Below are 115,343 nucleotides of genomic sequence, written 5' to 3'. Positions count from 1 at the left end.
GGCATCCGGGTGGACGGGCGGCAGCGACGGGCTCTCCGGTGTCTCGCCAGACGCAGTTTTCGGCACCTTCGAATTCGACCTCTATGGCCGCACCGCTTATGTCTTTGGCGTCTGTCTCTTGTTGGTGGTCTTCCTTGCCCTGAAGGTGGTGGTGAATTCGCCCTTCGGCATGCTTTGCCGCGGCATCAAGCAGGATAGCATTCGTATCAAGGCAATGGGTGGCTCGGTCAACGCAACTGTCCTCAAGATGTTTGTCATCTCGGGTATCGTTGCCGGCATCGGCGGTGCGCTCAACGCAATCTCCACTCAGGTGGTGGGACTGGACAGCCTGAGCTTCACGCTCTCGGCAGAGGCCCTGGTAATGCTCGTTCTTGGAGGTGCTGGATCGCTTTACGGGGCGCTGATCGGAACCGTTACCTTCATGTGGTTTGAGGATGTTGTCTCGGCCGCCAACCCGTTCCACTGGCTCACCATTGTCGGACTTTTGCTGATTGCTGTCGTCCTCTTCGCTCCACGGGGATTGTACGGAGCTGGTGAACAAATTCTCGGACGTCTGAAAGGAGGCCGCAAATGACGCCAATCTTCGAAGTCTCCGGACTGCAGAAAAACTTTGGCGGCCTTCTGGTCACCAACGATGTATCGCTCACACTGTCCCCCGGTGACCGCACGGTCCTGATCGGCCCGAACGGGGCCGGCAAGACAACGTTCGTCAACTTGGTGACCGGAAATATCCAACCATCAGCCGGAACCGTCCGCATTGCAGGTGAAGATGTGACGGGCCTCAGCGCTGCCCAGCGGGTAAAACGCGGCCTTGTGCGCTCATTCCAGGTTACTCGGCTTTTCCAGGACATGACGCCTGAAGAACATGTTGCACTGGCAATCCTGCAGCGTGAAGGAAAGACGGGCCGGATTTTTGGGCGCTACCGTGCCATGCCTTCTGTCATGCAGGAAGTCCGCGATATTCTAGGGACGCTCGGTCTTCTGCCACTGGCCGGAACACGTGTGCGCGAAATCGCCTACGGCCAGCAACGCCTGATCGAGATTGCACTCGCCATGGCCCTTAAGCCTAAGATCCTCCTTCTCGACGAACCGGCAGCGGGGGTCCCTTCAACAGAGACGTCCCGCATCGAGCAGGCGCTCGACCGACTGCCGTCCGACCTCGCAATATTGATGATCGAGCACGACATGGATCTCGTGTTCCGCTTTGCCAAGCGCGTTGTGGTTCTGGCCGCTGGTGCCGTCATTTTTGACGGCTCGCCTGAAGAAGTCACGTCCAACGCCGAAGTTCGCCAAGCCTATCTGGGAAGTTATGCCGATGCCCGCAGCGCCGCTTGAAATCTCCAATCTGTCCGCAGGCTACGGTCCGACCCGTGTGATCGAGGGCCTGTCTCTGTCCGTCCCGTCAGGTTCTCGCCTTGCCGTGCTTGGACGCAATGGCGTCGGCAAGACGAGCCTGTTTGCGACGCTCGCCGGCCAGACGAAAAGGTTCTCCGGCGACATCCGCCTTGGCTCACAGGATATAACCGGCCTGCCGAGTGCCGCGCGCGCCCATGCGGGCCTGGGTTATGTCCCGCAAACCCGTGATGTCTTCCCGACCCTGACGGTCGAGGAAAACCTCTTTGTTGGTCTCAAGGGTAGACCCAAATCCGCAATCGAAGAGGCCTACAGCCTTTTTCCGCGATTGAAAGAACGTCGGCGCAATCTCGGCTCGCAGTTGTCGGGCGGTGAGCAGCAGATGCTGTCAACGGCGCGCACCATTCTCGGCAAGCCGAAGGTCCTGCTTCTGGACGAGCCGCTGGAAGGTTTGGCGCCGGTCATCTGCGAAGAGCTTATGGCAGCGTTTTCGAAACTGGCACAATCGGGGGAAATGACCATCCTTCTGGTCGAACAGCGTATCCAGATGGCGATCGATTTTGCTGACCAAGCGATCATCATGGAACGTGGGCGTATCGCCTGGCAGGGCTCTTCGAGCGAGCTTTCTGATAATCCAGATATCATCGACACGTATCTCGGCGTTGGAGGCCTCCACTAGAAGCTCCAGACCAACCCTGAAGCTCAAGCCGACGATGCGAACGACGTCGCGGCGAAAAACGACGTAGAATAAAAATTCCATTCCGCTAAAGTGAATATTCATCACGAGGAATAGGAAGAAAAATGACCGTCAATGAGGCTCCGGGTTCGGTAAAGGCATTCGAGGAAAGGCTGCACGAGGTTGCCGACAGCCTGCCCAAGCGTTTGCGGCAATGCGCCGATTACGTTGCTTCCAACCAGGACCGAATTGCCGTCTCTACGGTTGCAGAAATGGCTGAGGGTGCAGGTGTGCAGCCTTCAGCTTTCATGCGCTTCTGTCAGATCATGGGCTTTTCCGGGTTTTCGGAAATGCAGCGTCTTTTTCGCGAATCCTATGTGGGCGGTTGGCCCGATTACGCCACGCGTCTCGATCATCTGCGAGAAAAAGGCGACGAGAGCGCATCCGGCCTACTTGCAGAGTTTGTCGAGGCTGGCAGAGCATCGCTGGAATCGCTCCTAAAGTCAGTGGATACCCGCCAACTCGATGAGGCTGTTTCCGCTCTGGCAAAAGCGAGAACCGTTCATATTGTTGGACTGCGGCGCTCGTTCCCTGTTGCGAGCTACCTTGCCTATGCCTTCGAAAAAATGAAGGTTCCAGCGGTTCTGCACAGTGCCGTCGGCGGCCTCGGCAACATCAGCGCAATTTCTCCTGACGACGCGCTGATCGCCATCACATTTTCTCCCTACTCGTCGGAAACGTTGGAGCTCGCCGATGCTGTGCGGGCAAAAGGCGTTCCCGTCGTTGCACTGTCTGATTCGGCGGTTAACCCGCTTCGCAAGGGGGGGGCCATGCTGCTGACGGTGACAGAGATCGACTTTGGTGCTTTCCGTTCACTTTCTGCCACGCTTTGCGTTGCGATAACGCTTGCGGTTGCCGTGGGAGCGCGCAAGACCGGCTGAATATTTTTATTGAAAACACAGAAAATAGAATTTATGCTCCAAATTAATGAAACGGCATTCTAAGCCTGCCGTTTTGTCAAAGCGCCAGATCCTGGCGGAAAAGACAGGTGAGCAGAGGAGGCTCATCTGAGAACGGCGGCCTGGTTCTCAGCCGCCAAGGAGGAGCCTTTTGAAAAAACTCGATCTCATTACGATTGGGCGTTCTTCTGTCGACCTTTACGGCGCACAGGTGGGCGGACGTCTGGAGGACATGGCCTCCTTCAACAAATATATCGGTGGTTCGCCGACCAATATTGCAGCCGGCGCCGCACGGCTTGGCCTCAACAGTGCCGTCATCACGCGTGTTGGCGATGAACACATGGGCCGATTTATCCGCGAGCAGCTCGTTCGCGAAGGTGTCGATGTTCGTGGCGTCAAAACAGACCCCGAAAGGCTGACCGCACTCGTTCTCCTGGGTATCCGCGACCAGAACCAGTTCCCTTTGATTTTCTATCGCGAAAACTGCGCTGACATGGCGCTTTGCGAAGACGACATCGACCCGGCGTTCATCGCAGACGCGGCCTGTGTATGCGCGACGGGCACCCATTTGTCGCATCCTAAAACCGAAGCAGCCGTCCTCAAGGCGCTCAGGCTTGCTCGCGAAAATGGAGCCAAGACCGCGCTGGATATCGATTACCGACCCAATCTCTGGGGTGTTGCTGGTCATGGCGATGGTGAGAGCCGTTTTGTCGAATCCGCGAAGGTAACCGCCAAACTGCAATCGACCCTGCAGCTCTTCGATTTGATCGTCGGAACAGAAGAAGAATTTCATATCGCCGGCGGCTCGACCGATACATTGGCGGCTCTAAGAGCTGTTCGCGCGGTCTCCAAGGCAACCCTGGTCTGCAAGCGCGGACCGATGGGAGCTGTGGTCTTTGCCGGTGCAATACCAGACAATCTCGATCACGGCGAATCCGGTGAAGGTTTTCCGATTGAAGTGTTCAACGTCCTTGGTGCAGGCGATGGCTTCATGGCCGGGCTTTTCCGGGGATGGCTCAGAGGCGAGGATTGGCCGACAACGCTGAAATTTGCCAATGCCTGCGGTGCATTTGCGGTCTCCCGTCACGGCTGCACCCCAGCCTATCCGAGTTGGGAAGAGCTGCAATATTTCTTCCGCACCGGCATTCGAAACAAGGCGCTTCGCAAGGATGAAGGCTTGGAGCAGGTGCACTGGTCGACCAATCGCAAGGGCGACTGGAACACGATGCGCGTCTTTGCTTTCGATCATCGCATGCAGTTGGAGGGGATGGCAGACGAACTCGGTGTGGACCATGGCCGCATCGGTGACTTCAAGAAACTCTGCCTGGCAGCAACCCGCCAAGTTGCAGGAAACGAAGAAGGATACGGCATCCTCTGTGACGGCCGGCTTGGACGGGACGCGCTCTATGAGGCAAGTGGATCTGGCCTATGGATTGGCAGACCTGTTGAATGGCCAGGATCGCGACCTTTGACACTAGAACCTGCACTGGGGGCGGACTACGGCGGCCTAGCGGAATGGCCAGTTGAAAATGTCGTGAAGGTGCTGTGCTTCTATCATCCCGACGACACGGACGAAATGCGCACTGAGCAGGAGCAAACCGTCACTCGCCTGTTCCAAGCCGCCCGTCGCAACCGGCTGGAGATGCTGCTGGAGATCATTCCATCGAAGGTCAATCCGACAGATGACACGACGGCGGCCCGCATCATCGATCGCTTCTACAAAATCGGGATCTACCCGGACTGGTGGAAACTGGAGCCGATGAAAACCGAGGCTGCCTGGAAGAATGCCTGCGATGCGGTCCAGCGTAACGACCCTTATGTCCGAGGTATTGTTGTTCTCGGTCTGGATGCCCCACAGAGCGAACTGGAGGAAAGTTTCCGCCTTGCGGCCGGCTTTGATCTGGTCAAGGGATTTGCGGTGGGACGTACAATCTTTGCGGAGGCTGCCCGTGCTTGGCTCGGCGGCAAAATGACAGACGCCGAGGCAATCAAGGACATGGCACAGCGCTACAGCAACCTGTGTCACATTTGGGATGAGGCGCGCGCCAAAAAGGGAGAGGCAGCGTGAAAACAGTAAGACTGACGGCTGCGCAGGCGATGGTTCGTTACCTTGCCGCGCAGATGAATGAACACGGAGAAACCTACATTGCCGGTGTCTGGGCCATATTCGGCCATGGCAATGTCGCTGGTATCGGCGAAGCGCTATATGGCATTAAAGATGAATTGCCGACCTATCGCGGCCAGAACGAACAGTCGATGGCCCATGCGGCAATTGCTTATTCCAAGCAACTGCGCCGCCGGCGCGCCATGGCGGTAACATCGTCGATTGGCCCCGGCGCAACCAACATGGTCACGGCAGCCGCACTGGCCCATGTGAACCGTCTGCCGGTTCTGTTGATCCCCGGTGACGTCTTTGCCAATCGCGGACCCGATCCGGTGCTGCAGCAGATCGAAGATTTTGGCGATGGCACGATGACGGTCAATGACTGCTTCCGCCCGGTGAGCCGATATTTTGACCGCATCATGCGCCCCGAACAATTGCTGACCGCCCTTCCCCGCGCCATGCGAACGATGACGGACCCGGCAGATTGCGGTCCGGTCACCCTTGCATTCTGCCAGGATGTCCAGGCGGAAGCCTACGATTATCCTGAAAGCTTCTTTGAAAAACGCGTCTGGCGCCAACGCCGGCCCGAGCCCGATGCGACAGAATTCGACAATGCGCTCGCCGCTTTGAAGGCTGCCAAGAACCCGATCATCGTTGCCGGAGGCGGCGTTCATTTTTCCGGCGCGACAGACACCCTGAAAGCGTTTGCGGAAAAACACTCCATCCCGGTCGTGGAAACACAAGCGGGCAAGTCCGCGCTCGCTTGGGATCATGACCTGAACTTCGGCCCTGTCGGTGTGACAGGTGCGGAATGTGCCAACATCGTCAGCGAAAAGGCCGATCTGGTGTTTGGCGTGGGCACCCGCTTCCAGGATTTTACGACGGGGTCTTGGGCACTCTTCAAAAACCCGAACCGAAAGATCCTGGCGCTCAACGTCCAGCCCTATGATAGCGCCAAACACGGTGCCATCGGCCTGACGGCTGATGCAAAGATTGGACTTGAAAAGCTGTCGGAAGCCCTTGGAAATCATCGTTTTGCCTCTCCCGACGCCAAGCTCAAGGCATCGTGGTTCCAGAAGGCCGACAGCGTGACGAACCCTCCAGGTGATGCAAACAGCCTGCCAACCGACATGCAGGTGATCGGCGCGGTGCAGCGAGCCTCTCGGGACAACACAGTCGTCATGTGCGCAGCCGGAACCATGCCGGGCGAACTCCACCAGCTCTGGAAATCAAAGCTGCCACTGTCCTATCACATGGAGTACGGCTTTTCGTGCATGGGATATGAGGTCGCCGGTGGCCTCGGCATCAAGATGGCGGAGCCGGATCGCGACGTCATCGTCATGGTTGGTGACGGCTCCTACATGATGATGAACTCTGAGCTTGCGACCGCTGTCGCGATGGGCATGAAGATCACGCTCGTTATCACCGACAACCGGGGCTACGGCTGCATCAACCGGCTGCAGATGGGCACCGGTGGTGCAGAGTTCAACAACCTTTACGCCCATACCAACGTCACCCCGATTGCCATCGATTTCGCCGCGCATGCCGGCGCCATGGGCGCGGATGCCAAGAAGGTTTCGACTATCGCAGAGCTGGAAACGGCATTGGAGACTGCCCGCGCTTCGGCGCGCACGACGGTCATCGTCATCGACACCGATCCTTACCCAACACCTCAAGCTGGGGGCTATTGGTGGGATGTGGCCGTTCCGGAAGTCTCCAAGCGCCAGGAAGTCAATGACGCACGCACTCGTTATGAATCCGCATTGAAGGAAAGACAGTAAGATGATCCGCTACGGAACGAACCCGATCGCCTGGTCCAATGATGACGACCGCACGCTCGGTGCGCACATCAGCCTTGATCAATGCCTGAACGAGACAGCGAAGATCGGCTTCGACGGTATCGAGAAAGGCCACAAGTTCCCCCAGGACCCAGAGGGACTGAACGCAGTGCTTTCTCCAAGGGGCCTGTCCTATGTCTCCGGCTGGCATTCACTCAATCTTCTGACGGATGATATCGAGACCGAGAAGAAGGCAATGCAGCCTGCGCTCGACTTGCTCAAAGCCATGGGTTCGAAAGTCATCATTGTTTGCGAGACCTCCAACGCCATTCACGGTAACGATGACACGCCGCTCGTTGACCGGCCACGGCTGAAGGAAAGCGACTGGGCCTCCTTCGGCGCGGGCGTAGAGGCGCTTGCTGCCCATGCATCTGAACAGGGCATCACACTCGTCTATCACCACCATATGGGAACCGTCGTCGAAAGCGAGGAAGAGATCGATCTCTTGATGAAACACACCGGCCCCAAGACGCGTTTGCTGCTCGACACCGGCCACTGCCTGTTTGGTGGCGGCGATCCGGTTCGTGTGGCGAAGAAATACATGAACCGCGTCGGCCACATCCATGCCAAGAACGTGCGGCCCGCTATCGCTGAACAGGTTCGCAACGAACGCCTCTCGTTCCTTGAAGGTGTGCGGCGTGGCGTGTTTACCGTCCCCGGTGACAGCGAAGGCGGCGTCAATTTCCCGCCCGTGCTTAAAGTCGCGGCAGAACATGGTTACAGCGGCTGGCTGGTCATCGAAGCGGAACAGGATCCGGATGTCCGCAATCCCTTCGAATATCAGAGCCTTGGCCTGAAATCCCTGAAGTCATTTGCTAAGGAAGCAGGGCTGGACAAAGCGGCAGCCGCCTGAAGCAGCAATGACAGCGGAAAGATTGTCCGAGCTCTTTCCGCTCTCCACATCCCCTCCGATAGACGAAGGCCGTTATATGCCTTTCGACATATGCTCAAAATACAGGGAGAAACACCATGACATCACTTCTGCGCAAGCCGGTGGCGAAGACCGGCAAGGTGCATGACATCACGCCCCAAAGCGCAGAATGGGGTTATGTCGGTTTCGGCCTCTACCAACTGAGCCCGGGTGAAACGGCAGCGGAAAAGACCGGAGATACGGAAGTCATTCTCGTTATCGTTGAAGGCAAGGCCAAAATCGCTGCGGGAGGCAAGGATTTCGGCGAACTCGGTGACCGGATGAACGTCTTCGAACGCAAGCCACCGCATTGCGTCTATGTCCCTGCCGGATCCGAATGGTCACTTGAAGCCACCACGAATTGCACGGTCGGCGTATGCACTGCTCCGGCTGATGCTGGTACCCGTGAAGCACAGCAGATCGGTCCGGCTGGGGTGGAATTGACCGAACGTGGCAAGGGCGCAAATACACGTTATATTTTCCCGATCGCCATGGAAGAGCGAGATGTCGCTGATAGCCTGCTTGTGACAGAAGTCTTCACGCCGTCTGGAAACTGGTCGTCTTACCCCCCTCATCGTCACGACGAGGATAACTTCCCCGATATGACCTATCTGGAAGAAACCTATTATCACCGGCTGAACCCATCGCAGGGTTTCGGTTTCCAACGCGTCTTCACTGAAGATGGATCGCTGGACGAGACGATGGCCGTTGCGGATGGCGATGTCGTACTCGTTCCCAAGGGGCATCACCCCTGCGGCGCTCCTTATGGTTACGAGATGTATTACCTGAATGTCATGGCAGGCCCGATGCGCAAATGGCGCTTCAAGAACCATCCTGATCACGACTGGATTTTCAAGCGCGACAACCCCTGATCGCGTCGGACAAGCATTCACGATTTCTGGAGGAGGAAACGATGGCCGCTTTGGGTGTGGGCCTCATCGGCACCGGCTATATGGGCAAATGCCACGCACTTGCCTGGAACAATGTTGCCAGCGTTTTTGGAGACGTCGAACGACCGAGGCTCGTTACCCTCGCCGAGATAAATCCGGAACTGGCTCGTCAAAAAGCACAGGAATTCGGTTTTTCTCGATCGACGGCAAACTGGCGCGATCTTTTGTCCGATCCCGATATCGATGCGATCTCGGTGACCACGCCGAATGCGTTTCACCCGGAAATGGCAATTGCCGCCCTTGAGGCTGGCAAACACGTCTGGTGCGAAAAGCCTATGGCACCGGCGTTTCAAGACGCGGTCAAGATGCGCGACGCAGCACGAAGCTCGGGCAAGACGGCAGCCATGGGCTACAACTACATCCAGAACCCGGTGATCCGGCACATGCGCCGCCTGATCGATGAAGGAGCGATCGGCACGGTCTACCATGTGCGGGCGGAAATGGATGAGGACTTCATGGCCGACGCCACCGCCCCGTTCTATTGGAAGAGCGAGGCGTCATCCGGTTACGGCGCATTGGACGATTTTGCAGTTCATCCGCTTTCACTGCTCTACGCCCTCTTCGGCCACGTTGAGAGCGCGATTACTGACATGGTAAAACCCTACGCGACGCGTCCACTCGCAAGCGGTGGCACGCGGGCTGTCGAGACCCACGATCTTGCCAGTGTGCTGCTGAAATTGGAGGGCGATATTTCCGCCGTCCTGATGGCTAACCGCTCTGCTTGGGGACGCAAGGGGCGCATCGCCATCCAGATTTTTGGGTCAACCGGCTCTATGCTTTACGATCAGGAGCGGATGAACGAGTTCCAACTTTATACCACCGACGGCCGACCGGAAGAGCAAGGTTTCAGAACCGTCCTGACGGCACCGCATCACAAGCCCTATGACCGGTTCATCCCGGCACCCGGCCATGGCCTCGGCTTCAACGACCTCAAGGTTATCGAATGCCGTGAACTGCTGGCGGCAATCGGGGGACAGAACGCACACATCATTGATTTCGAGAACGGCCTTCGCATCGAACGGAGTATTCACGCGATGGCACGTTCGTTCGCAGAGCAGCGTTGGGTGACCGCGAACGAGGTCCACGAATAGTATCGGCGAGGCGCCCCTGCGACTGGCATCGCGCCAGTCGCAGAGACCTTTAAACACTAGCGTGCTCCGTCAGATGCACCGGTGATATGTGATAGGGACGCCATCAGTGCTGCGCGCGGATCATCAAGCGAATGAACCGTTGCAGCAAAGGGCTCGAAGGAAAAGAAGCCTCTGTAGCCGTGGGAGACAAGGGTCTTGAGCTGCTCGATATTGCCAAGCCTGTCGTTTTCATCGACCAGCACGCGGTGCGCATCCAGCATGTCGGCGACCGGCACTTTTGCGTCTGTAACTCCAGAGATATGCACCAGGCCTGTTCTGTCGGCAAAGAACTCCGGTTCACCGGCGAGGTGATGATGGAACGTATCATGGACGAGGCGGAAAGTGCTGTCTGCGCCAATATCCGCAATCGCTTCGACAGCTTCACGCTTCGAACGCAGTGAGCAAATGGCAAAACCGAGCGGCTCGACCAGGCCGACAATTCCCGCATCAGCCAGAATCGGCAACAGTTCCTTGAGCGCACGGCGCAAGTTCGCCTGACGCGCACCGTCTCCACGACCGGACCCGTCATTGACCGGCACGAGGACAAGTCCCGCTGCACCGCAATTGCGTGCGTAAGAGACCAGCTCACGGGCTTCCTTTTCCCGTTCAGAAGACCACTCATTGAACCGTTGAAGCGCGTTGATCGACAGGATCGAAATTTCGGCCGAAGCTGCGATATCCCTTATTCTTTTCGCTGGCGTTCCATCAATGATGGCATTGCCTGCGAGATCGTTGCGGATTTCGACAGCTTTAATACCGAGCTGTCTGGCGAGATCGAAGAACGCTTCGGCAGATTTCTGTGGCGCGACCATGTGGTTCAGCGCAAAGCGGAGAGATGTCATGAGCTTTTCCAAAAAAATGGGCAGGATCACTCCTGCCCCAGGTCTGGGAGGAAAGACTAGCGTTTTGCGCGTTTCTTCTGACGGTAAACGTCGGCGACAACCGCTGCGACAATGATGAGGCCTTTGACGATCTCCTGATAATAGGCATCGACACGCAGGAACGTGAAACCCGAGGTCATGACACCAAGAATGATCGTGCCGATCACTGTCCCAGTGATACGGCCAGCACCTCCGGCAAGCGACGTGCCGCCGATTACGGCCGCCGCAATCGCATCGAGCTCGTACATAACCCCCATTCCAGCCTGCGCGGTTTGCGCGCGGGCCGCTGTCACGACACCGGCAAGCCCTGCCAGCATGCCAGCAATGGCGTAGACCTTTATGAGATGCGCTTCGATATTGATACCGGAAACACGCGCCGCCTGCTGGTTGGCACCGATTGCGTAGGTGAACTTGCCGTAGCGCGTATAGCGAAGAGCAATGTGGAAGATCACGGCAACGGTCAGGAATACGACAACTGGCCAGATACCGGAACCGATGAAGTTAAACCCATCAGTCAGGCCCGAAATTGGTTGTCCTTTCGTGTACCACTTCGAAATACCACGTGCCGTCACCATCATGCCGAGCGTTGCGATGAAGGGCGGAATTTTCGTTCTGGCAATGAGCTGTCCGTTGATGAACCCTGCCAGCATGCCGGCGAGAATGCCCACAGCGAGAGGAATGACAAATGGCAGGTCGGTCAGTCCAGGATAAAGCGCCCGCGGCCAGGTCGACGATTGACCGACGCTTGCTGACAGCATTGCTGTCATGCCCACGACCGAACCCGAGGAGAGATCAATGCCCCCCGTGATAATGACCTGCGTTACTCCGACAGCGATGATGCCGATAACGGAGACCTGCAGGATCATGATCGTCAGTCGCTGCTGGTTCATCAAAAAGCTCTGACCGATCAAAATCCAGCCAAGTATCTCATAAACGAGAGCTATGCCGATCAGAACGAAGAAAATATTGGCTTCCGGTGGCATGCGACGATGCGGCTTACGCCCCGATTTGACGTCCTGCTCGCTCTTTGCCGCGATGTTGGTATTCATCAGTTATCCTCCCAAAAATCTCGCCGCGCCTTAACGCGATGCGAGATCCATAACCTTGACCTGCGTGGCTTCGCTTCTTTCGAGAAACCCTGTAACCCGGCCTTCATGCATGACCATGATGCGGTCGCTCATGCCCAGAACTTCAGGCATTTCCGACGAGATCATGATCACCGCGACACCGCGACGGGCCATTTCGCACACCAGCTTGTGAATTTCCGCTTTGGCACCGACATCGATCCCGCGTGTTGGCTCATCGAGGATCAGGATGCGCGGATTGGTCAACATCCAGCGACCGATAAGCACCTTCTGCTGATTGCCGCCCGACAGATTTTCGATCCGTTCCTGCAGATTGGGGGTTTTGACACGCAATTTGCGGCACATATCCTCGCAGGCTTCGGAAAGCCCTTTTTCCTGCACAAAGCCGTTGCTGACGAATTTGTCCTGCAGAACAGCGATCTGCATGTTTTCGAGTATGTCGAGGATCAGGAGGCAGCCAGTGTCCTTGCGGTCCTCCGTCAAAAACGCCATTCGGTTGCGAATTGCCTCCGTCGGGTTTGTGATCGCCACGGGCTTTCCATCGATCTCCACCTTGCCGGATGAGGCAGGCGTAACACCAAAAACGGTCTCCGCCACGTTCGAGCGGCCAGAGCCGACCAGGCCTGCAACACCGAGAATTTCGCCGGCCCGGACGTCGAAGGAAACATCCTGGAACACGCCGTCCAGGCTGAGGTTCTTCACCGACAGCACGACCTCACCGATCGGCACGTCTTCCTTCGGGAACATTTGCGTTATCTCGCGCCCGACCATCATGCGGATAATGTCATCACGGGTAACGTCGGTCGACGCATGCGTCCCAATGTATTTGCCGTCGCGAAATACCGAAAATTCATCGGCAATCTCGAACAACTCGTTCATCTTATGGGTGATGTAGACGATGCCGATGCCACGTTCGCGCAGGTCACGGATAATCCGGAACAAATGTTCCACTTCGCGTTCCGTCAGCGCCGAGGTCGGTTCATCCATGATGAGAACATCGGAATCGTAGGAGACAGCCTTGGCGATTTCCACCATCTGACGGCTGGCGACAGAGAGCTCCTTCACCGGCGTTTCTGGATCGATATCGATCCCGAGCCGCTCCAGAAGGGCCTGCGTGCGACGATACATTTCACCGTGATCGATGAAACCGAGGCGGTTCTTCGGTTCGCGGCGAATCCAGATATTCTCCGCAACTGTCATATAGGCCATCAGGTTAAGTTCCTGGTGGATCATGGCGATTCCGTTCTCGAGCGCGTCGAGTGGGGAATTCAGCCGGATCGGAGCACCTTTCAGGCGGATTTCACCTTCATCGGGCTGATAAATACCGGCGAGAATTTTCATCAGCGTGGACTTGCCCGCGCCGTTTTCTCCCATCAGCGCGTGGACACTGCCTCGTTTGAGACGGAACGACACATCATCGAGCGCAACCACGCCCGGAAACTCTTTTCGGACACCTTCCGCCGCAAGAAGAAATTCTGCATTCGGTATGGCACCGCTGGCGCGCACAGCGGCCATCGTAGACGGACTGACGACCATCTCATCCTCCACAAGACAAGGAATTTATCAGAGGAAGGGGAAGCGATTAACGACCCCTTCCTCCCGGGAGGTTTTAGTTCTTAGCCACGTAGTCCTTGACGTTTTCAGGCGTCACGAGCTGGAAAGGAATGTAGACCTTCTTTTCCACCTTATCGCCCTTGGCAAGCTTGAGGGCGGCATCAAGAGCGCCCTTACCCTGTCCGGCTGCGTCCTGGAAAACCGAGACATCGAGGTCACCGGCCTGCATGGCGGCAAGAGCGTCCTGGGTCGCATCCACGCCGGCAACAACATAATCCTTCATGTCCTTGCCTGCAGCCTTGAGGGCCTGGATGGCGCCAATCGCCATTTCATCGTTATTTGCGATCACAGCGTTGAATTCGATGCCGCTGGAGAGCCAGTTCGTCACGAGGTCCGCACCCTGTGTGCGCTGCCAGTTTGCGGTCTGCTCCTCGACGATCTCGATCCCCTTGCATTCATCGGTCTTCACGACGTCATGCACGGCCTGCGTACGCATGCGCGCACCCTGGTTGGAAAGCTCGCCCATCATGACGACGGCTTTGCCCTTTCCACCAAGAAGACGGCAAACTTCCTTAGTTTCGAGCGTTCCGGCGACGACCTCTTCGGAGGCGACGAAAGCCTGTCCGTCAGGAAGGCTGTCAACATTCACAGGCTGGCGATTGACATAGACGAGCGGGATTTTGGCTTCAGCTGCAAGCTTCGACATCGCAGCGGTCGCGTCTGTGTCGACCGGATTGACGATGATTGCATCGACCTTCGATGCTATGAAGTTCTGGATCTGGCTTTGCTGCTTGGCCACGTCGTTCTGTGCATCCTCCACCTGCAACGTCACGCCGTTCATTCCCTTCGCATAGTCCTGCATGCCATTGCGCAGAACCGTCAGGAAGTTGTCGTCGAACAGAGCCATCGAAACACCAACGGTTTCGGCATGCGCCGCGGTACCGAGCAGCAACGACATAGCCGCGCTGATAATAAGCTTTCTCATTGTGGTTTTCTCCTCCTCAGTGTCCGGCGCCACCTCTCCCAGCCGGAAGCGAACTTGAGTTCGCCGCTCCTCCTCACATCAAAACGGAATAATGAAACCGATTTACCTGATGTACGGTATATTTATTCTATTTTTGGATCAAACGTCAATCTTTTCTTGGTGAGTATACGGTCACGTTTTGTTGGGGCTCCGCTCATGGCAACCACCTAATAGCAAGCGCGCCTTAGCACTGGTGTCGCCACACCGCACACACGCTCCTTTCGACCCACCGATCGAGAGAACGAATCGTGATAGACAATGAAAAATGCATCCCCACCCGAACACGACCGACGGCAAGATCTGAACATGCCCGCATCAATATACCAGTCCGCCACACAAGCGCTTTTCGACCGCAACGCGATAGAAAAACCCCTCGACGCACTCAGGCGTATCTGGGGCTACCAGGATTTTCGCGGCAAGCAGGAAGACGTCATCGCGCATATCATGAGTGGCAATGACGCAATGGTCCTTTTCCCGACCGGCAAGGGCAAATCCCTCTGCTTCCAGCTTCCCGCCGTATGCCTTCCCGGCGTCACGGTTGTGATCTCTCCCCTGATCGCCTTGATGAAAGACCAGGTGGAAGAATTGAAGGCTCTGGGCGTTGAGGCCGATTGTCTCTGGTCGCAGCAATCAGAAGAAGAAGCGCGCGAAGTCAGAGCCAAGCTTCGGGCCGGAAAACTGAAGCTCATCTATGTGACGCCTGAACGGGTGGTGCTACCGGGCTTCGCAGACCTGTTTGGCAACGTCGCAATTTCACTGATTGCCATAGATGAGTGTCACTGTGTCAGCAGTTGGGGACACAATTTCCGAAAGGACTACCTCGGGCTTGGTAGGCTGAAGGAGCTATATCCCGGTGTGCCCCGCATCGCCCTGACGGCGACAGCCGATCCCCATACCCGAGACGACATCATACGTCAGCTCGATCTCGATGACGCGACCATTTTCGTCGACAGCTTCGACCGCCCCAATATCAGCTATCACATCGCAGAGCGGGACAATGCCCGCACACAGCTTCTAAGGTTCCTTCAGCGCCATGAAGGGTCGAGCGGCATCGTCTACTGCCTGTCACGCCGCAAAGTCGAAGAGACAGCCTCATGGCTGAATGACCACGGCATCAAGGCGCGTGCCTATCACGCAGGAATGGACCCGCAGGTCAAAGCAGACAATCAAGATGCCTTCCGTATGGAAGAAGACCTTTGCCTGGTTGCCACTGTTGCATTCGGGATGGGTATCAACAAACCCAACGTCCGTTATGTCGCGCATCTTGACCTGCCTTCATCTGTCGAAGGCTATTATCAGGAGACAGGGCGCGCCGGCCGTGACGGGCTGCCATCGGAAGCCTTCATGATCTACGGCATGCACGACATCGTCCAGCGTCAGAGGATGATCGATGAAGGCGAAGCTACAGACGACATAAAACGTATCGAGAGGGCAAAGCTCAGCGCACTTCTCGGTATCTGTGAAACGGCAGGTTGCCGGAGAAAGGCCATCCTCTCCCTTTTTGGGGAGGCGGCTCCTTCCGGCTGCGGAAATTGCGACACCTGCAATAGCCCGGTCGAGACCTGGGATGCCAGCGAAGCGTCCATCAAGGCACTCGCGGCTGTCTATCGGACCGGAGAACGGTTCGGTACAGGCCACGTCATCGACGTGCTTCTTGGCAAGGTCACTGAACGAACCACAAAATTCGGCCATGACAACCTGGCTGTCTTTGGGGTTGGCAAGGAGTTGACCGTCCACGCTTGGCAGTCGGTATTCCGGCAACTTCTTGCTCTCGGCTATATTCGTGTAGCCCATGATGAGTTCGGAGCCTTGAAACTCGAACCATCGGCCCATGGAGTATTCAAGAAAGAAGTCGCCGTTATCCTGCGCAGAGACACGATTGACGCCGTCCGAAAGCGTGAGCGCGGCAAACCGGCGGCCTCTGCAGCAAGGACAGGAATAAGTGAAAACGACGAATCGCTCTTCCAGGCATTGAGAGCCGAACGGATGGCGATCTCAAAATCACTCGGTGTTGCCCCTTACGTGGTCTTTCCAGACACGACCTTGATCGCTTTTGCGACCACTCGCCCAAGATCAGAGCGAGAAATGCTCGCAATTTCAGGGGTTGGAGCCACCAAATACGAAAGATATGGCGAGCAATTCATGGCGGTTATTGACGAGCACGAAGCAGATCGATAAAGAGAGGCACAATTCATCCGAAAAGAGTCCATTTGGCGCGAAGGCGCTCTTGGATTTTGCGTCAAAATGAGTATGGTGGCGCACCATTTAGATTCGACCTCAAGAGGGGCATATGCAGGTTTTAGTTCGCGATAACAATGTTGACCAGGCGCTGCGCGTTCTCAAGAAGAAGCTTCAGCGTGAAGGCATTTTCCGCGAGATGCGTCTTCGTGAAGCTTTTGAAAAGCCTTCCATCAAGAAGGCTCGCGAAAAGGCAGAGGCTGTCAGCCGTCAGAGAAAGTTGGCACGCAAGCAGTTGCAGCGTGAAGGCCTTCTTCCTTCGAAGCCTAAGAAGGCTCGTTAATATCGGCGCTCCTATGGGAGCGTAAGCAAAATAATAACGGCGCTGGAATGATCATTCCAGCGCCGTTTTTCTGTTGGCGTGGTTCCCGCCTCTTATTGATGTGCACCCGGCATGACATCGTCTGGAATCGGGCAAACATAGGCTTTGCCGCCGGTCTTCTCACGCCACTCCATCTTTGCTTTCTCAAGCAGCTTTGGTGACGTCATCAAAGACAATCCGGTTGCCGCCAAGGTTTTGGCTGCATGGGCCATCGCCTTGTGGGCTGCAGCGCTCTTGCCCTGCGCAACCACTTGCCAGGTGTGCGGATTGGTCCCTATCGCCCATGCCGGTGTCCAGCACTGAGCAGTCGGCGTTACCCAGCTCACATCGCCGACATCCGTCGATCCGGCGCGAAAATGAGAGTGGCCTTCAAACTCCCGCAATCCCCTGTGTAGGGGTGTCGATCCATCCACCTTGTCGTTCAGGAACACATCGCCGCTGATCTGATAGAGCTTCACACTACTCGTGATCGCTTCTTCCGAAAACGTCGACTGGATCGACTTCGCAAACGCGATGTCTGCTTCATCGAATGCAATCGGTCCCAAGGCGACCATGTTGGCGTGCATCGCGCTCTCAAGCGTTAAGTTGGGTAGAAGATTTGTCGAGGCCGTGTCGAAGACGATTTCAACGTCCGTTTCCGTCATCATAGCCGCACCGCGCGCGACCTTGTCGACCCGTTGCGCAAGAGCCAGCGCCTGCGACATCTCGGGCGCCCGAACGAGATAAAGGACCTCAGCCTTTGCCTGAACGACGTTGGCCGCCTTGCCGCCCGTGTCGGTGATCGCATAATGCACCCGGCAATCCTGTGGCATGTGCTCGCGTAGGAAGTTGACGCCGACATTCATCAGCTCCACGGCATCCAGCGCCGAGCGCCCGAGATGTGCAGCATTCGATGCGTGGGCGGCGACACCCTTGAAGCGGTAGAAGTACTCCAGAACCGCGAGGTTGTTGGTGGAGCGGACACCGTTGAAGGGCGCCGGATGCCACGTAAGCGCGGCATCGACATCATCGAATAGCCCTGCCCTGACCATAAAGGTTTTACCCGAGCCGCCCTCTTCTCCTGGGCAGCCGTAATACCGGATAGTGCCGGGCAAACCATTCTCCTTCAGGTGCCTTGCAAGCGCAATCGCCGCCATCAGCGATCCGACCCCAAGAAGATTGTGGCCGCAGCCATGCCCGGTATCGCCAGAGCGTTCGGATAAAGGTTCAGCCACATTCGCCTTCTGGTTCATCCCCGCCAGCGCATCGAACTCGCCAAGAAGCGCAATCACCGGCTTTCCAGAACCAAACTCGCCGATGAATGCCGTATCCATACCGGCAACACCTCGACGGACGGCAAAACCGTTTTGCTCGAGCGTGTTTGACAGAATGGCAGAAGAGCGTGTCTCTTCGAATTTCAGTTCCGCGTAATCCCAGATGCTGTCGCTGATACGCGCAAAATCCGGCTTCATTTTTTCGATCGCCGCCGCAATCGACATAACGGCATCTTGGTCCATGGCATGTCCTCGCATTTCACTTGCCCGAAATCGGGCGCAAAAAATCCCCCGGCGGGAAGACCGCCGGAATCCTGTTCGTAAAAGATGAAAAGTCCGCGTCAGGTGTCTGACGCGGACAGAAGGATTAGTTCTCGACCGATACTTCCCAGAGGCGGGCATTGGATTGCCATACAGGCTGACCCTTCAACTTTTTGGTGGCTCCCCAGACATCGACCATGTCGTAGAGGAAGATGCCGGGCATTTCCTTCAGCATCAGTTCGTGGAACTCGTCGAAAATCTTGCCGCGTTTGGCCGGATCGGCCTCCAGATAGGCAGCATTCATCAGTTCGACCGCTTTTGGATCATCCCACATCAAGGAAGCGTTCTTGTCCTTGTTGCCGACGTAGAAGGAATACATGAGCGCAGGATCAAGGCGCGGAGCGACAGACTGCGAGATCACCTGATAGTTGCCCGAACGGCGGCGATCGACCTGTGTTGCGTAATCGAGAACTTCGATCTGAACGTTGAGCCCGACCTGTTGCATCATGGCCTGCGCCATGACGGCAGCCGGGAAGCTTGGAACGTTGCCGCGCTTGTTGGCGATGATGGAGATCGGCTCGCCCTTGTAACCGGCAGCTTCAAGTTCCTTTTTGGCGACTTCAGGATCGTAAGGCAGCCGCTTCTTCTGGGTATCGTCAAAGTAGACGGAATCCTGCGACACCATCGAGCCGTTGGCTTCACCTGTTCCGTTGGAAGCCGCCGCTGCCAGTTCATCGAGATCGAGTGCCATGGCCATCGCCCGACGCACGCCCGGGTTGCTCAGGACCTTGTCGCGGGTCTGGATATAAAAGAGGTTCTTGCCGTTGTTGCGCGAAACGATGAGCTGGGTCTTGTCGTTCGACTGAAACTCGGGGATCAAGTCAGGTGAAATTTCGGCTGTGTCGAGAACACCCGATTCCAGACCGGCCTTGACCGTTGAGGCATCCGGAATGACCATGAACTTGATGCCATCCGCCAGCGGACGCTTGGAACCGACCATGCCGTCGGGTTTTCCATCGTTTTCAGGCGACACATACTCGGCGAATTTCGCCAGGCGAATATATTCGCCCTTCTTCCATTCGTCCCACTGGAACGGCCCGGTCCCGATGGGTTTGATGAAGCTGCCGTCTGCACCAACCGATTCAGGCGAAATGATGCCGGTATAACCGCACTCAGGGCGCGACATCAGACCAAGGAAAACCGCGGAGGGTTTTTCCAGCGTGATTTCGACGGTTTCCGCGTCAACCGCCTTGACGCCAGTCACATGGGCTGCGCCTCCCTCGGCAAAATCGTTACGGCAAGTCCACTTTGTCTCAGGCTTCAGGTAGCGCGTCCAGTTCCAGACGACGTCATCCGCAGTCAGGGCCTTCCCGTTGTGGAATTTCACGTCGGTCCTGAGCTTGAAGGTGTAGGTCAGGCCATCAGCCGACGTTTCAAAGCTCTTGGCGAGAAGCGGCTTGACCTCTCCACTGTTGGTATAGCCCACCAGGCCCTCGACGATATGGAGGATGACGCCATCGGTGTTGCCGTCGCGATTAACGCCGGGATTGTTGCTACGCAGGTCAGAACTCTGCGCAATTGTGATGTCACGCGCCGCAGCAATATTGGTGGTCACAAGCAGGGCGACGCCTGCCAAAAGAAGCTTTTTCAATGTTCTACCCTCTTTTTCTGTTGTTGGTTTTCAAGATTGAAATCCGGACCAGCAAACCTGCGAGAGCTTGCCGATGGTTTCGAGTGCCATGGTGTAACCCGGCGTTCCATCCGCCATCGTCTGGGCGACGTCGTCGGTGTAGGTTGTGATGATGAAGAACGGAGCGGCGTTTTTATAAACGATGCCGGCGTCCATCCTTCCCCGCTTGCCGCGACCGCTCTTGCTGGCAACGACTGCCTCAAACGGCAGGCGGGATCGAATCCCGTACCGCAGCACCTGATTTTTCAGTGTCTGTAGAGCCCATGCACAAGCCTCGGCGCTGCAGCCTAGTTTCTCCTGTGCCAGCTTTGAAGATTGGGCATCGAGAATGGTCTGCAGCAGAAGGACCTGGTCTGCGGCCGATGTCGTTGTGACGGTTTTCAGAGGATGATCAGCGGCAAGTGCCAACGGCGGGATCAGGAAACGATGGTGTGTGTTGGCCATGCCAAGCGACTTGCAGTAGCCGTCTACTTCCTCGAGCGTCACCCGTTCGAGGACCATCTTCGTGCAGACGTTATCGCTCAGAACCATCATGCCTGTGACGGCATCGCGCAACGAGATCACGATACCGGGTGTCATGTAGCGGAACATGCCGCTTGCAACTTCTTCCGCCAATCTCTTTTCGTAGGTGACGGGCTGGTCGAGATCGATCCGTCCTTCGGTAGCGGCTTTCAGAACCGCCATCATGATCGAAGTCTTGCGGGTGCTTCCGGACGGTGTTTCCACGTTTTCCCCTCGTCCAATCTCCTCACCCGTGAGGAGGTTGCGGACCATAAAACGTGTTACGAATGGCTGTTCATCACAGATCGCATTCAATTGAGCGGCCACGGTCATTGTCATTTCCCTGTCAAGCTTCATCTTCAAGACGCCATTTGAGTGTCACGCCGCCCTTTTCGTTTTGGTCGAGGGCGGGAATGGCCGAGAGGAGCCGGCGCGTATAGGGCTCCTTCGGGCTGTCGAAAATCGTATCGCGGTCTCCTTCCTCAATGATGCGACCGTCCTGCATGACGACGACCCGATCAGCGACCTGCTCGACGACACCAAGGTCGTGGCTAATGAACAGGCAGGAAAATCCGTAGCGCTTCTGGAGATCGGAGAAGAGGTCGAGCACCTGGGCGCGAACGGTCACATCAAGGGCAGAGACCGGTTCATCGGCGATCAGGAAGCGGGGGCGGCGCGCCACTGCGCGGGCAATCGCCACACGTTGACGCTGACCGCCGGAAAGTTCATGCGGATAACGGTTGGCATAGTCGGCCCCTAGCCCCACTTCCTCCAGCGTTTCCAGCGCCCTTTTGCGTTTTGCTGCGCTGTCGAGCCCTGGAACCTGGCGTAAAGCCTGCTCCACGAGCGCCAGAATGGTCATACGTGGATCGAGCGACGAGTAAGGATCCTGGAAGACCATCTGGCAATTGAGCCGGTAGTCCGACCAGTTTTCATTGCGCGCCTTGCCCTGGAACCGGATCTGGCCTTCGCTTTCACTGACCAGACCGGCAATTGTACGCCCGAGCGTTGTCTTACCTGAACCGGAGCCGCCAACGAGGGCAACGACCTCGCCGGCATGAATATCGATGCTGACACCATGCAGAGCACGCTTAGCCTTTGCTTTCTTCAACAGCGATTTCCGGCCAGCATAATCAACGACAATATCTCGAGCGGACACCATCGGCGTCTGCGACCTGTCGACAGAGCGCAATTCGCCTCGGAAGGGTAGCGAAGATAGAAGCTTTTTCGTGTACGGGTGCTGTGGCGCTTCCAGGAGGTCCTCGGTTCGCCCTTCCTCGACGATAGCGCCCTTTTCCATGACGACGATGCGACTGGTGTAGCGTGCGACCATTGGCAGATCGTGGCTGATGAGCAAAACGGCCGTACCTTCCGCGCGCGTCAGTTCGACCATAAGTTCCATGACGTCTCGCTGGATCACAGCGTCTAATGCCGTCGTCGGCTCATCGGCAATAAGAAGCGCCGGCTTCAGCAGCATGACGGATGCCAACATGATGCGCTGGCGCATGCCGCCAGAAAACTCGTGCGGATAGGACGTCAGCGCGGCTTCCGGATCGCGAATGCCAACCCGTCGCAGCATATCGAGGATAAGGACCTTGCGCTCCTCCGCCGATGCCTTGGTGTGCAGAATGAGGCCTTCCTCAAGCTGCTTGCCAATCAACATCGACGGATTGAGCGAGGTCATCGGCTCCTGGAAGACAACGCCAATCTCGGCGCCGCGCAACCTGCGAAGGTCACCATCCGACAGGGACATGACGTCCTTACCCTTGTAGGAAATCGATCCACCGGTCGTCCGGACGGCTGGGGGTAAAAGCGAAATCAACGCTCTTGTGGCCAGCGTCTTGCCTGAGCCGCTTTCGCCGACGATGCCGAAGATTTCTCCAGGGGCGATATCGAAGGAAATTCCCTTGACGACCTGGTGACCCGTTCTTGCCACTTCGAGCGAAAGATCGCGAACGGTGAGAAGAGTGTTCGTGTTCATTTCAGACCTCTCATGCGCGGGTCAAGTTTGTCGCGAAGGGCGTCGCCGAGGAGATTGATGCCAAGCAGCGTGAGTGCAATGCACAGACCGGGGAAGAGACCAAGCCAGACAGCCTGCTGGATGAACGGACGACCGGCAGCCAGCATGTTGCCCCACGTCGGCGCCGGAGGCGGAACGCCAAGGCCAAGGAAGGAGAGCGCACTCTCTGAGAGGATTGCCCAGCCGAACATCGAGGTCGCGAGTACGGTGATCGGTGCCACGCAGTTCGGCAGGATATGGCGAAACATCGTGTAGAGTTCGCTGTTGCCCATCACCAGCGACGCCTCGATGAACTCACGTTCCCGTAACGATAAAACGGCGCCACGGACCACGCGGGCCATGGATGGCGTATAGGCGATGCCGAGCGCAAAGATGATGCCGTATTGGTTGGCACCAAAAACTGCGAGCAATCCGAGCGCGAGCAGGATGCCGGGAAAGGCCAGCAGCGCATTGTTGGCGGCCATGATCACACCATCGACCCAACCACGGGCATAACCGCTGACGAGACCTATAAGCGTGCCAAAGATGGTGGCAAATGCGACCGTCAGGAAACCGATCCAGACGCTGGCGCGAGCGCCAACCATGAGGCGGCTGAGGACATCACGGCCAAATTCGTCCGTTCCGAGCAGATGGGCACCCCCGGGGCCGGCCAGCCGTGCGGTGAAGCTGAGCTTCATCGGATCGTAAGGGGTCCAGAAGAGGCCGGTCATGGCGGTGAGAAGAAGTAGGGCGATCAGGAAGCCACCGATGAGCCCGTTGAAGGTAAACTTTTTCATTCGGCAACAACACGCGGATCAAAGAGGGGATAAAGGAGGTCGACAACAAGGTTGACCAGCACATAGGACAGCGACACGAAGAGCAGGCATCCCTGGATGACGGGATAGTCGCGAGCAAAGATGCTATCGACCATCAATCTGCCGAGGCCGGGAATGGTGAAGACTGTCTCGATGACTGCGATACCTCCGAGCAGGTTGCCAAGGATGAGACCGATCATCGTCCACGTCGGACCGAACGCGTTCTTGAAGGCGTGACGCCAAAGTACGGCGCTTTCGGAGAGGCCCTTGGCACGTGCGTGGGTGATGTAGTCGAGCCGCAAGACTTCAAGCGTCGATGCGCGTGCCATGCGGATCAAAACGCCCATTTCATGAATGACAAGCGTCATTACCGGCAAAACCAGATAGAGCATTCCACCAACGATATTGTCGCCGATGGAGACATAACCCAGTACCGGTAGCCAGCCGAGCTTGAGCCCGAACAGCAGCATCAGAAGAAGCCCAAGCCAGAATGTCGGGATGGACAGAAGAACTGTCGCCGTTCCGACAAGCGCGAGGTCAGTAAGGCTATTTTGCCGCCATGCAGCGATAACACCCGCGGGAACCGCGAGCAGACTTGCCAGGAAGACGGCAACAACGACGATTTCCGCGCTGACCATAAACCGGGAAACGACAAGCGGCAGAACCGCCTCGTCATTCACAATCGAACGACCGAAATCGCCTTGCAGTACATTTCCAGCCCAGATGACGAACTGCTGCGGCATCGACTTGTCGAGCCCCAGTTCGGTGCGCATCTGCGCTATCTGTTCCGGTTGCGCCATATCGCCCAGCATGAGGGCGGCGGGATCGCCAGGAATAAAACGGATCAGGGCGAAGACCGTGATCGAAACGAGTACGATCGTCGGCAACGCCATCAGAAGGCGGCTGAGTATGAATCTAATCATTGGTTCCCCACGATTCGAAGCGGAGACAAAATCTGCCGCCTCTATCGGTTTCATTGTCAAAAACTATGACGGATTGAGATACGCTTCGCAATATTATGCGAAAACGTCATACCTCTATGCGGATTAGACAGGGTAACAGGGCGCCAATAATGACTGAAGAACCGGCGGCAGACTTCTGTTTTCAATCGTCTTTTTGCGAGAACTGAATTTGCCGCTTTAATGCGTCACTCAGCGCCTGCGCAGCGATCGACAGCGGTGCACCGGCCGCACGCGCCAGGCCAAACTCCTGTGTGGCCTGCGGTAGGAATGGTCGCGCGACGACAGGCAGATGCTTGTAGAGGTTTGCATAGAAGCTGCTGATGATCGTGACACCAAGCCCATGAGCTACGTAAGCGCAGGCCGAACTGTTCGTATGTGTTTCGATCTTTACCAGCGCTTTGACGCCTGCTTTCTTGAAGACCTGATCGAGCGCCATTCTGTTCGGTCTCTGACGACCAATCAGGATGAGTGGTACATTGCGGAGATCTTTTGCGGTAATCGCCTCGAACTCGGCAAGAGGGTGATCACGCCTGACGACGCACACGCTTTTGCCCGTCGCAACCTGTTCCACGTCTATCCCCGGTGCAGTCTCTCCTTCCATTCGCAAAAAACCAATGTCGATAACGCGTTCGTCGACAAGTTTTTGAATTGCGGTCGTCGTCTCAAAAAACGTCTCGATCTTGATACCGGGAAAATCCCTGGCGTAGTCGATCAGCATGGCGGGGGCAAAATTCTCCCACATGCTGCTTGGCAACCCGATGCGCACGGTTTCCGGGCCTGCGGCTCCATTGCGCAGGTCTTCTGCGTGGCCCGACATCCGGTCTATGGCAAGCAGAACATTTTCCGCGTCATTTGCAAGAATTGCCGCTTCCGGGGTCGGGATCAACCGGCCTTTGTCACGGGCAAAAAGGGTGAGCGCGAGGTCTTCTTCAAGCTGTGCAAGTAGGCGGCTCACACCCGATTGGCTAAGCCCCATCGCCTTGGCCGTGGCGATGGTCGACCCGGTTGATAGAAGGGTTCGCAAGACTTCGAGTTGCTTGAAATTCATGATCCCCGCCCCTTTTGCATGCCAACCGCGCGGCTTCAGCCCTACGGTTATGGCACGTCTGTTCAGCGGCAGACACAATACCGCTGAAAAAACGCTATAGGATACGCCCGTTCCAGTCTCAAGCACCCTCGCCGCGGAGCATACGCACTCAAACCCAATGCGGCTTTGGTTTTCAGAGTGTTATCTCGAAAACCTTGTCATGCGTCGCAACGAAGGCTTTGCCATCCGGCGCGACCCAGCCACGGAACATGCCGGCCGTATTGTAGGGGGCAGCAACCAGACCGTCCTTGTCGATCGCAACAAGGCCAGCGCCGATCTTGTGCGGTGCAAGGTCTCCATGCACCAATCCGCCAGCCGCAGTTTCGAGATCCTGGCCGAGATAGGCGACACGGGACGCGATTTCGTGACCGACGACATAACGAATAAAAAATTCGCCCTTTCCGGTACCCGAAACAGCGCAAACACCGTCGCGTGCATAGGTTCCAGCACCGATCACGGGACTGTCGCCGACACGGCCATCAGGCTTATTCGTGTAACCGCCAGTCGATGTCGCAGCCGCAAGATGTCCTGCCGCATCAAGTGCAACAGCACCCACCGTCCCATGTTTTTCGTTTTCAGTTGCCTCGGTCCCAGCCACTGCGTGAGCTTTCATAGCCTCAAGAGCCTCAAGACGTTTTTTTGTCGTAAAATAGCTTTGCGGCTCGACCGGGAGACCCTTCTCCTCGGCAAAACGATCTGCCGCAGCACCTGTCAGGTAAACGGCTCTTTCGTCCTCCATAAGGACACGGGCTGCTTTGACGGGATTGCGGATGGAGCGGGCTGCGCTTATGGCACCTGCGGCAAGCGTTGCACCGTCCATGATCGAGGCATCCAACTCGTGAATACCCTTCTCATTCAGCGCCGCACCATGGCCTGCGTTGAAATGGGGACTGTCTTCCATCACCATAACAGCAGCCTCGACCGCCGCCAGAGCCGTTCCGCCAGTTTTAAGGACTGCGTAACCGGCCCTCAGCGCCTCGGCAAGATCGTCGCGTGCCTCGGACCACTCCTGTGCCGTCATACTGTCTTCCGGCATCACGCCGCAGCCACCGTGGATCGCCAATGCGATTTTCGTCATTGTTTCACTCCGTTACGGTCAGACCGTCATCCATCATGCGAAAGCGATATCGCCGATGACACGTACGCGCACGCGCCGCGCTCCGCCAGGCAAATAGGCAATCGGGATATCCTCTACCTCAAGTGTCTTGAGGCTGGAACGGTCAGCACCTGACGAAACTGCCGCATCCTGTGCCTCGGTTTCCGCCCTTGCCAGGGCCTCATCCCGGCTCATACCCGAGAAAACCTGATCGACTTCTCCGGAAACCTGCGCCATGGCAGCACCAAGCGCGTTGGCGACGCCCGCGTTTTCGACACGCAACACTTCAGAGGCGCCTGGAACATCTTCCGGGATAAGAAACGCACCGCCGCCAACAGCAACGAGCGGGACATCCTCGGCAGAGGTCTTCATCTGGTCGAAACTGTCTGCGACCATGTCGCGGATACGCGAGAGCGTCGACTGAACGAAAGCAGGATCGAGGTCCTTGACCCGGTCCCTATCGCCCATCTCGATCAGACCGGCAGCAACGGCAATGTCTGAAGTCGTCAGCGTGTTACCACCGAAGACGCGCGCTTCGGTCAGAATTCGATAACCGACTGAGCGGGGGCCGATCTTGCCCGTTTCGGGGTCTATGATCGTGCCGCCGCCAAGCGCGATCGGCAAAAGGTCCGGCATCCGGAACAGGGTTCTGACACCGCCGATATGCACGATGTTGTTTGCCTCTCTCGGGAAACCACCGACAAGGCAGCCGATATCGGATGTTGTTCCACCGACGTCGACCACCATCGCATCCGCCAAACCAGTCAAAAAGGCTGCGCCACGCATCGAGTTCGTCGGGCCGGATGCGAAGCTGTGAACAGGGTTTGCAGCAGCAATATCGGCAAGTGCAACAGTGCCGTCATTCTGTGTGAGGTAAAATGGCGCTGTAACGCCTGCTTCGGACAGGGCATCGGAAAATGCCTGAACGGTCGTCTTGCCGAGCGTCTGCAGGGCCGCATTGAGAAGCGCCACGTTCTCGCGCTCGAGTAGGCCGATACGGCCCAAAGTGTGAGAAAGGGTTATGCGTGCATCCGGGATGACTGACCGGACGATTTCTGCGGCACGGATCTCGCATTCCGTCGTCAATGGCGAGAAGGTCGCGGAAATCGCGATCGAGGTAATGCCGGCATCGCGGATTTTCATCGCCGCATCTCGGATTTCGCCAGGGACCATCGGCACCAGCGGGCTACCGTCATATTCATGACCGCCATGCACCATGAAGATCATCGGATCGACGGCGTCGTAGAGATCTTTCGGCCAGTCACACATCGGCGGCAGCGACGCCCCCGTTGGCAGCGCGATGCGAATAGCTGCAACGCGTTCAAGTCGCGCACGTTCAACGACCGCATTGGTGAAGTGTGTGGTGCCGATCATCACGGCATCGATTGGACGGTCAGCCGGGCCAACATAACCCGCAACGTGACCAAGCGCTGCCTTCACACCCGAGAGAACATCCTGCGTCGTCGGAACCTTGATCGACGCGACGATCTTTTCTCCATCAATTAGGACGGCATCCGTATTGGTGCCGCCAACGTCAATACCGATGCGTTTCATGGGAATACCGATCTGAAATCAATGTCATAACCGAAGGCGCGCGGACCGACGGCGGCGATGCCCGCAGGCGTCGTCAAAAGCTCAGGTGCCGGCAGAGCGACAACCGTCACACGCTGGCCGTAACGAACGGATTCCGTTCCGATGGCACTGCCAGAGATAGTATCGAGCAGGCACAGCAAATCCGGTGTCATGCCAACCGGTTCGCCATCGCGAAATGCCACAGCCCATTCATTCTGAAACGCAAGTTCCATGCGCGAGCCCTTGTCGGCATCGATACCTTCAATGATCGTATTGCCGCGCAGGAAGCCGCCGGTCGTTTCGCGGGCAACGTCGATCACCTTGCCACGGAACAATTGCTTACCACCTTCGTGGTCGAGAACCGCTTTTACCGGATCGTCATGGCGGGCACGAGCCTCCATCACGGCCCTGCCTAGCGCCGTTGCCTTGGTGACCGTGTAGTGGATGCCCCACTCCTTTACTTCTTTTCCGGTGCGCGGCGCCTTGCAGGTTGCCGCCGTCGATCCAACCTCGGTGCAGACCTTGCGCGATATCCGCTCCATCCATTTCCAGGAAGCAGCGCGGGTTACGATGACCTCGTTATCACGTACGTCAACAAGCGATAGCGGGAACATAGGCAGGTTACCGATGGCAAAAGACGTCATCTGTGCTTCAGGATAGGCACGACCCATTGCATCGGCATTCACGACCGGCCGATCAAGCATCGCAGCAGCGAGGAAAGACGAAAGCGCGTTCGATCCACCGATTTCGACGCTCATGATCGCCCGGAACGGCCGTCCCAGATAATCCTCCATGACCTCGACTGCGCGAGCGAGGTGGGTAGGATCACCCAAACGCTCCTGGCCGACGAGTGGCGCACCCATCTTGGAGACGACCGCGACCATATCATCATCCTCAAGCGCCATGGGGTCCATGACCTGAACCCGGCGTCCTTCGGCATAGAGGCGACGAAGATTGAGCGTCGAGATGTACGGGTTGCCGCCACCTCCCGTACCCAATATCCACGCACCAGTGGCTAGAGGTTCGATATCGTCTTCGGAAAATTCCTGGAACATGCGTCACCCTGAAGCGTCGCGCATCCAAGGGATGCGACAGCGACGCCCTATCCTTTTTCAGATTGCGCACCGCATTCAGGCGCGTGCGCAGGAACGTTTGGGGGTTGGCCCCGCCCGATCGGCGAGACCAAGTGTCGTCAAAGGGAAAGCGATCAGTTCGCCTTGCAGTCCCAGTGGAAGTTGGAGAAATTGAGATCCCAGCTCTGCATCGGAATGAACTCGTAGCCCTGAAGGCACTTGTTGGCACCGTAACGACGGTTCGGGGAAACCGCCCATACATCCGGCTGAAGATCGGCAATCTTGGTCTGCAATTCCTTGTAGGTCGCATTCTGCTCGGAAACGTCGGTTGTCGAGCGTACCTTATCGATCAAACCGTCGACCTCTGCGTTCTGCAGCCATTCCATGGACATCCACGTACCCGATGCCTTTGAATGATACTGGTTGTAGAACATCGCATCCGGCGACGGATAGGTCGGCGAAATGTTCACCTGTGTCGAGGCAGGCGTGGTTTCCGGCTTAGATGAGAGTTCCACGATGCGGTTCCACGGCTCCGGCTTGATGTCGAGCGTAATACCGATCTGCTCCAGGCTGGATTGCAGCAACAGGGCCACTTCCGCCTCAAAGGCAAGCGACGCGACGTAGCTGTTGACGAGCGTGATCTTCTGCCCGGCATATTTCGACTTCGCGAGTTCTTCCTTGGCTTTTTCAAGGTCGTAAACGCCCGGCTGAATGTCGCTGTTATGCGCATCCTTGAAGGCTGTGGAAAGCGGACCCTGCATGTCGAAGCCCGGATAGATTACCTCCTGGATCGTCTTGTAGTCGGTCGCATAGGCAATTGCGCGGCGAACGTGGACGTCGTCAGTTGGGTAAACCTTGGTATTGAGCTTGATGACAAAGCCGCCTGATGTGCGGGTCTGGATCAGCTTGTAACCATCCATCTTGCCAATGGACTCGTAGGTGTCGTTGCCAAGGCCGTGGGAGGTAAGGCCGAGTTCACCCTTTTCAGCCAGCGCCTTCACTGTTGCATCGTCGCTTGTCTGCACAAACCGAACTTCATCGATCGGCTTGCCCTTGTTCCAGCCAAGAAAATAATCCGGATTACGGTCGATCACCATATCGGCAGAGCGATTGTAGCTGACCAGTTTATAAGGGCCGGAGCCGGCAGAGTGTTCACCGACATACGCCTCGCCCCACTTGTCGTCAGGCTTTGCGTTGGCTTCGATCAACGTTTTGTTCAGTGCCATCATCAGTGGAGTCGCTGCCATGAACGGCGAGAACTGGCGCTCGATCTTCATCACAACGGTCTTTTCGTCCGGAGCAGTTACGTTTTCGGGTTTCAGCACGCCGACGATAAGGTTCGACGGTCCCTTGTTAATGCCAACCAGACGCTGAACGGACCAGACGATATCCGATGCCTTGACCGCAGTACCGTCCTGGAATTTCGCATCGTCGCGCAGGTGGAACGTATAGGTCAGGCCGTCTTCAGAGATGTCCCAGGACTTGGCCAGATGTGGAACGATCTCACCCTTGGGATTAACTGTCGTCAGGCCGTCATACATGTTCACGATGGCCATGTAACCGGTGTAGTCTGTTACCTTGGCCGGGTCGAGAGAGCTGAAGATCTGCATGGTGTTGACCGCAATCGACACCTTGTCTTCCGCCGCCTTGGCAGAGAAAGCCATAGGCAAAGCAAGCGCCGTACCGAGCGCAAGCACGGCAAGACGGGAATGAAGGGCAGGCACTTTCATTTTAGTTCTCCTCTTTATGCGGGATCATCCCGCTTATGATCAGGCAGCCTTCCGCGTCAGCGCGGGCAATGGCGAAAAAACGATTTCCGGATAGCCAAAAGCAGCAGGCCCCACGACGTCGAGTGCACGTGCAGTCCGCAAGAGGTCGTGGCAGGGAATGGCAACGACAGCCACGCGCTGGCCGTAGCGCAGAACTTCCGTCGTGATCGGATAGCCGGTATCAACATCGAGCAGCACGATGAGATCGGGCACCGTTACTTCAACCTTGCCATCGCGGCTGAACAGCAGGAATTCATTCTGGATGGCGACGCCTGCGGTCTGGCCGGCGCAGTCATCGAAACCTGAGAGTTCGATATCGCCAACCGCAAAGCCGCCGCGCAGATGACGTTTCAGATCAGTGATCTTGCCGTTGAAGATGCGGCGGCCACCTTCCAGCGCGCAGATGGCTGCAATCGGGTCCTGCTGTTCTTTCCGGGCACGGATCACCGCCTCACCGAGTGCAATCGCCTTGGTGTAGGTTTTCGGGATACCGTACTGGTGCACGTAATGTGCCTGCATTGGCGCAGTCGCCAGCATTGCGCCACCGCCCTGCGCCACGACGCAAGCACGCGCCATACGCTCGTGCCACACTTCGGAAACAGCGTGGCTGAAGATAACGGCGTTGCCGTGCAGATCACACATGACAGACGGCGTGGAACTGTGACCGTAGATCGAGAAGGTGGTCATCTGCATTTCAGGGAAAGCGCGCCCCATGCCGTCGCAATCGAGAATTGGCAACCCGCCGAGTGCCGCCGTTACCAGCGGGTTCATCGAGTTGGAACCACCAATTTCCTCACACACGATCGCATCGATCGGCGTGCGGATCAGCTCTTCCATGGCGCGCAGGCAACGCAGCCCTTCACGGCCTTCGCGAATGCGCTCGACGCCAACCACCGGCGCTCCAATGCCACCGATAGACATGCAGAGTGCGTCCGGCTCGATGGCATCTGTTGCGAGAATTTTCATCTCGTAACCGGCTTTCATTGCCTCAAGCGCCAGCAGCTTGCCCTGGTAGGGATTGCCGCCACCGCCAGTACCGAGAATACCAGCACCGATTTCCAGCGCATCCAGATCCTCGACCGTCAGCGTACGCAATGCCGCCTCGTCATATTTGAGCTTGTGCGTCTCAGCCATGATAGGCCCCCATTTCTCCAACGACTTTCACATGAATACGGGTGGCATTGCCCGGTAGGTAAGCGAGCGGCATATCCTCGCGCTCGATCACCTCAAGCGTTTCTGCAGAAGCCCCTGCAGCAATAGCCTTTTCGCGGGCTTCCGCTTCCGCCTCGGCGAGTGCGCTCTCTCGTGTGCGACCATCGATCAGTGAGAAGACGCGATCTGTTTCACCGCTGATCTGGGCAATGGCTGCACCGACAGCGTTGGCAACGGCAAAGTTTTCCGGACGGATAACCTCGAGGTCACCGATGCGATCAGGCATCAGGATCGAGCCGCCACCAACAGCAATAACCGGCACCGGTGAGGAGGAAATGCGGCTACGCTCGACGCAGGATTCCAGCATGGCATTCATCTTGGAAACAGCGGCTTCGACCAGAGACGTATCGAGACCCGAAACGAGCGCCTTGTCACCCACGTCAGCCTTGCCGGAGGCGACCGCAATGTCCGTGGCCGTCAGTGTCGAGCCACCAAAGCAGAGAGCGTCTTTGCGAACGCGGTAACCGACCGATTTCGGACCAACGGTCAGTCCGTGATCGCCATTGACGACAAGCGAACCGCCGCCGAGGCCGATCGAAAATACATCCGGCATACGGAAGTTTGTGCGAACACCGCCGATATCGACCGTAGTCGAGGCCTGCCGCGGGAAGCCGTGAGCGAGAGACCCGACGTCTGATGTCGTACCGCCGACATCCACCACAACCGCGTCTTTGAGGCCCGTCAGGAAGGCTGCACCGCGCATGGAGTTTGTTGGGCCGGACGCAAAGGTCAGGACCGGGAATGCCCGGACAACGTCTGCCGCCATCAGCGTGCCGTCGTTCTGGGTAATGTAAAACGGGCATGTGATTCCAGCTGCTTTCAGCGCCTTGCCGAAGGCTTCGACCGTGCGATCGGCAAGCGACAGCAGGCTGGCGTTCATGATCGCCGCACTTTCGCGTGCCAGGAGACCGTGGCGACCGATATCCTTGGACATCACCACAGGCAGGCCCGGGCAACGCTCTTGCAGAATTTCCTTGGTGCGCAGTTCCATCGCGTCATTGATGCCGCTGAACACGCAGGTTACGGCGGCAGCCTTGAGGCCCTTGGCGCGAATGTCGGATGCAATGCGGATAATGGCGTCTTCATCGAGGGGCGCAATTTCGCGCCCGTCGAACTCATAACCGCCCTTCACCTGATAGCCGTGATTACCGACGATTTCTTTGAGATCATCAGGCCAATCCACCATCGGAGGCAAACCCGCTCCAGACGGCAAACCGAGGCGGACAGCCGCCACCTGGTCCATGTGGCGGCGCTCGATCACCGCGTTGGTGAAATGGGTCGTGCCGATCATCACGGCACCAATCGCAGCCCGGTCTATACCGGAAGCTTCGATAACCTTTTCCAGGGCCTCGATGACACCTGTGGTTACATCTTCCGTCGTGGATGCTTTCACCCCCGCCAGAACGGTTTTTTCCTGTAGCACGACAGCATCAGTATTCGTGCCGCCGACGTCAATTCCAACGCGATACACGTCAGGCTCCTCTTTCATCAATCGGTCGATTTCACAAGGAAGCGCATGCGCTCTTCCTCTGTCACAGTGGGCTTCAGACGCTCCTCCTCATCCGTCACGACGGGGATCGCGGCAATCAGCGCACGGGTATAGGGGTGCTCAGGGCTGGCGAAGACCTCGGGGGTTGCGCCCTCTTCCACAATTTCGCCACGCAGCATGATGGCAATGCGCGAGCAGAAATTCCGCATCAGCGAAAGATCATGGGAGATCATCATGTATGTGAGCCCGAGTTCCTCGCGAAGCTGCAAAAGCAGGTCGATGACCGTCTTCTGCACGGACACATCGAGTGCCGCAGTCGGTTCGTCGAGGATCAGAATTTTCGGTTCGGCAGCCAGAGCACGGGCAATTGCAACACGCTGCTTCTGCCCGCCTGAAAGCTCGTGCGGATATTTTCCGAGATAGGATTTCGGCAGGCGCACGAGTTCCATCAGTTGCGCCATGCGGGCGTCGCGTGCGGTCGCATCCATACCGATGGATTTCAGCGGCAGCGTCAGTGTCTGCTTAACGGTGCGCTTCGGATTGAGTGAGGTGCCGGGGTTCTGGTAGACGATCTGCGTCAGGCGTTTGCCGCGGCCAGGATCTGGCGCATCGATCACGAGAGTTCCTGAGGATGGCCGAGACAAGCCCATGACCATGCGTGCCACAGATGTCTTGCCTGAACCGGACTCTCCCGCCAGGCCGAAAATCTCGCCTTCACGCAGCGTCAAGGTGACGTCGCGCACGGCATGGTAACCGTTGCGACGGCCATAGATCTTGTTGAGCTTGTCAATGGTCACGATGGGAGCGCGCGTGCTTTGCGGCACCTCGGCAACACGCGGGCCATAAAGTGGCGGCACGGCATCAAGCAGCGAACGTGTGTAGTCACGGCTCGGTTCGCGTAGGATGTCCGCGCATGGTCCGGTTTCCACGATATCGCCGTGATGCATGACGACCACGCGGTCGGCAACCTTGCGGACCACACCAAGATTGTGGGTGATCATCAGCAGCGCCATGTTTTCTTCGGCAACAAGCTGATTGATGAGATTGAGGATCTCATCCTGCGTGGTGACGTCGAGCGCGGTACCAGGTTCGTCGGCAATCAGCAGCTTCGGCTGATGCAGCAAAGCCAGGCCGATCAGAACACGTTGCCGCATGCCGCCGGAGAGTTCGGACGGATAGGCATTCATCACGCGCTCGGTATCGCCGAGCTGCACACGCCGTAGGACGGCTGCGATACGTTTGCGGCGTTCGGCCTTGTTTGAGGAGATCCCATCACGTCGATCGGAAAACCGCATGACATCATCGAGATGCGTGCCGATCTTGAAGACCGGATTGAACGAGGAAAGAGGGTCCTGCATGATGAGCGAGAAGGCTGTACCCTTCAGCGCTTCACGCTCAGAGCGGGCCATGGCCAGGACTTCGCGTCCTTCGATGACAATCGACCCGGAGGTGATGGCAGCATTTTTCGGCAAGGTGCCGATGATTGCCTTCGCCGTGACAGACTTGCCCGATCCGGTTTCCCCGATCAGCGCCACGCGCTCGCCGGCGGCAACCGTGAAGCCGACATTGCGCAGCACCTGCCGGGTACGGCCATAATTCGTGAAGGTAACGTTGAGGTCTTCGACCTTGAGAAGCGGTTCAGTCATTGCTCAGCTTTCCACGTCGAACATATCGCGCAGGCCATCGCCCAGGAGGTTGAAACCGAGCGTCACGTAAAGAACGGCAGCACCCGGGCAGAGAACTTCCCACCAGAAGTCCGGCATGAACTGGCGCCCGTCGGCGACCATCGAGCCCAGATCCGGGATCGGTGGCTTGACGCCAAAGCCGAGGAAGCTCAGCGTTGCACCGAACAGAATGACGAAGGCTGCATCCAGCGTCGTTTTAACGGAGATGACCGATACGCAATTGGGGAGGATTTCACGAAAGAGGATGTGCATCGGTCCGGCACCGGCAAGGCGGGCGGCTTCGATATAGTCTTCGGAGGCGATGGATTTCGAGACGGAGTAGATCAGGCGTGCGTGCCAGGTCCACCAAAGAAGCGTGATGGCAATCATCGCATTCATCAGCGTTGGCTCGAGCAGGTTCGATACGGCAAGCGCCATGACGAGCGGCGGCATAGCCAGCATCACATTGGTCAGGCCGCTGATGAGTTTTTCGACCCAGCCACCGAAATAACCGGCAACGAGACCCAGAACCGTGCCGACCGGTACCGAAATACCAAGTACACCGATAACCAGCAAAAGCGAGATACGCAGCCCGAAAATAGTACGCGAGAAGATGTCGCGTCCGGCTTTATCTGTGCCAAACCAGTGGTCGAAATCCGGCGGCATGTGACGCGCACGGAAATCCACGACGGCACCGATATGTTTCGGGTAGGGTGTCAGCCACGGTGCGAACACCGCCAGAATGAGAACTGACAGAAGGATCAGCGAGCCGATCACCGCAGCCGGATTACGGCTGAAACGATACCACATCATGTAACCGGTGCTGAGATCGCGGTCCGATTTGTCGAGAATATTCATATCGGCCATCAACGGGCCTCCTTGCGACGCAGGCGCGGGTCGATGATCGAAATCAAGACATCCACGATCAGGTTGGCAACGATGAAGAACAGCCCGGCCACCAGAACGACGGCGGTTACGGCATTGAGGTCTTTCTGAAGTATCGCGTTCAGGCCGTAGGATGCAAAACCACCCCATGCAAAGACCATCTCGATCACGAATGCATTGCCAATCAGCGATGCGAATTCGAGCCCCATGATGGTCAGCGGCGCGATGGAGGAGAGCTTCAGCAGATAGCGGAAAATGATGACACGCTCAGGTACGCCGAAGCTCTGCAAGGTCAAGACATGGTCCTTGCGCTGATTTTCGATCATCGAAGAGCGAGTGATGCGCGTGATCTGACCGATCCCTGCCATAGAGAGGGCGAAAGCTGGCAACGCAAGATGCTGGAAGGCGTTGAGCATAACGTCGAAACGGCCAGCCAGCAGGCTATCGAGCAGAATGAAGCCCGTCGGGCCACCTTGCCAGCCAAGCGAGTGGTCGATGCGACCGATGATCGGCCATCCCGAAAGGAAACGGGCTGCAAGCAATTGCAGCGTGATCGCGAACAGGAAGCTTGGAATGGTCACACCGGTTAGCGAAAGGATGCGGCCGATGTGGTCCAAGGACCGATCACGATAATGGGCAGTGATAACGCCGAGCGGGATCGCGACCGCGAACATGAAGATAACGGACACAAGCACCAGTTCCACGGTCGCCGGGACGGTTTGTGCAAGATCGGTCGTTACGGGACGCTGGGATACGAGCGAGAAGCCGAGGTCGCCATGGAGGGCGTTTTTGACGTAGTCGACGTACTGCACGGCGAGTGGCTTATCGAGACCCATCTGGCCTCTCAGTGCGTCAACTTGCTCCTGCGTTGCCGCGGGCCCAAGCGCCATGCGGGCCGGGTCGCCAGGCACCACGCGGGCCAGCACGAAAATCATGATGGACAGGGCGACCATGACCAGCACGAACGTGCCAAGCCGGTTCAAAATCGCGACCAACGGATGTTGCTGCATCGGCGGGAAGTTCCTTGTGCATCAGTTGTCTGACCGCAACTTTTCACCGCTTCCAATTTCGAACAATCTCAAATTGGTATAGTTTTTTGAAGAAATGGTATAGGTTTTGGTTGCAGTGCAACAGGACCAGTCATGAAGCAGCTATTTCCCCGCCCCCACCTCTGCGACCGCATCATTGGCGAGAGGTCGGGCATCATTTTCTTGCGCGCGCCGGCGGGTGCGGGAAAAAGCGTTTTGCTGGATTTGCTGGCAATGCGCTTGGGGAAAGCCGTGTGCCGGACGCAACAGCCGCGCATGGTTGACGCCACTGATGGATGGTTGCTGTGGGATGTGCCAACCCATGTCCGTGCAGCGCGGCTTTCCGCCAACATCCTGGATGCGGCGCAACATGTGGTCATCGCCTGTCGCCCGGATCAACGCATCAGCGGGCTTGCACGGCAGATCCTGCATCGAGGTTCGGCCAACATCACCGCTCAGGATCTGGCATTCACCCAGGCGGAACTCCTGGCCCTTCCAGTCGATGAGGCACAAACAGCGTTTGAGGCCTACGCCGGCTGGCCGGCATTTTTGCCCCTTTCGTCGACGCCTGACGAACAATTATGCGCTGACTATCTGCGCGAGAATTACCTCCCACATCTGTCGCCATCTCAGACGGTCGCACTTTCTCTCTGGCTTGATAGCCCCCAGACCGAGCCGGACAAGGAGTGGGCCGAACTGCTACCACCGTTCCTGACCCGCAATCCGAGGGATCACCAACCGCTGATGCGGCTTTTGACCATGGCAGTTCAGGAGCGCCTTGCAGCACTTGAAGCAGGAAGTGCTGTGATGGAGATTGGAGCCGCGCTCGAAAAGGAGGGGCACTCGCTTTCTGCAATGGCGATGTTGCTCGGGCACGGCTACGAAACGCAAGCCGCGCAGATTCTGGAACGTGCTCACGGGCGCGAACTTATCTACCGGAGCAGTGTCACCACCTTCCGCGACATCATCATGCAGTTTTCACAAGAGATGATCGCCGCCAACGAGACGGTGCTGTTTGCCGTAACACGGGCTTTGCTCAAACAGGGTGAGCTGCAGCGTGTGCGGCATCTGCTCGGCAAGAACCTGGGGTCCGATTTTCTTGACCCGCTCAAGGTGTTGACGCGCGGTTCGCGTTTTTCATTTGCCGCGCGAACCTTCCGCCTCAACCTGATGATTGCAGAAGACTTTACACCCAACGACGCGATCATCCAGCGTCTCGGTGAGTTCATGGCCGACTATCCCATGGACGATCACGGCAAATGGGCGGCCTATTACAATGCGCTGCTTGAGTTTGAAATTCGTCGTCGCAATTTCCGGGAGGCTGAAGCGGCGGCTGCACGTGCCCTGATCTACCTCAACAAAATGGGCGGACAGCCTCTTCTGGAGTTCTTCATCCATCTTCACCAGATCGTTCTCAGGCTGATGAGTGGTGATGTCCTTCTGGCTCGAAGGGCAGCGCAGGATGCCCGACAAAAGCTGGAGCAGGTTCCACATGATGCTGTGCAGGAATTCAGAATGCTGAGTCTTGCTGAAGCATGCCTTGCCTATGAGACAGGGCGACCGCGCGATCTTCTGGCATTCGTGCAACAGGAATTCGAGCACTTCGCGGCTGCGGAAATCTGGCCGAGTCTGATGCAGTTTGCGCTCCAGTACGCGTCACAGGTTCTGATCGACCACTTCCCCATGACGGTCCGTCCCGGCTTCCTCGACGGATTGTGGATCCATCTTTCCGAGGGGCTACAATTCCACGCTATGATGGAGATCCGTACGGCAATCGCATATCAGAATGCCAATCGCTGGTCAGAAGCCGCTGCCACCCTGTCAGCAATTCGCATGCCGATGGGACGCAACTGGGTGGAAAGCGCCACAGACGATCTGTCGCGTCTGACGCGACGCGACGAAATCTCATACGTCATGGCCTGGTTACGTGATGCCGTACGACTATGGACGCCACGCCCTTATCTTTCGCGCCAGATAGAAGCCCTGCTGGCCAATCCGTATGTGACGAACCGCGAAAGGGTCGCATTGCAAATCTGGCAAGGTTACGCGGCGCACCAGCGGCGGGACAATGCCGCCGCCCGTGGTCACCTGTTGTCTGCTCTCGAAGCTTCGACCAGGCTTGGCTGCAATGGCGTGCTCTCAGAAGAGAGGCTTTTTCTGTCACCGCTTTTGAACAACCGGCGTATCCGCAGTTTCATCGAAACATCCTCAGATGTCAGAACTGCACTTGCGATCTTCGCCTCAGCAGTCAATTCGCCGCAGGCGCGCGCCCTGCACGGTGGGCTTTCTCAGCGGGAAGCGCAGATGCTGCAATTGCTGGCGAGTGGCATGCCGAACAAGAAGATCGCCCAGACGCTTAATATTTCTGAGGTGACGGTCAAATTTCACCTCGGAAACCTTTTTCGCAAACTTGGCTGCAGCAAACGCGCCGAAGCCATTCGCGGCGCCAAGGCGCTCGGCTGGCTCTAGAGCCGAAGCGCTTATTCGTAGATCGCACCATCCACGATAACCATCGGCCGGCCCTGCGAACAGGGTTCGATGCGGGCGTCGATGCGATAGATATCGCGCAGCATCTCCGATGTTATGACGTCTTCTGTCGTACCGCTGACCACCATTTCACCTCTTGAGATGACCATGGTGTTTTCGCAATAGCGGAGTGCGTGGTTGAGGTCGTGCAGCGCAATGAGGACGATCATACCAGTCTTGCGGGCAAGTTCCTGCACGAAGCTAAGAACTTCAATCTGCCGGTGAAGATCGAGTGCGGATGTCGGCTCATCCATCAGCAGGACCTCGGGCTTGCGCGCCAAAGCCTGCGCCAGCGAAACGAGCTGGCGCTGACCACCGGAAAGTTCACCAAGACCACGGAACGCCAAATTTTCGATTTTCAGCGCCTTGAGAATGGCGTCAATCTCAAACAATTCTTCATCGTTGACCCGCCAGCCACCCCCCTGCTTCGCCGAAAGAAGAATGGATTCATAGACCGTCAGGACAGCATTCGCGCCGGTATCCTGAGGCATATAGCAAATACCGCGGCTGCCTCTGGCCGTATCTGACAGTTCAACGAGACCTGGACCGGAAATAAGGCTCGCAATCCGTTTGAAAAGCGTCGACTTGCCCGCCGCATTCGGACCGATCACAGCAGTAACGCTTCCGCTCTGCAATGTATCGATACCAACTTTCGAAAGAACGACGACACGGCCGTAAGCGGCGCCGACGTCCTTGAGTGCCAAGGCTACCATGCGCGCCTCCTGTTGGAGAAGATGAGAATGAAGAAGAACGGAACACCGACAAGCGCCGTAATCACACCGATCGGCAAAATAGCGCCGGGGATCAACATCTTGCTCACGACAGACGTGACAGACAGCAAGAGCGCGCCGCAGATCACCGAACCTGGCAGGAAGAAGCGCTGGTCTTCACCAACCACCATGCGGGCAATGTGGGGACCGACGAGGCCAACGAAACCGATCGTACCGACGAACGAAACGGGGATTGCGGCAAGCAGGCTGACCGTCAGCATGGTTTGCAGACGCAGACGCCGGACATTCACGCCCATGCTAGCTGCCTTGTCATCACCAAGACGCAGCGCAGTCAGCGCCCAGGCGTTTTTCATGAACATCGGCACCGTGACGAGCAGAATGGCGCCGGTCACAAACACCTTGCTCCACGTGGCCTTCGTCAGGCTCCCCATCGTCCAGAACACAACGGCTGCCAACGCCTGTTCGGAGGCTAGATATTCGAGCAAAGAGAGTGCGGCATTGAAGGTAAAGACCAATGCGATACCCAGGAGAACGATGGTCTCAACGGTGACGCCGCGCATTGTCGAGGCAAAATGAATGAACATTGCTGCCAGCATCGCCATCAGGAACGCATTGATTGGAACCATGTACTCGACGGCACCGGGAAAAATCGCGATCCCGCCCACCAGTGCCAGGGCTGCACCGAAACTCGCAGCAGCCGAAATGCCGAGCGTAAAAGGGCTTGCAAGCGGGTTTGAAAGGATCGTCTGCATCTGCGCACCGGCGACCGAGAGCGATGCGCCGACAGTCACCGCCATCAGGGCAATCGGCATACGGATGTCCCAGATCACGACGCGAAGCTGGTTGGTGACAGCTGCCGGATCGAAGATCGCGCCAACCACTTCAGAAAGTGTGTAACGCGCCGGTCCCAGCGCCATATCGGTTGCCAAACTGAGGCAGAGTGCGACCACAAGACCGATGAGGATCAAAATTCTGCGTGCGGCAAGAGCGCGATACTGATCGCGCCCCGTCGTCTTCACGTGGGTTTCACCAAGGGAAGCCATTTAGTTCGAACCTTTTTCGAGTGAAACGAAATAACCCGACTTGTAGGTCACGGGTAGAAACGTCTTGTGGAATTCCTCGAAATTCTTCTCCGGGTCAAGGTCAGCAAACAGCTCGGGGTGAAACCACTTCGCAAATTGCTGGATCGGGAAAAACTCGTATGGCGCACCATAGAACTGGTGCCATGCAGCGTGGACATTGCCTTCCCTGACCGCCTTCAGGGTCGGGAACGGTGTGCGTGTCATCAGATTTTCGAGACGTTCACGAGCAAGAGTCATATCGGCACCGCGTCCAACCGGGACGAACTGGTTGATATCGGATTCCGCCGCCCAGTTAGAGCCTGTAACAATAACATGGTCCGGATCGGCCACGACGAGTTGCTCCGGATTGAGATCACCAAAGGTCGTCTTGATAACGTCGGCGCCAATATTGTGGCCGCCTGCCTGGTCCACCATCGCCCCAAAATTGACCGGCCCAAAGGTTCGGCAGCAGTTGTTTTCGCCGGAAATACCTGGCGAACGCTCGATAAACACGTTTGGACGCTTGAGGTCCTTCACCGCGGCAAGCCTGTCAGTCACCAGTGCGATCTGGGCGCGGCGATAGGCAATGAAATCTTCCGCACGCTGCTCCGCCCCGAAGATCTGGCCGAGAATACGGATCGAGTTTTCACTGTTCTTGTCGGGATTGATACGGAAATCGAGATAGACGACCTTGATGCCTGCAGCACCAGCCTTGTCCTCGAAGCCACTTTCCTTGGCGCTTTTTTCCGCTTCCAGATTGAGCGTGATGATGTCGGGAGAAAGCGCGATAGCCGTCTCCAGGCTAAAATCACCCTGCGGCACGTAACCGAAACGCGGCAGCTTTTCGATCTGCGGGAAGCGCTCCACATACGCTTTGTAACTGTCCGGGTCCTTGGTCAGCAGGTCATCGCGCCAGCCGACGATCGTGTCGAATGTCTTTTCGCCGCGCAAAGCTGCGATCACGTGGATTTGCCGCGCCTCGCCGACAATGACCCGCTTGGCGGGCAGATCAAGTTCAACCGTGCGGCCTGCCGCATCGGTGATCTGCGCTGAAAGAGCCGGTGTCGCAATCATCGCCAGAAATGCGAGAGCGATATGTTTGACCAGGTTGAACCGCATGGGCGGGGTCCTTTCGTTCTTCAAACAAAGATGGCGAAGCCGTGTTTTACGGCTTCGCCTGTTCCGCCAGCGCCCCCCATGCGCCGCCAGTCCTGTTCTGTTACTTTTCGTCCTTCAGAGAGACGAAGTAACCAGGCTTGTAGTCGAGTGGCAGGAAACGCGCGTGCAGTTCCTTGAATGTTGCTTCAGGGTCGAGATCCGCAAAGAGTTCCGGATGCAGCCACTTCGCCATCTCCTGAATGGCGACGAACTGATACGGATTGTTGTAGAACTGGTGCCAGATAGCGTGGACATTGCCGTCCTGAACCGCCTTGACGCCTGTGAACGCAGGGCGCTTCGTAAGGTCTTCGAGCTTGCGGCGCGCTTCCTTCAGATCTGCACCATAACCGACGCCAACCCACTTGCCGCCAGGAACATAGGCGTCCCACTTGCCACCGGTGACGATGATCTGGTCCGGGTTGGAGGCGATAACCTGCTCCGGGTTGACCGTGCCGAACGTGCCGGGAATGATGTCCTTGGCCATGTTGATGCCACCGGCGATCTCGACCATCTTGCCAAAGTTCTCATTGCCAAACGACATGCAGCAATCGTCGGAATAACCGCCTGCACGTTCGACGAAGACCACCGGCTTCTTCGGATTTTCCTTGTCAAGAACGTCGGTGACACGCTTGATGCTGTCAGAACGGAACTTGATGAAGTCTTCAGCCAGCGCCTCCTTGCCCATCAGCTTGCCCATGACGCGCATGCTCGGCTCGGTGTTTTCCATCGGCTTCTCACGGAAGTCGACATAGACCAGCGGAATACCGACCTTGCCGAGCTTTTCGATATAACCGGCTTCTTCCGTTGCGGTCTTCGCATCGATGTTCATCAGGATGACGTCGGGCTTCAACGCAACGGCCTGTTCGATGTCGAACGTGCCGTCCTTCATGCCGCCAAACGTCGGCAGCTTGGCAATATCGGGGTATTTCGCCAGATAGGCGTCATAGGTTTCCGGATCGGCCTTCGGCAGGTCGTCACGCCAGCCGACCACGTGCTTGAAAGGGTTTTCCTTGTCGAGTGCGGCCAGGAAGTAAATCTGGCGCCCCTCCCCGAGGATGACGTTGGAAACGGGGACATTGACCTCCACGTCACGACCCGTCACATCCTTGAGGGTGATCTTTTCGGCGAATGCCGGCCAGACAGCGGAAACAAGAAGGCCAAAAGTAAGCGCAGCAAATTTACCTGGGACGCGCATCGGATTATCTCTCCAGTGATGACTGTGCGGGCCTCTATTCTTTTATGACTGCCGTAGTCAACATTTATGTTTTAGAGCGGTTCTCAACTACCGACACGAAAGCCAGAAAAATGCACGAACTAGCCGAGCACGGACGAAACGACAGTCTTCGAGACGAAATAAAGGCCTATTGGTCGGGACGGGCTGCGACCTTTGACCTGTCCCCCGGCCACGAGATATTTTCCGACATCGAACGGGAGGCCTGGCACGCCCTGGTTCTGAAGCATCTTGGGCCGGGAGACGGCCGTGCAGCGCTTGATCTGGCGAGCGGTACGGGCGTCATTTCACATCTGATGGATGATCTCGGCTACCGCGTTACAGGCATGGACTGGTCTGAGGACATGCTGCAACTCGCACGGGCCAAGGCGAAGACACGTGGCCGAAATATCCGTTTCTTCGTCGGCGACGCCGAGAGAACCATGGAACCGGATGAAAGTGCTGACGTGATTATCACCCGGCATCTGGTCTGGACGCTTGTCGATCCGAAGGCAAGTTTTGAGGAGTGGTTCCGTGTTCTCAAACCTGGTGGACGCCTGCTCATCATCGACGGGGATTTCGTCAACACAGGTTTGCGAGAGCGCCTCGTCAAGAAGCTGGCCGCAATCCTTGAACGGACAGGCTTCATCAAAGCCGATCAGCCACACAGGCCGGCAGACAGCGCCAATACCTTCAACAGCATTCTTTCTCGTGTCTACTTTGCGAAGGGCGCTCGGGCCCCTGATGTCGCCGCCCTGCTTCGTGGCACCGGTTTCATGCCTGTCACCATCGACCAGGACCTGGGTGCGATCCACCGCGCACAGGCCAAGAACTTCACCTTCTTCAAAAGCGTTTTACGCGGCCTGCAACATCGCTACGCAGTTGTGGCCGTTAAACCCGATACCAGCCTGAAAGCCTGATGCTTTCGTCCCCGAGCCATCAGCCGTTCGCAGTCGTGCCGCAGCCCTTTACGCTTTGCGGCACGACAGAATGAAGCGACGGTAGACATAGGTTCGCAATCTATTGCGCAGATCTGCCGTCTTTCGTTGGGCCGCGGCGATCGGAGCATGTGACGCCGTCTGGACGTCGACGAAGCCCGCGCCCTCAATGAAGGGTTGCAGTTTTTCAACAGTAAGACCGTCTCCGAACGGCAGTCGGGTCATGATATTCTGGTGGCGATCACTCAGCGCGCCGTCATAGTGGTGATCCTTACCAAGCACCCGATCAATCAAGCCAACAGCAAATAGTGCAAGACGCCCAAACGACGCGGGTTTTGCCCAATCACCGTCAAAAATCAGAAGTTTACCGCCCGATCTCAAAACGCGATACCAGTCAGAAAATGCACGTTTCGGATCCGTCAGCGTCCAGACCAGATGCCGGCAGACAACTGCATCATAGTCGCCGTCCGGCTCCATCGTATTTTCCGCATCGGCGAGAATGAAGCGCGCTTTGGGATTGCCGGCATGTTTGCGCCTTGCAACTGCAAGCATATGCTCTGAAAAATCGAGCGCCGTGACCTCGTGTCCAAGTGACAGCAAGACATTCGTCACTTCCCCGGTTCCGCAGGCAAGTTCAAGCACCCGCAGCGGTTTCGTGCCAAGATGCTGCCTGGCAGCCTCTGCCCACGCATCCAGCTCGGGTCCCGGGGGTATGCGATGTCCAAAAGCCAGATCGAAGGTCTTTGAACGCTCTGACCAGTAGTCGCGGATGTCTTCCTTCAGGCCGTGGTTGATGCCGAATGCCTCGCTCAATTTCCCACCTCACCCGCACGTTGGAAGAGTGCATCCATCCGAGGCTTGGCCCGCCCCGGCACATCGATCGTCTTGTAGCTTTCCGGCAAGGATGCCTCGCCGACCTTGATGAGCATGACCATTCCCATTCCGTAATGCGGTGAGCATTTGATCCCGTAGAAACCCTGGGTCTCGAACGTCGTTACGAATTCGTCGTTGATCTTGCTCTTGAAACCTTCAACGCCATCCGGAACCATGCCGTCAATCGTCGCCGCATTGTGGCTTTTATGCGTGGGAACAAAGCGTACAACGTCGCCGGGTGAAATTTCCAGGAAATCGGGCTCGAAGACCATGGAGCCGTTTTCGCCGCGATTGAGCATCCTGACCTCAAAGGTTTCCGCCATCGCCTGCATTGAGAGACCGACTGTAAAGCAAAGCCCGAGCGTGATTGCCCTGATCATATGATTGATACCCTTTTCGGTGAATTTTTCTGCCTGTGCGCAGGCAAAAAGCGAATGTGACAAAAGCCGCTCTCGTCTGTCGTAACCACAGCCTCGACACCAAAGACTGCGCCGATGCGCGCGGGGGTGAGAACCTCGTGCGGCGATCCAATGGCGACAATCTGGCCCTTATCCATGACTGCAATCCGGTCGCAGAACATCGCCGCATGATTGAGGTCGTGAAGAGCTGCGACCACCGTCAACCCCTGCTTGCGCACGAGATCGAGGAGGCCGATCTGATGACCGATATCGAGATGGTTGGTCGGCTCGTCCAGGAGCAGTATCCGGGACTCCTGCGCCAATGCGCGCGCAATGTGCAATCGCTGGCGCTCGCCGCCTGACAGATGGTGCCAGCTCCGTTCGGCCTTATCGGACATATCGACGTCCGAGAGCGCCGTATCGACGATGGCATCATCCTTTTGCGACCAGCCGGAAAGCGGCCCGAGATAGGGTGTTCGTCCGAGTTCAACGGCCTGTCGCGCGGAAATTCGTTCCGTAGTTTCAGCTTGCTGCTCGACAAGTGCCAGTTTTCGGGCAAGTTCGCGGCGACCGAAAGATAAAAGCGGACGGCCTTCCACCATTACGTTGCCACGACGCGGACGGCGTATTCCCGCCAACATCGACAGGAGCGTGCTCTTGCCGGACCCGTTCGGTCCGATGATCCCAAAAAACTCGCCGGAACGCACATCAAATGATGCTCCGCGTACGATCTCGAGACTTCCGGCGCTCCAGTGCAAATCGTTCGCTGAAATGTTCATCGCCCGACCCTCTTCTGTCCAAGAAGGAACGCGAAGGCAGGCGCGCCAAACAGCGCCGTGATAACCCCGATCGGCAAAACCTGTCCGGGAATAACGATACGGGACAGAATGTCGGCGACGATCATGAAGACCGCACCCGTCAACGCCGTCACAGGCAGGAGAATGGCGTGGCGAACTCCGACCAACATGCGCGCGGCGTGCGGAATGACCAACCCGATAAAGCCGATTGAACCGACCAGCGACACCATCACTGCCGTCATCGTGGCCGAAACGCAGATCAATACTGCATAGACACCGCGGACAGGAACACCGAGAGATGCGGCTGCATTCGCGCCGAAGGAAAATGCATCGAGTGCTCGCGCATGCCACAAGCAGACGGCAAGCCCGACCAGGCAGACCGGGAGCGCCAACCAGACATCAGGCCAGCGAACACCGGAGAGGTTTCCAAGCAGCCAGAACATGATGCCGCGCGCCTGTTCGGCGTTTGCGGATTTCGTCACGACGAATGACGTAAGGGCATTAAAGAGCTGCGAGCCCGCGACACCAGCCAGGATGATGGCGCTATTTCCATGTCCCGCCCGAATTGCGAGCAGGCTGACGAGCGTGAAAGCAATGAGAGCGCCGATCAATGCACCGACAGGCATCGTCAGCATCCCAGCCCCGAAACCGAGCAGGGCGACGGCGACAGCCCCGGTGGATGCACCCGCGGAAATGCCGAGGATGTAAGGATCGGCAAGGGGATTACGCAGGAGTGATTGCAACACGGCCCCTGCTAGAGCAAGCGAGGCACCGCAACAGGCAGCCACCACGGCCCGGCTTAATCTGTAACTCCAGACGATCCCCTCATCGAGCGGTTCGAGTGGATAACCCGCATGGAAAACCCGGTTGGCGATGGTTTTGACAACGACATCGAAGGGGATCGACGTCTCACCGATGGCCGCACCTGCAACAAGCGCGGCAATCAGGAGAACAAGTGCGGCAACGGCCGCACTCACTCTGGTTGGATTGAGAAAACCCGGCCTCACTTGGCGAGGCCGGATGCGGCAATCGCCTCAGCCAGCGTCTCGATTCCTTCGATCGTCCGGATCGTCGGGTTCATGGCCTGCGCATCCATGTCGAAGATGTGGCCTTCCTTGACTGCGGGCATGATGCTTGCAACGGGATCGCTGGCAAGGAATTCGCGTTTCACAACGACATCATCTGCGGGGAAGCGACGGCGGTCCATCTTTCCGGCCACGATGATGGTCGGATTAGCCTTGGCCACGGTTTCCCAACCGACGGTCGGCCATTCCTCATCGCTTTCGATGACGTTTTTAATGCCAAGCGCAGACATGATGTAACCCGGGGCACCCTTGCGACCGGCGACATAAGGATCGATATCGAGTTCGGCGCTGGAGAACCAGAAAACGGCAGAAAGCTTTCCTTCAGCCGACGCGAGCTTGGCGCGCGCCGCTTCCTCACGCGTTTTGAGGTCATTGACGATTTCTTCGCCGCGATCCTGAACGTTGAAGATCTTCGCGAGATCGCGAACCTCCTGATAGATCAGATCCATCGTGAAAACTTCGTTTCGCACGCCGTCACCACCACCCGAATTGTCCTTGCCCATGCAGTCGGCAGGAGAGGTGTAGACCGGAATGCCCAGTTCCTCGAATTGCTCGGGGGTTGCAACGACACCTTCTGGGCCGATCTGCCACTGAAATTGTGTCGTCACCAGATCCGGCTTTTTGCCGATCACTGCTTCAAAGCTTGGATCGTTATCTGCCAATCGCTCAATCTTGGCATTGGCGTCCTCGTAGCCTTTCAGGACCGGGCCGATCCACAGAGCCGTACCGGCGACCTTGTCGGAAAGTCCGAGCAGGTAAAGAACTTCCGTTGTACTCTGACCTACGGATACGGTGCGTGTCGGAGCCTGCTTGAAATTGATCTCGCGACCGCAATTGTTGATTGTCAGCGGATAGGTGGTTTCGGCGGCATGTACCGGCTGCGCGAGGGGAAAAACAGCAATGGCAGATGCAAACAAGGTCGCGCCAAAGGACAAAGGTTTAAATTCGAACATGCGTTCTCCAGTCAGTGTGTTTGCGTCGTGTGATGAGAAAAATTGCAAAGCGTCAAAGCGCATTGCGACAAACGTCCGACATTCCTGGAAATGGAGAACAAGACACGGAACACATGTCCGCGCGTGAAGGTATCATAACCTGCTCCTCTTCCGGGCATCCCCGCCCGTAATGATGGTCGTTGTTCTGACGGCAGGTCTCCTGGCTCACGAATATCTATCGTCCACCTACCTTCCCGCATCTCTTCCAGATGCAGTGGCATGACGCCTCAAGCGCCACGAGGATGGACGGTAATCCGCTTACAGTTGCGGGGGCAGCCATGGCATTGAACCGTCAAGCAGGTCCGCACCATGTTCCCTATTAATCCCCTCACCCTTTGGGTTCGAGGAACCGTCGTCCGTTGACATACGCAGCAACGCCCGGTGCGTCAATGCCTTGCCGGCATCCAGATGCTCCGATGAATTGCGTTTCTCTTCTTGGGGGAGAATGGAAAGAAATGTCTTGGCGTCGCGGAGCCTCGAAAATCCGAGCCGACGCCTGCACTTTCAGCGCGAAAAGCCCGACAAACAGGCTTGCAGAGGAATTCGCTAAAAACTACTTAGTAAGTTGAAAACAATCGATCCGGCATTTCAGAGTAAGCCGGTTGCACCCGGGCGGAACAATGCTGACGAAAAAAGGCAAATACGGACTGAAGGCTCTCGTTGATCTGGCACGCCTTCCGCCTGGTGAGACGGCCTTCGTGACCGAGATTGCAACGCGCAACAATATTCCAAAGAAATTCCTCGATACGATCCTTCTGGAATTGCGAAATACCGGCATTCTGCGTTCAAAAAAGGGTCCGAACGGCGGTTATTCGCTGTCGAAAATGCCAAACGAGATCATGATCGGACAGGTCATCCGGACGCTTGATGGCCCCTTGGCACCCATCCGTTGCGCCAGCCGCACCGCTTTCGAAGCATGCGATGACTGTGACGATCCGGATAACTGTCAGGTAAGGTTGTCGATGACAGACGTTCGAGACGCCATCGCAACCATCCTCGACAATATGACACTCGCCCAATTCGTGGAAAAGGACGCCGCAAGCGCTCAATCCATCCCAGCCGGCAAATAACGGCGTAACAGCCTACCGACTGAGCAGGTCACTACCGAGAACAGCGACCGGATGACTTGTGCTGTCTGTCGCGGCGCTTCTCATTCTGGTCATCAATATCTCGAGAGCGGCGGCGCTATGCCGGACGGATTGAACAGTAACATGCTCAGCGCCGACCTGTGCCGCATCGATGATTGCTGCGACACGCGCGATTTGCGCCTTCAACAACTCGGTCCCAAGATAGGCCTCGCCGACTTCAAGCTCTGTGACACCCTCATTTGTCGGGCTGCGTTCAATCAGATCGGATAGGATGCACTGCGTCTGCCCAAGCAGAATTGCCGCGCGCAGCAGGGTTGCGACCGAAATCGGAAGGTTTTCTGCGCCTAAGGTGAGCGGCAAAACGTCATCGACGCGCAGGTCCGTCTCCACGGCAGCGGATCGCCGGTTTTTCACCACGACGAGTACGGGCTGGCGAAGATAATTGAGCGCGGGCATGACGATCCAGTCGACATCGGAACGAACAGACGTCAGCCGCGCATCGGAAACCCAAAATGACAAGTCGTCCCCGAGCAGTACCGGGTGCTCCGGATCAGGAGAATCTCCAACCAGAAAAAATGTCTCTCCAAAACCTGCCCGGGCAAAGAGCGCTCTACGTTGATCTTCACTCCCGGCGTTGCGAACAAACTCCAGAGCTTTGAAGTGATCAGCAAGGCGCCGCGCAACATCAGCATCCGCTTCTGCGATAATCGTTACAACCTGCGCCAAAATATCGTTTGTCACGTCCGCACCACCGAGATCGCTCGGAACAGATAGCGAAAGCAGTCCCGAATGCGACATCGCCTCGTGGACCCGGTCAGCCGTCTCCAGGCCGCATATACGGGCAATTGCGCGCGCTGCGGTCAGGATATCGTCGTCAGCGAAAAGTTGTGGCGGAACGGAGCGTATCTTCTCATTGAACTGCGTAACAGAACCCATGCTCAACTCCCTCAAAAGCTTCAAACACAGATAGCGGGATACTCATCTCGCGCGCAGCGTCACCAGGGCTTAGCCCAGCGCGTGATAGCGACCATTCTGGTAGACAAGCGAGGCACCATTGCCGATCCGGATTGCTTCCACCTTGCCGATGACGATGACATGGCTGTGCCGTTCGATGGCCTCTTCCACCGTGCAATCGATGGCCGCGACGGCGTCTTCTAATATCGGTGCCCCGCTGGCAAGCCTGGTCCACTCCGCGCCGCGATAACGCTCAACGCCCTTCAGGCCACCGATGCCGGCAAACTGGTTTGCAACGAACTGGTGGTGCTCGCCGATGATATTGATGGCAAGGTGGCCAAAGCGTTGAACAATCGGCCACGTCGAGGAAGACCGGTTCAAGGCGACAAGCATTCTTGGAGGATCGACAGACAAGGCAGTGGCCGAGGTCACCGTTGCTCCAGTGCGCAACTCACCCTCACCTGCCGTCACGAGACTGACACCGCCGCCAAGCGCTCTCAGCGCAACCTTCAGACTATCGGCATCGGCGACACGGTCCGAAACGCTCCCCTTTGCAGCCCTGAACTGTTCATCATTTGCGGCAAATTGCACTGTCATGGAAAGCTCCCGAAATCATTTGCATTGTCTAAACAGTTAGCGGGCCGGGCGATTTCTACACAGGCATTCTTTTTCATATTTGATATATTATATGGAATTAATGTTTTAATTGCTGACGACGCGCAGCGTCGCCATGCGCCTGCGCTGCGACGCGAAGCAATCTCCGCGCCGCCAATCGATCATGATCCAGATGCAAGCTTGATGTTGCCGCCATGACCTCCGCCACCGAAGGCCTGTCTAGCGCCAAAGGATGAGCGGATTTGATTTCGCGGCGCGCCGAGACCAATTTCGGGGAACAGCAGTTCCGAAACGCGGTACGCTTCCTCTAGATGAGGGTACCCGGAGGCAATCACAGTGTCGATGCCGAGATCCTGATATTCCCGCAAGCGGGCAGCGACGGTTTTGGGTGAACCGACCAAAGCCGTTCCGGCGCCCGAGCGAACAAGTCCGATACCTGCCCATAAATTTGGAGAGACTTCTAGGCTGTCGCGTCGACCGTTGTGCAAAGCCTGCATGCGCGCCTGGCCAACGGAATCGGATGCCTTGGAAAAGACCTCCTGCGCGGCGGCAATTGTTTCATCGGAAAGTTTTGAAATCAGCCTGCCCGCATCCGCCCACGCTTCTTCGTCGGTCTCTCGCACAATGAAGTGCAGCCGAATTCCGAACGTCACTTCGCGGCCCTGTTTTGCAGCGGCGGCGCGCACCTTGGCGATCTTTTCGCCAACCTGTGCCGGCGGTTCGCCCCAGGTGAGATATTTATCGGTGATGCCTGCAGAAAACTCGATCCCCGCGTCCGACGACCCACCGAAATAAATTGGCGGACGCTCCTGAACGGGCGGCAAGCCCAGTCTTGCATCATGTGCCTTGATGTATTTTCCGTCGAGATTGGCTTTGCCGGTTTCAATCAGTGAATTGAAAACCTCGAAAAATTCTCCAGCATGATCGTAACGCTCGTCATGCGGCAAGAAGATACCGTCACCCGCCAGTTCCTGCGAACTTCCGCCCACAACAATGTTGAGCAACAAACGCCCGCGAGAGACGCGATCGAGCGTGGATGCCATACGTGCATAATAGGCTGGTGAAGCGACACCCGGCCTTATGGCAACGAGAAACTTCAGTTTTTCCGTATGGGCAGCGAGATTGGCTGCGAGAATGAACGATTCTTCGCAGGCAACGCCCGTTGGAATGAGTCCGCCGGAATAACCGAGGCGATCGGCAGCCTGGGCAATTTCCTTGAAATAGTCGGGATCCGCAGGGCGTGAGAGGTCGTCCGAGCCAAGATAACTCCCGTCACCCGAGGAAGGTATGAACCAAAGAAAATCGAGCGGCTTATCTGTCTTGCTCATTGAGAAACCTCTGCAGTTTGCCCGGCTGGGCTTCCTAGACCGAGGTAAAAGGGTAGCCATTTCTCCGAGGCATTTAAGAAATTTTGTTCCAATTTGCGATCAGGAGAGAGAGTTTCTCTCTACACAAGGATGTAATCACGTCGAGCGCGGCACGACGGGTGCGAAGCCGATCCCGCCTGTCCCACCCTGTTTGACTAGAGCACCGGGTGGAAGCCGAACGTCGCAAATGCGATTTCGGAGATCTCTTTCCTCTCCAGCTCCAGATCGGTTTTCTCCGGCTCCTTTTCCAAGTCTCCGGTGACTGGCACGTCAAAATCCGGCGATGGCCTCGAAGGAGCGTTACGGGTCGAGCCAATGAAATCGAACGCAAATGATTGCAGTGCTTGCAGCATGGTCAGCCTCCAGCAACGAGATCGTCATATCGTTAAGTGAAAGGCCCGGACCGTCAAGATTTTCCACTAAATCACTATTCTATTTTCGCGTTCGCACACGATGGTTTCAACCCGGAAAATTCGCAGCCGTGGAAGACGGTTTCAAACGGGTGAAAGCAACCAAATTCACGTCCTATGGCAACGCAAAACGACGTTTGAGGATAAGGCCACAAAAGGCGCCAAGACCGCAAAAGAGTAAGAACACCCAGCCGGACAAGGCGCCCGCGTGAATGCCTGATAGCAATACGCCAATGGTGCACCCCAACGCGGTCATCCCACCCCAGCCCATCAGCACACCGCCGACAAATCGGGTCGCCAACCCACCTAGAGATGGCCATGATGGCTTGAACTTCTCCGAAACCAATGCGGAGGCGAGACTTGCAACAATAAGCCCAATGACGAATACGCCGTTTGGAGAAAGCAGCGTGGTTTTGACCGCGCTTATGCAACCCCGCACCGTATCGAGCCCAGCCAGCGTTTCGGACATCCAGCCTTGCTGGGTGGAAACGGTTCTAACAATGCTTCCCAACTCAGCCGTGACGCCAATGGGTGCAAGCCGAAAATACGAGAATGCGCTGATCGTGGCGACGAGGATGCCGGTGACGACAGGGGGCCAGCGGGCGATGAACACCCGTGTCAGTGCCTGATGCAACTTTGCGTCTGCCGCCTTTTCGGGCGGGATCTCGTTGTTGTTATCCGCGTAAAGAACAAGGGCAATCAGGATCGCGAGTACGCAAAACGACACAATAAACGCTGGACCGTAGCCCAGGTAGTGCGGCAGCCACACAGGAATGTCGTCGTACACAGCCAGGCTGTAGAGAAAATTCCAACTGAGGAACGCCACGAAAAAACCGACGGCCGCACCGGCAAGCGCGAAAATCGATCCAAAGGCACCCTCCCCGAGACGATAAAAATGACCGGAGAGGCATGAGCCCGACAAAGCGGCGCCCAGACCGAAAATCGATGCGGAAACCGCGAGCACCCAGCCGACGGGACCAACATGAGCGTTGGGCGGCAAACGGCCCGGCTGCGGAACAGGGACCCAGGCCATCATGACAATCTGGTAGAACGCGACCCCTGCAATCAAGGCTACAAAAATCGCGACAAGTCCATCAGATCGCCTGTTTTCGACGAAATCGCGAAAATTGCAAAGAAAACAAAAGCGACCGCGCTGCAGGACAATGCCGAAGGCTGCCCCGGCAAGCAGCGCAAACCCCAATTGACGCCCGTCTACCAGCATGGAAACGCCGTAGAAGGTAAGAGCCAGTAAAGCTATCAGGGCAATGCCTGCCCAGCGATGGAAGCGTAAATTCATGAGATGCCAGGCAAATCTTTCAATTAACATCGCCAGCACGCCTAACGCGGCGTGCTGGTCGTGGATGGGATATGATCAGTGGTTATTTGCCGGTCCAGACGGTTCCAGTCGGGTTGCTGATCGGGACGCCGACGGCATTGCCGTATTCCGTCCATGAGCCGTCGTAGTTGCGGACATCGTATCCAAGTATTTTCTTCAGGGCGAACCAGGTGTGGCTCGATCGCTCACCAATACGGCAATATGTGATGACCGGAGCTGTACCGTCGATGCCCTTTTCGGCATAAATCGCCTTGATTTCTTCAGCCGATTTGAACGTTCCGTCCTTGTTGACGATGGTGCCCCATGGGACATTCACCGCGCCTGGAATATGGCCCGCCCGCACTGACAGCTCCTTGACGCCATCGGGCGCAAAGATTTTGCCGGAATACTCATCTGCCGAGCGGATATCGACGAGCTTGATATTGTGCTTGCCCTCAGCCACAGCGACGACATCGATAAAGCGGGCGCGAACCGACGGGTCGCTGTCCTTCAACGTCAGTGTTGTTGCCGTCGTTTTTGGCGCGGAGGTATCCAGAGGCAGACCCTCAGCCTCCCAAAGCTTACGACCACCGTCCAGAAGCTTCACCCGATCGCCCAGACCATAGGTTTCGAAGATCCATGCTCCCCAGGCTGCGAACCAGTTGTTGTTATCGCCGTACAAGACAATCGTTGTATCATCGCCGATACCGGCCTGCTGCAACAGGCTCTGGAAATGCTCCCGAGAGGCTATATCGCGACGTTCCTTGTCGACGAGATCGGTGTGCCAGTTCAGATTGGTCGCGCCGGGAATATGGCCACGCTCGTAAACGCCGGTGTCGACACTGACTTCGAAAACCTTGACCTTCGGATTTTCCAGATTTTGCTTTAGCCAGTCCGCGGTAACCAGCGCGTCCGACGCATTGGCCGATGCCAGACCGACCGTTGAAAGCAACAATCCCCCGAATACGGACGCCAGCAACTTGATATTGGACATTTCCCTACCCCTTCCTGATTTGATGACAATGGCAAGGTAAGAAGAAAGCGGAGGCACGCGAAGAAACCATTTTCCATATTATCGATAGGAAAAGAATAACTAGATCAAAAACAATCAAAAGGTGAATATGAATGCCCTATGGCAATTTATTCCCACAAAAACCTCCATAGGTTGCATATCACACCAGCATCAAACATCCTCCAGCGGTTTAAACCGTTGGCTCAGTATTTTTATCGTGGCAGAGCCTCGATATAGGCGCGATATGCGGGCGGTAGTGCATGGCGGTCGCGCCCAAGAACTGGAATGTTTTCGACAGGCAGGCTCTTCAATCTGTCGAGCAATCCATAGCCCTGCGACCAGCGTCCGAAGCCGCTGGCAATGTTGATATGCCCGACATCGCCAAGATTAAGGAGATCGCTGCCCCAGGCGGCGCTTGTTGATGCCAGCTCTTCCGGCTCCATGTAGGGGTCAGACATGCTACCGACGACGAGGCTCGGAAACGGGAGCGGGTCGGTCGGAAACTCGCCAAACCGCACGATGCATGGATGGAGCGCCTCAACCTTTTGAAGGTGGGCGGGTGCGACTAACAACGCAGCCTTTATTTTGGCAGCAAGGGGACGCGCAGCCATATTGGCAACCAACAGGCAACCAAGACTATGGGCAACGATGTAGGCGCCGTCACTTGCCGCGATCGCATCCTCCAGCCTCACCAGCCAGTCCTCTAGGACCGGACACTGCCAATTGTCCTGATCGACCAAGCTCGCGTCCGAATGATCCAGCAGCCAGTGCCGCTGCCAATGTCCTTCATCCGAACCATTGAGGCCAGGCACGATCAAGGTGGTACACATGTTTGCTCCGTGGATTGCTTGCGTCCCACAGCCAAGATGATGAATTCCACTATTTTAGTCGACTATTACATTTTCATGCGCCCGAGAGATCGGGAAAAAAGCATCCATTCATTTTCAAAAGCATGAAAAAAGCATCGCTTCAGATTTCTGCGATGAGCGAAACCGGCAAACTAAGTGTGATATCTCCCAGTCGGCGAGACGCTTGCAAGGCGCCTGAAGGCGCCTGCAAGCTCCAATCATGTTAGCGAACTGTATGACGCACTTCAGCGGGGTTTTCGGCCGCGCTTTTCCTGATCAGTTCGCGACCAATGATCGTACGGATCATATGGCTCTGCGGCGCATGTGCTCTTGCAGTGATCGCATCCCGGTGATGGCGCTCCAGATGATAATCCCGGCGCAGACCGCGATTGCCGCCAAGCTCCAGTGCAAGATCGGTGATCGTTACCGCATTCTCGATGACCACATGGCGTACGGCCAGTGCATCGGTTCCAACATTTTTCTTGTCATCAATGTCGCGGCCGACGGAGACCAGGAGGCGTCTGTTCGCGGCAATCAACACCTCGATTTGCCCGAGCGCTTCCTGAATTCTCGGGATTGATGAAAGTGGTGCGCCGAGGCTCGCCGGCACATGGCCGGTCAGATGCTTTATCAGATCATTGCGGGCTGAGACGGCGACGCCATGGTAGACAGCCGCCAGCAGGACAAAAAAGTTATACCCGTCGACCTCATCCCGACGAAGAGGCTCACTCGCCGGATGCTCGGCAACGACGTTTTCCAGAGGCACGCGGACGTCATTTAAAAGCAAGTCATCACTCGCGGTCGCAAACATGCCCGTCGCGTCCCAGGCCTTCTCACGGCCGATACCATCGAGGTCCAGAGGAACCAGCAACTGGATCAGTCGCGGTGTCTCCTCAACCGTCGTCGCCAGAACGATCGCCCATTTCAGACCAGGTAGCCCGGTTACGAAACTCTTGCGACCGTTGACGACCCAGGCGTCTCCGTCGATGCGCGCGACCGTCTCTGGCAATCCACCGTGGGCTGGAGAACCAATGCCTGGCTCGGCCTGTGCATTATTGAGCAAAGCCGGTCCGGAAAGATTTGCCGTCAAGACTTTGGCAGCAAGAACATCAGGCCACTTGCCGCGGCGGATGCTGCCGTGAACACTATAATGCATCGCAAGAACAAGGGCGGTAGAGGGGTCACCTTCAGCAATCGCAGCGATGACAGCCTGGGCTGTCTCGATCCCTTCGCCCCACCCCCCGGTTTCTTTAGACTGGATCAGGCTGAGAAGGCCTGACCTGAAAAGCTCGACAAAATTCTCTGCAGGAAATTCCCCCGTCCTGTCGTGAGCGGCCGCGGTCGTACCGAAGCCCTCAGCAAGCGATCTGGCAAGATCGATCGGGTCTAAAGTGGGCCTTTGTGACGGCGCCACAGCGGAAATCAGGGCCGTCATGCAACTGCCCTTTCATTCGCCGGAACAAAACGGTCATCGATCCAGGTGTGAATGTCGAAATTGTCATCAAGAAAACCCCATTCGTGCAGGAAATCCTTGTAGTGGCTGATGGCCGTTACGAGCTCCTTGTCGAGGCCAAGGCCAAGATGGCGATGAACATCGGAGCCGTTGGCAGCCAGAACCTGTTCTTCAGTCGCACCGGCTTCGCGCGCGATGAAGCGTCTTGTCTCTTCCGGGTGCTCTTCTGCCCAGATAGACGCCTTACGGATTGCGTCAACCAGCAGCTCGACAAGATCCGGACGTTCATCGGCCAGGCGAGCATCAACGGTCAGAACCCTCGGCGAACCCGAATTGATACGGATTTTCGGGTCGGGATGAAACCCGAACTCAATCACCTCGACGGCGCCAATCAGATTTGCTGCAGAGACACCGGCCGTCCCTTTGACAAAGATCGCATCGACCTCCCCGCGCAAGAGTGCAGCGATCTCCTCTCCAAACGATTGTCGGCGCTTCAGACCGAACAGCGAAGGTCCCTCCTGCGTTTCCAACACGGAATGGTCCTGGACGATATCGATGAGCTCAACATCGCCGATCCGCAAACCTCCAAGAGACAAGGCCGAGACGATGCCCTTCAGCGCCGTTGCCCGCATGAAATCGACAATGCCCTCCGGCCTGCGGGGTACGCCAACGCGGCGTCCCGCTAGATCAGCAATCGTTCGAATACCTGTTTGCGGCAGCGCAATGATTGCCTGAAACTCGTCCGTCCATGTAATGCCGACAAGACGGGTATCGCGTCCTTCCGATCGGGCGCGGATAGGCGGAACGTTGCCACCGTGCCTGAATGACCATTCCAGCGTGTGGTTGAAATGGCTTTGCCTGATGGAACGATCCGGCGAATCGATGATCGATTTCAGGGCAATACCGACATCGCCAAAGGTTTTTTCGAGATAACCGAGCTGGACGGCCAGACCGACCGGGGTCGGAACCGGGCAGCGCGTATACCAGATTTCAGATAGTGGAGTGCTCATCGCTTGACCCTTCATGACAGGCGGAACATCGACAGTGTCTGATGTCCGCGAATAGACCATTTACTGAAGGCCCGCCGTTACCGGGCGGGCGATATTGCTGTTGAGCTCAGGACGCAACGATGTGCGCAAAGGCAAGGCTTCCTGAGACCCCTTCGGCCCCGACCGTGTGGCCCGATATCCGTTTGTTGAAGATGGTAATCTCAGGGGCCGCGACGATATCGATAGCAGGGACATCCTCGATCAGGATCTGCTGGATCTCTTTCCACTGGGCAACGCGTTTGTCCGGATCAATTTCGACCGCCGCCGCTTCCAGCAGGGCATCAACCTTCGGGTTGCTGTAGGCTGCACCATTGGAAAATGGCACGCCCTTCTTGAAGTTCTTTGACCAATAAAGACGCTGAACACCAACCGTCGGATCAAACAGGTTGCTCATGCCCTCATAGGCAAAATCGAAATCGCGATCGGTGTAGATGCGTTTCGTATAGGTCGCGAAGTCCTGGGTACGCACCGTGACATCAATGCCGACCTTCGCCAAAGCCTGACGGATATAATCCGCTCCGCGCGGATAAGCCTCGGTACTCGGAACGTAATCCAGATTGAGCTTGAAGCGAATGCCGTTCGCGTCTCGTTTGTAGCCTGCGTCATCCAGCAGAGCTTCCGCAGTCTTGAGATCGATCGGATATGTTTTCAGATCGTCGACAAACCATCGCGTCAGCTTTGGGTTGATGGGCCCGGTGATCGGCGATCCGTATCCGTAATTGACAGTATTGAAGATGACGTTGCGATCAATCACATGGGCAAACGCGCGACGGACGCGCACGTCCTTGAACACCTCTTTCTCGAGATTGAATTCAACGCGGCTGATGGAATTTGAGTACTGATAACCATTGGTCTCAAAGGCCAGGTCCGGCAATTCCTTCAGGCGATCAAGGTCGCTGTAGGCCACCGGTGTGCTTGGCGCGAGATCGATCTCGCCAGTTTCGATCGCAATGGCTCGGGCGGCCGCATCGGGAATGAAACGAACGATAAGCTGATCCAGATAGGGGCGTGGCGCATCCCAATAGTCTGGATTGCGCTCATAAACGACATGGCTGCCACGCACCCACGCCTTGAATTTAAACGCTCCCGTGCCGATTGGTGCCAGATTGACCGGGTTTTCGGTCACCTTCGTTCCTTCATAGAGATGCTTGGGCACGATCGGCGTTTCCGCAGCGGCGAGCGCGGTGATCAGGTAGGGTGCGGGCTTCGATAGAACCAAGACTGCCGTCAGCTCGTCCGGAGTTTCCACATCCGTCAAATTCAGGAACGTGTTGCGTCCGCGCGGATGGACCTCCTTGAGGGTGCGGATTGAGAACGCGACATCGGCAGCGGTAAACGGCTTGCCATCATGCCACTTTACACCAGACCTAAGATTGAAGGTGTATCGCAGGCCATCGTCACTGATCGCCCAGGACTTCGCAAGAAGTGGTTGGGGGTTGAGGTCGAAGTCGTAGGTCAAAAGCCCCTCGGTGACCTTCGGCGATACATAGACGGAGTTGTAGGCGGTGTGGGCGATCGTTGTCAGAACAGGTGGCTCGGATGATATCAGCAACGTCGCCGTGCCGCCGCGTGCCGGCTCAGCGGCCCCCACCTTCCAACCCGACAGTGATGCCGCGCCGAGCGCGACCGATGCCAGAAGGAAACTCCGTCTCGTCGTGCGATTGAAATCAGTCATGCGATATCCTCTCCTTTTGAGCGGTAAAAACCGGCAAACCAAACGCTGGCGCATTGAGAGAAGTTTCTTTCGTCATTGAGAGCCGGTGCGCCAAAAAACGCTACAATTCCCATTTTATAGAAATTATCTTTTCTAATGCGGGTTATTTTCTGTAATTTACGGAAAATAATTCCATTACTCTTTGACAAATTCCATAAAATTAGTCAACTAATGACGCACTCCAGATGGAGCATGAGCGACTTGGACGGTTACGGATGGGAGCCGATGTCAAATTCGAAACGGATTTTCTCTCAGGCACGTCGTGTCGCCATTCAGGCGGTTCCGACAGTCCTTGGAATTGTCATTCTGAACTTCTTTCTGCTGCAACTCGCACCGGGCGACGCAGCCGATGTCCTCGCTGCCGAAGCTGGTTCGGCGACGGTGGAGACCATGGCCGAAATCCGCTCGCGCTTCGGACTGGATCTGCCTGTTCTTCATCAGCTGATGAACTATCTGGGCAATCTGGCGCAGTTCAGCCTCGGTTATTCTCCGCGCTACGGCATGCCTGTTGCAGATCTTATCGGCCAGAGACTACCCGGGACCCTTGCGCTGATGGGCGCAGCACTCGGAATCGCCATTGTCGCAGGCGTATTCCTTGGTGCGATCATGGCGCTTTTCTCCGGCAAGCTGCCAGACCGGATTATCTCGATCGGATCGCTGATCTTCTATTCCGTACCGGGGTTCTGGATCGGGTTGATGCTGATCCTGACATTTTCGGTAAAGCTCGGCTGGCTTCCGTCGGGCGGGGACAGCACGATTGGTAGCAGTCTCACAGGCTTTGATGCGGTCGTCGACAGAGCCCGCTATATCGTCCTACCGGCTTTGTCGCTCGCCTTATATTTTCTGGCGATCTATGCGCGGCTGACCCGTGCCGCGATGCTGGAGGTCAAATCACAGGATTACGTCCGCACGGCACGCGCGAAGGGTGTTTCGCCCTGGCGGCTGACAATTCGCCATATCCTGCGCAATGCACTCATTCCAATCACCACGATGGCCGGCATGCATATTGGCGGCCTGCTTGGCGGTGCCGTCGTCGTCGAGACAGTGTTCAGTTGGCCAGGCCTCGGTCGGTTGGCGTTCGAAGCCGTCATGGCCCGAGACTTCAGTGTCCTGCTTGGCATCCTGCTCCTGTCCTCTCTGGTCGTCATCATCGTTAATGCAGCCGTGGACCTTCTGCAGGCATGGCTAGACCCCCGCATTGGAGAAAGCCGATGAGTTCCACGAACACCACCGCGCTCCTGCACGCTCCCGAGATCACCGCTCAGGTAAAGGCCGGCACGCTCGACACCCAAAACGCCTTGCCCCCCAAGGACGACAAAACCTGGCCTTACCTTCATGCCCCTGACGCCCTGTCGGCCAGGACCGCATCGGTACCGCGCAGAGGATTGCGTCGTGAAATCAAGGTGTTCCTGAAAAACCCGAATGCGATTGTCGGGTTGCTCTTCCTTGCGACCGTAATCGTCACCGCACTTCTCGCCCCGCTTCTCTATCCCGGCGATCCCCTGGAGATGGTATCGCGTCCGTTCCTTTGGCCCGGTCAGAACGGAGCCTATCCGCTTGGCACGGATTCCATGGGCCGCGATGTGCTGGCCGGGATTGTACATGGTGCACGCATCTCTTTGACCGTCGGCGTCGTTGCCACGCTGATCGGGCTCACGATCGGCATTTCGGTCGGCGCCTTTGCCGGATATTTCGGCGGCGTCATCGATGACGTCCTCGTCAAGCTGATCGAAATCTTCCAGACATTGCCAAATTTTGTACTGCTCGTTGTACTTGTCGCCATTGCCCAGCCATCAGTGACGACGGTGACTTCCGCAATAGGCATCATTACCTGGCCCTTGGTCGCCCGGCTGACGCGCGCCGAATTCCGCGCAATCCGCGAAAAAGATTACGTCCTAGCGGCCCGCAGTCTGGGATACGGACACGTGCGGATTGTCTTTACCGAAATCCTGCCCAATGCCCTGCCTCCCATCATCGTGACGTCGTCGGTCATGGTCGCCGGTGCTATCCTGATGGAAGCAGCACTGTCCTTTATGGGCCTCGGCGATCCCAACCGTGTCTCCTGGGGTTCGATGATCGGATCCGGACGCGACGTGATCAGAACCGCCTGGTACCTCACCGCACTGCCGGGCCTTGCGATCGTCTTCACCGTCATATCGCTGAACCTCATCAGTGACGGGCTTAACGACGCCCTCAACCCACGCTTTTCGGAGGAACGCAGTTGACCCCTTTGGTGGAAGTCCAGGATCTGTCCGTTGGCTTTGGTACGGCACAGCCCGTAAAAGGTGTGAGCTTCAAGGTGCACTCCGGTGAGATGCTGGCAATCGTTGGCGAAAGCGGCTCAGGCAAGTCCCTGACGGCCCTCTCTCTGATTGGACTGTTGCCATCGAACGCAAAGACCGGTGGCCGCATTTTACTGGAAGGTAAGGATCTTTTACCCCTTTCCGAGCGCCGCTGGCGGTCTATTCGCGGCCGAGACATCGGCATGATCTTTCAGGAGCCGATGACCTCGCTCAACCCTGTGCTGACAGTTGGCGAACAGATCATTGAGGTCCTGCGCATCCACGAGCGCATCAATAAGCACGAGGCACGCAAACGGGCAATCGAACTCCTGGAACTCGTCAACATTCCTGAAGCGCGACGCCGTGTCGACGACTACCCGCATCAGCTTTCAGGGGGCATGCGCCAGCGTGTGATGATCGCCATCGGCGTCGCCTGCAACCCTAAACTGCTGATCGCCGATGAAGCGACAACAGCGCTCGATGTCACGATACAGGCACAAATCCTCCAGCTCCTCGACAATCTTCGACGCGACCTCAACATGGCCGTCGTGCTTATCACACACGACCTCGGCATCGTCGCACAATGGGCTGATCGGGTTATGGTGATGTATGCGGGACGAAAGGTGGAAGAGGGCTTGCCGGAGCCCGTGTTTTCCCATCCCTATCATCCCTATACGCGGGGATTGCTTGCCGCCTCGCCAAGAGCAGAGGACGGACAACACTACCGGGATGGTCCACTGATCGAAATCCCCGGGTCCATCGTCTCCGCAACGGGTGAACGAGGCTGCGCCTTCCGTCCGCGCTGTCCGGACGCCCGCGGTTTCTGCGGGCAGTTTGTTCCCCCGCTCCGCTCCATTTCCGAAGGGCGTTATGCCGCCTGCCCGTTTGTATCCGAAATTTCAGGGGAGGTCTCCGATGGCGCTTTTGTCAGTGCATAAACTGTCCACCGAATATGCTGGAGGGCGCGGAACGGTTCGCGCCGTCGATGACGTCTCCCTGGAGATAGAGGCCGGTGAAACCGTTGCGCTGGTGGGAGAATCCGGCTGCGGCAAGTCTTCGCTCGGCAAATCTTTGATGCGCCTTGTTGAACCGTCCTCGGGACAGGTCGTGTTCAATGGCGCCGACGTAACGGCGATGTCATCGACTGAACTGCGTGGCATCCGCCGGCGCATACAAATGATCTTTCAGGACCCATTCGCCTCTCTCAATCCTCGCCAGACAGTCCGCACGATCCTTACTGGCCCACTGAAAGTGCACGGCATCGGCGACAGGCAGCAACAACAGGAAATTGTCGAGGCAATCGTCGCGCAGGTCGGTTTGCCCGAGGATTCCCTCGATCGTTATCCGCACGAATTTTCCGGCGGTCAGCGTCAGCGCATTGGGATCGCCCGTGCCCTGATCCTAGAACCTGAACTGGTCGTCTGTGACGAACCGGTTTCCGCGCTCGATCTATCGATCCAGGCACAAATTCTCAACCTTCTGGTAGAGATGAAGAACCGGCTGTCGCTGTCCTACCTCTTCGTCTCGCACGACCTGTCCGTGGTCCGTTATTTTTCCGATCGTGTGCTCGTCATGTATCTTGGAAAAATTGTTGAGAGCGCACCGACTGCGGAATTGTGGGCTGCACCTCGCCACCCCTACACCCGTGCCTTGCTGGCTGCCGTCCCAGACCCTTCACGTCGCAAACAGGCCGCACCGATTTCTGGTGATCTTCCAAGTCCTCACAACCCGCCATCAGGCTGTCGCTTCCACACCCGGTGTCCATTGGCGAGCGACCTCTGTCGCGACAAGGCACCCGAATACCAGTTCTTCGGCAAGAACCACGCTGTGGCTTGCCATCACGCACAATAACCTCAAGGAGTACTTACCAATGGTCGACTATCGTTATCTCGGGCGCAGCGCGCTGAAAGTTTCACCGCTGAGCTTAGGCACCATGATGTTTGGCGGCCCGACACCGGACGAGACTGCATTCCGGATCATCGACAAAGCCCGTGAACAAGGCATCAACTTCATCGACACGGCGGATGTCTATCACGACGGAAAGTCCGAGGAAGTTGTGGGCCGTGGCATCAAGGCACATCGCGATCATTGGGTGCTGGCGACGAAATTCGTCAACTCGCACACCAAGGGCCCGAACCTTGGCGGCCATTCGCGTAAATGGGTCATCGAAACAGTTGAGAACTCCCTGCGGCGTCTCAATACCGATTACATCGATATCCTCTATTTCCACCGCGCCGTATTCGATGCTCCGCTGGAAGAGCCGGTTCGTGCCATCGCCGACCTGATCCGCGCCGGCAAGTTGCGCTACTTCGGTGTTTCGAATTTCCGTGGCTGGCGTATCGCGGAAATATCGCACCTCGCAGATCAGCTTGGCATCGATCGCCCTGTCGCCAGCCAGCCGCTTTACAACATCGTCAACCGCACGGCGGAAGCCGAGCAACTGCCGGCCGCCCATCATTATGGTCTCGGCGTCGTTTCCTACTCGCCACTGGCGCGTGGCGTTCTGACCGGCAAATACCAGCCTGGTCAGGAGCCTGGCGCCGACACACGTGTTGGCCGTGGCGACAAGCGCGTCCTGGAAACGGAATGGCGTCCAGAATCTGTTGAAATCGCCCAGAAGGTTGCAGCGCATGCCGCCGCCAAGGGCGTCTCCGCGGCGGACTTCGCGCTTGCATGGGTGCTGAACAACAAGTTCGTCACCGCCGCCATCACGGGCCCCCGCACCGAGGAACATTGGGACAATTACGTTCGCGCCCTCGACGTCACGATCGATGCCGACGATGAGGCACTGGTCGACAGCCTGGTCACGACTGGTCACCCCTCGACACCCGGCTTTAACGATCCAAGTCACCCGGTTGAAGGTCGCGCTCCGCGCAATCTGGCACCCGTGACACGCCCGGCTGTAAAGCCCCGCGCCGTCGCGTGACAACAGGCCTGCGGCAGGAAACGTGCCGCAGGCTTTCCCATTTTTCAAGGAATAGCGCGATGTCCAAGACCAATATAGTGACGACCGGCCCTGCTTCCCCCTCCGAGGTGCCGAGCCGCGACGAAATCCTGGAGAGGGCGAAGGAAATCGCTGATTACGCGGCCAAGAATGCTGCATTGCGTGAACGGGAGCGGGTTCTGCCGTTCGATGTTTTCAAGCTGATCAAGGACGCAAAACTCGGAACTCTACGTATCCCGGAAGCCAAAGGCGGACCCGGCGGATCTATCTCCGACTACATTGAGGTACTGATGATCCTTGGGGAGGCGGACAGCAATATTCCTCATGCGCTTCGCAGCCATTTCAACTTCACTGAACATCTCGCCCTCACTCCCGTCGAACTCGAAGATCGCCGGCACCTCGAAAACGTTCTGGCAGGCAAGCTTTTCGCGGGGGCAAGCACGGAACAGGGCACCAAACGACCGGGGGAAATCACCACACAACTGAGTACCGATGGCGATCGCTACAGGCTGAATGGCAGGAAGTGGTACGCGACCGGCACAGCGTTTGCAGACTTCGGCACCTTCAGTGCTGTCGATGAACAGGGCGACCCGATTGGTGTCTTGATACCCCTAGACCGCGAGGGCATCACAATCCTGGACGACTGGGACAGCATGGGCCAGAGGATGACTGCAAGTGGTGGCGTTCGCCTCGATAATGTGGAGGTACTACCGCACGAACTTACGACACGGCGGCTTTCCAGCCAGGTCGGGCGTCACTCATCTGCCCTGCGTCAGCTTCATCTGGCCGCATCGGCAACCGGTGCTGTTCAAGGCGCGGTCAATGATGGCATTGATTACGTTCTCAAGCAGGCTCGCACTACCCTTCACAGCTCAGCCGAGATTGCCAGCCAGGACCCGTTCGTTCAAAAAACTGTCGGTGAACTGAGTGCTGGCGCTTTTGCCGTCAAAACACTCATTCGGGAAGCTGCACGAACACTCGACAAGACAGCTGCCGCGTTTGCCGCAGGCGACGAAGAGGCAATCGAAGCCGCATTGCTGGAAGGCTCACTTGCAACGGCGCGCACGCAGATTATTGCCTCCCAGATTTCCCTGAACGTGGCGACAAGCCTATTTGAACTTGGCGGCGGCTCGGCAACCTCGGCGGAACGGAACTTCGACCGGCACTGGCGAAATATCCGCACCGTCTACAATCACAATCCGCTGCTGCACAAGGCGCGCGTGGTTGGAGATTACTTTCTGAACGGCACCACAACGCATCTTAGGGAAGGCCGGGTTTTCTGACGCCGGCGAAGAGTAAAGCCCATGCCAACAGAACTCGCCTCCTCCTCCAACACAGTCGCAGCTCTGCGGCTGCCAACCCTTTCCCGATTGCCGCCGCTGACAGCTTTGCGAGCCTTTGTCGTCGCCGCCAGACATGCGAGCTTCGCGCGCGCCGCCGATGAGCTGCATGTATCGACGACCGCAATTGGGCAACAGGTCCGCATCCTCGAAGGCCACCTCGGCCAGTCCCTGTTCAACCGCCAGCGTGGAGAACTCAGGCTGACAGATGCAGGGGCTGCTCTTTATCCTGGCCTGGCAAACGCTTTCGACACAATGATCGACAGCATTTCCGATCTGTTGCGTTCGGGCTCCAGACCAAGGCTTCGTATGCTCGTCTGTCCGTCCTTGGCGGCACGCTGGCTTGCACCTCGGCTTGGCAACATCAGCGAAGCTCTGGGCGATGTTGAGCTCTCGGTTGAAACAACCGTGAACGGGCCGCTTGGCCTGCAGCAACTTGATGATGTCGACTGTGCCATCGTCGCAAGCGATGAACGTATCCCGGGCTTCACCTATGAGCCGCTTTTCGATGATGCGGTCATTGCGATCTGTGCTGCGGATTTCGCATTGCGCCACCAGCTAGCCGGTGAGCCCGAAAGACTAAAGCGCAATTCTATTCCGATACTGCACGGCGCCGACCCCGATCCTGTATTTGAATGGCCACATTGGTTGCGCGCTAACGGCATCCATTCCCGCATACCCACGACGGGTCCGCGCTTTACCCACCCGCAGGTTCTCATTGAAGCAGCCGCTGCTGGCCATGGCATTGCGCTTGTACGATATTCTCTTGTGGCCGGAGACCTGAAGACGGGCCGCCTAGTTTCTCCATTCGGCACGCCACAGCCTACGGTCAATCGTTATCATCTCATCGCAAGCCATGAGAGGCGGCGGCAGCCAGAAATAACCTCACTCATCGCTATGCTGCGCGAGGATGTCCCCTCTTTTGCCACCGCCGCCTGACGCGCCCGTCCCACTTCAGGCGCGAATTCTGCTTGTTTCATTGATGGTGTGGATGTTCTGCGGCCGTGGCAGGCCATAGTGGTCGCGAAGCGTGTCACCGGAATAGTCGGCGCGAAACAGTCCACGCTTTCTCAGAAGTGGCACAACCTCATCAATGAAGATATCAAATCCGCCCGTGAGCCACGGCGGCATGATATTGAAGCCATCGGCAGCTCCTTCCCGGAACCAGGTCTCGATCCAGTCGGCGACCTGTTCTGGGGTTCCTGCAATGACCTTGTGGCCGCGACCGCCAGCAAGCCGGTGGAGCAGTTGCCGAATGGTCGGGTTTTCACGATCGATCACATCAAGCACCAGTTGATGCCGGCTGCTGTCTGCACGGGCTCTCGTCGCTTCTACAGCCTCGCTTGGTAGTGGCTTGTCGAGATCGGCATCACCAAGATCGATACCTGTGATCCTGGTCAGTTGTGTCAGCGAAAAAGCGGGCTGGATGAGATCGTTGAACTCGGCTTCGAGCTTTTTCGCATCTGTTTCCGTACCGGCAATAAAAGGACTGATCCCCGGCAGGACCTTCACATGGGCCGGATTGCGACCAGCACTCGCAACCCTCTTCTTGATATCCGAATAGAATGCCTTTGCGCTTTCAATTGTCTGATGCGCGGTGAAGATCGCTTCGGCATATTGGGCGGCAAACCCGCGCCCGTCATCGGAGGAGCCAGCCTGTACATAGACTGGCCGACCCTGCGGCGAACGCGACACATTCAGCGCACCCTGGACACGATAGAACTCGCCTTCGTGATTGGCGGGGTGAATACGATCGGTATCGGCGAAAAGCCCGCTTTCTTTGTCGGCAACAATAGCGTCGTCTTCCCAACTGTCCCATAGCTTGGTTACGACATCAACGAACTCGCTCGCCTGTCGATATCGATCCGCATGCGACGGGTGTTTTTCAAGGTTAAAGTTTGCGGCGGCCGCATCCACTGACGTGGTCACGATGTTCCAGCCGACACGACCGCCACTGATGTGATCGACGGATGCAAACAGGCGCGCAAGGTTATAGGGCTCATAATAGGTCGTGGACGCGGTTGCGATAAACCCGATCTTCTCCGTGACAGCCGAAAGGGCGGCCAGCATAGTGATTGGCTCCAGCCGGTGTTTCGCGGAGTATCTGATATTCCCGTCGAGAACTGGCGCATCGGCAAAGAATATCGCATCGAGCTTTGCCGCTTCAGCACGCCTTGCGATATCCTGATAAAGCCGGATATCGGTGACGCGATGCGGTTCGGACTGCGGATGCCGCCACGCAGCCTCATGATGGCCGCCGGGATAAACAAATGCGTTGAGTACGAGTTTTTCGGACGATCTTGCCATGAGATCCTCATCCTTTTGCCGTTTGCGGAAAAATGTGGCGCGTCCGGACAATCCGACGCGCCGCAGTCATCAGGCTTCTTTTGCGAGCCAGGCTTTGGCGAGATTGCCGCTTAAGCCCTCTGCACCAACGGCGTAGTCCTTGACCTTGACGTTTCCGACCACCGGCTGAACAGGAGATACGAGGTTGATGACCGGCAGATCCTTTGCAACGATGGCTTGGAATTCCTTGAAAAAGGTCGCGCGCTTCTCGATATCGGGCTCCACAGATGCAGCCTCCAACAACCGGTCTACCTCCGGGTTCTCGTAGTGGCTGGCATTGGAGAACGGCAGTCCGATCTTGAAGTTCTTGCTCCAGTAAACACGCTGCACGCCGGCAGTCGGATCGAAGGTGTTCGAAAGCGACTCGACCGACAAGTCCCACGCCCGATCAGTATAGACCACCTTCACATAGGTTCCGAAATCGAACTTCTGGATTTCGGCTTCGATGCCGATCTTGGCGAGAGCCTGGGCTATGAAATCCGAATAGGTCTGAGGGTTGAATGGGTTCGTCGTCACACGCAACTTGAAACGCTTGCCGTTTTCCTTGCGTGGAAAACCCGCCTCATCCAGGAGTTTCTCGGAAAGCGCGGTGTCGAACTTCGCAAAGCCGATATCGGGATTGTGAAATTTCGGCAAACCGGGACTGATCGGCGTTGGAGACGGAACAGCATATCCGTAAAGCACCACATCGATGAGCGCGGGAACATCGATCGCATGTGCGATTGCCTGCCGCACCTTGAGGTTTTTCAATATCTCGTTTTCGAGATTGATGACGAGCTGGTTCTGTTGGCCCGCATAGGCATAGATGCGGTCATCGACCTTAAGGTTTGGAACTGATTTCAGTCGCTCGAGGTCAGCAAGCGCGACTGGGTTTGGGCCAACATCGCCCTCTCCTGTCTCAAGCGCTGCGGCACGCGAACCTGCATCGTTGATCAGACGGATGATAACTCGTTCCAGATAGGGACGCGGCGCATCCCAATAGTCCGCATTCCGTTCTAGCAGGATATGGCTGCCTGGCACCCATTCCTTCAAAACGAACGGTCCACTGCCTATGATTTGATCCGGCTTCGGATTATCTGTCGGCTTGAACGTTTCGAAGATGTGCTTCGGCACAATTGGCGATTCCGATGCTGCGAGCGCTGTGATGAGCCCCGGTGCAGGCTTCGCAAGCTTGATACGCGCAACCAGCGGGTCTGATGAATCGACACTCTCTACCTGTGAAAAGGTTGCGCGGCCGCGGGGATGTGCCTCCTTTAGGCGCAGGATAGAGAACGCGACGTCTGCAGAAGTTAGCGGCTTTCCGTCATGGAATTTTGCCCCAGGCTGCAAATGAAAGACGTATTCCAGTCCGTCTGCAGAAACCGACCACTCCTTTGCCAGACTTGGCTTTGGAGAAAGGTCGTAGTCGTAGGTGAGAAGCCCATCGTAAATCTTCGAGCCAATAAATTGTGGCCCCCCCGCACTGGTGTTGATCGCGACAAGCTGCGTCGGCTCGGGGAAATAAACAATCTTCAGCGTCCCACCGAAAACTGGCTCTTCCGCTGCTGCAAAAGCACCGCCGGGAAGTGAGACGATAGCGCCGGCAGCAAGCGCAATCTTGTGAAACTGACGTCTGGAAAGGTTCATCTTTGTCTCCGAAAAAATGGGGCCGTCCTTCAGTGGAGGCGCGGAAATCCGTGGCGATCAGCCAGCAAATCGAGAATGCGTTTGGTGTCCCGCACAAAGCGTCTGTCTCCATACGCGGCGGCATCATCCGGGGGATTTTCGCCCAAGATCAGGAGTGGCAACGACTGATTGTCCTCCCCGACCTCGGCAATGACAGCAGCCCGTGGCCTTTGGAAATCGACCCGCTGGATATCCAGCGAAGCAGCAATTTCAGGGAACGAAGCGATCAATCCTTCAACCTGATTGCAATGCGGGCAGACAAACCGGACACCTAGTTGTTTGGGATCTTCGAAACCGGGAGAAATCAGAAAAAGTGTATCTTTGGCCATGCCATCCATCATTGCTAACTGCGATGGAGCGAGAGTGCCGGGAGGTTGGGAGAGCGTCCAGAAACGTATTCTTGCCTCGAAAAGAAGAATAAATTTGCGAACCAACCACCCAGAAACGGCTTTCTTCAGAAGAATTTTCCGATGCGAATTTATTTCGGTACCGCTCTCGATCAAGCAATGCGATTGCCGGAAATTTCAAAGGGACGCGAATGCCGAAATCCGTCGTCAATTGGGCTGAGGCATAAAAAAAACCGGCGAAAACGCCGGGTTCTTGGGAAAGAGGCCTAAGACCTCAGCTTTGGGGCTGTTTCCAGGCGTTGGCGAGGTCGCCGTAGGCGATATCGATGGTGCTCACAAGCGATTGCAGGCTGGCATTTCGCAAGATGACCGTCGGTAGTGCGACAATGGAGAAGTTCGGCAAATCATCACCGGTGATCGTTTGGATCTCCTTAAATTGCGCCGCGCGCTTTGTCTCGTCCACCTCAACGGCCGCCGCACGGAAAAGGTCATCGACCCTAGGGTTGTTGTAATGCGCTGCGTTGACGTAAGGAGCCGGGTTCTTGATCCCGTCCGACCAGTAGAGGCGCTGGACCCCGGCCGTCGGGTCAAACAGGCGGCTGATCCCGTTTACGTTTATGTCGAAGCCGCGCTCAGTATAGACCCGCTTAATGAATGTCGCGAGATCGCCTTCAAGGATCTCCACCTTCACTCCTATCTTGCCGAAAGACGAACGCAGGTAATCGGCAGTTTTGCGGAAGGCATCCGATGGCAGGAATGCAAGCCTCAATGTAAATCGCGTACCATCAGCACCCTTCGGGAATCCAGCCTGATCGAGCAGCGCATTCGATTTTGCAAGGTCGAAGGGATAGTTGAAAGGCGCCTCATCATTATAGGCAGTGAACACTTTGGGGATGTTCGAGCCTGCCGGTTTTGCCGTTCCAAAAAAGATTGCGTCATTGATAAAATCACGATCGATCGCGTGCGCCAGCGCGTGGCGCACCTCTTTCTTGGCCAGAACCGGATTTTCGAGATTGAATTCGAAGACTTCGGCATTGTTCAGATAGGCATCGGTATAAACTTCGACGGCGAGTTTGGGGTTTTGCCGCAACCGCTCCAGATCGCCGTAAGACACGTCCGCCGCGTAATCCGCTTCACCGGTTTCGACGGCAATCGTCGCAGATGCCGCATCGGCAAAAAAGCGCGCGACAAACCCGTCGAGATACGGCAGTCCTGCCTGCCAATAGTTGGGGTTACGCTTCAATTTGACGTAGCTACCGCGTTTCCATTCCTCGAAGACGAAGGGACCGGTACCGATCGGGGCGTTGCCATTCGGGCTTTCGTTGAAGTTTTCCGACGGATATGCGTGTGCTGGCAGGATCGGCGTCTCACCGCCCGTCAGTGCCCTCAAAAGATAAGGCGCGGGCTTTGACAATACGACCACCGCAATATGGGGTTCAGGTGTTTCCACATCGGCAATATTGGCGAATGTGATGCGCCCGCGAGGGCCAACCTTCTTGAAGGCAAGCAAGGAGAACTTCACATCCGTCGCGGTGAAATCATTGCCGTCATGCCATTTCACGCCTTTACGCAAACGGAATGTATGACGCAGACCGTCGGCAGAGATTTCCCAGCTTTCTGCCAGGACCGGATGCGGTTTGAACTCGCTGTCAAAGCGCACCAGACCTTCCAGGATCTTTGTTGAAATCGCTCTGGTCCGCGTATTGCTGTCGGAGAGCGGTACGAGCGTCGTTGGTTCACCAAGACCGGCAAAGGTCACAATGCCGCCCGTTGTCGGCTCCTCAGAGGCTGCAAACGACACGGATGGGAGCAATGCGGCCCCACCAAATGCGGCTGTCAAAAGCAATGTCTTACGTCTTGTCAAATCCATGATTGTTTCCTCTTCGTGTTTTATGCCGGAACCGCCGTGAGGCGCTGCTCGATCAGACGCGCAAACAATGTGGCCCCCACCGGCAAGATCGCGTCGTCGACAATGAAACCTGGGTTATGCGCAGGAACGTTGCCCGCATGACCAAGCGTGAAAAAGGCACCAGGAGCGTGCTTCAGGAAGTCTGCGAAGTCCTCGCTGCCCATGAAGCGACCGGGCTCGGTCGAAACCCGCGCGTCGCCCAGGACATCGCGTGCGACCTCCGCAACGATATCGACAGACGCGTCGTCGTTGGTGAGAACCGAGAAAATGTCTCTGATATCGACATCCGCTGTCAGGCCGTGGGCAGCAGCAACATGCTCCGAAATCGTTGCGATCCGCTCGCGGATCGTCGCGCGAACTTGATCGGAAAACGCCCTCACCGTTCCGGCAATCGACGCCGTTTCGGGTATGACGTTGTAGGCCGAACCGGCCTCGATTCGTGTGATCGACAGGACCGCTGGATCAATCGGCGAAACGTTTCGGCTCACGATCGTTTGCAATGACTGGATGAGTTCGCCGATTGCCGGTACCGGGTCATGGGAAACATCCGGATGTGCGGCATGTGCACCTTTGCCCTTCAGCCTGATATCGAAGAAGTCAGCACCAGCGAGAATTGTGCCGGGAGAGACTTTGAGGTGGTTGGGCGCGGCATGTGAGGAGTTATGCAGTCCATAAATCTCATCGACGGGAAAGTCTTTGAACAACCCATCGGCGATCATGGCACGCGCACCGCCAAGACCTTCTTCCGCAGGCTGGAAGATGAAAACGACGGTGCCGGCGAAATCGCGAGTTTCGGCCAGATAACGCGCAGCCCCCAAAAGGATCGTCGTGTGCGCATCGTGACCGCAGCCATGAAATTTGCCGGGGTAGATCGAGGCATAGGGCAAACCCGTCTCCTCCGGCATCGGCAGGGCATCCATGTCGGCGCGCAGACCAATCGAGCGATTACCCGCATGTTTTCCACGCAAGATACCGACCACGCCTGTCTTGCCATATCCGCGATGCACCTCGATACCCCAGGACGCAAGTTTCTCGGCGACGATCCCGGAGGTTCGAACCTCTTCAAAGCCGATTTCCGGGTGCTGATGCAGATCGTGACGGATCGACACCAGTTCGGGAATGTAGGTAACAATCCTGTCGATGACTTTCGGTGCTGGGGTGTTTGTGGGGTCTACGGCGATGTTCACGGCATATCCTTTGGCAATAGAATTCCCTGCCGCTACCGGAGGGTGGCGAGCGATCAGGGACGTTTGATGGTGAAACAGAGGTGGCGAAGGCGTCAGAGCCTTAAGCCGGCCTCTTTCATCAGTGGCAGGATCCGGTCGGCAAAATATTCGAGGTCTTCCCGGAAATCGTAGAAATTGAGCTGAACGCCGTCGATCCCCGCTTTCTTGAGGCCAATCAACTGTTCAACGACCTGTTCAGGCGAACCGATAATCTCGATATTGCCGCCGAGATTGCGTCCCTGCTTGTGGCGCGCATCGCCACGTCCCCGCCAGGCATGCGCATCGCTCTCATAATTGTTGGTAGCAAAAGCACGTGTGCCCGGCTGTGGCTTTCCTGCCTCGATGGCGTCAGCATACGCAAAGGCTTCAGCTTCAGTATCACGGCTGACGATTATCGGATTGATGAGTGTCTTGACCTGACGGCCATGTGCGATTGCGCGGTTTTTAACATTGGCGACATGGGCCGGGAGTGTTTCCAATGCACTCTCGATGTGTGCGCCACCAGGCGATGTCACGAAAACCAGGTCGGAATGGCGTGCGGCAAAGTCAATCCCGGCAGGCGAACCCGTCGCAGTTACCAGAGGTGGACGACCAAAGGACGGCTTTGGTGTGATCCAGCCGTTGTTGACCGCCCAGGGATTGAGCTTTCCTTCGTAGGAGTAGTTTTCGGTTTCACCCCACAATCGGTGCAGCACATCAAACAGTTCACCCGCCATGTCGTAACGTTTGTCGTGTTCGATCCTTTGCCAGCCAAACATCTCATGCTCGATGGCCCGGTGCCCGGTGACGATATTAATGCCCCAGCGACCATTGGCGATGTGATCCAGTGTCGCTCCGTATTTGGCGAGATGGAGGGGATGCAAGGGGCCATAAAGGACGTGGATGGTCGAAATTAGCAGGATGCTTTTCGTAACCGCCGCCATAGCAGCAAGCGCGATAAAACTGTCGAGCGAGGAGTCACCGTCATAGCCGCCCTTCGGCAGCCATTGTGTGCGACTGAAGGCGATTTCAAAACCCAGCTCCTCAGCGCGTTTGACCAGCTCGACATTGTAATCGAATGTCCAGCTATTGCTCGTTGGCAGGCTGGAAAAGTTGATATCCTGCAAATTGAGAAAGAGCCCGAGCATCAACGGCTGTTGTGCAGCACGGCTTAACGGGCTTTCCTCAAAATCGAACGGTGCCTTCAATTCGAGTGTATCGCTGACCGGCGCTGTCAGTGCCATGATTTTTCTCCCTTCGGATTATGTGTAGGAATGTCGGCGCCTGCCAGGCGCGCGCTGAGGTAAGCGTCCACGGTGCGTGGTTCGCGGCCGGTGATCCGACGAACGTCATCACTCAACGAGGACGCCAAACCTTCCGCGATCAGCACGCCGAACTCACCAACCGCCTTTTGCTCAAAGGCGCCAGGATGTAATGGCAGCGGGGTGCGAACGGTCTGAGACACGCCGATCGGGCGATGCAGAATACGCGCGGCGATCCGCCCGATTTCGAGTGCTGTCAGCGCTTTGCCACCCGTCAGGACAAAGGCACCGTTCAACGGTGTCTCTTTCGTCAATGCCGCAACGGAAACATCCGCGATATCATCCACGTCGATGTAAGAGACGGCGGCACCGGAGTAACGGTCAGGCAAATCCTCCCGGCTGAGAATTGCCGCGATTGTGGGCTCAAGTGCGACCTGCATCCACGCATTGGGTCTCAGGATCGTGTGCGCGACCCCGCTCTCAGTCAGATAGGCTTCCACCAAGGCGTGAGCCGATCCAGAAACCGAGCGGTCTGCATTTCGTATCGTCCAGTCCGAACCGGAGATCTTGACGATACGCCCGATCCCGGCGAAAGCTGCCGCATCAACTGCCGCGTTTTGATGTGATGCCAGCGCTTCGCTTATCGGCGACAGCAGAAAGAGTGCATCGATATCAACCAATGCCTCTTTCAAGCTGAATGGATCCGCAAAGTCACCTTGAGCGACCTCCACAGCATCGCCCCACAAGCGACGCGCCTCCTCTGGTCTGCGCGTCAGAATGCGCACCTCGGAATTCCTTTTTAGAAGGCGCTCAACGACACGTTTTCCGAGTTTGCCTGTCGCTCCAGTGACGAGAATTCTCCGAGCCATGTCCGACCTCACAAGTCGCGGGGCTGATGTGCCGCCAAGGGGCGCGCATCAACCCAATCAAGAACATCAAAATCCGCAGGTATGAAGTGCCACTCCAACAGGAAGTCCTTGAAGTGCGCGATCGCTTCTACCTCTGCCGGATCGAGAGTGAGGCCAAGGTTTTGACTGACATTCGGACCATTGGCGGCGAGCACCGCATCCTCGCTTACGCCAATTTCACGCGCGATAAACCTGACGGCATCGCCTGGGTTTTCTTTCGACCAGCCGGAGACCCGCTGCACCGTCGCAACCAGTTCCCTTACGAGGTCCGGTCTTTCATTTGCAAAAGTCGCGTCGACCGTGAGTGGTCGCGGAGTGCCGTTGTTAATGCGAATTTTCGGGTCAGGGTGAAATCCCGTCGACACGACAACAAGAGCACCGATAAGGTTGGCGACAGTGATACCCTCCGCACCCTTGACGAAAAACGCATCGATGTCACCGCGATTCAGAGCTGCAATTTCCTCCCCGTAGGGAAAACGCCTTTTCAGCCCAAGAAACCGCTCGTCATCTGGACCGAGCAAGACCGGTTCGTTTGCGACGAGGTCGACAAGCTCGACGTCGCTTGTTTTCAGCCCGGAAATCGTCAGTGCTGAGACAATGCCCTTTAACGATGTCGCGCGCTGAAAATCGATCGTCTCGTGCGGCCTTCTGGGAAGTCCAACACGCCGCCCCTTCAAATCCGCGCCATTGTGGATACCGCTCGCGGGCAATGCAATAACTGCCTGGAACTCGTCTGTTCTTGTCAGACCGATCAGGCGTGTCTGACGACCACCCGATCGCGCCCATATTGGTGGAATGCTACCCCCCTGCCGAAACGACCACTCCAGACTGTGATCGAAATGGCTTTGGCGGATGGAAGGGTCTGCCGCATCGCGTATTGAGGAGACATGGATGGCGTGGTGAGCGAAGTTTTCCGCGACCCAACCAAGTTGAACTGCGATCGACAACGGCGTCGGCGCAGGACAGCGTGTATACCAGATTGTCTCCGGTTGGAGAGTTTTGCGTAATGCCGCCTCGACCATGGCATATCCTCACTGATGACCATGCGCGATAGGCTACAGGCTTAAAAATATTTTCTATAGATAAAGTGTACTATTTAAATTGCCCACTGGAGAATTCGGTTCCGCATAGATGGCGCTTAGCATTGTAATCCCGATTCAGCTTCTCGTGTGGAGCATGTGACTGCGTGCAACTGGGACTGAAAGAACGGTTGTATATTGTTTCCGCGATCATTTTCAGTATACCATTGGTATGTTTTATGCGCAGAACAGTCAAATTGCTGCAGACACAAGTCCCGTCCGTTCCAGAAGGAGACCACCGTGCCATTGATTTCTACCGAGACGAAGGGTGTCTTCGTCATCGCTGTAACGCCCTTTCACGAAGCCGGCGCTGTCGATCACGAAAGCATCGATCGTATGGTCGACTTTTATTACGAGAAAGGTGCCGATGGCCTGACAATCCTGGGCATGATGGGTGAAGCACCCAAGCTGACACAGGCCGAGTCAATCGAAATAACCCGGCGCACCCTGAAACGTTCAACAACCAAAGCGGTCGTTGTCGGCGTATCAGCTCCGGGTTTGGCTGCTATCGGTGAACTGACCAAGGCTGTTATGGATATGGGGGCAGCGGGCGTCATGGTAGCGCCGCCATCAAACCTGCGAACCGACGAACAGATCATTACCTATTACCGTAATGTCGTTGAAACCGTCGGGACTGAAGTCCCTATTGTCCTGCAGGACTTTCCGCTATCGACAGGCGTTCAGATATCCTCGAAAACACTCGGCGTTATTTTTGAAAACCACCCCAGCATCGTCATGCTGAAACACGAAGACTGGCCGGGTCTGCAAAAAATAACAGATCTGCGTGAGGCCGAAGCCAGAGGGCGCCGCCGTATCTCGATACTCTGCGGCAACGCCGGAGTCTTCTTGCCGGAAGAAATGCAACGCGGCGCTGACGGTGCGATGACAGGTTTCGCCTACCCGGAGATGATGGTCGATGTCGTGCGGCTCAGCAACGAGGGCAATCATGACGCCGCACAGGATATGTTCGATGCCTATCTACCGTTGATGCGCTACGAACAACAACCGGGCATGGGACTGGCGATCCGCAAATATGTGCTCGCACAACGTGGTGCGATTGCTACCGCTGCGCAACGTCGTCCTGGAGCGGCCCTCAGCCCACGTGCGGCTAACGAAGTTGACCGGCTGATTGACCGCCAGACCCGTAGACTTGCCAAGCTTGCCTGAGTGGCACGAAAGAGGGATGCGGAGATAGGCGATGTCTCAACACCACCTATCTCCGCCATCTTCATGTCATTGAGCAAATACGCCGTCAAAGTCCTTGAAACCCTTGACCTCGATCGGATTGCCACTCGGATCAAAAAAGAACATCGTGCGCTGTTCGCCGGGTTCTCCTTCGAACCGCACGACAGGCGGTATGTCAAAGGCAATACCGGCATCTTCGAGGCGTTTTGCCAAAGCAAACCAGTCATCAAGGCGCAAAATGACGCCAAGATGCGGCATCATCACCATATGGTCCCCAACCTTGCCGGTCCGGGTCACTTCGAATGGCTTTCCGAGATGAAGCGAAATTTGATGACCAAAGAAATCGAAATCAACCCAGGTGTCGGTGGAGCGGCCTTCCTCACAACCCAGCACATCACCATAGAAGCGGCGAGAAGCATCAAGATCGGTGACGTGATAGGCAAGATGAAACAATGAACGCATGGCTGTCTTCCTTTGGAGGGTAAAATCAATCCGGGATTACCGGATTATCGGATGCTCATATCGCGCGGCAGGCTGGAAAGAGGCTCTATGCCAGTGTCTGTCACGATGACCGTTTCGGATGCGCCAACGGTCCAGACGCCGTAACTGCGCAATGTGGCTGGGAGGTGAAAGACCATTCCGGGTTCGATCAAACGCTCAACGCCAGAAAAAAGACTAAGCAGAGCGCCCTCGCCCCAATCAGGTGCAAACGCAATGCCCATGGAGTACCCGATGCGCTTGCGAAACGCCGCTTTGTAGCCGGCCTCATCGATGATCTTTTGCGCCGCCTCGTGTGGTGCGGAGCACGCGACGCCTGGACGCATGACAGACAATGCAGCATCCAGCGCCCTCAGGGCGCAATCCATCATCCGCCTCGCCTCGTCAGGCGGGTTACCGATCCACGCACAGCGCATCAACGCGGCATGATAACGTGCATGGCTCCCAGCGAGTTCGAGGAAAATGGGATCGCCATCTTCGAGCTTTCGCCGCCTCCATGTCATGTGTGGAAGTCCGCTGCGATAGCCGGAGGAAACCAGGGGCTCCATCGCCATCGTTTCGGAACCTGCGAGCGTTGCTGCTTCCAGCATCGCTGCCGCAACGGCATTTTCATCCGATCCGAGGCTGCAACACGACAATCCGGCCATCAACCCCTTTTCCGCATATTTCGCGGCTGTCCGGATAGCCTGCAATTCGGCAGATGACTTGATGATGCGCAAGGGTGGCAAGACAGCCGACCCATCCTCGATTGCGGCAAATCCCGCTTTCTTTGCAATGTCTGCAGCGAACCGCGGCGAGACGAACCAACCGTCCAGCTCCATCGCCAGACGACTTGCACCAATGCCACGAAGCACGCGCGAAAGAACCTCTGCCGGATCCTCACCGTCCTGATAGCTAACGATATCGTCGAGCCAGGTGTTGGCGACGGCACCGGGCATTTCAAGTTGCCGGACGAGCAGCACCGGCGGCCCGCTTGTCGGCATGATGAAGGCTTGAAACGCAAAATATCCGGCAGTCTGACGACCCGTCAGCCAATAGATATTCTCAGGGCTCGTGACAACAAGGGCGTCAAATCCGGCCTTGTCGATCGCAGCACGCGCCCGTTTCTGCCGCTCAGCAAACTCCGCCGCAGGAAATGCGGCCTCGCAGCCCTGAAAACCTTTATATTCATGCACTGTCGTCATCGATCCAGGATTGTCCTGCGCCATCTGCCTCATGGTCGGGAAAGCCAACCGAGAAAACGGTTCTTGGCACTGTCGAAATGCGCCTCCATGGCAGCGGCGGCCCGGGGGGCGTCACGCTCCTCAATTGCGTCGATCACGGCAATATGCTCGCGGGCCTGATCGGCAAAACGATCATGGGTTCGGGTAATGGTACAGCGCCGTGCAATGCTGCGCAGTTCGTTCAACATCCCGGGAAGAAGTGCGAGGCCCGCGGCATCTGCCACAGCCTCATGAAACCGGTCGTCATCCATCCAGAAATTGTCGAATGCAGTGTCCTTGCCGTCGGCATAATCCTGCATGACCACACGCGAGGTCTTCAAAGCGTCCGTGAACGGACGTTCTGCCGCACGCGCAGCGGCGGCAGCTTCCAGAAGCCTCCGGATCTGGATGATCTCGAGAAGCTGCTCCAGCGTGACAGGCCGAACCATCAAGGCGCCATTGGCCAATCTGGAGACAACCCCCTCTTTTTCAAGTCGGGAAATGGCTGCCCTAAGCGGCGTGCGGGAAATGCCGGAATCACCTGCAAGCGTTCGCTCTGTCAAAAGGTCGCCCGCCTTGAACGTTCCTTGCAATATGCGCTGTTTGAGATCTTTGTAGGCCTGCTGAGCCAAGGTTTCCTTTTCACTCATGTCGCCCCCTTCAAAGACCCGACCATGCACGGTGAAGAACCTGTACGGCCAATGCTAGATCGGCCGGGTTCATCGCCTCATCCGGATTGTGGCTGCCATTCCAATTGCGCAGGAACACCATGACGGAATCCCAGCCAGCCTGTGCGAAGGCCGCCGCATCGTGGCCACCACCGGACAACATTGTCCGTGGTGAGAGGTTCATTTTTGCTGCCGCACGGGAAATTTCCGCAGCAAGACCGCTGGACAGTTTCGTTGGCTGGCTGCGAGATTGCGGCCCCAAAATGAACCGCACACCCCGGGCCTTTTCGATGCGCGCGATCTCGTTGAGCAGGACAGTATCTACCCGGTCCAGGACCCTATCGTCGTCGCTTCGGATATCGACACAGAAATCCAGGCGACCCGGGACCTTGGCGAAGGCATGTTCATTGCTGGCCGCATCGACCCGGCCGAAGGTCACGGCGAGATCTTGACCATCCTGCAAGACACGCTCCCAAGCCGCGTCCATACCCACGACGAGATCGGCAAACGCAAACACCGCATCTGACCTCGCTTCGCGCGGTGCACCGCCCGAATGCGCCCAGGCGCCCTCAATCGTTGCCTTGCGATAACGCAAACCGCCACGCACGCCGTGGACGATGCCGAAGGCTTCGCTAGCATTATCGAGGACTGGACCCTGCTCGATATGCAGCTCAACAAACCGCGCCGGCGCCAAGCCAGGCCCCCGCAGGACAGCCTCCGGATCTCCTCCAAGTTCTGCCATGTGATCGGCGAGTGTGCGTCCGGTATCAGCCCGCAGCGCTTGCATTTCTGGTGCGGTCAGCCTGCCGAGCGCGGCACGCGAACCGACGTACGAGACCGGAAACCAGACACTTTCTTCCGCCCGCGTCACCGTCACCACTATATCGCTTGACGGAACTTCACCGCTTTTGACGAATGCCGCGGCCAGTGCCACGGCGCCTGCCACCCCCGCCTGTCCGTCAAAAGCACCGCCCATGGGCACGGTGTCGAGGTGAGAGCCAATATGGAGCGGCGGGGCGGTACGATCCTTGCCCGGCAGACGCGCAAACAAGTTCAGCGCCGGATCACGTGTCACCTCGAGACCGAGCGCCTCGCATTCCTCTGCAACAGTCTGATGAGCCGCGCTTTCCAGTGCGCTGTAGGATGGACGGGTAAAGCCTGGTCCCGGTTCGGATATCGCGTTGATGCGATCTAGGAGCCGGTTGATCGTGTCCTTGATGAAAACCTCTGTCATGCCAGCAAACGCTCCGGTTCATTGAGTGTCGTCGCCGGCCGTTCGCCAGAAAGCGCAGTCAAAACATGCCTTGCCGAGCCGATGGCCACGCGCTTCAAGGCTTCCAGCGTGGTTCCCCCGAGATGCGGTGTGAAGATCACCCGTCCGCTGGCAGCAAGAGGACCAATCGGTGCATCGTGGGAATAAACATCCAGCCCCGCAGCTGAGATACGGCCGTCGGCGACGGCATCAGCCAACGCGTTCTCGTCGACCAGACCGGCACGCGCTGTGTTGATCAAAATGGCCCCTTTCTTGATCATGGAAAGGGCGTGTTGGCCAATCAATTCGCGGGTCTCCTGCCTGAGGGGGGTGTGAAGCGACACCAGATCGCATTGGCGCAACCCATCCTCGAGTGTTGGCGCCCGCTCGAAACCGTCGATGTCGGCAACGCGTGGCGAATACACGAGAACGCGCATGTCCAGTGCCGCTTTCAGCATCTTGCCGAGGCCTGCACCTGTGGCGCCCCAACCAACGATAAGTGCCGTTTTTCCAGACAGTTCCGAAAAGGTCTCACGCTCGCGAAAGCCGAAAAGACCGGCACGCTCATCACGATCAGCTGCGGCTATACGGCGGGCGGCCGCAAGCGCCAGCCCGAGTGCCAGTTCGGAAACGGAGCGAGCATTAGCGCCGGGTGTGTTGCAGACCAGAATTCCTCGTGCCGTCGCTGCCTCCTTGTCAACCGCATCGTGCCCGGCACCATGCACCACGACAACCCGCAGCCGATCGGCCGCCTGTATCGCTTCCGCCGACAAACCTCTGTCCCGCGTGATAACGGCATCGCACCCCTGAATATACTGCGACACCACGGCCATGTCAGGGCTCGGGCATATCACCGGTTCAACGCCCGCGGCTTTCAAAATCTCCAGACCGTCGGAGTGGACCGGTTGGACAATAAGACACTTCATCCCTCGTCTGTCCTTTCGGGAAATTGCTCCAGTTTTGCGAGAACGGCGTCACGCGCGTGTACTATGTGGTCTGCCATCATCCGGCCGGCCTCATCTCCACGGTCGTCACGCAGTGCCGCAATCATGGCTAGATGCTCATCGCAGCTTTTCAGAAACCGGTCTGGAACCTGCGTGTGGTCAAACATGCAGGTGCGACGGCGCAAGTCCTCGATCATAGCCGCCATTGTCTCGCTGCCTGTGGAGAGGGCGATCGTTCGATGAAACTCGTCATCCACCTGACGCTGCTCATCATCCTCACCCGGGCCGCTCTGCTGCAGGTGCCTGATACGCGTCTCCAGACCATCAAGGATGGTTGGAGCGACCGCGGATGCGTGCCGCGCACAATAGGATTCCAGCACCTGTCGTAAAAAGAAGATTTCCTCGACCTCCTCAGAACTTAATAGGCGGACCCTCAGAAACCGGCCATCCTGTGAGACCAGACCTTCCGCCTCGATACGCTTGATTGCCTCGCGTACGGGTGTGCGAGACATTTCAAGTGCTTCGCCCAGCTTGGCCTCCTGCAAAGCGTCGCCCGGCGTCAAAGCGCCTGACAGGATCATCTGGATGATTTTGCCATAGGCTTGTTTTGCAAGCGGTTGCGTCGTCATGGCATATCTCCTCGAACATTTTGCCGGTTCGGCTTTGTTACCAGATTCCCCAATACGTTGCGCAACGCAGCCCGCTCGGAAATCAGCAACGCCTCCGCCTCATCTTGCGACACGTAGTTGAACCGCACGCTGCGGCCGCTTGGAACCTGCGCAAGCCTCGGGAGATCGACGGAGGCAACCGTGCCTATCTTCGGATAACCACCTGTGGTTTGCCGCTCCGCCATCAGCACGATCGGCCGGCCGGATGACGGAACCTGAATGGAACCGGCAGACGTCCCGTCGGAAACGATGTCATGGCCACGCTCGGCATGAATTTTCTGTCCATCCAACATTTGTGCCATCCGGTCTCGCGCAGCAGAAACAATGAAGTCCGCCTGCGTGAAGGTCTTGCGTGTCTCTGCTGAGAAATAGTCGTCCTGTGGACCCGGAACGACTCTGATCGGGCGCACTGATCGTCTCCACATACCACTCAACGCCATTTCGTTTTTGGAATGGGCTTCGTGAAGAGACAGGCGATCTCCTGCCTGCAGCCGGCGGCCGTCCAAGCCACCAACACCGCTGCGCAAGTGTGTGGAAAGCGAGCCAAGCACGGATGGCAGGTCTATGCCACCCGCGAACGCCAGATAGCCCCACACGCAGTCGCGCAAAGCACCGATATGCAATTGCTGCCCCGGCTCCATCCTGTGGCTTTCCCAGGGGTGCAGGGCCGTCCCATCGAGACGAATGCTGACATCGCCACCCGTTACCGAGAACAGTGCAGGTTGCGAGACGGAAAACCTGCCGCCGACACCGGCAAACTCCAGAGCAGCCGCATTGCCATGATTGCCGACGAGTGCATTGGCAATCCGGAAAGAGGGAGTATCCATTGGGCCGCAGCCGGAAACGCCAGCATGATGCAGCCCTTTCCGCCCTAGATCCTGAACGGTCGCCATCGGCCCGACCTGATGAATATCGAGCACATTCATGGCTGCAACCCCATGATGTTTTCACCTGCGGCGATAGCGCGATCGAGGTCGGCCCCCTCGCTCTCGCTGACAGGACGAAATCGAACACGGTCACCCGCTTTCAACAGGAAGGGTTGAAGCCGTTGCGGGTCAAAAAGCTTGAGCGGGGTACGGCCGATGAAACGCCAGCCACTTGGCCCGGCAACCGAGTTGACGCTCGCCTGCTTGCCGCCGATACCAACGGCACCCGCCTCGATGCGTTGACGCGGCGTCGCAAGGCGCGGTGTGTGCAGGGCCTCCGGCAAGCCGCCGAGATAAGCAAATCCTGGAGCAAAACCAATCATATAGACGCGGTACTCGGCAGAGCTGTGCATCTGGATAAGGGCGTCGGGCGACAAGCCCTTCATTCCCGCCAACTCTTCGAGATCAAGACCGACGGTTCCGCCATAGACGACGGGAATTTCGAATTGACGGGACGGACGCGCATCCGCAATCAGCGAGGACAGACGCTGCAGCAATGCTCCAGAAAGCATCCGGCCCCGAACGATTTCAGGATCATACATTACCATCAGTGATCGGTAGGTCGGAACAAGCTCGTCAATTCCGTCGATGGGATTTTCGGCAAGATCATCAGCAAGAGCAATAACGCGCGCGCTTACGCTTTCATCGATCTCGTCGGACAATTCAACAGATATGGCGCTATCACCGCAAGCAAGAATGCGCGGAAACTTGTCAGCCTCTCGAATCCGTATTTCTTTACCGGTCATGCACGCTCGATTCACGATCCTAGTTTCATCAATGTATTTCAGTATACCACCAGTATGTCAACGACAGCATTGTCGTGAAGCGCTCGGTAGCTGGATCTGAAACGACAAGACTAGCCCGCTTGAATTTTGAGTATACCACCTGTATGTCCGAATTGACGCGTCTGCGGCGCGCACCGCGAAACGCCTGACAATAAGGGGAGCCGACCGATGGCAACAATCGATCTGAACTGCGACATGGGCGAAAGCTTCGGCGCCTGGACGATGGGCGAGGATGCGATCATGATGGACCTGATCACCAGCGCCAACATTGCCTGCGGCTTCCATGCCGGAGATCCGGTCGTGATGCGCGACAGCATTCTGGCAGCCAAGGCACGCGGCGTCTCGATTGGTGCCCACCCGTCATTCATGGATCTTTACGGTTTCGGTCGACGCCGCATCTACGGCGAACGCCCCGCCGATGTGGAGGCGCAACTGATTTATCAGATCGCTGCAATGCAGGGCATGGCGACATCGCTTTCCTGGCCCATGACGCACGTCAAGACTCATGGTGCGCTGGGCAACATCGCCGCCATTGAACCCGAACTTGCCAATGTCTGCGTGAGCGCCATCAAGGCTGTCGATCCGTCGCTGACCTTTATCACCCTACCTTACTCCGAAACCATGAAAGCAGCCGAAAAAGCCGGTCTGCGTGTCGCCTGCGAAGTCTACGCCGATCGCACCTATGACGATAATGGCATGCTGACATCGCGACAGACCGAAGGCGCCGTCATTCACGATCCGGCGCAAAGCGTCGAGCAGGTCTTGTCGATGGTCTGCGACGGGATTATTCCAACGACGGGCGGCAAGAAACTGCCGGTGGAGGCTGCAACGATCTGCGTTCATGGCGACACCCGCGGCGCGGCGGAAACTGCGCGCGCACTCCGCACGACATTAACACGGCACGGGCTGGAATTTGCCCCCTTCGCCAAACCAAACATCTGAACCGGAGATCCGCATTGACACGTACAGTTTACCTGAATGGAGAATGGCTTCCCGAGGCCGAGGCAAAGGTTTCAATTTTTGACCGCGGCTTCCTGTTCGCCGACGCCATTTATGAGGTCACTGCCGTCATCGGCGGCAAGCTCATCGACTATGCCGGCCACTCCGCACGCCTGCAACGATCCCTTTCCGAACTTGGCCTGACCAACCCGCTTTCGGCGGATGATTTGCTCGCGGTTCACAGGGAGATCGTGCGCCTCAACAATATCGATGAAGGTCTGATCTATCTTCAGATTTCGCGCGGCGTTGCTGATCGCGACTTCGCGTTCCCGGTCGACGCCAAACCAACAATTACACTGTTTACCCAGGCAAAGCCTGTTCTGAACAATCCGCGCAGTGCGACAGGAATAAGCATCGCCACAGTGCCCGACAGACGATGGGAACGACGCGACATCAAGACCGTTCAGTTGCTTTACCCGTCAATGGCGAAGATGGAAGCGCTTTCTCGCGGCGCCGACGACGCCTGGCTTGTCGACGACGGCTACGTGACTGAAGGCAGTGCTGCAAATGCGCATATCATCAAGAAGGACGGCACACTTGTCACCCGGGAGCTCTCCACCGCCCTTCTGCATGGTATCACCCGCGCCAGTATTCTAGACCTCGCAGTAGAGGCAGGAATTCCGGTTGAAGAGCGTGCCTTTACGGTGGAAGAAGCGAAGGAAGCGGCGGAAGCCTTTGTGACATCGGCAACCAATTTTGCCACATCCGTCATCAAAATCGACGAGACAACGATTGCGGACGGTAAACCCGGCCCGATCGCTGCCAAATTGCGCGATCTCTACATTGAAAGCAGACTTGCCTCTGCAATCTGAGCGTTCGCCAGACAATCATCTTGAGGGCCGGCGCGACAGCGCCGCCCTCGCTATCGCCTGTACGTGACCCCCTCCATAAACGCGGGCGCCTCACCTTTACTGAAAGCGGAGAAAATTATCTTGATTAAATACCAACCAGTCTGTATTTAATTTCTTCAGAGGAGATTGAGGATGGCACGCAGGCAAAATCCATCGACGAGACCAAGTCTGCTGGAGGCAGCCTTTTCGGTTATCCGAACCAAGGGCTACACCGCGACAACGGTTGATGACGTCTGCGCAAAAGCCGACTTGTCAAAGGGCGCGTTCTTCCATCATTTCTCCAGCAAGGAAGAAATGGCGGTTGCCGCAGCAGATCACTGGTCGCACATCACGGGAGCAGTGTTTGAAGCAGCACCCTATCACAGTGCCGCCGACCCGCTTGATCGCCTGCTGGCCTATATCGAGTTCCGAAAGCATCTGATCGCGGGAGAACTCCCTGATTTCACCTGCTTTGTCGGCACGATGGCGCAAGAGGTCTACGAAACGAGTACGCCGATCCGGCAAGCCTGCTGGAACAGCATCGCGGGCCATGCAGACACACTCGTTACCGACATCAAGGCTGCCATGGCTGAACATCGGGCGATTGGTTCATTTACGGCAGAAAGCCTCGCCTTGCACATCCAGGCTGCCATCCAGGGCTCTTTCATTCTCGCCAAGGCAAGTGGCGACCCGAAGCAAGCCGTCGAAAGCCTCGGCCATCTCTACCGGTATATCGAGCTATTGTTCGGCCGACCGGCAGTTGGTCATAAAAATTGACTAACCTTGAAACCAATGGGAGGAAATCATGCCAAGCACCATCCGTCTACATCGCGTCTTTTCGACCAAACCCGGAAAGCTCTATCGTGCATTTATTGAACCGGACGCCATCGCCAGTTGGCTCCCACCGTTCGGCTTTACGTGCACGGTTCACGAACTGGATGCAAAGGTGGGGGGCAAGCACCGGATGTCATTCAGGAACTTCACCACGGGCGAAAGTCACGCATTCGGCGGCACCTATCTCGAACTCGTGCCTGGTGAGCGCCTTGTCTACACCGACAGTTTTGAAGATCCCAACCTGCCAGGCGAGATGAAAGTGACGATCAGCCTGAAGGCCGTTCCGTCCGGGACTGAGGTCAACATCGAGCAACAAGGCGTGCCTGACATCATACCTGCTGATGCATGCTACCTCGGTTGGCAGGAATCGTTGCGAAAACTCGCCAAACTCGTCGAACCAGACATTACGCAATAATCCAACCATGACTATTTACTGGCCGCCTCTTGAAAAATTACAGGCGGCCAGCGCTTTATTTACGCCTGCTTGGGCGTGTCTGCAAAGACAGGAGCTGCCAATAGCGCCCATGCTCCCCTATCTGAGAAAAACCTCTTAAGCCCGTATTTTCCCGTATTCTTCTTCATTTTCGACGCGGCACCTGCGCAAGCGGCTGACGCGTGCCGCCGCGTCTCCATGCGGCCTCAATCTTTCTCGCAGAACAAATATTCATCACCTTATTGCGCCGCACAAAAAACGACCATATAGTCCAGACGCTCGGAACACGGCTGGTGTACCGAAATAAATCGACGCCAGATCGATCCTGCTACATGCGAGCCAGAAACAATAATGAAGGGGTTCATGACGATGAAAAATGCAATTCTTGCCGGGTTGGCTCTGATGCTTGCCAGCTTTGCAACCTCTGCTTTTGCCGAGACAGCCTGGGATATGTCAGTCGTATGGCCGGAGGGTAATTTTCACACCAAGAATGCGATGAAATTTGCCGACACGGTCAAGACCGTAACTGGTGGAGAGGTTGTCATCACCGTTCACTCCGGCGGTGCGCTCGGCATCAAGGGGCCTGAAGGCATGACCGCCGTACGCGACGGCATTGTGCCGATAGCAGACATCCTCATGAGCCAGCAGGTGGGCGAGGCACCCGTGCTCGGCGTCGAGACGCTGCCTTACCTGGCGCCGACAATGCCCGACCTTGCCCTGTTGCACAAATTCTTCCGCCCCAAGATCGAGGAAGTCGCCACCTCGATGAACCAGAAGCTTCTCTACATGGTTCCGTGGCCAGGACAGGCCGTTTACTCACCCAAACCCATCGAAAAGATTGAAGACGTCAACGGGCTGAAAATCCGCGTCGTCGATTCCAACGGCCACAACTTCTTTCATGCGCTGGGAGCCCTCCCCGTCCAGATGCCATGGGGCGAAGTCGTGCCGTCGCTTGCCGCGGGCACCATCAATGGTGTCACTACCTCGTCATCTTCGGGTGTCGATGGCGCCTTCTGGGAGTTCATGAAGGACATGAGCACCTTCAACTGGCAGGCATCATCCAACATCGTCACCGTCAATCTCGACGCCTGGAATGCATTGTCTCCAGAACATCAGGCAGCCATTGAACTCGCCTCCAAGCAGCTTGAGGGAGAATTCTGGCTTGTGAGCCGTGCCGAAGACGAAACCAAGCTCGCTACACTCAAAGAAAAGGGCATCACGGTCACGTCGCCATCGCCGGAGCTCAAGGCAGCGCTGATCGAACGGGCCAAACCGCTATGGGACGACTTCCTCAAGCGCGTGCCGGATGCCGCACCTTACGTTGAAGCCTACCTGAAGGCACGGAACTAAGTTTCTCCTCCTCGGACATGAAGGGGTAGCCGGTCCGCCGGCTGCTCGCCCCATTCTGCGCATTCTGGAGAAGCATCATGCACAGACCACCCAATCCTGCATTCAATGCCATCATTGACCCGATCGACCGCCTGACCGAGGTTGGCAACACAATCGCAGCCATTTCGCTGCTTGGTATCTTCACTCTCATCGCCTGCGAGATATTTCTCAGGAACGGTGTTGGCTATTCGCTGCCCTTCGCCTGGGATGTCGCAGCCTATCTGATGGCGGCAAGTTTCCTTCTTGCTGGTGCAAGCGCTCTGAAATCCGGCTCCCACGTCCGCGTAACAGCAATCGGCGAGATGCTCTCTTCGTCCGGTGCGCGTTGGCTGGACGTCGTTGCCTGCCTCGTCGGTCTCGCTATCTGCATCGCCCTGTCCATCGCGCTCACCGACATGGCCCTCCTGTCCTTTCAGCGCGGCTCGACCTCCTCGTCCGTCATTCGTATTCCGCTTGTTTATCCGCAGGTCGCCCTGGCAGCCGGCGCGATCATCCTGAATTTGCAAATGCTAGCCCAATTGTTGCGGCTTCTGCGCGGTGAGACCCTTTCAACCGGCCCAGGACTGGAATGAACCATGGGAAAAATTACCTTCAGCCTGCTCGGCCTGATGACACTCATTCTGGGAACCGGCGTCTGGATCGGACTTGGCCTTGTCGGTACGGGGGCTGCCCTTGCAGCACTTTTTCGTCCGACCTTGCCTTTGTTCAAGCTTCTCGCCCAACAGGCGTGGAACACACTTGTTTCGCCGGAAATGTTGGCACTACCACTGTTCATCTTCATGGCGGAAATTCTGTTCCGGACGAAGATCTCCGAAGCGCTCTTCTCCGGCCTTGCCCCTTGGCTACGCCATGTACCCGGACGCCTCGCACACATCACGGTGCTTGGCTGCACACTTTTTGCATCTGTCTGCGGTTCTTCTGCTGCCACGACGGCAACGGTCGGGCGCATCACGGCCAAGGAGTTGATCTCACGCGGCTATAACCGCGACCTTATCACCGGCAGCCTAGCGGGAGCCGGAACTCTCGGCTTTCTCATTCCGCCATCAACGATCATGATCATCTATGGGGTCATGGCTGAGGAATCGATCCTCAAGCTTTTCATGGCCGGTATTCTTCCAGGTCTCCTGATGGCCGCTTCCTACATGGGCTATATCGGCATCAGGGCGTTGATGAACCCTGCGCTTGTCGGAGAAGCGCTTCCACCCACGACATTCCTGCAAAAGCTTATCGCATTGAAGGACCTAGGACCGCTGTTGCTGCTTATCATCGGCGTGGTCGGCTCCATGTATGGCGGTATAGCCTCGCCAACCGAAGCTGCAGCTGTCGGTGTGGGCGGAGCAATCATCATCGGTGCTCTGCAGAAGACGTTGACGTTCAAAAATCTGATGCAAGCTGCAAAGCAGGCTGCTGACTCCTGCGCCATGATCGGCCTCATCATGGTGGGAGCAATGTTCCTTTCGACCGTCATCGGTTACCTCGGCATGCCACGTTATATTGCCGGTACGATTGAAAGCTGGGGGCTGTCGCCTTTCATGCTCATCCTCGTCCTGCTGATCTTCTACATCATCCTCGGAACGGTCATGGAAGGTCTCGGCTGCATTGTCATGACGCTACCGATTACCCTGCCTCTGGTTATGGCCGCAGGCTACAGCAAAGTCTGGTTCGGTATCTTCATCGTCATCGTCGTGGAAATGGCACAGGTTTCTCCGCCTGTCGGGTTCAATCTGACCGTCATACAACGCCTCACCGGAGACAGCATGGCACGCATCACCCGCGCCACCATGCCGTTCTTTTTCATCATGTGCGCCTTCGTGCTGCTGATCGCGCTTTTCCCGGAGATCGTCTCAATCGTTCCGGACATGATGGCGAAGAACTGAGGCAAAGCAAAACACCGGCCAGTGGAAGAAACTGGCCGGCGATAAGACCCTCACGCCGCAGCCATGACAGAGTTGCTCGAAAACCGGCTGCGATATTCTCCAGGCGAAAGACCGAGAATGCGATGAAACACGCGCCGAAACGCGGCCGCGTCCTCATAGCCGACGGACCACGCGATCTGATCGACCGATCGCTTGGTGAATTCCAGCAGTTCGCGGGCCTTGCCGACGCGCAGATGTTGAACATATTCGATCGGCTTCATCCCAGTTGCAGACTTGAAACGCCGCAGGAAGGTCCGCTCCTCGAGCCCGGCCTGATCTGCCATATCGGACACGCTGGTTGCACGCCCGGCACGCGCCTGAAGCCAATGTTGCACTTTCAGGATCGACTCATCGCCATGCGTCAGGCGTGGCGCGAAGCTGCTGTAGTGTCGCTGCTCACGGCCCGACGGATCGATCAGCAGAAATTTTCCGGTTTCGATCATTACCGATGGCCCCAGAAGCCGGTCCACGATGCGCAAACCAAGATCGGTCCACGCCATCAACCCGCCAGCGGTGATGATGTCACCATCCTCGATGACGATCTTGTCGATCTCGACACGGACATCCGGAAAACGTTCGCGAAAACGCTCCGCAAACAGCCAATGCGTTGTGGCTGGGCGACCGGCCAGCAGGCCTGTCGCCGCGAGAATGAACGATCCTCCACAACTCGCGGCCAACGTCGTGCCCTGTGCGTGACGGTCGAGCAGCCAGCGAGCGTAAGGCGCAGCTTCTTCGACTTCGGCGGGACCCGTCAGCCTGCCTGGCACCACCAGTATGTCCGGATGTCCAGCCGAATCAGGACTGGTGTCGTAGCAGCGCGAAAAACTACCGTTCTCTCCCATGTTCCAATGGCTGACACGCAACTCCGGTCCGCCTCGATCCTTGGAAAACAGTGACGCGATGGCAAAAAGGTCGGTTATGCCGTGTACCATGGCAATCTGGCAGCCCCGGTAGAGAACGAGGCCAACCTCCAAAGCACTCCCTGAAGCTCCTGCCATCTCTGTTTTCCCCTTTTTGTCAGTTTTGGCTCGTCTTCTGTCAGAAGCGCCAATCCTGCGCTCGCTGGCTCCAGAGTATCTCTATTCCCACGGGACGCAAGCAAGCTCCCTGAACCAAAGGAGAGAGAAATGAGCACGATCACCACCAAAGACGGCACGCACATCTACTACAAAGACTGGGGCTCCAAGGATGCTCAGCCGATCATCTTCTCGCACGGCTGGCCACTCAGCGCCGATGCCTGGGACGCGCAGATGGTGTTCTTCGCCAATCACGGCTTCCGCACCATTGCCCATGATCGTCGCAGCCACGGCCGCTCCGATCAGGTCTGGGATAACAACAACATGGACCAGTATGCTGATGACCTTGCTGAACTGATCGAACAGCTTGACCTGCACGACATTATTCTGGTCGGCCACTCCACTGGCGGCGGCGAAGTGACCCGCTACATTGGACGCCATGGAACAGCGCGTGTCGCCAAGATCGGCTTGATCGGCGCTGTACCGCCGCTGATGCTGAAAACGGAAAGCAATCCCGGAGGTTTGCCGATCGACGTCTTCGACGGCATCCGCAAAGGCACCTACGACAATCGCAGCCAGTTCTTCAAGGATCTGACAATACCCTTCTACGGTTACAACCGTGACGGCGCGGTCATCTCCGAAGGTATTCGCGAGGAATTCTGGCGCCAGGGCATGATGGGCGGCCTCAAGGGTCAACTCGACAGCATCCGGGCCTTTTCCGAGAGCGACTTTCATCAGGATCTGAAGGCTTTCGACAAACCGACGCTGGTCTTGCATGGCGATGACGATCAGATCGTCCCGATCGGGGCGTCAGCACACTCGACGGTCAAGATCGTCAAGCACGCTGTCCTGAAGGTCTACGAAGGCGCCGACCACGGTTTGACGCAGACACATCAGGATCGTTTCAACGCCGATCTCCTCACCTTCATCAAAGCCTGAAAAACCAACGGCAAAGCACTGGCGCCTGAAGGCGCCAGCCCGCCGCTTTCAAAAGGAACATTCGAAATGACCAAGGAAACATTTCTCGTCACCGGCGCATCGGATGGTATCGGCGCCGTTTATGCCGATCGTCTGGCAGGGCGCGGTTACAATCTGGTACTTGTCGCGCGCCGCGCTGAAAAACTGCAGTCGCTGGCTGCGCAACTCGAGAAGGTTCACGGTGTCTCGGTGGAGGTTTTGGCCGCTGACCTTTCGAACGCCCAAGGTCTCGAAAAGGTAGAAAGCCGCCTGCGCGAAGACAGCCAGATCACTGGCCTCGTCAACAATGCCGGCATTGCAGGGGAAGGCAAGATAACCGAACTCGACCCGTCCTATATCACCGGCATGATCCATCTCAATATCCTCGCCGTCACCCGGCTCGCAGCAGCGATCGCCCCACGCTTGTCTTCCCGTGGTAAAGGCACGATCATCAACATCACCTCCGTCACGGCACTCATGCCGGCCGCATTCACGGCGGTCTATCCAGCGACGAAGGCTTTTGTACTTGCTTTTACGGAAGCACTGCAGGCACAGCTCGCTCCCTCCGGTGTCCGCGTCCAGGGCGTTCTGCCGGGCATTACACGCACAGCAATCTGGGAAGAAGAAAAACTCAGCACCATCCCTGCCGCAATGTTCATGGACGTCAATGACATGGTCGATGCTGCCATGGCGGGTCTCGATCTCGGCGAAGTCCTGACCATTCCCTCGCTGCCAGACAGCGCCGACCTTGAAACCTATCTGAGTGCGCGTTCGGCTTTGCGACCCAATCTGTCGCTTGCAAATCCGGCCGCCCGCTACAGCGTCACCGCCGTAAAGTAGAGGGCACCGCCATGATCCTCGGACTGACAATTTCCCAATTCACCTTATTGCATGTCGCCTTGAGCTTCATTGGCATCGCTTCCGGCCTGATCGCGCTCCCCGCTTATGCATCCGGAAAGTGGATGCCGCGCATGACTGGTCTTTTTCTCGCGACGACCCTGGCGACAACGCTGACGGGATTTCTCTTCCCCATCAGCACATTTACCCCGGCACTCGGGGTAGGCATCATTTCCACCATCATTCTGGCGGTCGCACTCGCAGCGCTTTATGTTTACAAGCTCAACGGCAATGCGCGAGTAATCTATGCCGTCACGGCGACGACAGGCTTATATCTCAATATGTTCGTCTTGATTGTTCAGTCATTTTTGAAAGTCGAAACGCTGAACGAGCTTGCTCCGAATGGTAACGAACCGCCGTTCCTCGTTGCCCAAAGTGTGCTTTTGCTCGCCGCAATCATTCTCGGTCGCAAGGCATCTAAGACGAGCCGACATCTCGGGATATTCGCGAAATGACTGCCCAACCCCTTCCGCAGAGCTCCAAAAGGTCGTTCTGCGGAATTTACATGAGGGAAGCTATGGTTCTACAATCAGAAACGATAGGTCAGGCCGAGAACGGGGCCTTTGAGCGTTGAATCAAACACGTGACCATCAGAATCATAATCCACGTCAAGAATTTTATAACCCGCAGACACCGACAGGTGGTCGGTAAACGCATAATTTGCCGTGGCAAGCGTCTGCCAGGTGTGATCCGATCCCGCTCCAAAACCACCAATGTCGGCCTGCGCGTGAACAGAGAATTTCGGCGTGACTTTGTAGAAGGCCCGGAAACCAATCACGGGATCGACCCAGCCGAAATCCTCTCCGTAACTGCGTGAAAATGTGCCGTAATTAACAGTCACATCGTTAGAAATATGCCAGATACGCATGCCGGCTAGGACATCAAGTGTCAGATCCTGGTCATCGTAGACCCGGTATCCACCTTTCAACGTCGCAGAAAACTGGACCGTATCGACATCTGCGCTCAATCCAGGCGTTGCCCCAATGACAGGAAGCGCACCGATCACATGGCTGTCCGTCGTGTTGACGTACATCACGTCGCCGGAGAAAACGAGACGGTCATATCGCCCCCAAACGTCAAGGAAACCTCCGACATTGAGGTGATCCATAACGTCCGAGAAGGATTTTTCGACCGAAATTGTCGGTCCACGGCGAAATGGGGAGATATCGCCTTTGAGCCCCGCTGCCCAGAGATACGGGGTAACCTGTAAAGCCCAGCCTGGCGGAAGGCTGCTATCTTCAGGTGTGTCAGCCACCGCCTGAGGCAACGACGGATCAGCCGCCTCGGCGCTGACTGCCAGCAACGGCAAAAGCGCCAAAGCCCATTTCAAACTATTCCCCATTTATATGCCCTCTCGTTCCACCAAACCACTGGGAATCGGACGGGCGAAACCGCCCGACAATCACGCTATCATTCTGTCAAAGCCCTTGAAACGGGAAAGGCTTTGCGTCCTGAAAATCTGCCGTTGCATCACCGGAAAACGTGTGCGCCTGATCGGTGCCAAGATCGAGCCGTTTGACCTTGCCAGTCTCCTTCGAAAAATCGATCTTGTTCAGGTCGACCCAGAAGGTATTGGGCGTCATGGCGGATTCGAAGAAATAGAGCTTGCGTTTGTGATCGTAGACGGTGCGCCACCGGGTGGACGAAATCTCCGGCTGATCCGGTGAGGAAATACCAAGCGGAACCGAGACGTTGCGGATCACTCCGAAAACGCTCGCAAGCAACCGGTTCGGCTCACCGCTTTGCGGTATTGCATTCACATAGAAGGCTGCGCGTGTGAAACGATCAGAAGCCCGGTTCGTACCAGGCAACATGACGGTGCCGCCGATGTCTTGCCAATAGGACGTTAACGCGAGTTGCTTGTCATAAGTCGGGGAGTTGGTCATGACTTGGTATTGGCGGCCATGATGGATGACCTGCTTTCCGTCGATATATTCGATAATGGCACTGTCGCCACTTGAATCGGAAAGAGACAGATGCAGCGTCGTCAGTCGATCCTGCCCCGGCACATTGTCTGTGACTATCGTGAACGGCTGCGTCTTCAGAACCTCGACGGCCTCCGCGACCGTGGCAAACCGATCAAGGACATATTGCGCCCAGGCAGCAATGGTCAGGCCGGGTTTGCTGCTCGCCTCAAACTTCGGATACTCGGATTCAGTCAGCCACAGGACATTGGCGACGAGCCCGGCTTCGTTTGCACCATCAGTTGTCGAAACGTCGTAGCCTGTCGTCACCACAGACCCATATTTGGCAGTCCATTTCAGGGAATTCGGACCTGCTTCTCCATTGCGCTCTATGCCACGCGGCAGGATGTAGAGATTGCTGCCGACATCGTATTTCCAGTCCATCGACCGGGCGGTGACGACGTTGTCATCCTGCCCAATGAACACGAACCGCGTACATGCATCCGCTGTTAGCGGTGACGCCACCGCATAAAAGCCTGCCAAGCCGAACGTGAATACGCTCCTGATTGCTTTCGAAATCATCGACAACCCCCTGACGAAAATAATCGCCAAAGGACAAGGGATCTTCTTCCGCTATCGTCCTCGGCTATGCGAGAGTGCACCAGGTTTACGACAACCTCAAGATGAGAACGACCTAATTTAAGCCCCTGATTTATCTCTACGCATTCAGGCGGCCACGTCCTAGCGATGGCGTCGTGAAGGTGCGGCAGTTTTTGACGATGTCAGAAGTTGAAAAAATGGCTCGCGAATACACCAGCATCCGCGAGCGGCGGTCTATCATTTGCCGATCAGGCTTTTTCCAGTCATTTCAGCAGGTTGCGGCAGGTTCATCAGTTGCAGGATCGTCGGCGCGACATCAGCAAGAATACCGTCGCGCACCGTTGCACCGTCCGGTCCACCGAACAGGATGACCGGCACCGGATTGGTGGTGTGCGCCGTGTGCGGTCCTCCGGTTACCGGATCGACCATGGTCTCGCAATTGCCGTGATCCGCGATCACCAGCATGGCGCCACCAACCTTTTCCAGCGCTGCAACAACTTGTGACAGTCCGCGATCTACTGCTTCGCATGCCTTGATTGCGGCATTCAGGTCACCGGTATGCCCAACCATATCAGGGTTGGCGTAATTGGTGACGATGAGATCGTAACCCTTGCCGATCGCCTCCACGAATTTCTCCGTGACTTCAGGCGCGCTCATTTCCGGTTGCAGATCATAGGTTGCAACCTTCGGCGACTTCGGCATGAACCGATCTTCGCCCACTTCCGGCTCTTCCTTTCCGCCATTCAGGAAAAACGTCACATGCGGATATTTCTCGGTTTCTGCCAGGCGGAACTGGCGCAATCCGTGACTTGCAACCCAGGCCCCCAGAGTGTTGGCAATATCACGCTTGGGATAGGCTGTGGCCATGAAAGCATTGTGTTTCGTGGAGTATTCCACCATGCCCAGCAGGGCGGAAAGTTGCGGCTTCTGACGCGCAAACCCGTCGAAATCTTCGGCGCCGATGGCAGACAGGATTTCACGGGCGCGGTCCGCGCGGAAATTGAGGCAGAACAGGCCGTCGCCGGTCTTGAAGCCTTCATACCCACCAATCACAGTTGGCAGGATGAATTCATCCGTCACGTTGTTTTTGTAGCTTGCCGTAACGGCGCTGACAGCGTCTGGCGCATGTTCGCCCTTGGCGAGAACCATTGCATCGTAGGCTTTTTCGACGCGCTCCCAACGATTGTCGCGGTCCATGGCATAATAACGCCCGATCACGCTCCCGATGCTGGCCCCCTCGGGCAAGCTGTCAACAAACGTCTGCACGAAGCCTTCTGCCGATTTAGGGGCAACATCGCGTCCATCTGTCATGACGTGGACAATGACCTTCAGCCCAAGATCCACCAACAGTTTGACGGCCGCCTGAGCATGCACGATATGACCATGCACGCCACCATCAGAAATAACGCCCATAAGGTGCGCGGCACCGCCGGCAGCCTTTACCTTCGAGGCAAAATCCAGAATGGAAGCGTTTTTGAAAAAGCTGCCGTCTTCAATGGCAAGATCAATTTGACCGAGATCCATCGCAACGACCCGGCCCGCACCGATATTGGTGTGACCAACTTCGGAATTGCCCATCTGCCCCGTCGGCAGTCCGACGTTCGGTCCAAACGTGGTGAGCGTCGCATGTGGGCACGTCGCAAACAGCCGGTCCATGGTTGGCGTGTTGGCCAGGGCGGGCGCGTTGCTCGACCGATCCTCGCTCAGCCCCCAGCCATCGAGAATGGTCAGAACAACGGGTTTCGGAGTGCTCATGAATGGACCTTTTCTTCGTTAATCGTCTGCGGGCGACGAACAGAAAGGCCGCCGGAGCGTGCCCGTTCGCCGTTTTGTCATGGTGAGAAGCAGGCTTCCCGTTCCCACTCTTCTATACTCGAAGACCATGAACGCAAGCCCATATCGTTGCCAGGTCAGCCTTCACAAGCCCGACGTACCTGGTCATGACGGGCAAACGATATCAGTCCTCGATGAAGATCAGGGCCGGTTTTTCCAACAAGGTTTTGATCTTCTGAATGAAGCCTGCGGCATCCCAGCCATCCACGACCCGGTGATCGAAACTCGACGACAGGTTCATCATCTTTCTTGGGACAAACTGACTGCCGTCCCAGACCGGCCGCGTGACAATCTTGTTGACCCCGATGATGGCGACTTCGGGATGGTTGATGACCGGTGTAGAGGCGATACCGCCCAATGCACCGAGCGAACTGATGGTAATGGTCGAGCCGGACAGTTCCTCACGTTTGGCAGTGCCGTTGCGAGCGGCCTCGGCAACACGGCCGAGTTCTTCTGCACATTCCCACAACCCGCGCGCTTCTGCATGGCAGACGACCGGTACAATGAGACCAGCCGTGGTCTGTGTCGCGATGCCAATGTGAACAGCGCTGTAGTGATTGATCACCCCGGCCTCATCATCGAAGGTTGCGTTCATTCCGGGTTGATCGGAAACCGCCCGTACCATTGCGCGCATCAGAAAAGGCAGGATCGTGAGTTTCGGTTGCCCACTCCTGCGCTTGCCGTTCATGATGGCGCGCAATTCCTCAACGTCAGTGACGTCGATTTCCTCGACATAGGTAATATGGGGAATACGCGAGACCGAAAGCACCATCTTCTCGGCAATCTTGCGCCTCAGTCCTGTCATTCTCACCTGTTCAACCGCACTATCGCCGGGCGATGCCCGAAGACGCTGCTCAGTTGTGGAGCGCGATAAAAGGAACGCATCAAGATCGGCGTGTGTGATATGCCCATCCGGACCAGTCGGCTTAACCTGATGGAGATCAAGATCGAGATCGTCGGCACGTTGGCGGACAGCGGGAGAGGCGAGCGGTTTATGATCGTCCGGCAATGCCGGCGGGACATCGGGTTTAATATCGGCAACGGGTGGCGGTGTTTCCATTTGCGCGGGCTCATCAAGAGCAAGTACGGCATCTTGTGCCTCCGGCTCGTCCTCTGCGACCGTCGCAGCGTTAACCTCGGTCTCTATGCGCAGCAGTGGCGCCTTAACCGCGACTGTGTCTCCAATTTCAGCGGCGATCCAAGTTACGACGCCTGAAACCGGCGATGGAATTTCGACTGTCGCCTTGTCGGTCATCACTGCGGCAAGGACCATATCTTCATGGACCGGATCACCGGGCTTGACGTGCCATTCGACCAGTTCGGCCTCCGCGACACCTTCCCCGACGTCGGGCATAGTGAGAACGTATTCCGTCATCCTTCAGGCCTCCATGACTTCGATAAGTGCGCGCCCGACACGGGCTGGACCGGGAAAATAATCCCACTCCTGTGCATGCGGATAAGGCGTATCCCAACCGGCGACGCGAACGATCGGCGCCTCCAGATGATAGAAACAATGTTCTTGAACCAACGACACGACTTCAGCGCCGAAACCGGACGTCAACGTCGCCTCGTGAACCATGACGCAACGTCCGGTCTTGGCGACAGAGCGCGTGATGGTTTCGAGATCAAGCGGCAACAGGCTGCGCAAGTCTATCACCTCGGCATCAACACCTGTCTCCTCCGCTGCCGCCAACGCGACATGCACCATTGTCCCATAGGCAATGACTGTGACGCCAGCGCCAGCACGCCTCACGGCAGCCTTGCCAATGGGAATGGTATAGTGCTTGTCCGGCACTTCACCCAACTCATGTTTGGCCCAGGATGTTACAGGCCTGTCGTGATGCCCATCGAATGGGCCATTGTAGAGGCGCTTCGGCTCCAGAAACATCACCGGGTCAGGATCTTCGATCGCTGATATCAGCAGGCCCTTCGCATCATGCGGGTTGGATGGAACGACGACTTTCAGACCGCAGACATGTGTGAAAAGCGCTTCCGGACTTTGGCTGTGCGTCTGACCACCGAATATCCCGCCACCGGTTGGCATGCGCAAAACGATCGGGCAGGTAAAATCACCGTTAGAGCGGTAGCGGATGCGTGCAGCCTCCTGGGTGATCTGATCGTACGCGGGATACATGTAATCGGCGAACTGTATCTCGACACAGGGACGCAGACCGTAGGCAGCCATGCCGATCGCCGTTCCGACAATACCGGATTCACTGATCGGTGCATCGAAACACCGGGTCTTGCCGTATTTTGCCTGCAGCCCCTGAGTTGCTCGAAACACGCCGCCGAAGTAGCCGACGTCCTCACCGAACACGACAACATTGTCGTCACGTCCCATTGATACGTCCATAGCGCTCCGGACGGCTTCGATCATTGTCATTCTTGTCATATCAGTACCCCGCCTTTTCACGCTGGCGACGAAGATGCGGTGGCATTTCGGCATAAACACCTTCGAACATGTCCTTCGTCGGGGGTTTGCCACCGGCATGCAGGGTCCCGTGGCTTTCTGCCTCGCGCTGCGCGTCGATCACCTCGTCCATGATTTCGGCCTCCGCCTGCCGATGCCGCTCCTCGGACCAGACATCCCTGAGAACAAGGTGTTTTTTCAACCTGAGAACCGGATCGCCAAGAGGCCACACTTCGGATTCCGTCTTGGGCCGATACGCACTCGGATCATCGGACGTCGAATGTGCTCCGACCCGGTAGGTGACATACTCGATCAAGGTTGGACCGAGATTGCGACGCGCACGTTCGGCAGCCCAACGCGCCACCGCATAAACGGCAAGATAGTCGTTCCCATCCACCCGAAGTGCTGGAATACCGAACCCGAGACCTCGGGCGGCGAAGGTCCCCGAACCACCACGTGCAATTCCCTGGAAAGTGGATATAGCCCATTGGTTATTGACGATGTTGAGAATGACGGGCGCCTTGTAGGTAGAGGCAAATACCAGCGCTGAGTGGAAATCCGATTCCGCCGTCGAACCGTCTCCAATCCACGCGGCCGCAATCTTCGTATCGCCCTTGATTGCGGAAGCCATGGCCCAACCGACCGCCTGAACGTATTGCGTGGCTAGGTTACCAGAGACAGTGAAAAAGCCGTGCTCTTTCGAAGAGTAGAGAACCGGCAACTGTCGCCCGTGAAGCGGATCGTGCTCATTGGAGAAAATCTGGTTCATCATCGTCAGAAGCGGATAGTCGTCGGCGATCAAAAGACCGGCCTGTCGATAGGTCGGGAAATTCATGTCGCCTTTGGACAGCGCCTTGCGGAACGCGCAACTCACCGCCTCTTCGCCGAGATGCTGCATGTAGAAGGATGTCTTGCCCTGTCGTTGCGCCATCAGCATACGTGCGTCGAACGCGCGAAGACGCATCATGTTTTTAAGCCCCGTCAGCAACTCTTCATCCGAAAGGAGACCCGACCAGGGGCCAACCGCCTCTCCCTTTTGATTGAGAACACGGATAATCGAATAGGCCAGATCGCGAATGGTCTCCGGCGCGGCATCCACCTCCGGACGTGGGACTGCTCCTGCCCTTTGCAGTTTCACATTGGAAAAATCTGGCTGATCGCCCGGACGAACTGCCGGTTCGGGAACATGCAGGCTCAGGCGGGTTGTCTCGGTCATGCGTTTTTCCTCCTTCGGCCGCCGTCTCTCCTCCAGACGGCGAAACAACTGCTAGAGATTTCGTGCAATCACCATGCGCTGGATATCGCTTGTCCCCTCGTAAATCTGGCAGATGCGCACATCGCGATATATCCGCTCCACCGGATAATCCGCCATGTAGCCGTAACCGCCGTGGATCTGGATGGCGTCGGAGCACACCCGTTCGGCCATCTCGGACGCAAAAAGCTTCGCCATGGAGGCCTGCGAAAGGCAGGGCTCACCCGCTTCCTTCAGAGCTGCGGCATGCAGGACAAGCTGGCGCGCCGCCTCGATATTGGTCGCCATATCCGCAAGCCGAAAGGAAACCGCTTGATGGTCAACAATCGCTGTTCCAAAAGCCGTGCGCCCGCGCGCGTAATCGCGGGCAGCCTCAAATGCGGCTTGGGCCATACCGACGGCCTGGGCAGCAATACCGATGCGACCACCCTCCAGATTGGCAAGCGCGATCCGATAACCTTCTCCTTCTTCCCCCAGCCGCAGTGCGGCGGGGACGGCCATGTCCGAAAAGGCGATCTGACACGTATCTGAAGCGTGAAGACCGAGTTTTTCCTCTACTCTCACCACCTCGTAGCCTGGCGTATCTGTTGGCACGATAAAGGCGCTGATGCCCTTCTTGCCGGCATCGGGATCGGTAACGGCAAAAACGATGATGACGTTGCCATTCTTTCCCGAGGTGATGAACTGTTTCGCACCGTTCAGGATGTAGTGATCGCCGTTTCGCCGAGCCCGGGTTTTCAGATTGGAAGCGTCCGATCCCGCCTGCGGTTCAGTCAGAGCAAAGCCGCCTATCCATTCGCCGCAAGCGAGTTTCGGCAGAAATCGCTCTTTTTGTTCGTCCGTTCCGAATTTCAGGATCGGCACGCAGCCAACAGAGTTGTGCACGCTCATGATGGTGGAACAGGCGCCGTCAGCGGCGGCAATTTCCTCAAGAGCCAAGGCATAGGCGACGGCACCGGTGTCCGACCCCTCGTAGGTCTCCGGCACAAGCATGCCAAGGAAGCCGAGGTCGCCCATTTCTTTCAATTCACTCTGCGGAAAACGACTCTCCCGATCGCGTAAGCTGGCACCGGGCGCCAGACGTTCTCGGGCAAAATCGCGGGCCATTTCTCTGATCTGCTGCTGGGCTTCGTTCAATATCATGATCAGCCCTCAATGACGTTCGACGGCGAAAGCTGTGGCCTCACCACCGCCAATGCAGACGGCAGCAACGCCGCGCTTCAGCGCGTGCCGCTTCAATGCGGAAAGCAGCGTGACTATGATCCTTGCCCCGGACGCACCAATCGGATGGCCAAGCGCGCAGGCACCACCATGCACATTCACCTTATCGTGCGGCAGATCGAGATCGCGCATGGCGGCCATTGCCACCACGGCAAAAGCTTCGTTGATCTCAAACAGATCGATTTCACCCAATTGCCAACCGGTCCTATCCGTAAGCCGCCGGATAGCACCAACTGGCGCGGTCGGAAATTTCGCCGGAGCATCCGCAAATGTTGCGTGCCCCGCGATTGTCGCCAGCGGCTGCAAGCCGCGCCTGTCGGCGTCGGAGCGGCGCATAAGGACCAGCGCCGCTGCACCATCGGAAATAGAGCTGGAGTTAGCGGCCGTCACCGTTCCGCCTTCACGAAAAGCAGGTTTCAACAATGGAATCTTTTCCGGCCTTGCCTTGCCAGGCTGCTCATCGACATCGATCTGCCGGCCTGAGGAATTCGAGACGGCCGCTATCTCTTCTGCGAAAGCGCCGTCGGAAATGGCGCGACGTGCACGCTCCAGCGAGGTCAAAGCATAATCGTCCTGCATGCTGCGCGTGAACTGATAGGCTTCGGCACAGTCCTCGGCAAAGGTTCCCATGAGACGACCCTTGTCATAGGCGTCTTCAAGCCCATCGAGAAACATGTGATCTGTCACCTTGCCGTGGCCAAGACGGTATCCCGAGCGGGCCCGATCAAGGAGATAAGGTGCGTTGGTCATGCTCTCCATGCCGCCGGCGACAACGATGTCAGATGTTCCGGCCGCGATCTGATCATGCGCCAGCATCGTCGCTTGCATCCCTGATCCACACATCTTGTTGATGGTGACAGCACTTGTGGAATGAGCAATGCCTGCGGCGATCGCTGCCTGTCGTGCCGGCGCCTGTCCCTGACCAGCGGTCAGAACGCAGCCCATTGCAACGTCGTCGATTTCAGAAAAAGAAAGCGTTGATCGCTGGACGGTAGCGCGGATCGCTGCAGCCCCCAGATCTGAAGCCGCAACCGAACCAAAGTCGCCCTGGAAACCGCCCATCGCAGTGCGAGCGGCCCCGACGATAACCACGGGGTCATGCACAGTCACTTTCCACCTCCCTGGAAAGAGCCCGAACCTTGACCGCAACCTCCTCCAGGCTGCGACCGATCCATTGTTGTCGAACACACAGTTCTGACAACTTCGGATAGTGAACGCTATCACTATCTCGAATTCATTTCAAAGCTATTTTGATTGACAGTTTTGCACTTAGCGATATCTTTGATCCAACAATGCCCGATATCATAGAGCAAATGATCCATGATTGAGCTCGACAGTTTCGACCAGAAGATTTTGCATGTGCTTGGCGACGACGGCCGTATAAGCTGGCGTGATCTGGCCTCGCGCATCGGTCTTTCCTTTACACCGACCTTGCGCCGCGTTCGAAAGCTGGAAGAAGAGGGCATCATTCGCGGATATACGGCTGTATTCGATGAGAACCGTCTGCTCGGCAACATGGGTGTCTTCATTTCCGTGACCTTGGAACGGCAGATCAAGGAAGCGCTGACCACCTTCGAGCATCATGTCGCCTCCATTCCGGAAGTCGTGGGCGGCTATCAGACAAGCGGAAGTTCCGACTATCTCATTCATGCGATGGTGCGAGATCTGCCACATTACCAGCAGCTTCTGGATTTCCTGACAACCGTTCCCGGTGTCTCCCGTATCCAGTCCAATTTTGCCATCAAGACATTCGTGCGCCGCTCGGCTGCATTTACAGGGGGCGACGACGCATAAAGGGAGTGCCGGTGCGGAGGAGGTACTGGCAGTTCACAGAGGGCGGTGAGGAAGAGCCGCCGGAGGAGGAACATACGCGATGAGCTCGAACCTCGCCGCCATTTTCGATGCCGACCTTGCGCCGGAAATCGCTGCCCTGCGCGAAAGTGTCCGGGCTTTTGCCGATGACAGGATTGCTCCCCATGCCGACGCGATTGATCGGGAAGATAAGTTTCCGCGTCAACTCTGGCCAGAGATGGGCCGTTTAGGGCTGCACGGCATCACCGCCTTTGAAGAATATGGCGGTGCAAATATGGGTTATCTGGCCCATTGCGTGGCGATGGAGGAGATCAGCCGCGCTTCCGCTGCGATCGGTCTATCCTATGGTGCCCATTCCAACCTTTGCATCAACCAGATCCATCGCTGGGGACGGGACGAACAGAAACAACGTTATCTGCCAAAACTGATCTCCGGTGAGCATGTCGGTTCGCTTGCTATGAGCGAAACGGAAGCCGGATCGGACGTTGTTTCGATGCGGCTGAAGGCGGAGCGAAAAGGCGATCATTATATCCTGAACGGCTCCAAAATGTGGATCACCAACGGGCATGAGGCTGATACGCTGGTGGTCTATGCCAAGACGGATGTGTCGGCCGGCCCACGCGGCATTACCGCTTTTCTCATAGAGAAGGAGTTTCCCGGTTTTCGACCTGCCCAGAAGCTCGACAAGCTTGGCATGCGCGGCTCTCCAACCTCTGAACTGGTTTTCGAAGATTGCGAGGTGCCGCAAGACAATGTCCTTGGCAAACTCAACGACGGTGTAACCGTGTTGATGAGTGGTCTCGACTACGAGCGGGCAGTGCTGGCAGCAGGTCCGGTCGGCATTATGCAGGCGGCCATTGACCTGGTCCTGCCCTACAGCCGCGAACGCCAACAGTTTGGCAAACCTGTCGGTGAATTCCAGCTTGTGCAGGGAAAAATTGCCGACATCTACACGGCGATGAACGCCTCGCGGAGCTATGTTTATGCCGTTGCAAAAGCCTGCGACAGCGGCCGCATCACGCGGCAAGATGCGGCAGGCGCCATCCTGTTTGCCGCTGAACGGGCAACGCAAGTCGCACTCGACACCATCCAACTGCTTGGAGGGGCGGGCTATGTCAATGAAAGTCCAGCCGGGCGCCTCCTACGGGATGCGAAGCTTTACGAAATCGGCGCCGGCACCAGTGAAATCAGGCGGATGCTGATCGGACGTGAACTTGTCAAAGGCAATATGTGAGGCGAACCATGAAGCTTTCATCCAGCCTGTTACGCGACCCCTCGTTTGCCGCCAACACCAGCTTCATGTCCTCGCTGGTCCAAGACCTGCAACACCATGTGCAGCAGATATCGCAAGGAGGCGGCGAGAAATCGCGCGCGAAACACCTGGGGCGCGGTAAACTTCTGGTCCGTGACCGCATCGATGCCCTTCTCGATCCGGGCAGCCCCTTTCTGGAGTTGTCGCAATTTGCCGCGCACGCCGTCTATGATGAGCCCGTCCCCGCAGCCGGGATCATCACGGGCATCGGGCGCATTTCCGGTCGTGAATGCATGGTCGTTGCCAATGACGCGACGGTCAAAGGTGGGACCTACTACCCCTTGACGGTCAAGAAGCATCTTCGAGCCCAGGAGATTGCCCGCGAAAACCGGCTTCCCTGTGTCTACCTGGTGGATTCTGGTGGAGCAAACCTCCCCAACCAGGATGAAGTTTTTCCGGATCGCGATCATTTCGGCCGGATTTTTTTCAACCAGGCAACCATGTCGGCACAGGGAATTGCCCAGATCGCCGTCGTGATGGGAAGTTGTACGGCGGGTGGCGCCTATGTTCCCGCCATGAGTGACCAATCCGTCATTGTCAAAAATCAGGGTACGATTTTCCTCGGGGGACCGCCTCTGGTAAAGGCCGCCACCGGCGAAGTTGTCACGGCTGAAGAATTGGGTGGCGCGGATGTGCACTCACGCCAGTCCGGCGTTACGGACTACTACGCGCGTGACGACAGGCATGCCCTGGCCATCACCCGCCAGATCGTCGCGGGCCTCAATCGTAGCAAAAAGAACCAACTCGAAATCCGATCTCCAATCAAGCCATTATTTCCACCAGACGAGCTTTACGGCATCGTTCCGGCCGATACACGCAAGCCATTCGAGGTTCGCGAAGTTATCGCCCGGCTGGTGGATGGCTCGGAATTCGATGAATTCAAGTCGTTATATGGGACAACTCTGGTTTGCGGCTTTGCGCATATTCACGGCTATCCGGTCGGCGTCATCGCCAATAACGGCATCCTGTTTTCTGAATCAGCACTCAAAGGCGCGCACTTTATAGAACTGTGTTGCCAGCGCAGCATTCCGCTGGTCTTTCTGCAGAACATCACGGGTTTTATGGTCGGTCGCGCCTACGAAGCTGGTGGCATTGCAAAAGACGGGGCTAAACTTGTCACCGCGGTTGCCTGCGCGCGCGTTCCCAAATTCACGGTCATTATTGGCGGCTCTTTCGGCGCTGGTAACTACGGGATGTGCGGCAGAGCCTACTCCCCGCGCTTTTTGTGGATGTGGCCGAACGCGCGCATTTCGGTGATGGGCGGAGAACAGGCAGCATCAGTGTTGGCACAGGTGCGCCGTGATGGCATCGAAGCAGATGGCCGCCACTGGTCAACAGAGGGCGAAGACGCGTTTAAGCAGCCGATCCGGGAAAAATACGAACGTGAGGGACATCCCTATTACGCCAGTGCACGCCTTTGGGACGACGGCATCATCGACCCGAAAGACACGCGCCTGGTTTTAGGGCTCGGGCTTTCAGCAGCGTTGAATGCGCCGATCGAACCCACTTCCTTCGGCACGTTCAGGATGTGAGGTCGTCATGTTTTCCAAAATACTGATTGCCAATCGTGGCGAGATCGCCTGCCGGATCATCCGAACCGCCCGAAAGATGGGTATCACAACAGTCGCGGTCTATTCAGAGGTTGATCGCAACGCCATGCACGTGGCAATGGCCGACGAAGCCTTCGAGATTGGCTCCGCCCCTGCGCGCTCATCCTATCTCGATGGCGATAAAATTATTGAAGTCGCACAAAAGAGCGGCGCGCAGGCTATTCATCCCGGCTACGGTTTTCTTTCTGAGAATGCAGGCTTCGCGGCGGCCTGTACCGGGGCCGGGTTAGTCTTAATAGGTCCACCGGCCGCCGCCATAATCGCTATGGGCGGTAAAAGTGAAGCCAAGGCACTCATGGCAAAGGCGGGTGTTCCTGTTGTTCCGGGCTACCACGGAGACGAACAGGGCCCCGAAACCCTCCAAGCAGAAGCTGATGGCATCGGCTACCCGGTATTGATCAAAGCCTCCGCAGGTGGCGGTGGCAAGGGTATGCGTGTCGCCAAGAAGCGGAAAGAGTTTGCCGCGGAGCTTGCTGGGGCAAAACGTGAAGCGCTCGCCGCGTTCGGCGACGATCGTATGCTGATCGAGAAATATCTGAGCCGACCGCGGCATGTGGAGGTGCAGATTTTCGCCGACGCATATGGCAATTGCGTTTCTTTGTTTGAGCGTGATTGTTCGATCCAGCGGCGGCATCAGAAAGTCATCGAAGAGGCGCCAGCCCCGGGTCTTTCTGATAGCCTGCGCACACGAATGTACGCTGCTGCCATCGCAGCGGCACGCGCCATAGACTACCGCGGCGCTGGCACGATAGAGTTTCTTCTCGATAGCTCCGGCGATTTCTATTTCATGGAAATGAATACCCGGCTCCAGGTCGAGCATCCGGTTACGGAATTCATCACCGGCCTTGATCTGGTCGAATGGCAAATTCGCGTCGCCGATGGGCAGGCGTTGCCGGATGAATGGACTGAACTACGGATCAAGGGGCACGCCATTGAGGCCCGCATCTATGCTGAAGATCCGAGCCATGAATTCCTTCCTTCGACGGGTACGGTCAGCCACCTCAAATTCCCAGATCAAAGCCCTCATCTCCGGATCGACAGCGGCATTGAGGCAGGCGACATCATCTCAGTGCATTATGACCCGATGATCGCAAAACTGATCGTTTGGGACACAGACCGTCCCTCCGCCGTCAATCGGATGCGCCTTGCCCTCGAGAAACTGGCTGTCGCAGGCGTCACCAACAATGCCGCGTTCCTTGCGAAAATTATTGGCCTGGAAGCCTTCGAGAACGCCAAGCTCGATACAGGTTTCATAACCCGCAACGAAGGTGCACTCTTTTCTCTAGACGAGCCGACGCAATCCGAACTCGCGACTGCGGCACTCGGCCTTCTGCTAGTCCGCACCAACCGAGTCGCTTCAGACAAAACAGATCCTTACAGCCCATGGAACGTCCTCACTGCCTTTCGCATGAATGCGCCCGCTCGCCAAACGCTGCACTTCAAGGTGGATGGACAGGAGTTGATGTTAGCCGTCACGCATGGTGCCGACACTCTGCTTCTGGACATTGGTGGGAAGAAGGTCATGATCTCCGGCCGTCTCACCGAGGACGGATTGTTAAGAGCTACGATCGGCGACCGGCAAGAAAGCGCCTATTTTTTCTCAGGCGATCATACCCATGATCTCTTCATCAGGGGCAGGCACTTTCGGGTCTGCGAATGCGAACTGGCCGACGACGAGACCAGCAGTCAACCATCAGGTGGGCTGGAGGCACCGATGCCCGGCCTTGTTCGCTCGGTTTTTGTAAAGAAGGGTGCCAAAGTCAAGGCCGGCGAAGCTCTTGTCGTTATGGAAGCAATGAAGATGGAGCATACCATTCGTGCACCGTCAAATGGCAGGGTAACCGCATTCAACTGTGCTGAAGGCGACATGGTCGAAGCGGGCAAGGTGTTGTTTGACTTCGAACCGGAGGCCACGTGAGATGGGATGGCCAGCCGCAGTCAAAATCGTCGAGGTCGGTCCGCGTGATGGGCTGCAAAACGAACCCGCATTGGTCCCAGCCTCTGTGAAGATAGAGTTGATAGAACGTCTTGCGGCGGCAGGATTGACCGTCGTGGAAGCGGGGGCATTCGTTTCACCCAGATTGGTTCCCCAAATGGCAGATAGCCGTGATGTCTATCATGGGCTGAGACCGCGCCCCGGTGTCGCCTACCCGGCGCTTGTTGCCAACATGAAGGGCCTTGTGGCGGCGATCGAAGCTGGAGTTCAGGAGATTGCTGTTTTCGTGTCCGCGTCTGAAGGTTTCAGCCAGCACAACATCGCCTGCTCTCGCGCTGAAAGCCTGATCCGATTGCGTGAGGTCGTGGAGACGGCGCACAAGTGGAACTTCAAAATACGAGGCTACGTATCCTGTATCGCTGGCTGCCCATATGATGGCGCTGTGCCACCCGAGAATGTGGTGGCTATGACTGATGCACTTCTGGCCATGGGATGTAACGAAATATCGCTCGGCGACACGATTGGCGTGGGTACGGCAGGCCAGATCCGAACGATCATAGACCGGGTGGCGACCTACGCTGCACGCGACAAACTCGCGATGCATTTCCACGACACCTACGGTCAAGGACTGGCGAATGTGTTGGCATCGCTTGAGGAAGGAATCTCGGTCTTTGATGCCTCTGTCGCTGGCCTCGGTGGTTGCCCATTTGCACCTGGCGCAAGCGGAAACGTTGCGACTGAAGATCTTCTCTACCTGCTACAGGGCCTCGGCATCGAGACAGGCGTCGATCTGATGACGATCGCAAAAACCGGGGACTGGATCAGCCGCAACCTAGGACGGACAAATGCCGCAAAGGCGGGAAAAGCGCTGCTCGCGGCAGGTAGTCGAGGAGATACCGATGGCGGATGAATTGCTGGTAGAAAACCGCGGCGACGTTCTCTGGCTGACGTTGAACCGGCCACAGGTTCACAATGCCCTGAATGTTGCGATGACCGAGGCTTTGGCGAAAGTAATCAATCAGGCATCCGGCGACAATTCATTGCGCGCCGTTGTTATAACAGCCCGTGGCGAGCGGAGCTTCTGCTCCGGCGCCGATCTCAAGGAAAATGCGGGTGGGATGTTCCTCTCGCAATCCGGCGCAAACCCGATTGCAGACGTCATCCGCGCCATAGAAAACTGCGACAAGGTCGTCATCGTACGCATTGGCGGTAATGTTTTGGCGGGCGGTATCGGCATTGTTGCCGCCTGCGACCTCGCCTACGCAGCCGACCACGCGGAATTTGGGTTACCTGAGGTGCGTGTAGGGCTGTTTCCGGTGATGGTGGCGGCCAAACTTCTGGAAAGAATACCACTTCGGCGACTTCAGGAGATGGCTTATCTGGGGCAGCCAATCAGCGCAACCGAAGCCAGGGAATGCGGTTTGATCAACGACTGTGTTTCCCTCAGAGACCTTGATGGTGCTGTTGAGGACGCACTCACTCTGTTGCGACAAAATTCACCGGAGGCGCTTTCTGCAGGCAAACGGGCAATGTCGCAGATGCGCGACATGGCCACGGACGAGCGGTTCGCATTTGCGGAGCGGACAATCGCCGCCATCAGCAAAAGCGCGGATGCGATCGAAGGCAGGTCAGCTTTTGCCGAAAAAAGAAAACCGCAGTGGCTCAAATAACCCGAGATATGACGGCTTCTGCTTAATCGATATTATCCCCGTACACGCGTTGACGCCCATCGGCAAATCGCGTTCTATCCGCTGCCTTTCGCCGGGACATGCTGGCGGAGCAGGGAGGGACAAACATGCGTCTGGTCAAAACCGTTGGTGAACTGCGCGAACATATCGCCGTACTCCGGCATGACGGTAAAAAAGTCGGTTTTGTTCCGACGATGGGTTTTCTTCATATTGGTCATATGACGCTGGTTGCCCATGCCCAGGCGGAAAACGACGCGACGGTGGTCTCCATCTTTGTCAATCCGCTGCAATTTGGTGCCAACGAGGATCTGGCACGTTACCCTCGCGATCTCGACCGTGACAGCTCAATGCTCGAGGCTGCCGGTGTCGACATTCTGTTCGCTCCCGACGTCAGCGAGATGTATCCACGCCCCATGCAGACGGTGGTGGATGTTCCCGAACTTGGCAGCCAACTGGAAGGAGCCGTCCGCCCTGGGCACTTTGCGGGCGTTTCGACTGTGGTGACGAAGCTGTTCAATCTGGTTCAGCCAGACGCCGCTTATTTCGGAGAGAAAGACTACCAGCAGGTGACCTTGATCAAGCGTATGGTTGAGGATCTCGCCCAACCGGTTCGTGTTGTTGCAGTGCCCACGGTGCGTGAGAGCGATGGCCTGGCCTGCTCGTCCCGCAATGTCTACCTGAGCAGTAACCAGCGAAGAGCAGCTGTCATCGTGCCTCGAGCGCTCAATGAAGCCCAGCGACTTTATCAGTCTGGATGTGACGACCCGGTTGCATTCGAAGCTGCGATCACGCGCTTCATTGCAGACGAACCGTTGGCGACACCCGAAGTCGTCGCCGTCTGCGATCCCTTCACGCTCACGCCACTGACATCTCTGCAATCTGGTCCTGTTCTCGTTGCACTCTTCGTGCGGATTGGCGCTACACGCCTTCTCGACAACAGGGTAATCGGGGCAGACAAGTCCACCCATGGAAAGGCTGCCTGATGAGTGCACAAGGTAAGCAGAAGAGGCTGACCACAGCCTCCATCCGAAAGATGAAAGGCAATGCGCGTATTGTCTGCCTGACGGCCTATACGACACCGATCACCCGGCTGCTCGATCCCCATTGTGACCTTTTGCTAGTAGGCGATTCCCTTGGCATGGTGCTTTACGGCATGGATACGACGGTTGGCGTCACGATGGATATGATGGTAGCGCATGGCCGAGCCGTCATGCGCGGGGTTGAGCATGCCTGCGTTATCGTTGATCTTCCTTTTGGTAGCTATCAGGAATCAAAAGAACAGGCGTTTCGCAGTGCCGTACGCCTGATGCAGGAAACGGGCTGCGACGGTGTAAAACTCGAGGGCGGCGAGGAGATGGCAGAAACGATTGCTTTCCTTGTTACACGCGGCATTCCCGTTTTCGGTCATGTTGGGCTGATGCCACAATCGGTCAACACAGCTGGCGGCTTCCGGTCCCTTGGACACACAGATAAGGAAGCCGATAAGATCCGGCGCGACGCCATTGCCGTTGACCGCGCCGGAGCCTTTGCAATCGTCGTGGAAGGAACGGTGGAGCCCCTTGCCCGTGAAATAGCGGCAAGCGTGTCAGCACCGACAATTGGTATTGGCGCGTCGCCGGCCTGCGATGGTCAGGTTCTTGTCTCGGACGACATGCTTGGATTGTTTGCTGACTTCAAACCGAAATTCGTCAAACGTTTCGCCGATCTTGGCCCACTTGTCTCAACTGCAGCGGAAGCTTATGCGGCCGAGGTACGCGAGGGACTTTTCCCCGCAGAAGAGCACACGTTTCAGATCAGAAAATAACGTAGCGAAAAGAGGGTGGCCGTGATCCGACCGCCCCCTTTTGTGTTGACTAGGCTTTGATGAAAGCGAGGATATCCTGGTTGAGCGTGTCTGCGTTGACGGTGAGCATACCGTGCGAGAAGCCTGGATAGGTTTTCAGGGTACCGTTTTTCAGAAGCTTGACCGCCTTGTGGGCGGAAGCGACGATCGGCACGATCTGGTCGTCTTCACCATGCAGCACCAGGGTCGCAACGCTGATCGACTTCAGGTCTTCTGTCTGGTCGGTCTCGGAGAAGGCCTTGATGCCATCGTAATGCGCCTT

The 115,343-nt window shown here is 56.9% G+C and carries 105 protein-coding genes and 1 riboswitch (1 of these 106 running past the window's edge); of the genes, 40 read left to right on the top strand and 65 right to left on the bottom strand.

The window, feature by feature from the left end; genetic code table 11:
* The 9 genes from ACIQT8_RS20585 to ACIQT8_RS20545 all read left to right on the top strand — a co-directional run.
* Window positions 1–574 carry the 3' portion of a branched-chain amino acid ABC transporter permease gene (locus tag ACIQT8_RS20585; RefSeq protein ID WP_400969028.1) on the top strand. 434 nt of this gene lie to the left of the window's left edge, so only the last 574 of its 1,008 coding nucleotides appear in the window; its start codon lies off the left edge, out of view; the stop codon is at window positions 572–574.
* Window positions 571–1,335, top strand: coding sequence for an ABC transporter ATP-binding protein (locus ACIQT8_RS20580; protein WP_400969025.1), 765 nt, complete (start codon window positions 571–573; stop codon window positions 1,333–1,335). Before ACIQT8_RS20585 ends, ACIQT8_RS20580 begins: the two co-directional genes overlap by 4 nt.
* The gene (locus tag ACIQT8_RS20575) at window positions 1,316–2,032 is read left to right on the top strand and encodes an ABC transporter ATP-binding protein (RefSeq protein ID WP_400969022.1); all 717 of its coding nucleotides are present in this window, start codon (window positions 1,316–1,318) and stop codon (window positions 2,030–2,032) included. Before ACIQT8_RS20580 ends, ACIQT8_RS20575 begins: the two co-directional genes overlap by 20 nt.
* A gap of 122 nt (window positions 2,033–2,154) precedes the next feature.
* Window positions 2,155–2,970 carry a MurR/RpiR family transcriptional regulator gene (locus tag ACIQT8_RS20570; protein WP_400969019.1) on the top strand — a complete coding sequence of 272 codons (816 nt, stop codon included), beginning with the start codon at window positions 2,155–2,157 and terminating at the stop codon, window positions 2,968–2,970.
* 169 nt (window positions 2,971–3,139) lie between these two features.
* On the top strand, window positions 3,140–5,056 hold the full coding sequence (gene iolC / locus ACIQT8_RS20565; RefSeq protein ID WP_400969016.1) for a 5-dehydro-2-deoxygluconokinase: 1,917 nt from the start codon (window positions 3,140–3,142) through the stop codon (window positions 5,054–5,056).
* On the top strand, window positions 5,053–6,873 hold the full coding sequence (gene iolD, locus ACIQT8_RS20560; protein ID WP_400969013.1) for a 3D-(3,5/4)-trihydroxycyclohexane-1,2-dione acylhydrolase (decyclizing): 1,821 nt from the start codon (window positions 5,053–5,055) through the stop codon (window positions 6,871–6,873). The genes iolC and iolD overlap by 4 nt, the downstream gene beginning before the upstream one ends.
* A 1-nt stretch (window position 6,874) precedes the next feature.
* A complete protein-coding gene (iolE, locus tag ACIQT8_RS20555; protein WP_400969010.1) occupies window positions 6,875–7,783 on the top strand; it encodes a myo-inosose-2 dehydratase in 909 nt (302 codons plus the stop codon).
* Window positions 7,784–7,899: 116 nt separating this feature from the next.
* Window positions 7,900–8,712 (top strand): 5-deoxy-glucuronate isomerase, encoded by an 813-nt coding sequence (gene iolB / locus ACIQT8_RS20550; protein WP_400969007.1) that lies wholly within the window; start codon window positions 7,900–7,902, stop codon window positions 8,710–8,712.
* Window positions 8,713–8,753: 41 nt separating this feature from the next.
* A complete protein-coding gene (locus ACIQT8_RS20545; RefSeq protein WP_400969004.1) occupies window positions 8,754–9,881 on the top strand; it encodes a Gfo/Idh/MocA family protein in 1,128 nt (375 codons plus the stop codon).
* A gap of 56 nt (window positions 9,882–9,937) precedes the next feature.
* Here ACIQT8_RS20545 and ACIQT8_RS20540 read toward each other — a convergent pair whose 3' ends face one another.
* From ACIQT8_RS20540 to ACIQT8_RS20525, 4 genes are all read right to left on the bottom strand, one after another.
* Window positions 9,938–10,762: a TIM barrel protein gene (locus ACIQT8_RS20540; RefSeq protein WP_400969001.1), complete on the bottom strand. Its 825-nt coding sequence runs from the start codon at window positions 10,760–10,762 to the stop codon at window positions 9,938–9,940.
* Window positions 10,763–10,818: 56 nt separating this feature from the next.
* Complete coding sequence (locus ACIQT8_RS20535; protein ID WP_138792828.1) at window positions 10,819–11,850, bottom strand: ABC transporter permease; 1,032 nt, start codon at window positions 11,848–11,850, stop codon at window positions 10,819–10,821.
* A gap of 30 nt (window positions 11,851–11,880) precedes the next feature.
* The gene (locus ACIQT8_RS20530) at window positions 11,881–13,422 is read right to left on the bottom strand and encodes a sugar ABC transporter ATP-binding protein (RefSeq protein WP_400968997.1); all 1,542 of its coding nucleotides are present in this window, start codon (window positions 13,420–13,422) and stop codon (window positions 11,881–11,883) included.
* Between the two features lie 73 nt (window positions 13,423–13,495).
* Window positions 13,496–14,425 carry a sugar ABC transporter substrate-binding protein gene (locus tag ACIQT8_RS20525; RefSeq protein ID WP_138792830.1) on the bottom strand — a complete coding sequence of 310 codons (930 nt, stop codon included), beginning with the start codon at window positions 14,423–14,425 and terminating at the stop codon, window positions 13,496–13,498.
* Window positions 14,426–14,770: 345 nt separating this feature from the next.
* Here ACIQT8_RS20525 and recQ point away from each other — a divergent pair, with 345 nt between their 5' ends.
* Window positions 14,771–16,642, top strand: a complete 1,872-nt coding sequence (gene recQ, locus ACIQT8_RS20520; RefSeq protein ID WP_400968993.1) for a DNA helicase RecQ — start codon at window positions 14,771–14,773, stop codon at window positions 16,640–16,642.
* Window positions 16,643–16,754: 112 nt separating this feature from the next.
* Window positions 16,755–16,985 carry a 30S ribosomal protein S21 gene (gene rpsU / locus ACIQT8_RS20515; RefSeq protein WP_138792832.1) on the top strand — a complete coding sequence of 77 codons (231 nt, stop codon included), beginning with the start codon at window positions 16,755–16,757 and terminating at the stop codon, window positions 16,983–16,985.
* 92 nt (window positions 16,986–17,077) lie between these two features.
* On the opposite strand, the gene ACIQT8_RS20510 is transcribed toward rpsU, so the two are convergent.
* The 16 genes from ACIQT8_RS20510 to ACIQT8_RS20435 all read right to left on the bottom strand — a co-directional run bounded on the left by ACIQT8_RS20510 (window position 17,078) and on the right by ACIQT8_RS20435 (window position 37,362).
* Window positions 17,078–18,520: a M20 family metallopeptidase gene (locus ACIQT8_RS20510; protein ID WP_400968989.1), complete on the bottom strand. Its 1,443-nt coding sequence runs from the start codon at window positions 18,518–18,520 to the stop codon at window positions 17,078–17,080.
* Window positions 18,521–18,644: 124 nt separating this feature from the next.
* Window positions 18,645–20,189, bottom strand: coding sequence for an ABC transporter substrate-binding protein (locus tag ACIQT8_RS20505; RefSeq protein WP_400968986.1), 1,545 nt, complete (start codon window positions 20,187–20,189; stop codon window positions 18,645–18,647).
* Window positions 20,190–20,219: 30 nt separating this feature from the next.
* Entirely contained in the window at window positions 20,220–21,062 is an 843-nt protein-coding gene (locus tag ACIQT8_RS20500; protein ID WP_400968983.1) for a serine hydrolase, read from the bottom strand.
* A gap of 13 nt (window positions 21,063–21,075) precedes the next feature.
* Complete coding sequence (locus tag ACIQT8_RS20495) at window positions 21,076–22,710, bottom strand: dipeptide ABC transporter ATP-binding protein (RefSeq protein WP_400968980.1); 1,635 nt, start codon at window positions 22,708–22,710, stop codon at window positions 21,076–21,078.
* Entirely contained in the window at window positions 22,707–23,525 is an 819-nt protein-coding gene (locus tag ACIQT8_RS20490) for an ABC transporter permease (protein WP_400968977.1), read from the bottom strand. The genes ACIQT8_RS20495 and ACIQT8_RS20490 overlap by 4 nt, the downstream gene beginning before the upstream one ends.
* The gene (locus tag ACIQT8_RS20485) at window positions 23,522–24,466 is read right to left on the bottom strand and encodes an ABC transporter permease (protein ID WP_400968974.1); all 945 of its coding nucleotides are present in this window, start codon (window positions 24,464–24,466) and stop codon (window positions 23,522–23,524) included. The genes ACIQT8_RS20490 and ACIQT8_RS20485 overlap by 4 nt, the downstream gene beginning before the upstream one ends.
* Before the next feature lie 181 nt (window positions 24,467–24,647).
* A complete protein-coding gene (locus tag ACIQT8_RS20480) occupies window positions 24,648–25,553 on the bottom strand; it encodes a LysR family transcriptional regulator (protein ID WP_400968971.1) in 906 nt (301 codons plus the stop codon).
* A gap of 172 nt (window positions 25,554–25,725) precedes the next feature.
* A complete protein-coding gene (locus tag ACIQT8_RS20475) occupies window positions 25,726–26,670 on the bottom strand; it encodes an isoaspartyl peptidase/L-asparaginase family protein (RefSeq protein WP_400968968.1) in 945 nt (314 codons plus the stop codon).
* A gap of 33 nt (window positions 26,671–26,703) precedes the next feature.
* Entirely contained in the window at window positions 26,704–28,242 is a 1,539-nt protein-coding gene (locus ACIQT8_RS20470; protein WP_400968965.1) for a hydantoinase/oxoprolinase N-terminal domain-containing protein, read from the bottom strand.
* Complete coding sequence (locus tag ACIQT8_RS20465; protein WP_400968962.1) at window positions 28,239–29,315, bottom strand: DUF917 domain-containing protein; 1,077 nt, start codon at window positions 29,313–29,315, stop codon at window positions 28,239–28,241. The genes ACIQT8_RS20470 and ACIQT8_RS20465 overlap by 4 nt, the downstream gene beginning before the upstream one ends.
* Window positions 29,316–29,467: 152 nt before the next feature.
* Entirely contained in the window at window positions 29,468–31,063 is a 1,596-nt protein-coding gene (locus ACIQT8_RS20460; RefSeq protein ID WP_400968959.1) for an ABC transporter substrate-binding protein, read from the bottom strand.
* 39 nt (window positions 31,064–31,102) lie between these two features.
* A complete protein-coding gene (locus tag ACIQT8_RS20455) occupies window positions 31,103–32,236 on the bottom strand; it encodes a DUF917 domain-containing protein (protein ID WP_400968956.1) in 1,134 nt (377 codons plus the stop codon).
* Window positions 32,229–33,785 (bottom strand): hydantoinase/oxoprolinase N-terminal domain-containing protein, encoded by a 1,557-nt coding sequence (locus ACIQT8_RS20450; protein WP_400968953.1) that lies wholly within the window; start codon window positions 33,783–33,785, stop codon window positions 32,229–32,231. Before ACIQT8_RS20450 ends, ACIQT8_RS20455 begins: the two co-directional genes overlap by 8 nt.
* A gap of 17 nt (window positions 33,786–33,802) precedes the next feature.
* Complete coding sequence (locus tag ACIQT8_RS20445) at window positions 33,803–35,449, bottom strand: ATP-binding cassette domain-containing protein (protein WP_400968950.1); 1,647 nt, start codon at window positions 35,447–35,449, stop codon at window positions 33,803–33,805.
* A 3-nt stretch (window positions 35,450–35,452) separates the two neighbouring features.
* The gene (locus ACIQT8_RS20440; protein WP_400968947.1) at window positions 35,453–36,334 is read right to left on the bottom strand and encodes an ABC transporter permease; all 882 of its coding nucleotides are present in this window, start codon (window positions 36,332–36,334) and stop codon (window positions 35,453–35,455) included.
* The gene (locus ACIQT8_RS20435) at window positions 36,334–37,362 is read right to left on the bottom strand and encodes an ABC transporter permease (RefSeq protein WP_138792847.1); all 1,029 of its coding nucleotides are present in this window, start codon (window positions 37,360–37,362) and stop codon (window positions 36,334–36,336) included. Before ACIQT8_RS20435 ends, ACIQT8_RS20440 begins: the two co-directional genes overlap by 1 nt.
* Window positions 37,363–37,494: 132 nt before the next feature.
* On the opposite strand from ACIQT8_RS20435, the gene ACIQT8_RS20430 reads away from it, so the two are divergent.
* Window positions 37,495–39,849 carry a LuxR C-terminal-related transcriptional regulator gene (locus tag ACIQT8_RS20430; RefSeq protein WP_400968944.1) on the top strand — a complete coding sequence of 785 codons (2,355 nt, stop codon included), beginning with the start codon at window positions 37,495–37,497 and terminating at the stop codon, window positions 39,847–39,849.
* Window positions 39,850–39,860: 11 nt separating this feature from the next.
* Here ACIQT8_RS20430 and ACIQT8_RS20425 read toward each other — a convergent pair whose 3' ends face one another.
* The 4 genes from ACIQT8_RS20425 to ACIQT8_RS20410 form a co-directional block, all read right to left on the bottom strand.
* The gene (locus tag ACIQT8_RS20425; protein ID WP_138792848.1) at window positions 39,861–40,619 is read right to left on the bottom strand and encodes an ABC transporter ATP-binding protein; all 759 of its coding nucleotides are present in this window, start codon (window positions 40,617–40,619) and stop codon (window positions 39,861–39,863) included.
* Window positions 40,613–41,680: a FecCD family ABC transporter permease gene (locus tag ACIQT8_RS20420; RefSeq protein WP_400968939.1), complete on the bottom strand. Its 1,068-nt coding sequence runs from the start codon at window positions 41,678–41,680 to the stop codon at window positions 40,613–40,615. The genes ACIQT8_RS20425 and ACIQT8_RS20420 overlap by 7 nt, the downstream gene beginning before the upstream one ends.
* On the bottom strand, window positions 41,681–42,817 hold the full coding sequence (locus ACIQT8_RS20415) for an ABC transporter substrate-binding protein (protein ID WP_400968936.1): 1,137 nt from the start codon (window positions 42,815–42,817) through the stop codon (window positions 41,681–41,683).
* 100 nt (window positions 42,818–42,917) lie between these two features.
* On the bottom strand, window positions 42,918–44,051 hold the full coding sequence (locus ACIQT8_RS20410) for an ABC transporter substrate-binding protein (RefSeq protein ID WP_400968933.1): 1,134 nt from the start codon (window positions 44,049–44,051) through the stop codon (window positions 42,918–42,920).
* Between the two features lie 110 nt (window positions 44,052–44,161).
* Here ACIQT8_RS20410 and ACIQT8_RS20405 point away from each other — a divergent pair, with 110 nt between their 5' ends.
* Window positions 44,162–44,986 (top strand): class I SAM-dependent methyltransferase, encoded by an 825-nt coding sequence (locus ACIQT8_RS20405; protein WP_400968931.1) that lies wholly within the window; start codon window positions 44,162–44,164, stop codon window positions 44,984–44,986.
* A gap of 48 nt (window positions 44,987–45,034) precedes the next feature.
* Here ACIQT8_RS20405 and ACIQT8_RS20400 read toward each other — a convergent pair whose 3' ends face one another.
* The 5 genes from ACIQT8_RS20400 to ACIQT8_RS20380 are packed head-to-tail and all read right to left on the bottom strand — an operon-like array spanning window position 45,035 to window position 49,074.
* Window positions 45,035–45,817, bottom strand: a complete 783-nt coding sequence (locus tag ACIQT8_RS20400; RefSeq protein WP_400968928.1) for a class I SAM-dependent methyltransferase — start codon at window positions 45,815–45,817, stop codon at window positions 45,035–45,037.
* Window positions 45,814–46,257 carry a pseudoazurin gene (locus tag ACIQT8_RS20395; RefSeq protein ID WP_400968925.1) on the bottom strand — a complete coding sequence of 148 codons (444 nt, stop codon included), beginning with the start codon at window positions 46,255–46,257 and terminating at the stop codon, window positions 45,814–45,816. Before ACIQT8_RS20395 ends, ACIQT8_RS20400 begins: the two co-directional genes overlap by 4 nt.
* The gene (locus ACIQT8_RS20390; protein ID WP_400968922.1) at window positions 46,254–47,054 is read right to left on the bottom strand and encodes an ABC transporter ATP-binding protein; all 801 of its coding nucleotides are present in this window, start codon (window positions 47,052–47,054) and stop codon (window positions 46,254–46,256) included. Before ACIQT8_RS20390 ends, ACIQT8_RS20395 begins: the two co-directional genes overlap by 4 nt.
* The gene (locus ACIQT8_RS20385; protein ID WP_400968919.1) at window positions 47,051–48,049 is read right to left on the bottom strand and encodes a FecCD family ABC transporter permease; all 999 of its coding nucleotides are present in this window, start codon (window positions 48,047–48,049) and stop codon (window positions 47,051–47,053) included. The genes ACIQT8_RS20390 and ACIQT8_RS20385 overlap by 4 nt, the downstream gene beginning before the upstream one ends.
* Before the next feature lie 26 nt (window positions 48,050–48,075).
* Complete coding sequence (locus tag ACIQT8_RS20380) at window positions 48,076–49,074, bottom strand: ABC transporter substrate-binding protein (RefSeq protein ID WP_400969227.1); 999 nt, start codon at window positions 49,072–49,074, stop codon at window positions 48,076–48,078.
* A gap of 207 nt (window positions 49,075–49,281) precedes the next feature.
* Window positions 49,282–49,518: riboswitch (cobalamin riboswitch) on the bottom strand.
* A gap of 251 nt (window positions 49,519–49,769) precedes the next feature.
* Between ACIQT8_RS20380 and ACIQT8_RS20375 the strand changes: the two genes are divergently transcribed.
* Window positions 49,770–50,219: an Rrf2 family transcriptional regulator gene (locus ACIQT8_RS20375; protein ID WP_138792857.1), complete on the top strand. Its 450-nt coding sequence runs from the start codon at window positions 49,770–49,772 to the stop codon at window positions 50,217–50,219.
* A 12-nt stretch (window positions 50,220–50,231) separates the two neighbouring features.
* Here ACIQT8_RS20375 and ACIQT8_RS20370 read toward each other — a convergent pair whose 3' ends face one another.
* The 10 genes from ACIQT8_RS20370 to ACIQT8_RS20325 all read right to left on the bottom strand — a co-directional run bounded on the left by ACIQT8_RS20370 (window position 50,232) and on the right by ACIQT8_RS20325 (window position 60,935).
* Window positions 50,232–51,173, bottom strand: coding sequence for an acyl-CoA dehydrogenase (locus ACIQT8_RS20370; RefSeq protein ID WP_400968915.1), 942 nt, complete (start codon window positions 51,171–51,173; stop codon window positions 50,232–50,234).
* Between the two features lie 69 nt (window positions 51,174–51,242).
* Window positions 51,243–51,788 carry a flavin reductase family protein gene (locus ACIQT8_RS20365; RefSeq protein ID WP_400968912.1) on the bottom strand — a complete coding sequence of 182 codons (546 nt, stop codon included), beginning with the start codon at window positions 51,786–51,788 and terminating at the stop codon, window positions 51,243–51,245.
* Between the two features lie 179 nt (window positions 51,789–51,967).
* Window positions 51,968–53,134 carry an FMNH2-dependent alkanesulfonate monooxygenase gene (gene ssuD, locus ACIQT8_RS20360; protein ID WP_400968909.1) on the bottom strand — a complete coding sequence of 389 codons (1,167 nt, stop codon included), beginning with the start codon at window positions 53,132–53,134 and terminating at the stop codon, window positions 51,968–51,970.
* 194 nt (window positions 53,135–53,328) lie between these two features.
* Entirely contained in the window at window positions 53,329–53,526 is a 198-nt protein-coding gene (locus ACIQT8_RS20355; RefSeq protein WP_262526716.1) for a hypothetical protein, read from the bottom strand.
* Between the two features lie 172 nt (window positions 53,527–53,698).
* Window positions 53,699–54,910 carry a YeeE/YedE family protein gene (locus ACIQT8_RS20350; protein ID WP_400968906.1) on the bottom strand — a complete coding sequence of 404 codons (1,212 nt, stop codon included), beginning with the start codon at window positions 54,908–54,910 and terminating at the stop codon, window positions 53,699–53,701.
* Between the two features lie 52 nt (window positions 54,911–54,962).
* On the bottom strand, window positions 54,963–55,892 hold the full coding sequence (locus tag ACIQT8_RS20345; protein WP_400968903.1) for a sulfurtransferase: 930 nt from the start codon (window positions 55,890–55,892) through the stop codon (window positions 54,963–54,965).
* 230 nt (window positions 55,893–56,122) lie between these two features.
* The gene (locus ACIQT8_RS20340) at window positions 56,123–56,740 is read right to left on the bottom strand and encodes an alpha/beta hydrolase (RefSeq protein WP_400968901.1); all 618 of its coding nucleotides are present in this window, start codon (window positions 56,738–56,740) and stop codon (window positions 56,123–56,125) included.
* A gap of 241 nt (window positions 56,741–56,981) precedes the next feature.
* Entirely contained in the window at window positions 56,982–58,193 is a 1,212-nt protein-coding gene (locus tag ACIQT8_RS20335) for an acyl-CoA dehydrogenase family protein (protein ID WP_400968898.1), read from the bottom strand.
* Window positions 58,190–59,221, bottom strand: coding sequence for an ABC transporter substrate-binding protein (locus ACIQT8_RS20330; RefSeq protein ID WP_400968895.1), 1,032 nt, complete (start codon window positions 59,219–59,221; stop codon window positions 58,190–58,192). The genes ACIQT8_RS20335 and ACIQT8_RS20330 overlap by 4 nt, the downstream gene beginning before the upstream one ends.
* A gap of 106 nt (window positions 59,222–59,327) precedes the next feature.
* Window positions 59,328–60,935, bottom strand: a complete 1,608-nt coding sequence (locus tag ACIQT8_RS20325) for an ABC transporter substrate-binding protein (protein ID WP_400968892.1) — start codon at window positions 60,933–60,935, stop codon at window positions 59,328–59,330.
* Between the two features lie 264 nt (window positions 60,936–61,199).
* On the opposite strand from ACIQT8_RS20325, the gene ACIQT8_RS20320 reads away from it, so the two are divergent.
* The 7 genes from ACIQT8_RS20320 to ACIQT8_RS20290 are packed head-to-tail and all read left to right on the top strand — an operon-like array spanning window position 61,200 to window position 68,479.
* The gene (locus ACIQT8_RS20320) at window positions 61,200–62,189 is read left to right on the top strand and encodes an ABC transporter permease (protein WP_400968889.1); all 990 of its coding nucleotides are present in this window, start codon (window positions 61,200–61,202) and stop codon (window positions 62,187–62,189) included.
* On the top strand, window positions 62,186–63,199 hold the full coding sequence (locus ACIQT8_RS20315) for an ABC transporter permease (protein WP_400968886.1): 1,014 nt from the start codon (window positions 62,186–62,188) through the stop codon (window positions 63,197–63,199). Before ACIQT8_RS20320 ends, ACIQT8_RS20315 begins: the two co-directional genes overlap by 4 nt.
* Window positions 63,196–64,194 (top strand): ABC transporter ATP-binding protein, encoded by a 999-nt coding sequence (locus ACIQT8_RS20310; protein ID WP_138792869.1) that lies wholly within the window; start codon window positions 63,196–63,198, stop codon window positions 64,192–64,194. The genes ACIQT8_RS20315 and ACIQT8_RS20310 overlap by 4 nt, the downstream gene beginning before the upstream one ends.
* Window positions 64,172–65,107, top strand: a complete 936-nt coding sequence (locus tag ACIQT8_RS20305; protein ID WP_400968883.1) for an ABC transporter ATP-binding protein — start codon at window positions 64,172–64,174, stop codon at window positions 65,105–65,107. Before ACIQT8_RS20310 ends, ACIQT8_RS20305 begins: the two co-directional genes overlap by 23 nt.
* Before the next feature lie 19 nt (window positions 65,108–65,126).
* Complete coding sequence (locus tag ACIQT8_RS20300) at window positions 65,127–66,182, top strand: aldo/keto reductase (RefSeq protein WP_400968880.1); 1,056 nt, start codon at window positions 65,127–65,129, stop codon at window positions 66,180–66,182.
* Between the two features lie 59 nt (window positions 66,183–66,241).
* Complete coding sequence (locus ACIQT8_RS20295) at window positions 66,242–67,483, top strand: acyl-CoA dehydrogenase family protein (RefSeq protein WP_400968877.1); 1,242 nt, start codon at window positions 66,242–66,244, stop codon at window positions 67,481–67,483.
* A gap of 21 nt (window positions 67,484–67,504) precedes the next feature.
* A complete protein-coding gene (locus ACIQT8_RS20290) occupies window positions 67,505–68,479 on the top strand; it encodes a LysR substrate-binding domain-containing protein (protein ID WP_400968874.1) in 975 nt (324 codons plus the stop codon).
* 15 nt (window positions 68,480–68,494) lie between these two features.
* Here ACIQT8_RS20290 and ACIQT8_RS20285 read toward each other — a convergent pair whose 3' ends face one another.
* From ACIQT8_RS20285 to ACIQT8_RS20250, 8 genes are all read right to left on the bottom strand, one after another.
* The gene (locus ACIQT8_RS20285; protein ID WP_138792874.1) at window positions 68,495–69,847 is read right to left on the bottom strand and encodes an LLM class flavin-dependent oxidoreductase; all 1,353 of its coding nucleotides are present in this window, start codon (window positions 69,845–69,847) and stop codon (window positions 68,495–68,497) included.
* 69 nt (window positions 69,848–69,916) lie between these two features.
* Entirely contained in the window at window positions 69,917–71,512 is a 1,596-nt protein-coding gene (locus ACIQT8_RS20280; protein ID WP_400968870.1) for an ABC transporter substrate-binding protein, read from the bottom strand.
* A gap of 29 nt (window positions 71,513–71,541) precedes the next feature.
* The gene (locus ACIQT8_RS20275; protein ID WP_400969224.1) at window positions 71,542–71,892 is read right to left on the bottom strand and encodes a DUF3088 domain-containing protein; all 351 of its coding nucleotides are present in this window, start codon (window positions 71,890–71,892) and stop codon (window positions 71,542–71,544) included.
* 280 nt (window positions 71,893–72,172) lie between these two features.
* Window positions 72,173–73,768 (bottom strand): ABC transporter substrate-binding protein, encoded by a 1,596-nt coding sequence (locus ACIQT8_RS20270; RefSeq protein ID WP_400968867.1) that lies wholly within the window; start codon window positions 73,766–73,768, stop codon window positions 72,173–72,175.
* Between the two features lie 20 nt (window positions 73,769–73,788).
* Window positions 73,789–74,994: a M20 aminoacylase family protein gene (locus ACIQT8_RS20265; protein ID WP_400968864.1), complete on the bottom strand. Its 1,206-nt coding sequence runs from the start codon at window positions 74,992–74,994 to the stop codon at window positions 73,789–73,791.
* 92 nt (window positions 74,995–75,086) lie between these two features.
* On the bottom strand, window positions 75,087–76,256 hold the full coding sequence (locus tag ACIQT8_RS20260) for an LLM class flavin-dependent oxidoreductase (RefSeq protein WP_400968861.1): 1,170 nt from the start codon (window positions 76,254–76,256) through the stop codon (window positions 75,087–75,089).
* Window positions 76,247–77,143 carry an NAD(P)H-binding protein gene (locus ACIQT8_RS20255; protein ID WP_400968858.1) on the bottom strand — a complete coding sequence of 299 codons (897 nt, stop codon included), beginning with the start codon at window positions 77,141–77,143 and terminating at the stop codon, window positions 76,247–76,249. The genes ACIQT8_RS20260 and ACIQT8_RS20255 overlap by 10 nt, the downstream gene beginning before the upstream one ends.
* Window positions 77,144–77,151: 8 nt before the next feature.
* Window positions 77,152–78,204 carry an ABC transporter substrate-binding protein gene (locus ACIQT8_RS20250; protein ID WP_400968855.1) on the bottom strand — a complete coding sequence of 351 codons (1,053 nt, stop codon included), beginning with the start codon at window positions 78,202–78,204 and terminating at the stop codon, window positions 77,152–77,154.
* 297 nt (window positions 78,205–78,501) lie between these two features.
* Between ACIQT8_RS20250 and ACIQT8_RS20245 the strand changes: the two genes are divergently transcribed.
* Window positions 78,502–79,428 carry a dihydrodipicolinate synthase family protein gene (locus ACIQT8_RS20245; protein WP_400968852.1) on the top strand — a complete coding sequence of 309 codons (927 nt, stop codon included), beginning with the start codon at window positions 78,502–78,504 and terminating at the stop codon, window positions 79,426–79,428.
* Between the two features lie 66 nt (window positions 79,429–79,494).
* Here ACIQT8_RS20245 and ACIQT8_RS20240 read toward each other — a convergent pair whose 3' ends face one another.
* Genes ACIQT8_RS20240 through pxpB form a run of 8 tightly spaced genes read right to left on the bottom strand, consistent with a single transcriptional unit; the run spans window position 79,495 to window position 86,350 of the window.
* Complete coding sequence (locus ACIQT8_RS20240) at window positions 79,495–79,908, bottom strand: VOC family protein (RefSeq protein ID WP_138792883.1); 414 nt, start codon at window positions 79,906–79,908, stop codon at window positions 79,495–79,497.
* A 44-nt stretch (window positions 79,909–79,952) separates the two neighbouring features.
* Window positions 79,953–81,128 carry a M24 family metallopeptidase gene (locus ACIQT8_RS20235; RefSeq protein ID WP_400968848.1) on the bottom strand — a complete coding sequence of 392 codons (1,176 nt, stop codon included), beginning with the start codon at window positions 81,126–81,128 and terminating at the stop codon, window positions 79,953–79,955.
* 29 nt (window positions 81,129–81,157) lie between these two features.
* Window positions 81,158–81,796, bottom strand: a complete 639-nt coding sequence (locus tag ACIQT8_RS20230) for a GntR family transcriptional regulator (protein ID WP_262526740.1) — start codon at window positions 81,794–81,796, stop codon at window positions 81,158–81,160.
* Window positions 81,797–81,806: 10 nt separating this feature from the next.
* On the bottom strand, window positions 81,807–83,048 hold the full coding sequence (locus ACIQT8_RS20225) for a hydantoinase/carbamoylase family amidase (protein ID WP_400968844.1): 1,242 nt from the start codon (window positions 83,046–83,048) through the stop codon (window positions 81,807–81,809).
* A complete protein-coding gene (locus ACIQT8_RS20220; RefSeq protein WP_400968841.1) occupies window positions 83,045–83,992 on the bottom strand; it encodes an NAD(P)-dependent oxidoreductase in 948 nt (315 codons plus the stop codon). Before ACIQT8_RS20220 ends, ACIQT8_RS20225 begins: the two co-directional genes overlap by 4 nt.
* Window positions 83,989–84,639, bottom strand: coding sequence for a GntR family transcriptional regulator (locus tag ACIQT8_RS20215; protein ID WP_400968838.1), 651 nt, complete (start codon window positions 84,637–84,639; stop codon window positions 83,989–83,991). Before ACIQT8_RS20215 ends, ACIQT8_RS20220 begins: the two co-directional genes overlap by 4 nt.
* Window positions 84,636–85,604, bottom strand: coding sequence for a biotin-dependent carboxyltransferase family protein (locus tag ACIQT8_RS20210; protein WP_400968835.1), 969 nt, complete (start codon window positions 85,602–85,604; stop codon window positions 84,636–84,638). Before ACIQT8_RS20210 ends, ACIQT8_RS20215 begins: the two co-directional genes overlap by 4 nt.
* Entirely contained in the window at window positions 85,601–86,350 is a 750-nt protein-coding gene (gene pxpB / locus ACIQT8_RS20205) for a 5-oxoprolinase subunit PxpB (RefSeq protein ID WP_400968832.1), read from the bottom strand. The genes ACIQT8_RS20210 and pxpB overlap by 4 nt, the downstream gene beginning before the upstream one ends.
* A 207-nt stretch (window positions 86,351–86,557) precedes the next feature.
* On the opposite strand from pxpB, the gene ACIQT8_RS20200 reads away from it, so the two are divergent.
* The 7 genes from ACIQT8_RS20200 to ACIQT8_RS20170 all read left to right on the top strand — a co-directional run bounded on the left by ACIQT8_RS20200 (window position 86,558) and on the right by ACIQT8_RS20170 (window position 92,751).
* Entirely contained in the window at window positions 86,558–87,331 is a 774-nt protein-coding gene (locus ACIQT8_RS20200) for a LamB/YcsF family protein (RefSeq protein WP_400968829.1), read from the top strand.
* Window positions 87,332–87,345: 14 nt separating this feature from the next.
* Entirely contained in the window at window positions 87,346–88,200 is an 855-nt protein-coding gene (locus tag ACIQT8_RS20195; RefSeq protein ID WP_400968826.1) for a D-amino-acid transaminase, read from the top strand.
* Between the two features lie 171 nt (window positions 88,201–88,371).
* Window positions 88,372–88,995, top strand: a complete 624-nt coding sequence (locus ACIQT8_RS20190) for a TetR/AcrR family transcriptional regulator (protein ID WP_400968823.1) — start codon at window positions 88,372–88,374, stop codon at window positions 88,993–88,995.
* A 28-nt stretch (window positions 88,996–89,023) separates the two neighbouring features.
* A complete protein-coding gene (locus tag ACIQT8_RS20185) occupies window positions 89,024–89,467 on the top strand; it encodes an SRPBCC family protein (protein WP_400968820.1) in 444 nt (147 codons plus the stop codon).
* Window positions 89,468–89,848: 381 nt separating this feature from the next.
* Window positions 89,849–90,835, top strand: coding sequence for a TRAP transporter substrate-binding protein (locus ACIQT8_RS20180; RefSeq protein WP_400968817.1), 987 nt, complete (start codon window positions 89,849–89,851; stop codon window positions 90,833–90,835).
* A 77-nt stretch (window positions 90,836–90,912) separates the two neighbouring features.
* Window positions 90,913–91,446 (top strand): TRAP transporter small permease subunit, encoded by a 534-nt coding sequence (locus ACIQT8_RS20175; RefSeq protein ID WP_400968814.1) that lies wholly within the window; start codon window positions 90,913–90,915, stop codon window positions 91,444–91,446.
* 3 nt (window positions 91,447–91,449) lie between these two features.
* The gene (locus ACIQT8_RS20170; protein WP_138792897.1) at window positions 91,450–92,751 is read left to right on the top strand and encodes a TRAP transporter large permease; all 1,302 of its coding nucleotides are present in this window, start codon (window positions 91,450–91,452) and stop codon (window positions 92,749–92,751) included.
* Window positions 92,752–92,801: 50 nt separating this feature from the next.
* On the opposite strand, the gene ACIQT8_RS20165 is transcribed toward ACIQT8_RS20170, so the two are convergent.
* A complete protein-coding gene (locus ACIQT8_RS20165) occupies window positions 92,802–93,788 on the bottom strand; it encodes a GlxA family transcriptional regulator (protein ID WP_400968809.1) in 987 nt (328 codons plus the stop codon).
* Window positions 93,789–93,917: 129 nt separating this feature from the next.
* On the opposite strand from ACIQT8_RS20165, the gene ACIQT8_RS20160 reads away from it, so the two are divergent.
* The 3 genes from ACIQT8_RS20160 to ACIQT8_RS20150 all read left to right on the top strand — a co-directional run bounded on the left by ACIQT8_RS20160 (window position 93,918) and on the right by ACIQT8_RS20150 (window position 96,115).
* On the top strand, window positions 93,918–94,745 hold the full coding sequence (locus ACIQT8_RS20160) for an alpha/beta fold hydrolase (protein ID WP_262526754.1): 828 nt from the start codon (window positions 93,918–93,920) through the stop codon (window positions 94,743–94,745).
* Window positions 94,746–94,811: 66 nt separating this feature from the next.
* Window positions 94,812–95,603, top strand: coding sequence for an SDR family NAD(P)-dependent oxidoreductase (locus tag ACIQT8_RS20155; RefSeq protein WP_400968805.1), 792 nt, complete (start codon window positions 94,812–94,814; stop codon window positions 95,601–95,603).
* An 11-nt stretch (window positions 95,604–95,614) separates the two neighbouring features.
* Window positions 95,615–96,115: a hypothetical protein gene (locus ACIQT8_RS20150; RefSeq protein WP_400968802.1), complete on the top strand. Its 501-nt coding sequence runs from the start codon at window positions 95,615–95,617 to the stop codon at window positions 96,113–96,115.
* A gap of 74 nt (window positions 96,116–96,189) precedes the next feature.
* Here ACIQT8_RS20150 and ACIQT8_RS20145 read toward each other — a convergent pair whose 3' ends face one another.
* The 8 genes from ACIQT8_RS20145 to ACIQT8_RS20110 form a co-directional block, all read right to left on the bottom strand.
* A complete protein-coding gene (locus tag ACIQT8_RS20145) occupies window positions 96,190–97,002 on the bottom strand; it encodes a hypothetical protein (RefSeq protein ID WP_400968799.1) in 813 nt (270 codons plus the stop codon).
* Window positions 97,003–97,078: 76 nt separating this feature from the next.
* Entirely contained in the window at window positions 97,079–98,146 is a 1,068-nt protein-coding gene (locus ACIQT8_RS20140; protein WP_400968796.1) for a linear amide C-N hydrolase, read from the bottom strand.
* Between the two features lie 255 nt (window positions 98,147–98,401).
* Window positions 98,402–99,919: a 2,3-bisphosphoglycerate-independent phosphoglycerate mutase gene (gene gpmI / locus ACIQT8_RS20135; RefSeq protein ID WP_400968793.1), complete on the bottom strand. Its 1,518-nt coding sequence runs from the start codon at window positions 99,917–99,919 to the stop codon at window positions 98,402–98,404.
* A 202-nt stretch (window positions 99,920–100,121) separates the two neighbouring features.
* On the bottom strand, window positions 100,122–101,372 hold the full coding sequence (locus tag ACIQT8_RS20130) for a dihydrolipoamide acetyltransferase family protein (protein ID WP_400968790.1): 1,251 nt from the start codon (window positions 101,370–101,372) through the stop codon (window positions 100,122–100,124).
* 3 nt (window positions 101,373–101,375) lie between these two features.
* Window positions 101,376–102,389: an alpha-ketoacid dehydrogenase subunit beta gene (locus ACIQT8_RS20125; RefSeq protein WP_400968787.1), complete on the bottom strand. Its 1,014-nt coding sequence runs from the start codon at window positions 102,387–102,389 to the stop codon at window positions 101,376–101,378.
* Window position 102,390: 1 nt separating this feature from the next.
* Window positions 102,391–103,623 (bottom strand): 3-methyl-2-oxobutanoate dehydrogenase (2-methylpropanoyl-transferring) subunit alpha, encoded by a 1,233-nt coding sequence (locus tag ACIQT8_RS20120; protein WP_138792906.1) that lies wholly within the window; start codon window positions 103,621–103,623, stop codon window positions 102,391–102,393.
* 51 nt (window positions 103,624–103,674) lie between these two features.
* Window positions 103,675–104,802: an acyl-CoA dehydrogenase family protein gene (locus ACIQT8_RS20115; protein ID WP_400968783.1), complete on the bottom strand. Its 1,128-nt coding sequence runs from the start codon at window positions 104,800–104,802 to the stop codon at window positions 103,675–103,677.
* 9 nt (window positions 104,803–104,811) lie between these two features.
* Window positions 104,812–105,990: an acetyl-CoA C-acyltransferase gene (locus ACIQT8_RS20110; RefSeq protein ID WP_400968780.1), complete on the bottom strand. Its 1,179-nt coding sequence runs from the start codon at window positions 105,988–105,990 to the stop codon at window positions 104,812–104,814.
* Between the two features lie 210 nt (window positions 105,991–106,200).
* Between ACIQT8_RS20110 and ACIQT8_RS20105 the strand changes: the two genes are divergently transcribed.
* From ACIQT8_RS20105 to panB, 8 genes are all read left to right on the top strand, one after another.
* Window positions 106,201–106,674, top strand: coding sequence for an Lrp/AsnC family transcriptional regulator (locus ACIQT8_RS20105; RefSeq protein ID WP_138792909.1), 474 nt, complete (start codon window positions 106,201–106,203; stop codon window positions 106,672–106,674).
* A 79-nt stretch (window positions 106,675–106,753) separates the two neighbouring features.
* Window positions 106,754–107,926 carry an isovaleryl-CoA dehydrogenase gene (locus tag ACIQT8_RS20100; protein WP_400968777.1) on the top strand — a complete coding sequence of 391 codons (1,173 nt, stop codon included), beginning with the start codon at window positions 106,754–106,756 and terminating at the stop codon, window positions 107,924–107,926.
* An 8-nt stretch (window positions 107,927–107,934) separates the two neighbouring features.
* The gene (locus tag ACIQT8_RS20095) at window positions 107,935–109,536 is read left to right on the top strand and encodes a carboxyl transferase domain-containing protein (RefSeq protein ID WP_400968774.1); all 1,602 of its coding nucleotides are present in this window, start codon (window positions 107,935–107,937) and stop codon (window positions 109,534–109,536) included.
* Between the two features lie 7 nt (window positions 109,537–109,543).
* A complete protein-coding gene (locus tag ACIQT8_RS20090) occupies window positions 109,544–111,532 on the top strand; it encodes an acetyl/propionyl/methylcrotonyl-CoA carboxylase subunit alpha (protein WP_400968771.1) in 1,989 nt (662 codons plus the stop codon).
* Window position 111,533: 1 nt separating this feature from the next.
* On the top strand, window positions 111,534–112,460 hold the full coding sequence (locus ACIQT8_RS20085; RefSeq protein WP_400968769.1) for a hydroxymethylglutaryl-CoA lyase: 927 nt from the start codon (window positions 111,534–111,536) through the stop codon (window positions 112,458–112,460).
* Complete coding sequence (locus ACIQT8_RS20080; protein WP_400968766.1) at window positions 112,450–113,220, top strand: enoyl-CoA hydratase-related protein; 771 nt, start codon at window positions 112,450–112,452, stop codon at window positions 113,218–113,220. The genes ACIQT8_RS20085 and ACIQT8_RS20080 overlap by 11 nt, the downstream gene beginning before the upstream one ends.
* A 125-nt stretch (window positions 113,221–113,345) precedes the next feature.
* The gene (gene panC, locus ACIQT8_RS20075; RefSeq protein WP_400968764.1) at window positions 113,346–114,221 is read left to right on the top strand and encodes a pantoate--beta-alanine ligase; all 876 of its coding nucleotides are present in this window, start codon (window positions 113,346–113,348) and stop codon (window positions 114,219–114,221) included.
* A complete protein-coding gene (gene panB, locus ACIQT8_RS20070; protein WP_400968762.1) occupies window positions 114,221–115,042 on the top strand; it encodes a 3-methyl-2-oxobutanoate hydroxymethyltransferase in 822 nt (273 codons plus the stop codon). Before panC ends, panB begins: the two co-directional genes overlap by 1 nt.
* Before the next feature lie 49 nt (window positions 115,043–115,091).
* On the opposite strand, the gene ACIQT8_RS20065 is transcribed toward panB, so the two are convergent.
* Window positions 115,092–115,343, bottom strand: a 252-nt coding sequence (locus ACIQT8_RS20065; RefSeq protein ID WP_400968759.1) for an alpha/beta fold hydrolase, incomplete at its 5' end; no start/stop codon positions are given.

The organism is Agrobacterium sp. NPDC090273 (assembly GCF_044772305.1).
Lineage (GTDB): Bacteria > Pseudomonadota > Alphaproteobacteria > Rhizobiales > Rhizobiaceae > Agrobacterium.
The sequence above is the reverse complement of the archived record's forward strand: the minus strand, read 5'-3'. Positions and strand labels throughout refer to the sequence as shown.

What these genes read in the sequence shown, in the direction of transcription:
- ACIQT8_RS20580 (WP_400969025.1), top strand. Translation starts at nt 571, where the DNA reads ATGACGCCAATCTTCGAAGTCTCCGGACTGCAGAAAAACTTTGGCGGC.
- ACIQT8_RS20575 (WP_400969022.1), top strand. Translation starts at nt 1,316, where the DNA reads ATGCCCGCAGCGCCGCTTGAAATCTCCAATCTGTCCGCAGGCTACGGT.
- ACIQT8_RS20570 (WP_400969019.1), top strand. Translation starts at nt 2,155, where the DNA reads ATGACCGTCAATGAGGCTCCGGGTTCGGTAAAGGCATTCGAGGAAAGG.
- iolE (WP_400969010.1), top strand. Translation starts at nt 6,875, where the DNA reads ATGATCCGCTACGGAACGAACCCGATCGCCTGGTCCAATGATGACGAC.
- iolB (WP_400969007.1), top strand. Translation starts at nt 7,900, where the DNA reads ATGACATCACTTCTGCGCAAGCCGGTGGCGAAGACCGGCAAGGTGCAT.
- ACIQT8_RS20545 (WP_400969004.1), top strand. Translation starts at nt 8,754, where the DNA reads ATGGCCGCTTTGGGTGTGGGCCTCATCGGCACCGGCTATATGGGCAAA.
- ACIQT8_RS20540 (WP_400969001.1), bottom strand. Translation starts at nt 10,762, where the DNA reads ATGACATCTCTCCGCTTTGCGCTGAACCACATGGTCGCGCCACAGAAA.
- ACIQT8_RS20535 (WP_138792828.1), bottom strand. Translation starts at nt 11,850, where the DNA reads ATGAATACCAACATCGCGGCAAAGAGCGAGCAGGACGTCAAATCGGGG.
- ACIQT8_RS20530 (WP_400968997.1), bottom strand. Translation starts at nt 13,422, where the DNA reads ATGGTCGTCAGTCCGTCTACGATGGCCGCTGTGCGCGCCAGCGGTGCC.
- ACIQT8_RS20525 (WP_138792830.1), bottom strand. Translation starts at nt 14,425, where the DNA reads ATGAGAAAGCTTATTATCAGCGCGGCTATGTCGTTGCTGCTCGGTACC.
- recQ (WP_400968993.1), top strand. Translation starts at nt 14,771, where the DNA reads ATGCCCGCATCAATATACCAGTCCGCCACACAAGCGCTTTTCGACCGC.
- rpsU (WP_138792832.1), top strand. Translation starts at nt 16,755, where the DNA reads ATGCAGGTTTTAGTTCGCGATAACAATGTTGACCAGGCGCTGCGCGTT.
- ACIQT8_RS20510 (WP_400968989.1), bottom strand. Translation starts at nt 18,520, where the DNA reads ATGGACCAAGATGCCGTTATGTCGATTGCGGCGGCGATCGAAAAAATG.
- ACIQT8_RS20500 (WP_400968983.1), bottom strand. Translation starts at nt 21,062, where the DNA reads ATGACCGTGGCCGCTCAATTGAATGCGATCTGTGATGAACAGCCATTC.
- ACIQT8_RS20495 (WP_400968980.1), bottom strand. Translation starts at nt 22,710, where the DNA reads ATGAACACGAACACTCTTCTCACCGTTCGCGATCTTTCGCTCGAAGTG.
- ACIQT8_RS20490 (WP_400968977.1), bottom strand. Translation starts at nt 23,525, where the DNA reads ATGAAAAAGTTTACCTTCAACGGGCTCATCGGTGGCTTCCTGATCGCC.
- ACIQT8_RS20485 (WP_400968974.1), bottom strand. Translation starts at nt 24,466, where the DNA reads ATGATTAGATTCATACTCAGCCGCCTTCTGATGGCGTTGCCGACGATC.
- ACIQT8_RS20480 (WP_400968971.1), bottom strand. Translation starts at nt 25,553, where the DNA reads ATGAATTTCAAGCAACTCGAAGTCTTGCGAACCCTTCTATCAACCGGG.
- ACIQT8_RS20475 (WP_400968968.1), bottom strand. Translation starts at nt 26,670, where the DNA reads ATGACGAAAATCGCATTGGCGATCCACGGTGGCTGCGGCGTGATGCCG.
- ACIQT8_RS20470 (WP_400968965.1), bottom strand. Translation starts at nt 28,242, where the DNA reads ATGAAACGCATCGGTATTGACGTTGGCGGCACCAATACGGATGCCGTC.
- ACIQT8_RS20465 (WP_400968962.1), bottom strand. Translation starts at nt 29,315, where the DNA reads ATGTTCCAGGAATTTTCCGAAGACGATATCGAACCTCTAGCCACTGGT.
- ACIQT8_RS20460 (WP_400968959.1), bottom strand. Translation starts at nt 31,063, where the DNA reads ATGAAAGTGCCTGCCCTTCATTCCCGTCTTGCCGTGCTTGCGCTCGGT.
- ACIQT8_RS20455 (WP_400968956.1), bottom strand. Translation starts at nt 32,236, where the DNA reads ATGGCTGAGACGCACAAGCTCAAATATGACGAGGCGGCATTGCGTACG.
- ACIQT8_RS20445 (WP_400968950.1), bottom strand. Translation starts at nt 35,449, where the DNA reads ATGACTGAACCGCTTCTCAAGGTCGAAGACCTCAACGTTACCTTCACG.
- ACIQT8_RS20440 (WP_400968947.1), bottom strand. Translation starts at nt 36,334, where the DNA reads ATGGCCGATATGAATATTCTCGACAAATCGGACCGCGATCTCAGCACC.
- ACIQT8_RS20435 (WP_138792847.1), bottom strand. Translation starts at nt 37,362, where the DNA reads ATGCAGCAACATCCGTTGGTCGCGATTTTGAACCGGCTTGGCACGTTC.
- ACIQT8_RS20430 (WP_400968944.1), top strand. Translation starts at nt 37,495, where the DNA reads ATGAAGCAGCTATTTCCCCGCCCCCACCTCTGCGACCGCATCATTGGC.
- ACIQT8_RS20425 (WP_138792848.1), bottom strand. Translation starts at nt 40,619, where the DNA reads ATGGTAGCCTTGGCACTCAAGGACGTCGGCGCCGCTTACGGCCGTGTC.
- ACIQT8_RS20420 (WP_400968939.1), bottom strand. Translation starts at nt 41,680, where the DNA reads ATGGCTTCCCTTGGTGAAACCCACGTGAAGACGACGGGGCGCGATCAG.
- ACIQT8_RS20415 (WP_400968936.1), bottom strand. Translation starts at nt 42,817, where the DNA reads ATGCGGTTCAACCTGGTCAAACATATCGCTCTCGCATTTCTGGCGATG.
- ACIQT8_RS20410 (WP_400968933.1), bottom strand. Translation starts at nt 44,051, where the DNA reads ATGCGCGTCCCAGGTAAATTTGCTGCGCTTACTTTTGGCCTTCTTGTT.
- ACIQT8_RS20405 (WP_400968931.1), top strand. Translation starts at nt 44,162, where the DNA reads ATGCACGAACTAGCCGAGCACGGACGAAACGACAGTCTTCGAGACGAA.
- ACIQT8_RS20395 (WP_400968925.1), bottom strand. Translation starts at nt 46,257, where the DNA reads ATGATCAGGGCAATCACGCTCGGGCTTTGCTTTACAGTCGGTCTCTCA.
- ACIQT8_RS20390 (WP_400968922.1), bottom strand. Translation starts at nt 47,054, where the DNA reads ATGAACATTTCAGCGAACGATTTGCACTGGAGCGCCGGAAGTCTCGAG.
- ACIQT8_RS20375 (WP_138792857.1), top strand. Translation starts at nt 49,770, where the DNA reads ATGCTGACGAAAAAAGGCAAATACGGACTGAAGGCTCTCGTTGATCTG.
- ACIQT8_RS20370 (WP_400968915.1), bottom strand. Translation starts at nt 51,173, where the DNA reads ATGGGTTCTGTTACGCAGTTCAATGAGAAGATACGCTCCGTTCCGCCA.
- ACIQT8_RS20365 (WP_400968912.1), bottom strand. Translation starts at nt 51,788, where the DNA reads ATGACAGTGCAATTTGCCGCAAATGATGAACAGTTCAGGGCTGCAAAG.
- ssuD (WP_400968909.1), bottom strand. Translation starts at nt 53,134, where the DNA reads ATGAGCAAGACAGATAAGCCGCTCGATTTTCTTTGGTTCATACCTTCC.
- ACIQT8_RS20355 (WP_262526716.1), bottom strand. Translation starts at nt 53,526, where the DNA reads ATGCTGCAAGCACTGCAATCATTTGCGTTCGATTTCATTGGCTCGACC.
- ACIQT8_RS20350 (WP_400968906.1), bottom strand. Translation starts at nt 54,910, where the DNA reads ATGTTAATTGAAAGATTTGCCTGGCATCTCATGAATTTACGCTTCCAT.
- ACIQT8_RS20345 (WP_400968903.1), bottom strand. Translation starts at nt 55,892, where the DNA reads ATGTCCAATATCAAGTTGCTGGCGTCCGTATTCGGGGGATTGTTGCTT.
- ACIQT8_RS20340 (WP_400968901.1), bottom strand. Translation starts at nt 56,740, where the DNA reads ATGTGTACCACCTTGATCGTGCCTGGCCTCAATGGTTCGGATGAAGGA.
- ACIQT8_RS20335 (WP_400968898.1), bottom strand. Translation starts at nt 58,193, where the DNA reads ATGACGGCCCTGATTTCCGCTGTGGCGCCGTCACAAAGGCCCACTTTA.
- ACIQT8_RS20330 (WP_400968895.1), bottom strand. Translation starts at nt 59,221, where the DNA reads ATGAGCACTCCACTATCTGAAATCTGGTATACGCGCTGCCCGGTTCCG.
- ACIQT8_RS20325 (WP_400968892.1), bottom strand. Translation starts at nt 60,935, where the DNA reads ATGACTGATTTCAATCGCACGACGAGACGGAGTTTCCTTCTGGCATCG.
- ACIQT8_RS20320 (WP_400968889.1), top strand. Translation starts at nt 61,200, where the DNA reads ATGTCAAATTCGAAACGGATTTTCTCTCAGGCACGTCGTGTCGCCATT.
- ACIQT8_RS20315 (WP_400968886.1), top strand. Translation starts at nt 62,186, where the DNA reads ATGAGTTCCACGAACACCACCGCGCTCCTGCACGCTCCCGAGATCACC.
- ACIQT8_RS20305 (WP_400968883.1), top strand. Translation starts at nt 64,172, where the DNA reads ATGGCGCTTTTGTCAGTGCATAAACTGTCCACCGAATATGCTGGAGGG.
- ACIQT8_RS20300 (WP_400968880.1), top strand. Translation starts at nt 65,127, where the DNA reads ATGGTCGACTATCGTTATCTCGGGCGCAGCGCGCTGAAAGTTTCACCG.
- ACIQT8_RS20295 (WP_400968877.1), top strand. Translation starts at nt 66,242, where the DNA reads ATGTCCAAGACCAATATAGTGACGACCGGCCCTGCTTCCCCCTCCGAG.
- ACIQT8_RS20290 (WP_400968874.1), top strand. Translation starts at nt 67,505, where the DNA reads ATGCCAACAGAACTCGCCTCCTCCTCCAACACAGTCGCAGCTCTGCGG.
- ACIQT8_RS20285 (WP_138792874.1), bottom strand. Translation starts at nt 69,847, where the DNA reads ATGGCAAGATCGTCCGAAAAACTCGTACTCAACGCATTTGTTTATCCC.
- ACIQT8_RS20280 (WP_400968870.1), bottom strand. Translation starts at nt 71,512, where the DNA reads ATGAACCTTTCCAGACGTCAGTTTCACAAGATTGCGCTTGCTGCCGGC.
- ACIQT8_RS20275 (WP_400969224.1), bottom strand. Translation starts at nt 71,892, where the DNA reads ATGATGGATGGCATGGCCAAAGATACACTTTTTCTGATTTCTCCCGGT.
- ACIQT8_RS20270 (WP_400968867.1), bottom strand. Translation starts at nt 73,768, where the DNA reads ATGGATTTGACAAGACGTAAGACATTGCTTTTGACAGCCGCATTTGGT.
- ACIQT8_RS20260 (WP_400968861.1), bottom strand. Translation starts at nt 76,256, where the DNA reads ATGGCACTGACAGCGCCGGTCAGCGATACACTCGAATTGAAGGCACCG.
- ACIQT8_RS20255 (WP_400968858.1), bottom strand. Translation starts at nt 77,143, where the DNA reads ATGGCTCGGAGAATTCTCGTCACTGGAGCGACAGGCAAACTCGGAAAA.
- ACIQT8_RS20250 (WP_400968855.1), bottom strand. Translation starts at nt 78,204, where the DNA reads ATGGTCGAGGCGGCATTACGCAAAACTCTCCAACCGGAGACAATCTGG.
- ACIQT8_RS20240 (WP_138792883.1), bottom strand. Translation starts at nt 79,908, where the DNA reads ATGCGTTCATTGTTTCATCTTGCCTATCACGTCACCGATCTTGATGCT.
- ACIQT8_RS20235 (WP_400968848.1), bottom strand. Translation starts at nt 81,128, where the DNA reads ATGACGACAGTGCATGAATATAAAGGTTTTCAGGGCTGCGAGGCCGCA.
- ACIQT8_RS20230 (WP_262526740.1), bottom strand. Translation starts at nt 81,796, where the DNA reads ATGAGTGAAAAGGAAACCTTGGCTCAGCAGGCCTACAAAGATCTCAAA.
- ACIQT8_RS20225 (WP_400968844.1), bottom strand. Translation starts at nt 83,048, where the DNA reads ATGACAGAGGTTTTCATCAAGGACACGATCAACCGGCTCCTAGATCGC.
- ACIQT8_RS20220 (WP_400968841.1), bottom strand. Translation starts at nt 83,992, where the DNA reads ATGAAGTGTCTTATTGTCCAACCGGTCCACTCCGACGGTCTGGAGATT.
- ACIQT8_RS20215 (WP_400968838.1), bottom strand. Translation starts at nt 84,639, where the DNA reads ATGACGACGCAACCGCTTGCAAAACAAGCCTATGGCAAAATCATCCAG.
- ACIQT8_RS20210 (WP_400968835.1), bottom strand. Translation starts at nt 85,604, where the DNA reads ATGAATGTGCTCGATATTCATCAGGTCGGGCCGATGGCGACCGTTCAG.
- pxpB (WP_400968832.1), bottom strand. Translation starts at nt 86,350, where the DNA reads ATGACCGGTAAAGAAATACGGATTCGAGAGGCTGACAAGTTTCCGCGC.
- ACIQT8_RS20200 (WP_400968829.1), top strand. Translation starts at nt 86,558, where the DNA reads ATGGCAACAATCGATCTGAACTGCGACATGGGCGAAAGCTTCGGCGCC.
- ACIQT8_RS20190 (WP_400968823.1), top strand. Translation starts at nt 88,372, where the DNA reads ATGGCACGCAGGCAAAATCCATCGACGAGACCAAGTCTGCTGGAGGCA.
- ACIQT8_RS20185 (WP_400968820.1), top strand. Translation starts at nt 89,024, where the DNA reads ATGCCAAGCACCATCCGTCTACATCGCGTCTTTTCGACCAAACCCGGA.
- ACIQT8_RS20180 (WP_400968817.1), top strand. Translation starts at nt 89,849, where the DNA reads ATGACGATGAAAAATGCAATTCTTGCCGGGTTGGCTCTGATGCTTGCC.
- ACIQT8_RS20175 (WP_400968814.1), top strand. Translation starts at nt 90,913, where the DNA reads ATGCACAGACCACCCAATCCTGCATTCAATGCCATCATTGACCCGATC.
- ACIQT8_RS20170 (WP_138792897.1), top strand. Translation starts at nt 91,450, where the DNA reads ATGGGAAAAATTACCTTCAGCCTGCTCGGCCTGATGACACTCATTCTG.
- ACIQT8_RS20165 (WP_400968809.1), bottom strand. Translation starts at nt 93,788, where the DNA reads ATGGCAGGAGCTTCAGGGAGTGCTTTGGAGGTTGGCCTCGTTCTCTAC.
- ACIQT8_RS20160 (WP_262526754.1), top strand. Translation starts at nt 93,918, where the DNA reads ATGAGCACGATCACCACCAAAGACGGCACGCACATCTACTACAAAGAC.
- ACIQT8_RS20155 (WP_400968805.1), top strand. Translation starts at nt 94,812, where the DNA reads ATGACCAAGGAAACATTTCTCGTCACCGGCGCATCGGATGGTATCGGC.
- ACIQT8_RS20150 (WP_400968802.1), top strand. Translation starts at nt 95,615, where the DNA reads ATGATCCTCGGACTGACAATTTCCCAATTCACCTTATTGCATGTCGCC.
- ACIQT8_RS20145 (WP_400968799.1), bottom strand. Translation starts at nt 97,002, where the DNA reads ATGGGGAATAGTTTGAAATGGGCTTTGGCGCTTTTGCCGTTGCTGGCA.
- ACIQT8_RS20140 (WP_400968796.1), bottom strand. Translation starts at nt 98,146, where the DNA reads ATGATTTCGAAAGCAATCAGGAGCGTATTCACGTTCGGCTTGGCAGGC.
- gpmI (WP_400968793.1), bottom strand. Translation starts at nt 99,919, where the DNA reads ATGAGCACTCCGAAACCCGTTGTTCTGACCATTCTCGATGGCTGGGGG.
- ACIQT8_RS20130 (WP_400968790.1), bottom strand. Translation starts at nt 101,372, where the DNA reads ATGACGGAATACGTTCTCACTATGCCCGACGTCGGGGAAGGTGTCGCG.
- ACIQT8_RS20125 (WP_400968787.1), bottom strand. Translation starts at nt 102,389, where the DNA reads ATGACAAGAATGACAATGATCGAAGCCGTCCGGAGCGCTATGGACGTA.
- ACIQT8_RS20120 (WP_138792906.1), bottom strand. Translation starts at nt 103,623, where the DNA reads ATGACCGAGACAACCCGCCTGAGCCTGCATGTTCCCGAACCGGCAGTT.
- ACIQT8_RS20115 (WP_400968783.1), bottom strand. Translation starts at nt 104,802, where the DNA reads ATGATATTGAACGAAGCCCAGCAGCAGATCAGAGAAATGGCCCGCGAT.
- ACIQT8_RS20105 (WP_138792909.1), top strand. Translation starts at nt 106,201, where the DNA reads ATGATTGAGCTCGACAGTTTCGACCAGAAGATTTTGCATGTGCTTGGC.
- ACIQT8_RS20100 (WP_400968777.1), top strand. Translation starts at nt 106,754, where the DNA reads ATGAGCTCGAACCTCGCCGCCATTTTCGATGCCGACCTTGCGCCGGAA.
- ACIQT8_RS20095 (WP_400968774.1), top strand. Translation starts at nt 107,935, where the DNA reads ATGAAGCTTTCATCCAGCCTGTTACGCGACCCCTCGTTTGCCGCCAAC.
- ACIQT8_RS20090 (WP_400968771.1), top strand. Translation starts at nt 109,544, where the DNA reads ATGTTTTCCAAAATACTGATTGCCAATCGTGGCGAGATCGCCTGCCGG.
- ACIQT8_RS20085 (WP_400968769.1), top strand. Translation starts at nt 111,534, where the DNA reads ATGGGATGGCCAGCCGCAGTCAAAATCGTCGAGGTCGGTCCGCGTGAT.
- ACIQT8_RS20080 (WP_400968766.1), top strand. Translation starts at nt 112,450, where the DNA reads ATGGCGGATGAATTGCTGGTAGAAAACCGCGGCGACGTTCTCTGGCTG.
- panC (WP_400968764.1), top strand. Translation starts at nt 113,346, where the DNA reads ATGCGTCTGGTCAAAACCGTTGGTGAACTGCGCGAACATATCGCCGTA.
- panB (WP_400968762.1), top strand. Translation starts at nt 114,221, where the DNA reads ATGAGTGCACAAGGTAAGCAGAAGAGGCTGACCACAGCCTCCATCCGA.